At 58.6% G+C, this 83,869-nt stretch carries 74 protein-coding genes, 1 riboswitch and 1 other annotated feature (2 of these 76 only partly in view); of the genes, 26 read left to right on the top strand and 48 right to left on the bottom strand.

Annotated features, from left to right (window positions below; genetic code table 11):
- From G6L01_RS22035 to G6L01_RS22015, 5 genes are all read right to left on the bottom strand, one after another.
- Positions 1-743, bottom strand: partial view of a thiazole synthase gene (locus G6L01_RS22035; RefSeq protein ID WP_070164516.1) — the 5' portion only. It extends 31 nt beyond the left edge of the window; the window shows 743 of its 774 coding nt (coding positions 1-743); its start codon is at positions 741-743; its stop codon lies beyond the left edge, outside the window.
- 1 nt (position 744) lies between these two features.
- A complete protein-coding gene (thiS, locus tag G6L01_RS22030) occupies positions 745-942 on the bottom strand; it encodes a sulfur carrier protein ThiS (protein ID WP_070164515.1) in 198 nt (65 codons plus the stop codon).
- Positions 939-1,931 carry a glycine oxidase ThiO gene (gene thiO / locus G6L01_RS22025; RefSeq protein WP_070164514.1) on the bottom strand — a complete coding sequence of 331 codons (993 nt, stop codon included), beginning with the start codon at positions 1,929-1,931 and terminating at the stop codon, positions 939-941. The genes thiS and thiO overlap by 4 nt, the downstream gene beginning before the upstream one ends.
- Position 1,932: 1 nt before the next feature.
- A complete protein-coding gene (gene thiC / locus G6L01_RS22020; protein WP_070164513.1) occupies positions 1,933-3,765 on the bottom strand; it encodes a phosphomethylpyrimidine synthase ThiC in 1,833 nt (610 codons plus the stop codon).
- Positions 3,766-3,870: 105 nt separating this feature from the next.
- Positions 3,871-3,989: riboswitch (TPP riboswitch) on the bottom strand.
- A 44-nt stretch (positions 3,990-4,033) separates the two neighbouring features.
- Positions 4,034-5,068, bottom strand: coding sequence for a dipeptidase (locus tag G6L01_RS22015; RefSeq protein ID WP_070164512.1), 1,035 nt, complete (start codon positions 5,066-5,068; stop codon positions 4,034-4,036).
- 247 nt (positions 5,069-5,315) lie between these two features.
- Here G6L01_RS22015 and G6L01_RS22010 point away from each other — a divergent pair, with 247 nt between their 5' ends.
- On the top strand, positions 5,316-6,824 hold the full coding sequence (locus tag G6L01_RS22010; protein ID WP_070164511.1) for a serine hydrolase domain-containing protein: 1,509 nt from the start codon (positions 5,316-5,318) through the stop codon (positions 6,822-6,824).
- Positions 6,825-7,145: 321 nt separating this feature from the next.
- On the opposite strand, the gene G6L01_RS22005 is transcribed toward G6L01_RS22010, so the two are convergent.
- Positions 7,146-7,463: an NIPSNAP family protein gene (locus tag G6L01_RS22005; RefSeq protein ID WP_081344028.1), complete on the bottom strand. Its 318-nt coding sequence runs from the start codon at positions 7,461-7,463 to the stop codon at positions 7,146-7,148.
- A gap of 433 nt (positions 7,464-7,896) precedes the next feature.
- Here G6L01_RS22005 and G6L01_RS22000 point away from each other — a divergent pair, with 433 nt between their 5' ends.
- A complete protein-coding gene (locus tag G6L01_RS22000; RefSeq protein WP_070164510.1) occupies positions 7,897-8,559 on the top strand; it encodes a TetR/AcrR family transcriptional regulator in 663 nt (220 codons plus the stop codon).
- Positions 8,560-8,602: 43 nt separating this feature from the next.
- Complete coding sequence (locus tag G6L01_RS21995) at positions 8,603-9,601, top strand: lipocalin family protein (RefSeq protein ID WP_070164509.1); 999 nt, start codon at positions 8,603-8,605, stop codon at positions 9,599-9,601.
- A gap of 233 nt (positions 9,602-9,834) precedes the next feature.
- On the opposite strand, the gene G6L01_RS21990 is transcribed toward G6L01_RS21995, so the two are convergent.
- From G6L01_RS21990 to G6L01_RS21970, 5 genes are all read right to left on the bottom strand, one after another.
- On the bottom strand, positions 9,835-10,701 hold the full coding sequence (locus G6L01_RS21990) for a D-amino-acid transaminase (protein WP_070164508.1): 867 nt from the start codon (positions 10,699-10,701) through the stop codon (positions 9,835-9,837).
- Positions 10,702-10,727: 26 nt separating this feature from the next.
- Positions 10,728-11,777, bottom strand: coding sequence for a DmpA family aminopeptidase (locus G6L01_RS21985; RefSeq protein ID WP_070164531.1), 1,050 nt, complete (start codon positions 11,775-11,777; stop codon positions 10,728-10,730).
- Positions 11,778-11,987: 210 nt separating this feature from the next.
- Entirely contained in the window at positions 11,988-12,476 is a 489-nt protein-coding gene (locus G6L01_RS21980) for a nuclear transport factor 2 family protein (protein WP_070150195.1), read from the bottom strand.
- 104 nt (positions 12,477-12,580) lie between these two features.
- Complete coding sequence (locus tag G6L01_RS21975; protein ID WP_070164507.1) at positions 12,581-13,732, bottom strand: CaiB/BaiF CoA transferase family protein; 1,152 nt, start codon at positions 13,730-13,732, stop codon at positions 12,581-12,583.
- Positions 13,733-13,742: 10 nt separating this feature from the next.
- A complete protein-coding gene (locus G6L01_RS21970) occupies positions 13,743-14,918 on the bottom strand; it encodes an acyl-CoA dehydrogenase (protein ID WP_070164506.1) in 1,176 nt (391 codons plus the stop codon).
- Positions 14,919-15,017: 99 nt separating this feature from the next.
- Here G6L01_RS21970 and G6L01_RS21965 point away from each other — a divergent pair, with 99 nt between their 5' ends.
- On the top strand, positions 15,018-15,932 hold the full coding sequence (locus tag G6L01_RS21965) for a LysR family transcriptional regulator (RefSeq protein WP_070164505.1): 915 nt from the start codon (positions 15,018-15,020) through the stop codon (positions 15,930-15,932).
- A 16-nt stretch (positions 15,933-15,948) separates the two neighbouring features.
- Here G6L01_RS21965 and G6L01_RS21960 read toward each other — a convergent pair whose 3' ends face one another.
- Entirely contained in the window at positions 15,949-16,542 is a 594-nt protein-coding gene (locus G6L01_RS21960) for a DUF922 domain-containing Zn-dependent protease (protein ID WP_081344031.1), read from the bottom strand.
- Between the two features lie 296 nt (positions 16,543-16,838).
- Here G6L01_RS21960 and G6L01_RS21955 point away from each other — a divergent pair, with 296 nt between their 5' ends.
- Complete coding sequence (locus G6L01_RS21955) at positions 16,839-17,798, top strand: phytanoyl-CoA dioxygenase family protein (protein ID WP_139190121.1); 960 nt, start codon at positions 16,839-16,841, stop codon at positions 17,796-17,798.
- 7 nt (positions 17,799-17,805) lie between these two features.
- Here the strand turns inward: G6L01_RS21955 and G6L01_RS21950 are convergent, their stop codons facing one another.
- Entirely contained in the window at positions 17,806-18,531 is a 726-nt protein-coding gene (locus G6L01_RS21950; RefSeq protein WP_070164504.1) for a pentapeptide repeat-containing protein, read from the bottom strand.
- A 468-nt stretch (positions 18,532-18,999) separates the two neighbouring features.
- Between G6L01_RS21950 and G6L01_RS21945 the strand changes: the two genes are divergently transcribed.
- Positions 19,000-19,587: an ANTAR domain-containing response regulator gene (locus G6L01_RS21945; protein ID WP_060717143.1), complete on the top strand. Its 588-nt coding sequence runs from the start codon at positions 19,000-19,002 to the stop codon at positions 19,585-19,587.
- Between the two features lie 11 nt (positions 19,588-19,598).
- Positions 19,599-20,870: a CmpA/NrtA family ABC transporter substrate-binding protein gene (locus tag G6L01_RS21940; protein WP_070164503.1), complete on the top strand. Its 1,272-nt coding sequence runs from the start codon at positions 19,599-19,601 to the stop codon at positions 20,868-20,870.
- Between the two features lie 179 nt (positions 20,871-21,049).
- Here the strand turns inward: G6L01_RS21940 and G6L01_RS21935 are convergent, their stop codons facing one another.
- Positions 21,050-21,295: a hypothetical protein gene (locus G6L01_RS21935; protein WP_070164502.1), complete on the bottom strand. Its 246-nt coding sequence runs from the start codon at positions 21,293-21,295 to the stop codon at positions 21,050-21,052.
- Here G6L01_RS21935 and G6L01_RS21930 point away from each other — a divergent pair.
- The 7 genes from G6L01_RS21930 (at position 21,278) to cysG (ending at position 31,298) form a co-directional block, all read left to right on the top strand.
- Positions 21,278-22,576 carry a CmpA/NrtA family ABC transporter substrate-binding protein gene (locus tag G6L01_RS21930; protein ID WP_070164501.1) on the top strand — a complete coding sequence of 433 codons (1,299 nt, stop codon included), beginning with the start codon at positions 21,278-21,280 and terminating at the stop codon, positions 22,574-22,576. The genes G6L01_RS21935 and G6L01_RS21930 overlap by 18 nt on opposite strands.
- 23 nt (positions 22,577-22,599) lie before the next feature.
- Positions 22,600-23,493 (top strand): nitrate ABC transporter permease, encoded by an 894-nt coding sequence (ntrB, locus tag G6L01_RS21925; protein ID WP_070164500.1) that lies wholly within the window; start codon positions 22,600-22,602, stop codon positions 23,491-23,493.
- Between the two features lie 67 nt (positions 23,494-23,560).
- Positions 23,561-24,358, top strand: coding sequence for an ABC transporter ATP-binding protein (locus G6L01_RS21920; RefSeq protein ID WP_071205804.1), 798 nt, complete (start codon positions 23,561-23,563; stop codon positions 24,356-24,358).
- Positions 24,359-24,364: 6 nt separating this feature from the next.
- Complete coding sequence (nirB, locus tag G6L01_RS21915) at positions 24,365-26,812, top strand: nitrite reductase large subunit NirB (RefSeq protein WP_070164499.1); 2,448 nt, start codon at positions 24,365-24,367, stop codon at positions 26,810-26,812.
- 4 nt (positions 26,813-26,816) lie between these two features.
- The gene (gene nirD, locus G6L01_RS21910) at positions 26,817-27,152 is read left to right on the top strand and encodes a nitrite reductase small subunit NirD (RefSeq protein WP_070164498.1); all 336 of its coding nucleotides are present in this window, start codon (positions 26,817-26,819) and stop codon (positions 27,150-27,152) included.
- A 5-nt stretch (positions 27,153-27,157) separates the two neighbouring features.
- The gene (locus tag G6L01_RS21905) at positions 27,158-29,845 is read left to right on the top strand and encodes a nitrate reductase (protein WP_071205787.1); all 2,688 of its coding nucleotides are present in this window, start codon (positions 27,158-27,160) and stop codon (positions 29,843-29,845) included.
- Positions 29,817-31,298 (top strand): siroheme synthase CysG, encoded by a 1,482-nt coding sequence (gene cysG / locus G6L01_RS21900; RefSeq protein WP_070164496.1) that lies wholly within the window; start codon positions 29,817-29,819, stop codon positions 31,296-31,298. The genes G6L01_RS21905 and cysG overlap by 29 nt, the downstream gene beginning before the upstream one ends.
- Positions 31,299-31,613: 315 nt before the next feature.
- Here the strand turns inward: cysG and G6L01_RS21895 are convergent, their stop codons facing one another.
- Both G6L01_RS21895 and G6L01_RS21890 read right to left on the bottom strand, forming a co-directional pair.
- Positions 31,614-33,095 carry a SulP family inorganic anion transporter gene (locus G6L01_RS21895; RefSeq protein WP_070164495.1) on the bottom strand — a complete coding sequence of 494 codons (1,482 nt, stop codon included), beginning with the start codon at positions 33,093-33,095 and terminating at the stop codon, positions 31,614-31,616.
- Between the two features lie 85 nt (positions 33,096-33,180).
- Positions 33,181-33,236 (bottom strand) — a sequence feature (sul1 is cis-regulatory element that is thought to sense ions involved in sulfur or methionine metabolism; They are found in Alphaproteobacteria).
- Between the two features lie 75 nt (positions 33,237-33,311).
- Complete coding sequence (locus G6L01_RS21890; RefSeq protein WP_071205785.1) at positions 33,312-34,649, bottom strand: NAD(P)/FAD-dependent oxidoreductase; 1,338 nt, start codon at positions 34,647-34,649, stop codon at positions 33,312-33,314.
- Positions 34,650-34,872: 223 nt separating this feature from the next.
- Here G6L01_RS21890 and G6L01_RS21885 point away from each other — a divergent pair, with 223 nt between their 5' ends.
- The gene (locus G6L01_RS21885; protein ID WP_070164493.1) at positions 34,873-35,349 is read left to right on the top strand and encodes an Lrp/AsnC family transcriptional regulator; all 477 of its coding nucleotides are present in this window, start codon (positions 34,873-34,875) and stop codon (positions 35,347-35,349) included.
- Positions 35,350-35,355: 6 nt separating this feature from the next.
- Here G6L01_RS21885 and G6L01_RS21880 read toward each other — a convergent pair whose 3' ends face one another.
- The 12 genes from G6L01_RS21880 to G6L01_RS21825 all read right to left on the bottom strand — a co-directional run bounded on the left by G6L01_RS21880 (position 35,356) and on the right by G6L01_RS21825 (position 47,193).
- A complete protein-coding gene (locus tag G6L01_RS21880) occupies positions 35,356-36,720 on the bottom strand; it encodes an amidase (protein WP_070164492.1) in 1,365 nt (454 codons plus the stop codon).
- A 26-nt stretch (positions 36,721-36,746) separates the two neighbouring features.
- The gene (locus G6L01_RS21875) at positions 36,747-37,964 is read right to left on the bottom strand and encodes an ABC transporter substrate-binding protein (RefSeq protein ID WP_070164491.1); all 1,218 of its coding nucleotides are present in this window, start codon (positions 37,962-37,964) and stop codon (positions 36,747-36,749) included.
- A gap of 72 nt (positions 37,965-38,036) precedes the next feature.
- Positions 38,037-39,053, bottom strand: coding sequence for a CobW family GTP-binding protein (locus tag G6L01_RS21870; RefSeq protein ID WP_070164490.1), 1,017 nt, complete (start codon positions 39,051-39,053; stop codon positions 38,037-38,039).
- A complete protein-coding gene (locus G6L01_RS21865; RefSeq protein WP_070164489.1) occupies positions 39,046-39,378 on the bottom strand; it encodes a hypothetical protein in 333 nt (110 codons plus the stop codon). The genes G6L01_RS21870 and G6L01_RS21865 overlap by 8 nt, the downstream gene beginning before the upstream one ends.
- A 69-nt stretch (positions 39,379-39,447) precedes the next feature.
- Positions 39,448-40,329 carry a polysaccharide deacetylase family protein gene (locus tag G6L01_RS21860; protein WP_070150143.1) on the bottom strand — a complete coding sequence of 294 codons (882 nt, stop codon included), beginning with the start codon at positions 40,327-40,329 and terminating at the stop codon, positions 39,448-39,450.
- A gap of 47 nt (positions 40,330-40,376) precedes the next feature.
- Positions 40,377-41,486, bottom strand: a complete 1,110-nt coding sequence (locus tag G6L01_RS21855) for an ABC transporter ATP-binding protein (RefSeq protein ID WP_070164488.1) — start codon at positions 41,484-41,486, stop codon at positions 40,377-40,379.
- Positions 41,487-41,548: 62 nt separating this feature from the next.
- Positions 41,549-42,781, bottom strand: a complete 1,233-nt coding sequence (locus G6L01_RS21850) for an ABC transporter substrate-binding protein (RefSeq protein ID WP_070164487.1) — start codon at positions 42,779-42,781, stop codon at positions 41,549-41,551.
- Between the two features lie 66 nt (positions 42,782-42,847).
- Positions 42,848-43,615 carry an SDR family NAD(P)-dependent oxidoreductase gene (locus tag G6L01_RS21845; protein ID WP_070164486.1) on the bottom strand — a complete coding sequence of 256 codons (768 nt, stop codon included), beginning with the start codon at positions 43,613-43,615 and terminating at the stop codon, positions 42,848-42,850.
- 19 nt (positions 43,616-43,634) lie between these two features.
- On the bottom strand, positions 43,635-44,384 hold the full coding sequence (locus G6L01_RS21840; RefSeq protein ID WP_070164485.1) for an SDR family NAD(P)-dependent oxidoreductase: 750 nt from the start codon (positions 44,382-44,384) through the stop codon (positions 43,635-43,637).
- Positions 44,381-45,226, bottom strand: coding sequence for an ABC transporter permease (locus tag G6L01_RS21835; protein WP_060717125.1), 846 nt, complete (start codon positions 45,224-45,226; stop codon positions 44,381-44,383). The genes G6L01_RS21840 and G6L01_RS21835 overlap by 4 nt, the downstream gene beginning before the upstream one ends.
- Position 45,227: 1 nt before the next feature.
- Positions 45,228-46,127, bottom strand: coding sequence for an ABC transporter permease (locus G6L01_RS21830; protein WP_071205783.1), 900 nt, complete (start codon positions 46,125-46,127; stop codon positions 45,228-45,230).
- Positions 46,120-47,193 carry an ABC transporter ATP-binding protein gene (locus G6L01_RS21825; RefSeq protein ID WP_070164483.1) on the bottom strand — a complete coding sequence of 358 codons (1,074 nt, stop codon included), beginning with the start codon at positions 47,191-47,193 and terminating at the stop codon, positions 46,120-46,122. The genes G6L01_RS21830 and G6L01_RS21825 overlap by 8 nt, the downstream gene beginning before the upstream one ends.
- Positions 47,194-47,723: 530 nt before the next feature.
- On the opposite strand from G6L01_RS21825, the gene G6L01_RS21820 reads away from it, so the two are divergent.
- Positions 47,724-48,722 carry a GntR family transcriptional regulator gene (locus G6L01_RS21820; RefSeq protein ID WP_070164482.1) on the top strand — a complete coding sequence of 333 codons (999 nt, stop codon included), beginning with the start codon at positions 47,724-47,726 and terminating at the stop codon, positions 48,720-48,722.
- Between the two features lie 32 nt (positions 48,723-48,754).
- On the opposite strand, the gene G6L01_RS21815 is transcribed toward G6L01_RS21820, so the two are convergent.
- The 5 genes from G6L01_RS21815 to G6L01_RS21795 are packed head-to-tail and all read right to left on the bottom strand — an operon-like array spanning position 48,755 to position 53,016.
- Positions 48,755-49,732: a 5-oxoprolinase subunit C family protein gene (locus tag G6L01_RS21815; protein ID WP_070164481.1), complete on the bottom strand. Its 978-nt coding sequence runs from the start codon at positions 49,730-49,732 to the stop codon at positions 48,755-48,757.
- The gene (locus G6L01_RS21810; protein WP_070164480.1) at positions 49,722-50,597 is read right to left on the bottom strand and encodes a 5-oxoprolinase subunit B family protein; all 876 of its coding nucleotides are present in this window, start codon (positions 50,595-50,597) and stop codon (positions 49,722-49,724) included. Before G6L01_RS21810 ends, G6L01_RS21815 begins: the two co-directional genes overlap by 11 nt.
- Positions 50,597-51,988: an acetyl-CoA carboxylase biotin carboxylase subunit gene (locus tag G6L01_RS21805; RefSeq protein WP_070164479.1), complete on the bottom strand. Its 1,392-nt coding sequence runs from the start codon at positions 51,986-51,988 to the stop codon at positions 50,597-50,599. The genes G6L01_RS21810 and G6L01_RS21805 overlap by 1 nt, the downstream gene beginning before the upstream one ends.
- Positions 51,985-52,227: an acetyl-CoA carboxylase gene (locus G6L01_RS21800; protein ID WP_070164478.1), complete on the bottom strand. Its 243-nt coding sequence runs from the start codon at positions 52,225-52,227 to the stop codon at positions 51,985-51,987. The genes G6L01_RS21805 and G6L01_RS21800 overlap by 4 nt, the downstream gene beginning before the upstream one ends.
- 12 nt (positions 52,228-52,239) lie before the next feature.
- The gene (locus G6L01_RS21795; protein ID WP_070164477.1) at positions 52,240-53,016 is read right to left on the bottom strand and encodes a 5-oxoprolinase subunit PxpA; all 777 of its coding nucleotides are present in this window, start codon (positions 53,014-53,016) and stop codon (positions 52,240-52,242) included.
- 279 nt (positions 53,017-53,295) lie between these two features.
- Between G6L01_RS21795 and G6L01_RS21790 the strand changes: the two genes are divergently transcribed.
- Positions 53,296-54,195 (top strand): LysR family transcriptional regulator, encoded by a 900-nt coding sequence (locus tag G6L01_RS21790; RefSeq protein WP_070164527.1) that lies wholly within the window; start codon positions 53,296-53,298, stop codon positions 54,193-54,195.
- Positions 54,196-54,225: 30 nt separating this feature from the next.
- Here G6L01_RS21790 and G6L01_RS21785 read toward each other — a convergent pair whose 3' ends face one another.
- Entirely contained in the window at positions 54,226-55,683 is a 1,458-nt protein-coding gene (locus G6L01_RS21785) for an NAD-dependent succinate-semialdehyde dehydrogenase (protein WP_070164476.1), read from the bottom strand.
- A 91-nt stretch (positions 55,684-55,774) separates the two neighbouring features.
- The gene (locus G6L01_RS21780) at positions 55,775-56,698 is read right to left on the bottom strand and encodes a 2-hydroxyacid dehydrogenase (RefSeq protein WP_070164475.1); all 924 of its coding nucleotides are present in this window, start codon (positions 56,696-56,698) and stop codon (positions 55,775-55,777) included.
- A 232-nt stretch (positions 56,699-56,930) separates the two neighbouring features.
- On the opposite strand from G6L01_RS21780, the gene G6L01_RS21775 reads away from it, so the two are divergent.
- Complete coding sequence (locus G6L01_RS21775; RefSeq protein ID WP_070164474.1) at positions 56,931-57,854, top strand: GNAT family N-acetyltransferase; 924 nt, start codon at positions 56,931-56,933, stop codon at positions 57,852-57,854.
- Between the two features lie 272 nt (positions 57,855-58,126).
- A complete protein-coding gene (locus tag G6L01_RS21770; RefSeq protein ID WP_070164473.1) occupies positions 58,127-58,609 on the top strand; it encodes a hypothetical protein in 483 nt (160 codons plus the stop codon).
- A gap of 49 nt (positions 58,610-58,658) precedes the next feature.
- On the opposite strand, the gene G6L01_RS21765 is transcribed toward G6L01_RS21770, so the two are convergent.
- The gene (locus G6L01_RS21765) at positions 58,659-59,672 is read right to left on the bottom strand and encodes a 1-aminocyclopropane-1-carboxylate deaminase (RefSeq protein WP_070164472.1); all 1,014 of its coding nucleotides are present in this window, start codon (positions 59,670-59,672) and stop codon (positions 58,659-58,661) included.
- 162 nt (positions 59,673-59,834) lie between these two features.
- Between G6L01_RS21765 and G6L01_RS21760 the strand changes: the two genes are divergently transcribed.
- Positions 59,835-60,299, top strand: coding sequence for an Lrp/AsnC family transcriptional regulator (locus G6L01_RS21760; protein WP_070164471.1), 465 nt, complete (start codon positions 59,835-59,837; stop codon positions 60,297-60,299).
- Here the strand turns inward: G6L01_RS21760 and G6L01_RS21755 are convergent, their stop codons facing one another.
- A complete protein-coding gene (locus G6L01_RS21755) occupies positions 60,300-60,965 on the bottom strand; it encodes a GntR family transcriptional regulator (RefSeq protein WP_070164526.1) in 666 nt (221 codons plus the stop codon).
- Positions 60,966-61,365: 400 nt separating this feature from the next.
- Here G6L01_RS21755 and G6L01_RS21750 point away from each other — a divergent pair, with 400 nt between their 5' ends.
- From G6L01_RS21750 to G6L01_RS21730, 5 genes are read left to right on the top strand one after another with little or no spacing between them, the layout of a single operon-like run.
- The gene (locus G6L01_RS21750; protein WP_234891977.1) at positions 61,366-62,529 is read left to right on the top strand and encodes an NRAMP family divalent metal transporter; all 1,164 of its coding nucleotides are present in this window, start codon (positions 61,366-61,368) and stop codon (positions 62,527-62,529) included.
- Between the two features lie 32 nt (positions 62,530-62,561).
- Positions 62,562-63,326 (top strand): LamB/YcsF family protein, encoded by a 765-nt coding sequence (locus G6L01_RS21745; RefSeq protein WP_070164470.1) that lies wholly within the window; start codon positions 62,562-62,564, stop codon positions 63,324-63,326.
- Positions 63,327-63,337: 11 nt separating this feature from the next.
- Positions 63,338-64,144 carry a putative hydro-lyase gene (locus tag G6L01_RS21740; RefSeq protein ID WP_070164469.1) on the top strand — a complete coding sequence of 269 codons (807 nt, stop codon included), beginning with the start codon at positions 63,338-63,340 and terminating at the stop codon, positions 64,142-64,144.
- A gap of 7 nt (positions 64,145-64,151) precedes the next feature.
- Positions 64,152-65,789 carry a 5-oxoprolinase subunit B/C family protein gene (locus G6L01_RS21735; protein WP_070164468.1) on the top strand — a complete coding sequence of 546 codons (1,638 nt, stop codon included), beginning with the start codon at positions 64,152-64,154 and terminating at the stop codon, positions 65,787-65,789.
- A 20-nt stretch (positions 65,790-65,809) separates the two neighbouring features.
- The gene (locus tag G6L01_RS21730) at positions 65,810-67,546 is read left to right on the top strand and encodes an acetyl/propionyl/methylcrotonyl-CoA carboxylase subunit alpha (RefSeq protein WP_070164467.1); all 1,737 of its coding nucleotides are present in this window, start codon (positions 65,810-65,812) and stop codon (positions 67,544-67,546) included.
- 67 nt (positions 67,547-67,613) lie between these two features.
- On the opposite strand, the gene G6L01_RS21725 is transcribed toward G6L01_RS21730, so the two are convergent.
- The gene (locus tag G6L01_RS21725; protein ID WP_070164466.1) at positions 67,614-68,855 is read right to left on the bottom strand and encodes a saccharopine dehydrogenase family protein; all 1,242 of its coding nucleotides are present in this window, start codon (positions 68,853-68,855) and stop codon (positions 67,614-67,616) included.
- Positions 68,856-68,893: 38 nt separating this feature from the next.
- Complete coding sequence (gene nspC / locus G6L01_RS21720) at positions 68,894-69,991, bottom strand: carboxynorspermidine decarboxylase (RefSeq protein WP_070164524.1); 1,098 nt, start codon at positions 69,989-69,991, stop codon at positions 68,894-68,896.
- A gap of 263 nt (positions 69,992-70,254) precedes the next feature.
- On the opposite strand from nspC, the gene G6L01_RS21715 reads away from it, so the two are divergent.
- Entirely contained in the window at positions 70,255-71,145 is an 891-nt protein-coding gene (locus G6L01_RS21715; RefSeq protein ID WP_070164465.1) for a methylenetetrahydrofolate reductase, read from the top strand.
- A 6-nt stretch (positions 71,146-71,151) separates the two neighbouring features.
- Here the strand turns inward: G6L01_RS21715 and G6L01_RS21710 are convergent, their stop codons facing one another.
- The 9 genes from G6L01_RS21710 to recX all read right to left on the bottom strand — a co-directional run.
- Positions 71,152-71,949: an ABC transporter permease gene (locus G6L01_RS21710; RefSeq protein WP_070164464.1), complete on the bottom strand. Its 798-nt coding sequence runs from the start codon at positions 71,947-71,949 to the stop codon at positions 71,152-71,154.
- The gene (locus tag G6L01_RS21705) at positions 71,946-72,812 is read right to left on the bottom strand and encodes an ABC transporter permease (RefSeq protein ID WP_071205773.1); all 867 of its coding nucleotides are present in this window, start codon (positions 72,810-72,812) and stop codon (positions 71,946-71,948) included. Before G6L01_RS21705 ends, G6L01_RS21710 begins: the two co-directional genes overlap by 4 nt.
- 362 nt (positions 72,813-73,174) lie before the next feature.
- Positions 73,175-74,353 (bottom strand): ABC transporter substrate-binding protein, encoded by a 1,179-nt coding sequence (locus G6L01_RS21700; protein WP_070164462.1) that lies wholly within the window; start codon positions 74,351-74,353, stop codon positions 73,175-73,177.
- Positions 74,354-74,419: 66 nt separating this feature from the next.
- On the bottom strand, positions 74,420-75,517 hold the full coding sequence (locus G6L01_RS21695) for an ABC transporter ATP-binding protein (RefSeq protein ID WP_070164461.1): 1,098 nt from the start codon (positions 75,515-75,517) through the stop codon (positions 74,420-74,422).
- Position 75,518: 1 nt separating this feature from the next.
- The gene (locus G6L01_RS21690; RefSeq protein ID WP_070164460.1) at positions 75,519-77,582 is read right to left on the bottom strand and encodes a hydantoinase/oxoprolinase family protein; all 2,064 of its coding nucleotides are present in this window, start codon (positions 77,580-77,582) and stop codon (positions 75,519-75,521) included.
- Positions 77,579-79,270, bottom strand: coding sequence for a hydantoinase B/oxoprolinase family protein (locus tag G6L01_RS21685; RefSeq protein WP_070164459.1), 1,692 nt, complete (start codon positions 79,268-79,270; stop codon positions 77,579-77,581). The genes G6L01_RS21690 and G6L01_RS21685 overlap by 4 nt, the downstream gene beginning before the upstream one ends.
- Before the next feature lie 415 nt (positions 79,271-79,685).
- Positions 79,686-82,370, bottom strand: a complete 2,685-nt coding sequence (locus G6L01_RS21680) for a winged helix-turn-helix domain-containing protein (protein ID WP_071205771.1) — start codon at positions 82,368-82,370, stop codon at positions 79,686-79,688.
- Between the two features lie 141 nt (positions 82,371-82,511).
- Positions 82,512-83,177 (bottom strand): 4'-phosphopantetheinyl transferase family protein, encoded by a 666-nt coding sequence (locus tag G6L01_RS21675; protein ID WP_174089304.1) that lies wholly within the window; start codon positions 83,175-83,177, stop codon positions 82,512-82,514.
- A gap of 131 nt (positions 83,178-83,308) precedes the next feature.
- Positions 83,309-83,869 carry the 3' portion of a recombination regulator RecX gene (gene recX / locus G6L01_RS21670; RefSeq protein WP_070164523.1) on the bottom strand. Its footprint extends 18 nt past the window's final position, so 561 of the gene's 579 nt are visible here — the last part of the coding sequence; its start codon lies beyond the right edge, outside the window; its stop codon occupies positions 83,309-83,311.

Raw genomic sequence — 83,869 nt, 5'->3', positions numbered from 1 at the left:
GTCGATGGAACGGCCATGTCTCTTGGCTCCAACAATCCAGCGAGGTAGCCACCGCGACCAGCGTCAATTGCGTTTGCGAAGGCTTCGGCCATGGCGGCTGGGTCCGCAGCGGCGGCCACCGCTGTATTCAGCAGTACGGCGTCGAAGCCCAGTTCCATCACCGTGGCTGCATGAGATGGCCGACCGATACCAGCATCGACGATCAGCGGGACGTCTGGAAATTCGGCGCGCATGGCGCGAAGACCGGGGATATTTTGCGGTCCCATGGCACTGCCGATTGGTGCGCACCATGGCATCAACACTTTGCAGCCAGCGCTCAGGAGATGCTCGCCGACCACCAGATCCTCAGTGGTATAGGGAAAGACCTCGAAACCGTCTTCCGTCAGAATTCGAGCGGCCTCGACCAGTTGAAACACATCTGGTTGCAGAGTGTCCTGGTGGCCGATCAGTTCCAGCTTGATCCAGTTGGTGCGAAACACCTCCCGCGCCATTTTAGCCGTCAGCACCGCTTCCTTGACGCTGTGGCATCCGGCGGTATTCGGCAGAACCCGCACGCCCAATTCCCTGATCAGCTCGAAGAAGGCGCCGCCCGCTTTGCCGCCTGCTGTTTCCCGACGCAGGGATAGTGTGACGATCTCGGTTTTAGAGCGGCGCACGGCCTCCGCGAGAATGGCTGGCGATGGATAACGAGCCGTGCCGAGCAACAGGCGAGAGGAAAGTTCGATTCCATAGAGTGTCAGCATATCAGCCTCCCTGCATTGGTGAGAGAATTTCGATTCTGTCGCCATCGTTCAAAGCGCAGTCCTGCCGGTCTTCGGCGTGGACGAGATCGCCGTTGATCGCTGTCGCCAGCCATTCGCCCTCATAGTCCAATTGTTCGAGAAGCGTCGAAAGAGTGGGGGCGGAGCAGTCCAATTGCTCCCCATTGACGATCAGTTTCATCGGGTCGCTCTCCGGGTGGGTTGATTTGACGTCGCGTGTTCGATTAGGTCCGCCGCCTGCCGGGCCATGGCGGGAGACAGCAGGAAGCCATGACGGTGCATTCCGGCAATCGCCAAACCATCTTGTGTCTCGACAATGCGCGGCAGATTATCGGCAAAGGCCGGGCGAATACCGACGCCAGCCTCGATCAGCCGGGCCTCGCCAAAAGCCGGGTTCAACGTATAGGCGGCATTCAGAAATTCCATGAGAGACCGGGCGCTGATCGGGCCGTCATCCCGCGCCTCTATCATGGTGGCGCCGACCATGAAGCAATTGTTGTCGCGTGGCACGATGTAGATCGGATGGCGCGGATGCAGCAAGCGGATGGGGCGGCTCAGGCTTATATCCGGTGTTTGCAGATAGATCATTTCGCCGCGCACCCCGCGCAGGTTTTCGATCGTGTCGATGGCAGCCGCGCCGGTACAATCGACGATACAGTCAAAGCTGCTGGTATCAGGCTCGGCATCCGGTCCGAGATAGAAAGAGACGCCCTTCTGCACCAACGCCTGATAAAGACCATCCAATGCCTGGCGTGGATCGAGATGGGCTTCATCCGCGAAAAACAGGCCCTTGCGAAAACGCCCGGCCAAATCCGGTTCCAATGCGGCGATGCCATCGGCGTCCAGCCATTGATGGCCGCTTGTGCGGCTGGCAAAGCGGTTCAGGTCCTGGATATCGCGGTTTGGGGTCAGCACCAGTGTCCCCTTGCGCGTGACGGAGCCAGGCAAAGCCCGCTCCCACCAGTCCGCAGCTGCAAGGCCTAGCGTCAGAACCTGCTCTTCTGCGGCTTCCCGCTCACAATAGGGCGCCAGCATGCCGCCCGCATAGTGAGAGGCCCCCTGCCCCACGTAGCTTTTGATATCGCGCACCGCGACATTGATACCGCGTTGAACAAGTTCAAACGCCAATGTGAGGCCGGCAACGCCGGCCCCCTTGATCAGAACGGACATATCATTCTCCCGCCGACGGTTTCTCCTCATCGGAGACCGGCATGTAAAGATCGCCGCCATCGCGGTATTTGGCCGCCATGGCCTCCAGCCCCTCTTTTTGGGCCTCGGCACGAATATCGTGGGAAATCCGCATCGAACAGAATTTCGGGCCGCACATCGAGCAGAAATGCGCAACCTTATGGGCTTCCTTCGGCAGGGTTTCGTCGTGAAAGGACCGGGCCGTGTCGGGATCGAGCGACAGGTTGAACTGGTCTTCCCAGCGGAATTCGAAACGGGCGCGCGACAGTGCATCGTCGCGGACCTGGGCTGCCGGATGCCCCTTGGCAAGGTCGGCGGCATGAGCCGCGATCTTATAGGTGATCACCCCGGTCTTGACGTCATTGCGATCCGGCAGGCCGAGATGCTCCTTCGGTGTCACGTAGCAGAGCATAGCCGTGCCATACCAGCCGATCATCGCCGCGCCGATGCCTGACGTGATGTGGTCGTAACCGGGAGCGATGTCGGTGGTTAGCGGACCGAGCGTGTAGAAGGGCGCCTCGCCGCAGGTCTTCAACTGCTTGTCCATATTCTCCTTGATCTTATGCATCGGCACGTGGCCGGGGCCTTCGATCATCACCTGGCAATCCTTCGCCCAGGCGATTTTGGTCAGTTCGCCCAGCGTTTCCAGTTCGGCGAATTGCGCGGCGTCATTGGCATCGGCAATCGAGCCGGGACGAAGGCCGTCACCCAGCGAGAACGACACGTCATAAGCCCGGCAGATATCGCAGATCTCGTCGAAATGCTCGTAGAGGAAGCTTTCCTTGTGGTGATGCAGACACCACTTGGCCATGATCGAGCCGCCGCGCGAGACAATGCCGGTAACCCGGTTGACGGTGAGATGGATATAGGAGAGGCGCACACCGGCATGGATGGTGAAATAGTCAACACCCTGCTCGGCTTGTTCGATCAGCGTATCGCGGAACACTTCCCAGGTCAGATTTTCAGCAATGCCATGCACCTTTTCTAGGGCCTGATAGAGCGGCACCGTGCCAATCGGCACCGGGGAATTGCGGATGATCCAGTCGCGGATATTGTGAATATTGCGTCCGGTGGAGAGGTCCATCACCGTATCCGCGCCCCAGCGGATCGCCCAGACCATCTTTTCCACTTCTTCGGCCATGGAGGATGTGACGGCGGAATTGCCGATATTGGCATTGATCTTCACCAGAAAATTCCGACCAATGATCATCGGCTCGGCTTCCGGGTGGTTGATATTGGCCGGGATGATGGCGCGGCCCATGGCCACTTCCTGACGGACAAATTCTGGCGTGACGTAATCCGGGATGGATGCGCCAAAGCTTTCGCCATCGCGGATTAAAGCGTCCTTGGCGGCTTTGCGGCCAACATTCTCGCGGATGGCAATGAACTCCATCTCCGGGGTGATGATGCCAGCGCGGGCATAGGCAAGCTGAGTGACGGCTTTGCCGGATTTTGCCCTCAAGGGCGCGTTGCGCACCGGAAATTCCGGCGTCAGCTTTTCGCCTGACGCAAAGCCATTATCCTCCGGCTTGACGTGACGTCCGGCATAGGCCTCGACATCGCCGCGTGCGACCACCCATTCGGCGCGAATACGCGGCAAGCCTGCATCGATGGCAATGGTGGCGTTTGGATCGGTATAGGGACCGGAACTGTCATAGACATTCACCGGCGGCTCGCCGGAGGTGGGGTGCAGCGTGATCTGGCGCATCGGCACGCGGATCTGCGGGTGGATCTCTCCGGCAATATGCACCTTGGCGGAGGCGGGAAGCGTCCCGGTGGTGACTTCGGGGGTCGGAAACTGTGGGGCGATATTCATTTTTGAGGCTCCAAGTGTTCAGGTTGGAGACCCAGTCATGACAGCCGGAATGATGGAAAGACGCTTTACCCGCCCATAACGGGCCAACCCAATACGGGCCATGGTTTTGCAGCGCTTGCACCGTCCCTACGCCAGTATGAACTGGATCAGGTTCAACGGGTCACCGCGCTGCTATTATGCGTAGCGGAATCTCAGCCCCTTGCGGGACACCCCTGGTGAATGCCTTTAGAATAGCTGGGTTCGCTCCGGCGTCAATGGTTAATGTACGTCAAGCGCCCCAGGTCCGTTCCAGCACTGAGATCCAGTTTCCGTGGCAGATCTTGGCAATCGAGGTCGCATCATAACCACGCGCTTCCAGTCCCTTGACGATCAAGGGCAGGCCCGTTGCATCCTTCAGGGCGTCTGGAACGGTGGTGCCGTCGAAGTCTGAGCCGAGCGCCACATGATCGATGCCCATGCGCGTCACCATATAATCGATATGGTCGATGAGCACATCCAGCGGTGTATCGAGATTGCGTTGACCGTCTTCGCGCAGGAAAATCACCCCGAAATTGATGCCGACCAGTCCGCCGCTATCACGGATGGCATCCAGCTGCTTGTTTGTAAGGTTGCGGCTATGGGGGCAAAGCGCGTGGGCGTTGGAATGGGAGGCGACAAGCGGCGCCTTGGAAAGACCGGCGATATCCCAGAAGCCCTGTTCGTTCATATGAGAGAGATCGACCATGATCTTCAGCTCATTGCAGGCCCGGATCAAGTCCTTACCAGCATCAGTCAGACCGGGGCCGATATCCGGGGAGGATGGAAAGCGGAAGGGCACGCCATGCGCAAAGATATTCGGTCGGCTCCAGACCGGACCGAGCGAGCGGAGCCCCGCCTGATGCAGCACATACAGTGCATCGAGATCGGCAGCGATGGCCTCGACGCCTTCAATGTGAAAAACCGCCGCGAAGATTTCATTTTCCAGGCAATGCCGGATATCGGCGGCGCTGCGGCAGACCTTGACGCGACCAGCCGAATTCGCCTCGATTTCCAACAGCAACCGGGCCATGGCCAGCGTCTCATTCAGCGCTTCCGGCTGGGCCGGCGCCAGGAAATCCCCGGCGTCATTGGGTTTGAAACTTGGTGAGGGAATGAACACAGCGCAAAGTCCACCGGCCAATCCACCCTGGCGCGCCTTGGGCAAATCAATATGCCCGGCCTCGCCGCCCTGCAAAAAATCGCGGTAGGGATGGGGACGGCCAGAGCGGCGCAGCCGCAGCAGCACATCGTTATGGCCATCGAACACGGGAACGGTCTGTGTCATTGCTCTATCCTTGCACATCATACGCACGCATCTGCCACGCCGATGCAGCCTTGCATTGAAGATTCGTGAATATCCAAATGCATCAAAGACTTGACATATTTGGCTCCCAAATGCCACCCATTGAGACCGATGTCAGACGCTATTGTCACCACGCGCGGGCAACAAAGCGCATTGCCATCCCACCTCTACGGATTTGCTAAATGACACCGCTATCATTGTCGCGGATATTTCGGCGGTAAAAGATTGAATGGAACAGATGTTAAACTGGAAAGACGCCGAACGGGCCATCAACGCCGCTATTGAACCTTGGACGCAGGACGGCCCCGGCGGGGCGGTGATCGGTTTTGACCTAGACGGCATCCGGTTTGGGTTAAGTGGCGGCGTTGAAAACCTGAGCACGGGCGCGTCCTTTAGCCCGGATAGTGTCATTCGCTATGCCTCGGTCACCAAACATGCCTTTTGTACGCTGGTTCTGTCTCATCCGGACCTTATCCGCCTTGATGACCGGTTGGGTGCGCATCTGCCGGAACTGCAAGAACCGCTCGCCAGTGTCACCGTTGGCCGCGCTCTGGATATGAGCGGCGGCTTGCCGGATACCCGTGAAGCGCTAAGCCTGCTTGGATTGTCGGTCTATTCGGAAACCCGAAGCGGGCCACTGCTGGACTTTCTCAGCCGACAGACCCGGCTGAACTTTGCCGCAGGCAGTGAAGTTTCCTATTCCAATACCGGCTACCGGCTGGTGGAAGCAGCGCTTGAGCGCAAGGGCATTTATTTCCGCGATTATATCCAGCGTGCCGGCGCAGAAACCGGTGCGGTTTTCGATGCGCCAGACGGTTGGAATGATGTCGTTACCGGGCTTGCTCCCGGCTATTGGCATGATGGGCAGAAATGGCAGCTTTCCGCCGCTGGCCTGCATATCTCCGCCTCCGGCAGCATGACGGGCAGCGCCCGCTCGCTTGCCCTATGGCTGCAAGCCCTGCTGAAGGGAAAAGGCGCGCTGGCCGGGCGGCTCGAAGCCATGGCCGCTCCGCGCCCGCTCGCCGATGGCAGGCCAAGCGGTTACGGGCTGGGACTGGCCCACACACGGTTAGGGGACAAGGACTTTGTTGGTCATGGCGGCTCGCATCCGGGCTACAAGACCTATTTTCTGCTTGATCCTGAAACCGGTGCTGGTTTCGTCGTCGTTTCCAACCGGGAAGACACCAATGGCGCCAAAATTGCCCAATCGGCAATGATAAGACTGTTCGGCCTGCCCCTGCCAAGCTTGTCGAGAGCGCTTCGTGACGGGCTTTACGTGGAAGGCAGCGGCCCGAACTGGATCGAGGTAAAGGCAAGCAGCATCATTGCACTCGATGCCGAAGACGCGGCCTATGATGACGGCGACGGCTGGATTTCCTCGCGCTCTTCCACCTCGCCGCTGCGGCTGAAAATGCAGGGAGACGACATTATCGGCGACGTCGGCCATGGGCCGCGTCATTACCGACCAGCCAAAGACAATGGTGTTTCGCCGTCGCTTTCAGGCACCTGGCTTTCGCCCGAAGGCGCCCGATTTGAAATCCACGGTTCCATGCTGGTGATGGGCGTCGGCCCAACCCGCCAGTCCATGCCGTTGCAAGCGCTGGGTGCCGGTCGCTACCTGTTCGCGCTTCACGATGGCCCCTGGACCAAACGGATCTGCCTGAACCTGCTCAGTGAAAACCGCCTGGAACTGGTTCTGTCCCGCGCCCGGATGATTGAGTATCAACGGGCGGGATAGCCATTTTCAGGGTCGCATTGGACCACGGTTCACAATCCAGAACCATACCGTTGCATATGGTTCTTGGGAACAACATGGCCAATATTGCGAAAGCCGACTGCCGAAGACATTCGGCTGCCCTCCCTATTGCGTTGCAGTATCACGAGCTAATCGACCGTATGGTTATTGGGCCCACGTGCTATGGCCGCGAACCGGACAGGCTTTTTCATCAACAGCGCGTGCGCCATTTATGGCGCACGAAGGTTCGCTATAGCTCTTATATCTGCCGCATAATTTTCTCGTTAAATCGAGTCCGATTTAAGGAATTATGCAGTAGGCCTGTTACTGGAGAGGTGAACATGCTTCGGGGGCGAGAGGTATCGCCTCCACCGAGGAGAACCACGCTGGATCGAAACCCGTCATATCCTCCTTGAACAGATCGCTGGTCATATAACGATCTGATACCTCTTTCGGATCGGCACCTTCGGGATAGTTCACGAGTGCGACAATTTTGTTTGGATCACCGTCAACAGTAAACACGCCATGAGTGGTAATCCCGACCGCTTTCAGACTTTCGATATGCTTGATCCAGATTTTCCGGTAGGCAGTAGCGGCTTCGGCGGATTTCAGGGTGTAGATACGCATTTCATAGATTTTCATTGCTTTTTCCAATTCGGTTCGAGAACAGCTAAGCTTAACGTTCGGTTCCTCAGAGGAGTTTGGGGAGTAGCCGATAGTCCACACGATACTCGATCAATCCAGCAACACTCCGATCTGCCAGGCGACCAGCATGGGTGTCGATGAAGACCTTCGGCTTCCTCGACCTATTTGGGGGCGCTCAACGCAAGCCTTGCGACCTCCTCCTTGATTGCCTGGTCGCGGTGCGCCGCTGACCGGGAAACCGATTACGTCCGCAGTATTACCAGAACCCCAAGACAACGCAATAACAATATGGATTGACATCGTATTGTTATTGCGTTGTCTTGGGGTTGTTGAGTTTGGTTGGCTCGAGTGATGTCTTGTTTGCGGGCTTAAAAGCCAATGGACCGCGCCTCTTGACGAGATGGTCCGCAGAAGAGGAGACCTTTTGATTATGCCGCCTGTTGAGAAAACAATTGACGCGCGTACGGATAAGATACGTCTGCCTGGGCGTCCGTATAGCGAGGATCTCGACCGGGCGATCCTGGATGCGGCGCTGGAAGCCCTCTCTGAGGTGGGTTTTGAAGCGCTATCGATCTCCGATGTGTCGCGGCGGGCGCAAACCACCCCTCCTGCAATCTACCGACGTTTCGCCACCAAGACCAAGTTGGTGTTGGCGGCGCTGGAGCAGGACTTGCTGACAATCCCTGATACGGATATCGACCATGGCGGCCTACGCGAAGACCTTCAATGGTGGGTCCGGTCGGTCTTCGAAGCGCTCTCACCCCGTCGTACGCGAATTCTGTCCAGCTTGGTTTTCCAGGCGAGAACGGATCCTGAGCCACTCGCGTTGCTCTCCGAGACCATTTACCAGTTCGGCTTGCGTCAATGGTCGTCGATCATCCAGCGCGCCACGCAGAGAGGCGAACTCAGGCAAAGTGAAATTCCGCAACTAATCGGCAAATTGCCCGGGGCAATTGCCGTCCATTTTGTGCTGCTTCATGTCAATGATCGCGATAGCGACGTGATCGTAGAACTCGTCGACACGATCATGCTGCCAGCTTTGCTTGCCGCTGCGGGACCGGTCACCCTCACCAGCCGAGGCTCTCGCCCCTAAACACTCTTCACCTCCAGCCACCCATACGAGACAGGATCTCGACATGACCCAAGCTGCAACCGACGTTTCAATTCTCACGGTGCCAAAGGGCCTCGGCGCGTTTGTCGATCCCGTCGCCGACCTTGCGCTGAAGAAGGAGTTTGACGTCAACTCCTGGTTCGCCATCGGTCATTTCGACGTCGATGGCGAGACCCTGAATTTTCTGTACCACATCATGATCTCGCCAATGCCGGATACCGGCAGTGCCATCCAGGCTTGCGTTGCGATCACGAACGAGACGACGGGCTGGTACCGCGCCGAAGATGTCGTGATCCCGGTTGATCAGGCAACCATTGCTGACAGTGGCTTCGACATCGAAATGCCAAATGGTCGCATGTGGGGAACCCTGGACAACTTCCGTATAAAGGCCACCCTCGGCGGCGGTAAAGGCGAAGTAGACATAGAGGCCCACGCGACGGGCCCGGTCATCATGAACGGAGGCACCGGCGTTTTCCCACTCATCGGCATGATGATCCATCAATACTCGGTTCCCCGGCTCGCCGCCCGCGGCGCAATCACTGTCGATGGCAATAAGCGCTCCGTCGAAGGTGTCGTCTGGTTCGATCGACAATGGCAGAACCAAGAGGGCGTTGCCGCTGTCGACGCAGCATTCAAATGGAGCTGGATGGACATCAATCTCGACAATGGCGACGCCATCAGTCTCTGGTCCGGCCCGGCCAAGCTTGGCGGCGAGGAGCGCGCATGGGCGACCATTCTCCATGCAGACGGATCGCAGACGGTTGCCGCAGCCGAGCCGGGTCTTGCGGCGCGGGACGTCTGGCACAGCGAGAAAAGTGGTTGCCGCTACCCCACGCGGTGGACGGTGCGCATCCCCGCCATGGACGCGGAATTGGAGGTGGTTCCGTCTCCCCGTGAGCAGGAGTTCGTGTCTCAGGTACCGGCGCTGAACAAATACGAAGGTGCGAGCACCATGGCCGGTACATGGCGCGGCAAGCCGGTTCGAGGGTTCGGTTACGTCGAACTCGTCGGCGTGTGGCGCTGACTTCCAGCGAAGGCACAAGCCACTACTGCATAACTCTTTAAACCGGAATCGGCTTTAAAGAGAAAATTATGCAGCAGATATAAAGAGCTACATCGCCATGCGCCATATATTGCGCACGGCGATGTAAAAGGCGTAACGCTCTACGAGTTCATCTGCAAACGATGGGCTTTGCAGCCCAATCGTTTCATTATTAATCTACCCAGCAAATGTCGGCATCAAACATCTAGGGTCGATTAAATCGCCGTCCTGCGGGCGTTTTCCATGTACAGCGCCCGCAAGCGCGTCACCACCGGGCCGGGCTTGCCATCACCGACCGGCTCGCCGTCGATGCTGGTGATCGGTACGATGAAATTCGAGGCGCTGGTCAATGCCGCTTCGCGGGCCGCCATTGCTTCCTCGACGCTGAATGGGCGCTCTTCGATAACAAGTCCATGTTCCTTTGCCAATTGCAACAGCGCCAGCCGGGTGCAGCCGGGCAATGTCGCATTGCTATTGGCGCGGGTAATGATCTTGTCATCGGCGGTGACGATATAGGCCGTCGAAGACGCGCCCTCGGTCACGAAACCGTCTTCCACCATCCAGGCTTCGTCACATCCTTCGGCCTTGGCGGCGCGCTTGGCCAGAACCTGTGGCAGGAGGCAAACGCTTTTGATATCGCGCCGCGCCCAGCGCTGGTCCGTCACGGTTTTGACCTTCAGGCCTTTTTCCATAACGCTGGCAACGTCGAGCGATTTCGACTGGGTAAACAGCAGCAAGGTCGGAGCGAGGTCCTCGGAATAGAGGAAATTGCGGTCCTCGGCGCCTCTTGTATATTGCAGATAGATCATCCCTTCCTTCAAGCCGTTCTCGGCTATCAGCCGCCGCTCGATCTCGACGATTTCATCCGTCGATACCGGCAGATGCCCACCGATTTCGCCGACACTGCGCTCCAGTCGGGCCATGTGCAGGGCGCTGTCAACCAGCTTGCCGTCCAGCACGGCGGTCACTTCATAGATGCCGTCACCAAACAGAAAGCCACGGTCGAAAATCGAGATATGCGCTTCGTTTTCGGCCAGAAAGGCGCCATTGAGATAGACGGTGCGAAGGGCGGGATTGGACATGCAAACTCCTGTCATGCGGAAGAGCGTCAGAGACGACGGATCGTGTCGAGAGAAATGGAGGAAACAACGGTCGGCTTTCCCGTTGCGGCATTCACGCCGGTCATGGAAACGGCCATGGTCAGTGAATTGAGGATCGCCTCCTCGGTTGCCTCGATCACAGCCTCGAAAAGCGGCGAAACAACGTCATTGGAGAGCTGTTCGACGCTCATCATCGCCTTTCGGCGCGCTGGCGTGCGCCTAACTGAGTCTGCCGTCGAAAACGCCAGTGCATAATCGCCCGAACCATTGCTGAGGGCAGCACCGGTGCGGGCAAGGCCGCCAAAGCAGCGCTCCGCCAACCGGGTCAGATTGCGCGCGCAAAGCGGCGCATCGGTTGCCACGATCATAACGATGGAGCCATCCTTGTCGTGAACCGCATCGGACCGATAGGGCTTGCCCGCAACGATGAGATGGCCGCCATAGTTGGACTGCACGAGAACCCCGAGTGTATATCGCGCATTGCCGATCTCAACCAGCCGCGAGCTGGTGCCGATGCCGCCTTTCAGTCCGAAAGCCACGGTTCCCGTGCCAGCACCGACAGCCCCCTCCTCTACCGGACCAGGCTGTGCCGCCGCAATCGCCGCGCCAATCTCCGTAACATCGGGACGGGCAGCGCGAATATCATTCAGGCGACTGTCATTGGTTTCACCGACCACGGCGTTGAGCGAGGTGACGCGCTCGTTACCCTTCTGGGCCAGCGTATAAAGATTGATCGCCTCGATGGCACGCCCGACCGCAAGCGTGTTGGTGAGCACAATCGGGGTCTCGATCTCACCAAGCTCGACGATCTGGGTGCTACCGGCAAATTTGCCGTAACCATTCAAAACAGCAAAACCAGCAGGCACCTTGTCCTGAAACAGATTGCCGCCATGCGGAAGGATGGCGGTGGCACCAGTCCGCATCCGCTCCCCGTCTATCAAGGTCATATGACCAACGAAAACGCCTGTGACATCGGTGATGGCATTGAGCGGTCCGGCGGGATAATGGCCTATGGGGCCACCAAGCTCCCTGAACCGCGCACGCGAATTTTCCGTCACATCCTGCTCCGCCAACCGTCAAATCGGCGGCACACTACGCCCGGGCCTGACAAATATCACGGCAAATCTAGGGATATCCACCATGTTGTCGAAAGGCTCGAAGATGCTGACGCATCCTCGCCTTGAAGACATTGCAAATCCCTCAAATGCAGCTGAGGCTTGAGGGATTTGCAAAAGGAAAGCGATCAGTCATCTTCAATGACTGATCGTTCACGGCTTGGTCGCCGAATCCCAATGTTCGTCCGCCTTGCCATCCACGAAACGCCAGCTGTCAAACCAGGTCGTGGTATAGGTCTTGGTCGGGTCTTTGGGGTCCTTCATCTCACGCGGGAAGGCAACGGTGACGATGTCACCTTCTGCAACAACGGAAACCACTTTGGTCTGCATCTTTTCCGGGATCGGCGACGGCGTTACTTTTCGCACCTTGGTGAAATAGTCGATCACGCCCTGACGGCCCGAGGCCGCATTGGGATTGTGCTGAATGTAGCGCTCCGTCAGATAGAGATCGGCGCGGTCCCAGTGATTGGCCTCCAGCAGTTCCTTGAGGATCTTATAGGTCGCCTGCTTATTGCGGTTCAGCACCGGATCGGGGCTGGTAAACAGCGCTTCGGCATTGTCAACGCCACGAACCGGCTCTTGTGCAAAAACACCCGAGGCGAGGCTGAGCGACAGCGCAACGATGGAAAGAAAGATTTTCATGGCCGATCCCGTCAGTGAATGATGGATACTTGAGATCACACCCCAGCGCACCATGCAAGACGGCAGTTTTACGACCCATAGCAACCAAAAGGAAACCAACCCTTTCAATCCTTGCCGTGCCGTATCTCCACCAGGATTTCTGCCGTATGTTCTCCCAAGCGCGGTGCGCGGCGCGCGGTCTCCAGCTCTGCCTGCGAAAACACAATGGGCGTTCGGATGCCCGGCACGCCATCCGGGGTGATTTTCATCTGCCGGAAGGCAAATTGCGGATCGGCGAACAGGTCCGCCACCGTGTTGATCGGCCCGGCCGGAACGGTCGCCGCCTCCAGTCGCGCCAAAAGGTCGTCGCGCTCGAATTGCCAGGTCTTGTCTTCCATCACGGTGGTCAATTGATCGCGATGGGCGACACGGGCGGCATTGGTGGAAAATTCAGGCGTCACTGCCAGCTCGGACAAGCCCAGCACACCGCACAGCCGGACAAATTGGCCATCGTTGCCGCAGGCGATGATGATATGGCCGTTGGCAACCGGAAAGGTCTGGTAGGGCGCAATATTGGGATGATTATTGCCCATGCGCTTCGGCACGATGCCGGACGCAGCGTAATTCATCGCCTGATTGGCCAATACCGCCGACATGCAGTCGAACAATGCCATGTCGATGAACTGACCGCGTCCGGTCTGAAGGCGTTGGGCCAGCGCCGCCTGGATGGCGATTACCCCATAAAGGCCGGTGAAGATATCGGCAAAGGCAACACCGATCTTCTGAGGCGCACCATCAGGTTCTCCAGTCAGGTCCATGATGCCGCTCATGCCCTGGATCATGAAGTCATACCCGGCCCGTTGTGCATAAGGCCCATCCTGGCCAAAGCCGGTGACGGAACAATAGACCAGCTTCGGATTAAGCTCTTTCAGGCTGTCGTAATCAAGGCCGTATTTGGCCAGACCGCCCACCTTGAAATTCTCGATCACCACATCGGCTGACGCGATCAGATCGCGCAGGGTTTGGATGTCTTCAGCTCTGGTAAAATCCGCCGTGATCGACCGTTTGCCGCGATTGCAGGCGTGGAAATAGGCAGCGGCCTTTTCCACGCCGTCATCGATGAAAGGCGGTCCCCAGCTACGGGTATCGTCGCCCTGCGGGCTTTCTACCTTGATCACATCGGCGCCGAGGTCGGCCAGCGTCTGGCCGATCCAGGGACCGGCCAAAATCCGGGCCAGTTCGATGACCTTCAATCCCGACAGTGGCGCATTCGACATCGATCCGCCCTCAGAAAAATGCCTGGATGCCGGTCTGGGCGCGGCCCAGGATCAGCGCATGCACATCATGGGTGCCTTCATAGGTATTGACCGTTTCCAGGTTCTGCGAATGCCGCATCACATGATATTCGATCTGGATACCATTGCCGCCGTGCATGTCGCGGGCCATGCGGGCAATGTCCAGCGCCTTGCCGCAATTGTTGCGCTTGATAAGGGAAATCATTTCCGGCGCATGCTTATGCTCGTCCATCAACCGACCGACCCGCAAGGATGCCTGCAAGCCCAGCGCGATTTCGGTCTGCATATCGGCGAGCTTCTTCTGATAGAGCTGCATCCCGGCCAGCGGCTTGCCGAACTGATGGCGGTCGAGACCATATTGGCGCGAGCGCACCCAGCAATCTTCGGCAGCCCCCATGACGCCCCAGGAAATACCATAGCGCGCCCGGTTCAGGCAGCCGAACGGCCCTTTCAACCCACTGACGCCAGGCAGCAAGGCATCCTCACCGACCTCAACACCGTCCATGACGATTTCGCCGGTAATCGACGCGCGCAGCGATAGCTTGCCGCCGATCTTCGGGGCGGACAGCCCCTTCATCCCCTTTTCCAGCACAAAGCCGCGAATGGCGCCATCATGCGCCTCGGATTTGGCCCAGACCACGAACACATCGGCGATCGGCGCGTTGGAAATCCACATTTTCGAGCCGCGCAGGCGGTAACCGCCCTCAATCTTTTCGGCTCTGGTTTTCATGCCGCCCGGATCGGAGCCCGCATCAGGTTCGGTCAGGCCAAAGCAGCCGATCAATTCACCGGACACCAGACCCGGCAGATATTTGTCTTTCTGTTCTTCCGAGCCATAGGCAAAGATCGGATGGATCACCAGCGAGGATTGCACACTCATCATCGACCGGAAACCGGAATCCACCCGCTCCACTTCGCGCGCCACCAGGCCGTAGCTGACGTAATTGGCGCCCGCCGCGCCATATTTTTCCGGCAGGGTCACACCCAGCAAGCCCGCCTTGCCCATCAGCGGAAACAGTCCACGTTCCGTCGTTTCGTTGAGATACATATCCTCGACGCGGGGGCTCAGTTCAGCCTTGGCAAAGGCCGCCGCCGCATCGCGGATCATCCGCTCTTCGTCGCTCAACTGGTCTTCCAGCAGAAAGGGATCGTCCCACACAAAGCTCATGGCATCCTCGCTCAAAAATTCTTACAACCAATCTCGCAGATCGGACCGGATTCGCAAAACAATGTTTACGAAACGGGATATGAGTTATAATCATAGCTGATGAAGCTCATTCAACGCCGCCTGCTGCCGTCCACCAGCGCCCTGGTCACAATGGATTCCGTGGCGAAGCTGGGCAGTTTTTCCGCTGCCGCCAGTGAATTGAACCTGACGCAGGGCGCGATCAGCCGGCAGATCCAGACGCTTGAAGAGCAATTGGGGACGCAACTTTTCCTGCGCAACGGTCGCGGCGTGGTCCCGACGCCGCGTGGCGAAAATTTTCACCGCGCCATCCAGGCAGCACTTTCTCTGATTCAGGACGCCTCTCTGGAAGCCATGACTGGTTCGCAAGGCAATGCGCTGAATATCGCCATCCTGCCGACCTTTGGAACACGTTGGCTTTTGCCGCGCATTTCAAGCTTTGTCGCCGCCCACCCGCATATCAACCTGAATTTCGCCACCCGCATCGGCATATTTGATTTCGATGCCGAACAATTGGATGCTGCCATCCATATCGGCAAGCCGAACTGGCCGCGTGCCACCTGCACCTTCCTGATGGACGAGACGGTTGCCCCGGTGTGCAGCCCGGCCTTTCTAGCCAGCCACCGCATCAAATCGGACAGCGATCTGGCCGACCTACCGCTGATCCAGATGAAGTCGAGACCGCTGGCCTGGGACCATTGGTTTGACAGCCTCGGCATCACCGCCACACCGCGCGCCGCCATGAGTTTCGAGCAGTTCATGAATGTGGCCCAGGCCTGCATTGCCGGACTTGGTATCGCGCTGATGCCGCTGTTTTTGATCGGGCCAGAGTTGGAAAGCGGCCAGCTTGTCCTGGCATCGCAGCACCGCGTCAACAGCCAGAGCAATTATTATCTCGTGTCCCCGGATAATCGTCCCGCATCAAAACCACTGGCGGCATTTACGCAATGGCTTCTGCACGAGGTAAAGGCCTTCACGGACGCAGAACCCGCTTAACGAAAAACTATGCTTTTCACCCGCCATTGACCAGCCCCAGGATGAGCTGCTGAATGGGTCCGCCCGGCGCCATTTCAGATTGCTCGAATATCCTGTCACGCTCACGCTTCCGGTCGGAAATTTCTCCCAGGCGCTTTGTCAGGTCCGTGCGGATCTTCTTGCAGTCGGGATCATCCGGCACGGTCAGACCGATGCTTGCCGCCTCGATCGCCTTGACCATGTCCTTGATGTTTTGACCGTGGACACGCTCGTGTGTCTCAATCCCGGCGATAAATTTCGTCCAGTTTTCCTTAACCGGACTTGTCAGCGACTGGGATGGACGGGGCAGCGTATAGATAATGGTCAATTTAGGTATGGCCGTCTCCAGCACGCAAGCGCTGCCATGCGGCCTATATTTGCGTGTCCATGTCAGCTTGAATGTGGTATGAGCAATGACATGCATCCGTTTGTCAGTACCGATAACCGGGCCTTTTTCCCCGATGGATTGATAGAGTAGCGGCCCGCTCTGCCCAGAAACGGGGTAAGTCGCAATCTGCTCGACCGCTTGCCAGTCTGCAAATGTTGGATTTGCGACATTTAAAAACAGCCAAGCAATGACGCCAATAGCCATTTTTTTCGAGAGAAATACACCCGATAGGTTGTTACTGCCAAAAAAACGATCAAGCATGGTTGTTCATGATCCTGTGACAAGGGCTCGTTACTCAAACAATAGTAAGGTTTATTTTCCTGCCTCAAACACACCTGTCAAAGCAAGCAGTTTTTTGCCAGAAAATACTCTAACTCATTGAAATAAAAGAAATGTCACGATTTCGCCACAATGTGATGTTCTCTATTAGGTGTGGGTGACGCATAACTCCTATCCATCGAATCGTGCTGTTTGGCAGCATTCGCCAGGAGACTTCAGTGATGCAGACAATTGAATCGACCCCGCAAGACCTCGAATCCATTGCTCGTAAAGGTAGCGCCTTTCGCCGCATGGCTGTGCGAATTCCGACATATATTGCCGACGTGAAGGAAAACCCTGCCTGGCTGCCAATGTTTATGCTGGCCAGAACCATGCCGGGTCGCCAATTGCACTGGCTGACAGCGCGCAAGCACAAACCGGCCTCCAATACCCAACCAAGCATGTTCAAGGCAGACAGCGGACCCGCAACGCTTGCCCTGCGGAAGGACGGAATTTTCACCGGACTGCAATTGCCCGGCGACATCCATCAATCCATTCATGATCATGCGCTGAAAACGCCCTGCTTCGGCAATTTCGACCGGCGACTGGAATTCAAGGCAGGCGATCATGCCGAAGCTGAGAAGACATTCGGACGTCCAATCCTGAGCGGTCACCTGTTCGAGCGGACATTGAATTGCGATGCCGCTGTCGCTGTACAAAGAGATCCGTTGCTGATCGATATCGCCAAAAACTATCTCGGCGGCCAGGCGCAATTGATCACCACTCGTCTCTGGTGGAGCTTTCCCACTGCCGCCACCGAGAAAGACCGCAGCATGGCCTCGCTCGACAAGTTTCATTTCGACCTCGACGATTGGCGCATGTTGAAATTCTTCTTCAATATCAATAGCGTCGATGAGGGCACAGGGCCGCATATCTTCGTTAAGGGTAGCCACCGCCGCCGTCGGCTGAAACACCAGTTGACCCTGCTTGTCGGCCATCCGGCAGAAGAAGTTCTTGACTATTATGGCAAGGACAGCGCTGTCACGCTCACTGGACCAGCAGGTTCGGGCTTTGTTGAAGACCCGTTCGGTTTCCATATGGGCACGGTGCCGACAGCTAAGCCACGCTTGATGATGGAAGTCGGCTTCGGCGTTTCCAAACCGTCAAAGCGCCGCTTCCACGGCGAACCGATCCTGCGCTGAACAATGATTAATCCGCAGGACAGGGCCAATCTGATGGGTTGGTCAGGCCTGCGGGAAGCTTGGTCTTGGCATCGCCACAGGCAAGGTTGACCTGGTCCTGTTTCAGCCCCTTGGCTGTCGATAGGTCCACCCCCTCAATGCGGGTTCGAAACAGGAATGCGTCTTCAAAATCGACGCCACCATCCAGCCGCGCCAAATTGAAACTGGCGCGGGACAGGTTTGCCAATGTGAATTTGGCTCCCATCAGGATGGCCTTTTCAAAATTCACCCGGCTCAACTCTGCCTTGGTAAAATCAGCACCGGCCAGATTGGCGCCAGCCAAATTGACGCGCTGCATTTCCGCTGAGACAAAACTGGCGTCCACTCCAGACATTGCCGACATCTCGGCGCGATAGGATTCGATACGGTCGAACTTCGCACCGTCAGCATTGGCGCCAGCGAAAGAGGCGCGGATCAATGTCGCCTTTTCCAGATCGGCGGCCTGCAAACTGGAATTGCTCAAATCGGTAAAACTCAAGTCCGCATCATAAAGATTGGCACCGCGAAGGTCGCTACCGCCCAGCATCAACTGCCGTTTGCGGCATTCTGACCAATCCACCTTGCTGGCAGGGCCGCTTCGGCAATCGGCTGCCTGGGCAACACTCGTGCCGAGCATGGAGATGACAACGAGAGAGAACAGGCAAGACGCAAGCCTGGCAGTGTTTTTGACATCCTGGAACAAAGCGAATTGCATAAATCTGGTCCAACCTCACTTTTTGGCCATGCCCGGCAATCGACAGCACGGCCACCATGCATTCCCCCCACCGCATAATTCCCTAAATCCCACCTGATATAAGGCGAAAATCATGCAGCAATTTAACGTGCTATAGCCCTTTGTTTTTACGCATCTTGTTTTTGCGCATCTCCTGCCACCATTCACATATGGAAACGATACAGGCGTCAAGTCTGCTATCGACCTATCTAACCAGACCTTCCCTGGTTACCCAAGGAGTCTCTGCTTAAATCGCTCTATACCGGCGCTATTTTTCTCCAAAACCGTTGATCGCGGCCCTGAAAACCTTCCTCGTCAAGAAAATCACCAGACAGGCAGACTGTCATGCTCACAAATAATGCTGGGCGACGATCCCTTTTGGAAACCTTCTCAGGCTCATTGGTGTGCAATGCAATTGTCAAGTATTTCGCAGTGCGGTAAGCCTGATCCGTGACCCATAGCGACCTGACCATTCTTGTCATCGATGAAAATGCCATCCGCGCCTCGATTATCGAGGAAGGGCTGCGGGAGGCAGGGCATCTGCATGTCACAGTTATCAATGAGGTCCAAGGTATCGCCCGCAGCATAGAAACGCTGGCGCCAGACGTGATCATCATCGACCTGGAAAGCCCCAATCGCGATATGCTTGAACATCTGTTTCAACTGAGCCGCAGTGTCAGTCGGCCGATTGCGATGTTCGTTGACCGCGCCGATACGGAATCGATTGCCGCTGCTGTCGATGCCGGGGTTTCCGCCTATATCGTCGATGGATTGCGCAAGGAGCGCGTCAAGCCGATCCTCGACATGGCCGTCATCCGGTTCCGGGCCTTTGAGCGATTGCAGCGTGAATTGACGGAAGCCCGCACGGCTCTGGAAGAGCGCAAAGTGATCGAGCGGGCCAAGGGTATCCTGATGAAAATGCGTGGCCTGTCGGAAGAAGAGGCTTTCGCCCTGCTGCGGCAAAGCGCCATGAACGAGAAAAAGAAAATGGTGGAGATCGCCCAGAGCGTTGTCACCGCCGCCAGCCTTTTGATGTGAGGACGCCAGACATGACCGAGGCCGCCACACAGAGGTCCATTCTTTCCGCACCGGCACCAGGCCGGACGGAAACCCGTCACCTGCGCGTCGGCTTCATTCCGCTGGTCGATGCCTCGGTGCTGATTGCAGCCGTTGAATTCGGCTTTGCGGCGCGCCACGGCCTGACCCTGGAACTGGTGAAAGACGTGTCCTGGGCCAATCTCCGTGACCGGCTGGCCTTCCAGCAATTCGATGTCGCCCACATGCTGTCGCCGATGCCTGTCGCCTCAATGCTCGGCCTCGGCTCCAACCCCTCCCCGACCATTACGGCGTTTTCGCTGGGACAGGGTGGCAATGCAATCACCCTGTCGATCCGGCTGTTTCAGCGGATGGAGGAAACCGGCTTGGTTGCAGCGCAGGCCAGTGCGCTGGACAATGTCCGGGCGCTGGCCCGTGTGCTGGAGATCATGCGCGAACGCGGCGAGCCGATGCCAACCTTGGGCATGACCTATCCGTTTTCCTCGCATAATTACGAATTTCGCTATTGGCTGGCCGCTGGCGGCATTGATCCGGACCGTGACGTGAAGCTGGTCGTGGTGCCGCCGCCGCTCACCTCCGATGCCTTGGCCGCAGGCGCCATTGACGGCTTTTGCGTTGGCGCGCCCTGGAACATGGTGGCGTCCGAGCGCGGAGTTGGCCGGATCGTCGCCGCCAAACAGGATATCTGGCCATCGGCCCCTGAAAAAGTGCTGGGCATGCGCCCGGATTGGGCGGCGGAAAACCAGGATACTGTTAACAGGTTGATCACCGCTCTCGATGAGGCTGCCCGCTGGTGTGACGCACCCGACAACCGCGATGCGCTGGCCGAAATGCTCTCCGCACCACGCTATATCGGCGCGCCAGGCGACATCATCCGCCATGTGCTGGGCGGCGTCTTCCATCTGGATGCAAAAGGCAATCGCCGGGTCATCGACCACTATTTCCGCTTCCATGCCGAGCAGGCAAACTACCCCCGCCCGAGCCAGGCTTTGTGGATCTATAGCCAGATGATCCGCTGGGGGCAGACGCGCTACTTCGAAGCTGATGTGGAAAAAGCAGCCAGCGCCTTTCGCCCGGATATCTACCGCGCCGCTCTTGGCCTGCCCAATCAGTTGGCACTAGACGATTTGCGGATAGAAGGACTGCGCGATGGAGACCGCTTCATCGATGGTTTCGTCTTCGATCCCGCCAAACTTGCCTCCTATCCAAAGCAGTTTCCGGTGCACGCCCCTCTTGCAGCATCTGCGAGACCAGACGAAATTTGAACGGATTTCGGGCAGTTTTTTCGCCACGTAAATAAGCACTGCGCAATAATTAGACGAGAACCTCGACGGATTTTCGAGTGGCCTCCGTTAAGGTTCCATCGACACCAAAAATCCACGCCCTTCGATCAAATTTTTTATCTATTAAATTTCAATAGATTAATCCATTATTTCGCATCTCATCAGAGAAATACCGTTCTCTTCGCTAGGTTTTTGTAAAACTGGCACAGGTCTTGCTTCTGTATATTTGCGTGGTCAACGGCGACCGACGCGAAATAGCGCAGACGCTGCGCTTTCCCTGAGACATCGACGTCGCAAGGTTTTTGAGCGGACACCTCCCGGTTCGCGCAGGAATCTTCGCGGCGTTTTTTTTGCGTTTTGCCCTTTTGCCCGCCCGACAGGAGCCAGTCATGACCCGCATCGCCCATCACGCTATCAATCGCCGTTCAATTCTCAAGGCAACAGGTGCGGCCGCCACGCTTGCCGCCGCCCGCATCCTTTTGCCAACAGGCGCGCTGGCAGCCACTGCCACGCCGGAAGTCAGTGGCGCCAAACTTGGCTTCATCGCCCTGACAGATGCCGCTCCTTTGATCATCGCGCAGGAAAAAGGCCTGTTTGCAAAATATGGCATGACCGGTGTGGAAGTGTCGAAGCAGGCCTCCTGGGGTGCGACCCGCGACAACCTTGTGCTGGGCGGCGCATCCAATGGCATAGACGGCGCTCATATCCTCACCCCGATGCCGTATCTGATGCAAACCGGCAAAGTCACGCAGAATAGCGTGCCCGTGGCCATGTCGATCCTTGCGCGCCTCAATCTCGACAGCCAGGGCATTTCAGTCGCCAAGGAATATGCAGAAACCGGCGTCGCCCTTGACTCCGCCAAGTTGAAGGACGCCTTTGCCGCCAAGAAAGCCAAGACCGGCGAAGTCAAGGTGGCCATGACCTTTCCGGGCGGTACCCATGATTTGTGGATTCGCTACTGGCTTGCCGCTGGCGGCATCAATCCCGACAAGGACGTCTCGACCATCGTCGTGCCGCCACCGCAGATGGTCGCCAATATGAAGGTCGGCTCCATGGACGCCTTCTGCGTCGGCGAGCCCTGGAACGAACAATTGGTCAACCAGGGCATCGGCTTTACCGCCTGTACCACCGGCGAGCTTTGGAAGGGCCATCCTGAAAAAGCCTTCTCGATGCGCACCGACTGGGTGGAAAAGAACCCCAATGCCACCAAGGCGCTGATGATGGCGATCATGGAAGCGCAGATCTGGTGCGACAGCATGGAGAACAAGGCCGAAATGGCCGATATTCTCGGCAAGCGCCAATGGTTCAACGTGCCGCCAAAGGATGTGCTTGGCCGCCTGAAGGGCAATATCAATTACGGCAATGGCCGCGTGGTGGAAAACACCGGCTTGCAGATGAAGTTCTGGCAGGACCATGCCTCCTACCCGTTCAAGAGCCACGACCTGTGGTTCCTCACCGAAAATATCCGCTGGGGCAAGTTTGCCGCCGATCTCGACATGAAAGCACTGGTCGACAAGGTCAACCGGGAAGACATCTGGCGGGCAGCCGCCAAGGATCTGTCGGTCGCCAGCGCCGATATTCCGGCATCGACCTCACGCGGCAAAGAAACCTTCTTCGACGGCAAGGTCTTCGACCCTGAAAACCCGAAGGCCTATCTCGACAGCCTGACCATCAAGGCTGCGGCGTGACCGCGCGCAACAGGAGAAAGCTCATGTCCGCAAGTCTTCGCAAAGCAGAACCCGCAACCCTTTCTGCTCCACAATCGGTTGGAACTGTTGTCACCATGGCCCGCCGTCCCACCCGCAGGTTCAACAGCCAGCGCATCGGCGCAAATGTGTTGCGCAATGTCGTGCCACCATTCGTGGTTCTCGCCATCCTGCTCGGCATCTGGCAGATCGCCTGTTCCCATGCCGGCGCGACCTTGCCGCCGCCAAGCCAGGTCTGGGAAGAAGCCCATGACCTGATCACGGCTCCGTTCTTCAACAATGGGCCGCAGGATATCGGTCTTGGCCTGCGCGTTCTGGTGTCGCTGGAGCGGGTGGCAATCGGCTTCGGGCTGGCCGCCATTGTCGGCGTCTTTCTCGGTGCGGTGGTCGGCCAGAGCATCTGGGCCATGCGCGGCCTTGACCCGATCTTCCAGATCTTGCGCACCGTGCCGCCGCTTGCCTGGTTGCCGCTGTCGCTCGCGGCCTTCCAGAATTCCAATCCCTCGGCGATTTTCGTGATCTTCATCACCTCGATCTGGCCTGTGATCATCAACACTGCCGTCGGCGTGCGCAATATTCCCGACGATTACCGCAATGTGGCCCGGGTGCTGCGGCTGAACCCGCTGGAATTCTTCATCCGCATCATGGTGCCTGCCGCCGCCCCTTACATCTTTACCGGACTTCGCATCGGCGTCGGCCTGTCGTGGCTGGCCATCGTTGCCGCTGAAATGCTGACCGGCGGCGTCGGCATCGGCTTCTTCATCTGGGATGCGTGGAACTCCTCGCGGCTCTCCGACATCATCGTGGCGCTTGCCTATATCGGCGTGACCGGCTTTGTCCTCGACAAGCTCGTCGCTCTCCTTGGCAGTGTCATCACCCGTGGCACCGCGAAGAACTAAGCATGACCAGGAAAAGTGTGAAGCGGTTTTCCGTCCGGTCATGCGCAAAACAGAAAGAGAGGCCGTTATGAATGCCTATCTGAAAATCGACCATATCGACAAAAGCTTCGGACGATCCGGCACAAAGACCGAGGTGTTGAAGGATGTCTCCCTTTCCATCGGTAAGGGTGAGTTCGTCTCGATCATCGGCCATTCCGGCTGCGGCAAGTCCACGCTGCTGAACCTGATTGCCGGTCTGACCCGCGTGACCGCAGGCGCGATCCTGCTGGAAAACACCGAGGTCAACGCGCCGGGGCCGGAACGGGCCGTGGTGTTTCAGAACCATTCGCTGCTGCCGTGGCTGACAGTGTATGAAAACGTCAATCTCGCCGTCTCCAAGGTGTTTGCTGGCCGCAAGACCAAGGCCGAAAAGCATGACTGGGTGATGCGCAATCTCGATCTTGTGCAGATGGGTCATGCGAAAGACAAGCGGCCTGCCGAGATTTCCGGTGGCATGAAACAGCGGGTCGGCATTGCCCGGGCGCTGGCCATGGAGCCGAAAATCCTGCTGCTGGACGAGCCGTTCGGGGCACTGGACGCGCTGACCCGCGCCCATTTGCAGGACGCCGTGATGGAAATCCATGCGCGCCTCGGCAATACGATGATCATGATTACCCATGATGTCGATGAGGCCGTGCTGCTCTCCGACCGGATCGTGATGATGACCAACGGCCCCGCCGCAAAGATCGGTGAAGTGCTTGATGTGCCGATCCCGCGCGTTCGTGACCGTATCGCATTGGCCGGAGACCGGACCTATCTCAAATCCCGCGAAGCCGTGTTGAAGTTCCTTTACGAACGTCACCGCTTCGTCGAAGCCGCGGAGTAAAACACTATGGCGGAAAAACTGGTTATCATCGGCAATGGCATGGCGCCGGGCCGGATGCTGGAAGAGCTGTTTGAAAAAGCGCCCGGCCTTTATGACGTTACCGTTTTCAATGCCGAGCCGCGCGTCAATTACGACCGCATCATGCTCTCGCCGGTGCTGTCGGGCGAAAAAGCCTATGAAGACATCATCATCCATAACGATCAATGGTATGAAACCCATGGTGTGACCCTGCATCGCGGTGCGAAAGTCTCCGGCATCGACCGGCAGGCAAAAACCGTGACCTCGGAAAACGGCATCACCGCCGCCTATGACAAGCTGGTGATTGCCACCGGCTCCCTGCCCTTCATCATTCCGGTCCCCGGCCATCAACTGCCCGGCGTGCTCGCCTATCGCGATCTCGATGATGTCGAGAAAATGCTGGAGATCAGCAAGGGCCAGGGCCGGGCCATCATCATCGGCGCGGGGCTGCTGGGGCTTGAAGCCGCCTATGGCTTGAAGCGCCAGGGCATGGAGGTCACCGTCATTCACCTGATGCCGACCATCATGGAGCGCCAGCTCGACCCAGCCGCCGCCTATCTTCTGGAAAAGGCGCTTGCCGAACGGGGCATCGAGATCATCACCAAGGCCAATACCAAGGCGATCCTCGGCACGGACAAAGTCGAAGGCATTGAGCTGGAAGACGGCCGGGTGATTGCGGGCGACATGGTGGTGATGGCGGTCGGTATCCGTCCAGCCTCGCAGTTGGCCAAGGATGCCGGGCTTGCCGTCAATCGCGGCATTGTCGTTGATGACGGCATGCAGACGTCGGACGCTTCGATCTTTGCACTTGGCGAATGTGCCGAGCATCGCGGCATGTGCTATGGCCTGGTTGCGCCACTCTATGAAAGCGCCCGGGTGCTGGCCGACCGGCTGACCGGCGGTCAGGCCGAATATCACGGCTCCGTCGTCAATACCAAGCTCAAGGTCACCGGCATCAACCTGTTTTCCGCCGGGGATTTTGCAGAAGCGCCTGACCGTGAAGAAATCGTGCTGCGTGATGCCTCATCCGGCATCTATAAGCGGCTGGTGCTGAAGGATAACCGCATTATCGGCGCCGTGCTTTACGGCGAAACCGGTGATGGCTCGTGGTTCTTCGATCTGATGAAGCGCGGCACCGATATTTCGCAGATGCGCGACACGCTTATTTTCGGCCAGTCCTACCAGGGGGGGACACCGCTGGACCCTATGGCGGCCGTTGCAGCCTTGCCGGATGATGCGGAAATCTGCGGCTGCAACGGCGTGTGCAAGGGCAAGATCGTCTCGACCATTACCGGCAAAGGCCTGACCTCGCTGGATGAGGTGCGCGCCCATACGAAAGCCTCCGCCTCCTGCGGCAATTGCACCGGCCTTGTCGAGCAGGTCATGGCGCTGACGCTGGGTGATGCCTATAACCCCAAGGCCGTCACGCCGATCTGCGCCTGCACCGACCTTGGCCATGATGACGTACGCCGGTTGATCAAGGCCAAAGGGCTGAAGACCATCCCTGCCGTCATGCAGGAACTGGAATGGAAAAGCTCCTGCGGCTGCGCCAAATGCCGCCCGGCGCTTAACTATTACCTCGTCTGCGATTGGCCGGATGAATATGCCGATGACTACCAGTCGCGGTTCATCAATGAGCGCGTCCATGCCAATATCCAGAAGGACGGCACCTATTCGGTCGTGCCGCGCATGTGGGGCGGCGTCACCAATGCTGCCGAACTGCGCGCCATTGCTGATGTGGTCGATAAGTTCGACATTCCCATGGTCAAGGTCACCGGCGGCCAGCGCATCGACCTGCTGGGCATCGAAAAGGAAGATCTACCCGCCGTCTGGGCCGATCTCGGCAAGGCAGGCTTCGTCTCCGGCCAGGCCTATGCCAAGGGGCTGCGCACGGTAAAGACCTGCGTCGGCTCCGACTGGTGCCGGTTCGGCACGCAGGATTCCACCGGATTTGGCATCAAGCTTGAAAAGTTCATGTGGGGCTCCTGGACGCCCGCCAAGTTGAAATTGGCCGTCTCCGGCTGTCCGCGCAATTGCGCCGAAGCGACCTGCAAGGATATCGGCGTCATCTGCGTCGATTCAGGCTACGAGATCCATTTCGCCGGTGCCGCCGGTCTCGACATCAAGGGTACCGATGTTCTTGGCCTCGTCAAAACCGAGGAAGAGGCGCTGGAGCATATCGTTGCGCTGACCCAGATGTACCGCGAACAGGGCCGCTATCTGGAGCGGATCTATAAATGGGCAAAACGCATTGGCCATGACGAGGTGCGCCGCCAGATCATGGAGGATGAAACCAAGCGCAAGACCTATTTCGACCGCTTCGTTTTCAGCCAGACATTCGCCCAGGTCGATCCCTGGTCGGAGCGCGTCTCCGGTAAGGACAAGCATGAGTTCAAGCCGATGGCGACCGTCGGTTACACCCAGGCAGCGGAGTGAGATCATGGATCAGAACTGGACCTCTATCGGCCATATCGATGACATTCCGCTGCGCGGCGCGCGCTGCGTAAAAACCCCTCAGGGCAAGATCGCGGTGTTTCGCACCGCCGAAAACGAGGTCTTCGCCATCGAGGACCATTGCCCGCACAAGGGTGGCCCACTCAGCCAGGGCATCGTCCATGGCAAGGCGGTCACCTGCCCGCTGCACAATTGGGTGATTTCGCTGGAAAGCGGCAAAGCGCTGGGTGCCGACGAGGGGGCAGTACGCACAATCGCGGTGCGTAATGTCGAAGGTGTGCTCTCCATAGCCATCGAAAGCCTGTTGCAGGCAGCGGAGTAAGCATCATGTCCGCTGAGACGAAAACCACCTGTCCCTATTGCGGCGTCGGCTGCGGCGTGATTGCCAAGGTCGAGGACACCAAGGTTGAGGACAATGGTGCCGTCAGCATCAAGGGCGACCCGGATCATCCAGCCAATTTTGGCAGGCTCTGTTCCAAGGGCTCGGCGCTGGGTGAAACCATGGATCTGGATGGAAGGGCCCTCTACCCGACCGTTTACGGCGAGCGCCAGACCTGGGATATGGCGCTTGATCTCGTCGCCGAAAGGTTTTCCCGCAGCATTGCCGAGCACGGGCCGGATTCGGTCGCTTTCTATCTCTCCGGCCAATTGCTGACAGAGGATTATTACGTCGCCAACAAACTGATAAAGGGTTTTATCGGCTCGGCCAATATCGACACCAATTCGCGTCTCTGCATGGCCTCTTCGGTCGCTGGCCATAAGCGCGCCTTCGGCTCCGATACCGTTCCCGGCACCTACGGAGACCTGGAACTGGCCGATCTCATCGTGCTGGTCGGCTCCAATATGGGCTGGTGCCATCCGGTGCTCTATCAGCGGATTGCTGCGGAAAAGGCAAAGCGCCCCGGCTTGAAAGTGGTGGTGATCGATCCGCGCCGCACCGCGACCTCCGACATTGCCGACCTGCATCTTTCCATCCGCCCGGATGGCGATGTGGCGCTGTTCAACGGCTTGCTGGCGCATCTGGTCGAAACCGGCAGCATCGACCAATCCTATATTGCCGCCCATACGAATGGCTTTGCGGACGCGTTTGCCGCCGCTGCCGGTCAATCGCTTGGCGATCTGATGGAGAAGACCGGCCTGCCTGCCATGCAGTTGCGGCAGTTTTTCCAGCTGTTTGCCGCGACGGAAAAAAACGTGACCTGCTATAGCCAGGGCGTCAACCAGTCGTCGCTTGGCACCGACAAAGTCAATGCGATCATCAATTGCCATCTGGCGACCGGACGGATCGGCAGACCCGGTATGGGACCGTTTTCGCTGACCGGCCAGCCGAATGCCATGGGCGGACGCGAGGTCGGCGGCCTCGCCAACATGCTGGCCGCCCATATGGAACTGGGCAATCCCACGGATCGGGATCGCGTTCAGCGGTTCTGGGCCTCACCCACCATGGCCGAAAAGCCGGGCCTGAAGGCCGTGGAGATGTTCCAGGCGGTGGCCGATGGCCGGATCAAGGCGCTGTGGATCATGTCCACCAATCCTGTCGTTTCCATGCCCGATGCGGATGCCGTCAAGGCGGCGATCGCCGCCTGCCCCTTCGTTGTCGTCTCCGACATGCAGGCCGATACCGATACGGCAAAGCTGGCGCATGTGCTGCTGCCAGCGGCGGGCTGGGGCGAAAAATCCGGCACTGTCACCAATTCCGAACGACGGATTTCCCGCCAGCGACCCTTCAAACCAGCCCCCGGCGAGGCCAGGGCAGACTGGTGGCAGATGGCGGAGGTTGGCCGCCGCATGGGCTTTGGTAACGCCTTTGCCTATCAGTTACCCGCCGAAATCTTTGCCGAACATGCCGCCCTATCGGGCTTTGAAAACAATGGCACCCGCGATTTCGATATCGGCGCTTATGGCGCGATCACTGATGTAGACTATCAAGCGCTTTCCCCCTTCCAATGGCCACAGAGACAGGGCGAGCCTGCGGCGGAAAGCCGGTTTTTCGCCAATGGCGGCTTTTATCATCCCGATGGCAAAGCCCGTTTCATTGCCTGCGAAGCCACAATACCGGATAGGGCAAGCCAGGATTTTCCCCTCACCCTCAATACCGGGCGGGTGCGCGATCATTGGCATACGATGACTCGGACGGCAAAAAGCGCGAGGCTGTCGGCGCATCTGGCCGAACCCTTCGCGGAAATCCACCCGCTGGACGCCGCCAATCTGGGTATTGCCGATGCGGCCCTGGTGGAGATTTCCAGTGAGACCGGCAGCCGGGTGATCGTTCGCGCGCTTTTGACCGGCCGCCAAAGCCGTGGCGCCATTTTCGTGCCGATGCACTGGACCGGCGAAACCGCCTCATTGGCCCGCATCGATAGTCTCGTACCCTCGCGGGTGGACCCGGTTTCGGGTCAACCAGCGCTGAAACATGTGGCCGTCGCGGCAAAGCCCTATGCGGCAAAGGCCTATGGTTTTGCCGTGTCCGCCCAAAAGCCGGGCGGTCTTGATAGCTCAGGTCTGGACGCTTCCTATTGGGCTTTGGCCAAGGCCGAGCATGGCTGGCGGCTGGAACTGGCGTTTGAGAATGTCCAAGATTGGGAAAAATGGGCGAGAACCGCGCTTGCCGTACCCGCCACCGCAGAGATGATCGGCTATAGCGACCATGCCAGTGGCGATGTCCGTCTGGCGTTTTTTGACGCAGGCAGGCTTTGCGCCGCGCTATTCATGGCGAGCCAACCGGTTGCGGTGTCACGCAATTGGACCAGCGCCCGGCTTGGCGACGACTTTACCGACCGCCGTACCCGTTTGGCGCTGATTGCCGGACGGCCAGGTGCGGGCCAGATCGATCCGGGTGCGATTGTCTGTTCGTGTTTCTCGGTCGGGATCAACCAGATCACCAATGCTGTCAGGGACGGCTGCTGCACAGTCGAAGCCGTCGGCCTGAGCCTGTCTGCTGGAACCAATTGCGGCTCCTGCCGCGCCGAAATCAGGAGGATTATCGATGCTGTTCAAATCCTTGCCGCAGAATAACTCCCGCCGCCCGGAACGGGTCGCACCGCTTTCCAAACTGCCAGTCTTCTGGGCGCTGGAGGGCAAGCGGGTCATCGTCGCCGGTGGTTCGGAAGGGGCAGCCTGGAAGGCGGAATTGTTGGCTGCCTGCGGCGCTGATGTCGAGGTGTTCTGCGCAGAGGACGAATTGTCCGATACCTTCCGCACCCTCCTTGAAGAGCAGGACCGCATGGTCCTTCATCCCCATTGCTGGCATATCGGCATTTTTGAAAACGCCGCTTTGGCGCTTGCCGATTGCGAGACGGAGGACGAGGCCAAGGCGTTCTATTGCGCGGCGAAAGCGGCAGGCGTGCCGGTCAATGTCATCGACAAGCCCGCCTATTGCCAATTCCAGTTCGGCTCCATCGTCAACCGCTCGCCGGTCGTGGTAGCGATTTCCACCGATGGAGCGGCACCAATCCTCGGCCAGGCTATCCGGCGGCGGATTGAAACCCTGCTGCCACCAGCGCTCAAACCATGGGCGGAACTGGCACAAGCGATCCGTGGCCGGATCAATGAAAAGCTGGCACCCGGCGCATCGCGCCGCACATTCTGGGAACGGTTCGTGGACCGCGCGTTTGCCGGCAATGCACCGCCGCAGGACAATGAGGAGGACTTGCTGCTGAACGAGGCGGCCAGGCTCGCAAACACCCCGGCACTTGGGCGGGTCACACTGGTCGGCGCGGGGCCGGGCGATGCGGAACTATTGACCCTGAAAGCCGTGCGGGCGCTGCAAGCCGCCGATGTCATCCTGTTTGATGATCTGGTCTCCCCTGACGTTCTCGAACTTGCCCGCCGTGAGGCAAAGCGCATGCTGGTTGGCAAGCGTGGCGGCCGGGAAAGCTGCAAGCAGGACGATATCAACGAGATGATGGTGCGGTTTGCCAAGGCTGGCAAGCGCGTGGTGCGGCTGAAATCCGGCGATCCGATGATTTTCGGGCGAGCAGGCGAGGAAATCGCCCGCCTGGCGAATGAGGGCATTACCGTGGATGTCGTACCCGGCATTACCTCAGCCAGCGCCATGGCGGCAGCGCTTGGCATTTCGCTCACCCACCGCGATCACGCTCAATCGCTGCGATTGGTGACCGGCCATTCCCGGCATGGCGACCTGCCGGAAAGCCTCAACTGGCGCGATATGGCCGATCCATCCGTCACGACGATCTTCTATATGGGCGGTCGGATGGCGGGCCGGATTGCCGAAAATCTCATGGCGGCGGGCATGGCTTCCAACACGCAAGCAGTGGCGATGACCTCAATCAGCCGTGCGCAACAGACAAGTTGGCGTGGAACGGTCGGGGATCTCGCCGATGCGGTCGCCACCCTTGGCGTCAGCAACCCGATCCTCATCGGCGTTGGCGCGGCCTTTGCCCAGCCAGGCACAGCAATGCAGACTGCTTTCCCCGAACAGGCAGAACAGCAATTAGCGGCTTCATAAAAAGGCGGCTAAGAGAAAACCCTCCAAAAACGAAAAGCCTGCCGCGGGAGGAGGTGCGGCAGGCTTTTCGAAAAGAACCGAATGACGACTGGGAGGAGGAGTGCCGTCATTCCGACGGGCCGCTCTGGGAGGAGGAGAAGCTGGCTCGGTATATCGAAGCTTTGCGGGAGGAGGATGCATTGCTTCGATGAAAAGAGTTATACCTGATTTTCGCACAATTTCGAGGCAGTTTTTCGCACGTCAGCCATGCGCTATGCGCGTAGCGAATTGCTCATCCGGTCCTCATCCGAATTCCCTCGTCAATCACCAATCGTATCAATGCCCACCCGCGCTGAGAATGGCTTGCGGATCACGATGCAGGGCAAAGCGATCCATCATATGGGCGCTGGCCACATTCAGCCCCTTCACATCCACCACAGCGCCCTTGGCACGGAACTTCAGCACCACTTTGTCGAGGGCGCCAACCGCGGTAATGTCCCAGAAATGCGCCTGGGTAACGTCGATGGTGATGGATTTCACATCGTCATCAAAATCGAAGGCGGCGATAAAGGCTTCGGAGGACGCAAAGAAAATCTGCCCGTCCACGCGGTACAGCCTTGCGCCATCGGCATGATCTTCGGCTTTGATATGCACCATCCGCGCCACTTTACCGGCAAAGAACACGCCCGATAGCAGCACGCCGACCAGCACGCCTTTCGACAGGTCATGGGTGGCAACAACAGTCACGACGGTTGCCAGCATGACCAGCGACGAGGATGGAGGGTTGGTGCGCAGGTCGATGATCGACCGCCAGGAAAACGTGCCGATCGACACCATGATCATGATTGCCACCAGCGCGGCCATGGGAACGACCCGCAGTATATCGTCCAGCACCAGCAGCAGCACAAGCAGGAAGCCACCGGCCATGAAGGTCGAAAGTCGCCCTCGCCCACCCGACGAGATATTGATCACCGATTGGCCGATCATTGCGCAGCCGCCCATGCCACCGAACAGGCCGGAAGCGATATTGCTTGCGCCCTGGCCGATGCATTCCTGGCTCTTGTTGCTTTGCGTATCCGTCATATCATCGACGATCTGGGCCGTCAGCAGCGATTCAAGCAAGCCAACGGCGGCAAGCGCGATGGAATACGGGAAAATGATCTGCAACGTCTCGAAGGTCAGCGGCACCTGCGGCCAGCCGAACAATGGCAGGCTGGACGGCAATTCGCCGAGGTCGCTGACGCTGCGGACATCCCACCCAAACCACCAGGTCGCAGCCGTCAGCACGGCGATTGCCACCAGCGGCGACGGCACCGCCTTGGTGAGACGCGGGAAGAGATAGATGATGGCAAGCGCCACACCGATCATCACGAAAGTCGATGGTGGGCGGCCAAGCAATTCCGGCAATTGCGCCATAAAGATCAGGATCGCCAGGGCATTGACGAAGCCCGTCATCACCGAACGCGACACGAAGCGCATCAAACGCCCGAGCTTCAGGAAGCCCGCCAGAATTTGCAGCAGGCCCATCAGCACCGTTGCGGCAAACAAATATTGAATGCCGTGGTCCTTGACCAATCCACCGATCAACACTGCGGTTGCGGCGGTGGCAGCGGAAATCATTCCGGGACGCCCACCGCAGATGGCGGATACGCAGGCGATGATAACCGAGGCAAACAGACCGATCTTCGGATCGACCCCGGCAATCACCGAGAAGCCGATGGCTTCAGGAATAAGGGCAAGGGCCACGACAATGCCCGACAGGACATCGCCACGAATATTCGAGAACCAGTCTCGCTGGTATCGTTCAATTTTTTTCATGGTGATTGTTTCGCAACGGGGAAGATTTTCAAAAACGCTCAGAGCTGACCGAATAAACGGATCATCACGTTTCAGAAATGTCGTGCGTTGTCTGGCGGATCGGCGGCCAGAATAGCCACCCGGAATTTCACCGGGTCCGGGGTTAATGGCCTTTCTATAGGCAGAAAGCAGCGGTTTTGCAATCCCGTACCCGCCCTGGCCGGGAAGAAGCGGGGATCAGAAGCCCGCGACCTTGCCCCAGGCGGAGTGCGCCAGCCGCTCGGGCCGATAGTCTTTGGGATCGACAATCGGTTCGGAACCGGTGATGATATCGGCGATCAGATGCCCTGCCCCTGGCCCGATGCCAAAACCATGGCCACTGAATCCGGCGGCCAGAATAAAGCCCGGCAGGGATGGAATCTCGCCGATGGCGGGCACGCCATCCGGGGTACTGTCGATATAGCCAGCCCAACTGGCCGAAATCTTTGCGCCAGCCAAAGCAGGCAGCAATTCACCAGCCCGGCGATAGGTTTCGGCAATCAGTTTGCGATCCGGTATCGGGTCGAGAATACGGTTGCGCTCCATGGGGGTGATCTTGTCCAGCGCCCATTTCGCCAGCGTCTCATGGCCATTGCGCAGACCTTCGATGGTACCCGGCTTCAGACTTCTCCACCGCCGCTGGAACATCGGCAGGAAGGCCTTGCCGTAACGGATCTGCTGGGGGGTCAGATCGACGCTGGCACGACCGCTGATCGCCATGGTATAGCCGCCATCGCCCCGTCGGGTCACCGACACCCGCGCCGTATGCAGGGCGTCCGGCAACGCTTCTGCCCCTAGTCCATCAAGAGGACCGACAGACAGAATGGAGGATCTGATAGAGGCCTGCGGAAAGCGAATATTCAACTGATTGCAGAAGGACGACGCCCAGGCGCCACCCGCCATCACCACCGTTGCCGTGCGGATCGTCCCCTTTTCCGTCACCACCGCACTGACGCGGCCAGCCTCGGTTTCCAACCCACGGGCCGCGCAATGCTGCATGACGGTTCCGCCAAATTTCATCACGCCACGGGCAATGACCGGTGCAGCCCGCTCCGGGACAGCGATGCCATCGCTGGGCGAAAAGACCCCGCCGAGCCAGGGCTTGTGCGTCGCGCTACCTTTTTCGGCGGCTTCTTTTGCCGAAAGCACATGGGTCGTGACGCCGACCGTTTTGGCAAAGTCACGCCATTTGGCCCAGGTGGCGATTTCCGCCTCGCTATTGCTCAGGTAAAGCAGGCCGCAACGGCGAAACCCGACATCCTCACCAATCTCGCTGGCAAAACTATGCCACAGATCCAGGCTTTTGGTCGCCATCGGCAATTCGCGGGCATCGCGGTTTTGCTGGCGGCACCAGCCCCAATTGCGGCTGGACTGTTCTGCCCCGATCAACCCCTTTTCCAACAGCACGACTTTGACGCCGCGCTTTGCCAGGAAATAGGCGGTGCATGTCCCGACGATACCGCCGCCAATCACCACGACATCAGCCGCCTCAGGCAAAGTGGTGTGGGTCTCGATTCGCAACAGGGGGACACGCATGAAAAACTCCTTGATTGCTGATCAGCATAAGCATTTCCATCAGTGAAAAGCACCGCGATTGCCCCAGATTCAGCATTTCCTTCCGTTTTTGGAAACGCAAACAATCCCTGTGTTGCATAAGGTTTTTCAAAGCCTTCCAGCGTGCTTTCCCGATGATGGCCGCTTGCACTTTGGTTTTCGAAGCATAATATGCTGGCACACAGGCTTCAGGGGAAACAGTAGAGTGAAACTCGACAGGATCGACATCAAGATTCTCTATGAATTGCAAAAGAACGGCCGGATCACCAATGTGGAACTGGCCGAATTGGTCAATCTGTCACCCAGTCCCTGCCTGATGCGGGTGAAGAAGCTTCAGGCGGATGGCTATATCGAAGGCTATTCCGCCCAGATCAATGTCAGCAAGCTTGGCCAGACGCTGACGGTGTTTACCGAAATCACCTTGAAGAACCACAGGCAGATTGATTTTGCCCGTTTTCTGGCCGCCGTCGAAAAGGTCGACCAGGTGATCGAATGTCACCTGGTCTCCGGCGGCTATGATTACATGCTGAAATTCGTCACATCAGGGATTGGCGAATATCAGTCGATCATGGAAAGGCTGACCGACATGGATATCGGCATCGACAAATATTTCAGCTTCGTGGTGCTGAAATCACCGATCGTCAAATCGCATATGCCTCTGACCAGCCTGTTTCCGATGTAGGCTTATTTAGCCGCAAACCACCGCTTCCACCGAAAGCGCCAGACCAAGCAGGGCCTCATCGGACCCTGCAGGCCCGGAGACTTGCAGGCCAACCGGCATATTGGCATCACCCGTTCCGCATGGCAGCGAAACCGCGCACCAATCGAGGAAATTGCCGAGCATTGTGTTGCGCAATGTCTTGCCATTGGTGGCCACGAACAGGTCATCGTCAGCCACAAGCGGCGCGGTCAGTGGTGCGACATGCGCGACGGTTGGCGTCAGGATGAATTCATCCGTGCCGATCTGGCCGGTAAATTCCGCAATCAATTGCTCACGCCGTTCGATAAGCTCGACATAGCTGGCAAGGCTGATGTTTTCGCCTAACCGCGCACGGGTTGCGACGCGCTGATCCATGCGGGCCGCGTCCGGCCCATGCAGACGGTGGCGATGCAATACATAGGCCTCCGCCGTCACCAGCGGGCCATGCTTGGCGAGAACATCGAGGATCTGCTGCATGATCGGGAAGGCTTGACGGCGCACCACGGCGCCCGCCTGTTCCAGACGGCGGATCGCTGCCTCAAACGCTTGAACCACACCATCCTCAGCGCCATCGAAAAACACTCTTTCCGGCACCACGAAACGGCGTCCGGCCAAGGCGGTGCGGGTCACCTGCGGCTGCGTCAACCCGCGCATGGCGGCATCCACCCAAACCGCGTCCTGCACCGTGCGGCAGAGCGGACCAAGTGAATCGAGACTTTTGGAAAGAGGAAAGACGCCACGCATGGAATAGCGGCCACGGGTTGCCTTATAGCCGACAATGCCATTGAAGGCGGAGGGAATGCGCACTGACCCACCCGTATCCGTCCCGATCGATACCGGTACCAGCCCAGCGGCCACGGCAACAGCCGAGCCGGAGGACGATCCGCCAGGAACCCGTGCCTCACCCATGCTGTGCGGATTGCGCGGCGTGCCGTAATGCGGGTTGACCCCAAGCCCGGAAAAGGCAAATTCGCTCATATTGACATGACCGATGGACACCATCCCGGCGTTTGCCAGAGCCTGGACGACATCTGCATCGCGCACCGCCGGTGGCTGATCATCCAGCACCACGGAGCCTGCGGTGGTGGTTATTCCCTTGAGGTCGAAAAGATCCTTCCAGGCAATCGGTATCCCGTCCAAAGGGCCAAGCGAGCAACCGGCCCGGATGCGCGATGCCGAAGCCTTGGCCTCCTGCATCGCCCGCTCCGGCGTCAGCCGGGTGAAAATCGTCTGATCCGCGTGATCCCGGATGGCTGCCAACGTCTGATGGGCCAGATCCTGCGGATCGAGCGCGCCGGACTGGATCAATACCGCAAGCTGGGCAATGCTTTTGCCTGACATGATTGGGGTCATCGGTTACTCCTTCAATCAATAGAATATTATGCTGCCATCAGCTGAAGCCAGCGACGCACCAGGTAATTATGTTCGTCCATGGTGGTGTTCCACACCGCGATGCGGTTGGCACGCTGCCAGTAAGACCCACCGCTGCGGCTTTCGCCAGCCTTGATCCGGATCGCTCCATCCGGTCCGGGCAAGTCCTGCACTGCCGACAGGCCGCCATACCAATAATCCCATTCCGCGGTGCTCAGAAAGGCTTTTGAGCGCTTCGGCGTGGAAATATAATAGCCTTGCCGTGCAACGACAGCGCCTGGCAAGCCTGATATCCACCAGTTGAGATAGTCATAGGCCACGTCCAGCATCCGGCCTTCAAGGCCGCGCGACAGGCAAAGCCCGCCATGCCAGGCGCGGTAGCCTTCGACCGGCACCGCCTGTTCCACGGCCATGCCCTGGCCGCTAAGGATGGTAATGCCTGTTGACCACATGCTCTGGATATCGGTACGTCCCCGGACCATCAGGGTCGCGGCATCCTCGGCGGTGCGCCAGAAATCTCTGAAAAAGCCGGACTTTTTCTTCTCGGTCAGGATGGCGATCAGCCGATCGATCTCGGCCACGGTCATATTGCCGATATTGTCAAACCGCATCAGACCAGCCGCCTCGGCAGCAAGAGCTGCATCGAAGATACCGATGGCTGGCTCATCCACCAGCGCCACCCGGCCCGCCCAGGCCTCGTCCAACAGGCTTGCCCAGCTGGACACGGATTTGGGGCTATTCATAAGGTCGCTGCGATAGGCAAAACTATCGAAATTATGGGTGGTGGGCAGCATGGAAATATGGCCGGTCGGATTTTCTCCCAGTGACAGATCCGGCTGGACGAAAAGCTTCTTGACCGGAGCGTCACCCTTGCCCAGTTGGGCACTCGGCTCCAGACGGCCTGTCTTGGTGAGATCGGAAATCTCGGTCCAGAGGTCGATCCGCTTCAATTCTATCGGCTGGACGGCCCGCCAGTACCAGACGATATCCAGGTTATGAAAGCACTGATCGTAAATGTCGTAACTGTCCGGTGCCTGCGCCGCCTTGTGCTGGGTGGTCAGGAAGTCGTTATTGTCGAACACGACCTCGATGCCGAGATCCTGCTGCGCCTGCAGACGCAGCGGCTCCAGCAACGAAATCGCCGTGCCTAGCACCCGAAGACGCGGCTTGCCTTCGGTCTGAAGGGCGGGCGCAGGAAAGGAAGCCGGTGGATTATGGGTATTCATTGGCGTTTGAAATTCCTGACTCATTTATAGAGCTATCGTAAAACGATAGAGCCTCCACCACCATCCATGCTCTCACTTTATCGCAAAGGCCTCGAAAGACCGCCTAATCAGCGCCGTCTCCAATCCATCGACAATGAAGACCAGTCTGGAGCGCCGATCCGCCGATGGCCAGCCGCCCATATGGACGGGCGGATGCACCAGATGCTGGACGCCGTGAATGGCAACGGGCCGGTCTTCGCCCGCGATGTTCAAAATGCCCTTCACCCGGATAACCCTAGCGCCATGCCGGTTGAGCAGCATGGTCAACCAGATACCGAAAGCGGTCCAGTCAATCGGCTCGTCAACCGTGACCACGAAGGAGCGGAAGTCACCGCTATGGCCAGCATCTACCGGCGCTTCGCAGTAAAAACCGCTGGCCGATTGCAGGGTGGAACTGTGCAGGCTGGCATCGTCTTCCAGCAAGGTGGCGACTGAAAAATCTGCATCTGCCGCGGTCAGAATGGCCGCATCCGGATTGATCGCCACAAGCCGCCCCCTCAGCCGGGCCGCCAATTCCTGATGTTCGACGGCTTCAGCCATATCGGTTTTGGTGATGACCAGCCGGTCGGCAATCGCCACTTGCCGGGCCGATTCGCCGTAAGCGTCCAGTTGACCCAAGCCGTTGATGGCATCGACCGTGGTGATGACATTGCCGTGGCGAAAATGATGGCGCAGGACCGGATCGGCTTTCAGCGTCGATAAGATCGGAAACGGATCGGCAAGCCCGGTACTTTCGATCATCACCCGGCGAAAGGGCGCGATCTCGCCGCGCTCGCGCCGCTCATGCAAGGTGCGTACGGCTTCTGCCAGATCACCGCGAATGGTGCAGCAGACGCAGCCGGATTGCAAAAGCACCGTATCGCCATCGACCGTTTCCACCAGGTCGTGATCGAGGCCGATTTCTCCGAACTCATTGATCAGCACCGCCGTATCGGCAAGCGCCGGGTCCGACAGCAAGCGCTTGAGCAGCGTCGTCTTGCCGGAGCCAAGGAAACCGGTCAGCAGATTAACGGGCGTGAACTGGGGAATAGCCTCCCTTGCATCAGCCATTGCTGGCCGCTTCCATCCGAGCGATCAGCACCGGATCAAGCGGATCGCAGGCCCGACCGGACATTTTCTCCGCAACAGACCAGAGATGGCCGAGATCCTCGATGATCTCGGTTTTTCCCGTCAGGCTGGACAGAAGATAGGATGAGCCCTGCCAATCCGACAGCGACAGGCCAAACGCCTTCAGCACCCGGTTGGCGGTGCTCACCCGGTTCATCCGTTCCCGGCGGCGGTTCACCCGCTCGCCATTGCGGGTGTAGACACCGGGGCGGGCCACGGCGTCAGCCCAATGCTCATTGCCGCCAATCACACCGCAAAGCGAACACATGACGATCTCCTTTCACAGCCAAGGGACGGCATAGCGCCGCCCCTTCCCGTATTTTTACGTCTTGCCCTGTTACTTTTTGCGCGGAAAGCGCTTGGCGAAATCGTCGGCGATCTCGTTCATGGTCACGAATTTCACCCCCGGATGCTTGCTCATATGGGCAAACAAGCGCTCCAGCATCATCAGCACCTGGGGGCGTCCAGCAACGTCAGGGTGAATGGTGATCGGGAAAACCGCATAATCCATTTCACGATAGACCCAATCGAACTGATCGCGCCAGATCTGCTCGATATCATGCGGATTGACGAAGCCATGGCTATTGGGCGATTTCTTGATGAACATCATCGGTGGCAGGTCATCGAGATACCAGGAGGCCGGAATTTCGATCAGGTCGGTCTCATGACCACGCTTCAAGGGCACCATCCAGTCGGAGGGCTTCTTGGAATAGTCGATCTTGGTCCAGCTATCGCCGACCCGCACATAATAGGGCGTGAAATCATTATGCATCAGCGAGTGATCGTATTTGATGCCCCGCTCCAGCAGCAATTCATTGGTGACATTGGAAAATTCCCACCACGGCGCGACATAGCCGGTCGGACGCTTGCCAGACAGCTTGGTGACCAGCTCGATGCACTTGTCCAGCACCTCGGTTTCCTGCTCGCGGGTCATGGCAATCGGGTTTTCGTGGGTATAGCCATGAATGCCGATTTCATGACCAGCATCGGCCACAGCCTGCATCTGTTCCGGGAAGGTCTCGATGGAATGGCCGGGAATGAACCATGTGGTCTTGATGCCGAAACGCTCGAACAGTTTCAGCAGGCGCGGCGCACCGACTTCACCGGCAAACAGGCCACGGGAAATATCGTCGGGCGAGTCCTCGCCGCCGTAAGAGCCGAGCCAGCCGGCCACCGCATCCACATCGATGCCGAAGCTGCAAAAGATTTCCTTTGCCATGGTGTTTTCTCCTTTTGATAAAGACTTTTTGATCAGGTGCTGGATTGTCAATGTGCGGCGATAATGGTGGCATCCGAAGGCTTCCACGACAGGAACACGTCTGAGCCGACCGGAAACTCATCCGGGCGATATTTCTCGACATGGGCTTCGAGAGACAGCGACCGACCATCCGCCAGCACCGCTGAGATATGCGAGACGTGACCAACGACATCGGCGCGTTGAATGCGGGCATGCACCGCGTTGCCACCATGGGCCACAGCCACCCGATCAAGCTGCTCGCGGTTTCCATGATGAACCTGAATGGCCTCGGCGGGAACGACGAGATTGGCGAGGCCACCTTCAGATACCGGGCCATTGACCAGGCCTGCGAGCAATCCTTCCGGGGTCTCGACCCGCAAGTCTCCTGCGCCATCGGCACGGGCATGCCCCTTGAAAATCGCGTTTCGGCCAATGAATTGCGCCACAAACGGCGTGGCGGGCCTTGTATAGAGCTGATGCGGCGGGCTGACCTGCTCAACTCGGCCCTGGTTCATCACCACCACCCGGTCGGACAGCGCCAGCGCCTCCGATTGCGCATGGGTGACGAAGATGAAGGTAACGCCCAGCGTCCTTTGCAGGATTTTCAGCTCGTTCTGGATCGCCTTGCGCAGATTGGCGTCAAGCGCGCCAAGCGGCTCATCCAGAAGCAGAATGTCCGGCTCGATCACCAGTCCACGCGCCAGGGCCACCCGCTGGCGCTGGCCGCCGGAAAGCTTTTCCGGCTTGCGTTCGGCTATGTCTTCAAGCCCAAGCGTTGCAATGATCCGCTCCACCTTTCGGTCTCGCTCGGCCTTGGCCATGCCTTTGACCTCAAGACCATACGCGACGTTGCGGCGCACGCTCATATGGGGAAACAGCGCGTAATTCTGAAAGATCGTTGCGGTCGGGCGCATCTGCGGCGGCACGTCGTTCATCCGCACGCCCTTGATCATCATATCGCCGGAGGAAATGCCCTCGAACCCGGCAATCATCCTCAGCGTCGTGGTCTTGCCGCAGCCGGATGGGCCGAGAAAAGCGATGAACTCACCTTTCTTCACCGCCAGGCTGAAGGCGCTGACAGCCGTGGTGCCATTGTCATAGACCTTGCCCACATCGATCAGTTCCAGGTCGTAAATCATCGGCTTTCTCCGGTGCAGTATCAAAAGGGAAGACCGGAGCCAGCCGGTCTTCCCGCGTCACATCAGGCATTCAGGAACTCGTCCCACTTCTGCACCAGATGGTCGTATTCATCCGGCCATTGATGCCAATAAGCGACGTTCTTGGCGCGCTCTTCCAGCGAGCCGCCATCGCGCAGGTCGCCTTCCTTGATGCCGCGCTCCGGCGCGCCGGTCCAAGGCTTGCCCTCATACCAGAAGGCATATTTTTCCGGTGCCATGACGCTTTTGATATTGGTGGAGGGCGAGTAATATCCCTGCTCCGACACCGCGATGCCCGGCTCACCTGACAGCCAGTAATCCGCATAGGCGATGACGGCTTCCTTGTTGGTGGTGCCTGCAATCATCGACGGACCAATGGCCCAGGCGCGGTAGCCTTCCTTCGGCACCGCATATTTGCAAGGCTTGCCCTGCGCCTTCACCGCCATGACGGCCGGTTGCCAGGCATCGCAAACCACCATCTCGCCCGAGGCCATCAGATTGACCAGTTCGCCGAAGTCGCCCCACAGCGCCCGGAACTGGCCTTCCTTCTTCTTCGACACCAGGAAGGCCGCCGCCTCGTCGATTTCCTTGGCGCTCGGATTGCCGGGGTTCTTGACGTTGAGCAGGCCAAGCGTGTTCATCGCCATAATCGCCTGACCAAAGGCAATCAGCGGATCGGTGTTGAGGCCGGACTTGCCCTTCCACTTCTTGTCGAAAATCGCCGCCCAGCTATTGGCTTCCTCGGCAGAGACCACATCCGGGTTATAGCCGATGGAATCGTAGTTATAGACGGCGGGCACCATGTTCAGCGTTGTCTGGCCTTCATCGGCCCAGATCTGCCCGACGATTTGGGCCTTGCGGTCCCATTTGTCGGATGGCTTGGTGAAGGTGTCGCGGATATTCGCCCAATTTTTCAAGCCGGAAGCCGGCACCGGCTCGACATTGTTGGTCATGACGATGGCAGGCAACCGCTCGGCGATGATTTCCCAGCAGTCGTAATCCTTCGAGCCGGACAAGATCTTGGTCTGCGCATCCGGGAAGGTTGCCGCCGTGCCGGATGTGCCGCCGACGCCGGAGGCTTTCTTGAAGTCATTGAGAATGCGTTCCTGCACCGTCACCGACAGGCCGATGGTGCGCAATTGCTGGCTGGCAAGGCTGGTGGCCTGGGCATAGGCAGCCCGCGACGACAGAAAGGGCGTGCCTGCCCCCATGGCCAGCGCTACCATGCCGGTGGAGCGTTTGAGAAGCGATCTGCGGTTTAATTCCAGTAATGACATGGCAGTTCTCCAGTTTTTGAGTTCCCGATCCGGCTTTGCCGGTTTTTGTTGTTGTTGATGTTCCCGTCAGTAGCGCCCGACGAGCAGGCCACCATCGACGACCAGCACCTGGCCGGTCATGTAGCGGGCGGCATTGGAGGCAAGGAAAGTGATGACATCGGCAATATCGTCGGGTGTTCCGAGCCGTCCCATGGGGATGATTTCGGCAGCTTTTTCGGCCCCCACCGGACCCAACGAGTTTTCCTCCGACAGCAATTGCGCGGTACGGATATAGCCCGGCGCAATGCCGTTGACCCGCACACCATCACGGGCAAGCTCGACGGCCAGACCGCGCACCAGCCCGACTACCCCGGATTTGGCAGCGGAATAATGCACATGTTCATCCCAGCCATAGGCAATGCCCATGATCGATGACAGCGCGACAATCGCCCCGCTTTTGCGGGCGCGCATGCCAGGAGTAGCCGCCCGCACGAGCCGGAAAATGCCCTTGAGGTCGATATCGAAGGTCAGGTCCCATTTTTCATCGGTCAGGTCTTGAAGCGGGACGCGATGCGCAATGCCGGCATTGGCGACCACCACATCGATCCGGCCAAGCCGCGCCTCGATATCGGCGACCAGCGCATCGGCTGCCGGTGTCGAGCGCACGTCATAATGATGAAACTCCGCCGAACCGCCAGCGGCGCGAATGGCCTCCGCAACCGCCTCACCCTCCGCGTCCAGAATATCTGTAACGACGACATGGTCACCAAGCGCGCCGAAGGCTTTGGCGGCGGCAGCGCCGATGCCAATCCCGGCTCCGGTGATGATGACGATCCGCTGGTTTTGGTTGCTCATCTGTCTCTTCCTTCACGGTTCAAAGCATCACATCGCCGGAATTCGGCCCCAGTGTCTGGCCGACGAACAGGGCCGCATCCGGCGAGGCAAGGAAGGAGACCGCGGCGGCCACTTCCTCTGGTTCACCGAACCGGCCAAGCGGCAATTGGGCTCGCTTGGCATTCCGCCAGTCTTCCGAAAGGCCCATGACCAGCGGCGTATTGATCGGTCCGGGGGCGACCGCATTGACACGCACGCCACGGGCGGAGACTTCGCGGGCCAAGGCCTTGGTCATGCCGATGATCGCCGCCTTGGCACCGGAATAATGCACCAGTTCGACGCCGCCGATCTGGCCAAGCTGGGAAGCGATATTGACGATCACACCGTCTCCCCGCTCCAGCATCGGTGGCAACACGGCGCGGGTCATCAGGAAATTGCCGCGCACATGCACCGCAAACATCCGGTCGAAATCGGGGACCTCTAGATGTTCAAACAGCGATTGATGGGCGATCCCGGCATTGTTGACCAGCAGTGCGACCGGTCCATGGGCGACAACGGCGGCAGCGCAAATGGCCGCCGCTTCCGTCTCGTGGGATACATCCCCGGCATAGGCCGAGGCTTTGCCGCCCGACGCCACAATCTCATCGGCGACAGCTTTCGCACGGTCGATGGCGAGATCGTTGACCAACACGCCGTAGCCATCCTGCGCCAGCCGGAGTGCAATGGCGCGACCAATGCCGGAACCGGCTCCGGTGACGATGGCGGAAGGGAAAGCGGACTTTTCCATCATGCCTCCTCCTGAACGGCGATGCGCCGGGCGCGGCGCACCGAAAGCCCCATCAGCACGGCGTAAGTGCCAAGCAGCGCGAAGGAAAACAGTGTGGTCAGCACGCCAAAGGCAAAGACATTCGGATGCACTTCCACCGAAAACGTCCCGTAGATCGCCAGCGGCAGAGTAAGATCGCGGCCAGAGGCAAACAGCGTGCGGGAAAACTCGTCATAGGACAGCGTGAACGCAAACAGCATGGCCGACAGCACGCCCGGAAAGATCAGCGGAAAGGTGATCTTGCGAAAGGTCCGCATCGGGCTGACGCCAAGCGACCAGGCCGCCTCTTCGACGCTTGGGTCGAAGCGATTGAAGATGGCCAGCATCACCAGAAAGGCGAAGGGGAAGGTATAGACCACATGCAGCACAAAGGCCGTACCCCACCAGTGGCGGTCAATGCCAAGTGTATTGGCAACCAGCGCCATGCCAAGCCCCACCAGCACGCCCGGCACCATCATCCCCAGCACGATCAGGTAGAAGACCAGGCCGGAGCCTTTGAACCGGCTGCGAAAGGCCTGGGCCGAAATCACCCCCAGCACGGTGGAGACGATCATTGTCATCACTGCCAAGCCCATGGACCGTACCAAGGCATCGTTGATCGGCAGTGGCGCAATGCGCGACGGCGGCGTCAGGCCGAACAGATGCTTGTACCAATAAACCGACCATTCGATAATCGGAAATTGCGGGCCGCCTTCCGGTCCCGTCTGGAAGGACAGGATGGCGAGAACCACCAAAGGCCCATAGAGAAACACCAGAAACAGCGTGGTATAGACACCAAGCCCCAGTTTGACCGCACCGGAATTCATCCTACAACTCCTTCCTGAGATCAACGACCCGCAGCAGCGCCGCAACGACGAGCCCCATCAGCAGGGTGAGGATAACGCCCGCCACCGCCGCAAAGGCCCATTTCAGCGACCCGACTTGGGTAACAATGATATTGCCGAGCAGATTGACCTTGCGCCCCGACAGCGCCGCCGAGGTGGCGAATTCGCCGAGAACCATGACCGAGACAAAAATCGCCCCCACCACCACGCCCGGCATCGACATCGGCAGGATGATGGTGCGGAAAATCCGCCAGAAACCGGCCCCGAGATCCTGCGCCGCCTCGATGATGGCCGGCTCGATCCGCCCCAGCATGAAGGCGATGGGGCCGACCATGAACACGCAATAGATCTGCGTCATGCCGATGATGACGGACAATTCTGAAAATAGCAGGACTTCGATGGGATGGCTGACGATGCCAAGCTTCATCAGGATCATGTTGATCGCCCCTTCCTTGCCAAGCATTGGCCGCCAGGCGAGGACGCGGATCAGGAAGGAGGTCCAGAATGGAATGACGCACAGCACCAGAAGCACGGTTTGCAGCGTCTTGTTTTTGACGAACAACCCGACAAACAGCGCCGCCGGATAACCAACAGCCAAGGTCGCAACCAATACCAGCAGCCAGATCCGGACCGTGGTCCAGAGCGCGCCCAGATAGGTATCGCTGGAAAAGAAGGTGATCCAGCTTTGCAGCGTCAACACCGGCTTGATGGTGAAGGTGGTCTGCGTCCAGAAGGACACATAGACCATCATCAACATCGGCAGCACCAGGAACAACAGCATCCAGACAACGCCCGGCAGCACCAGCCAGAAGGAGATGCGCGACGGCTTGGCGGCAGGTTCCGCTGTTGCGACGACGGTGTCGCTAAGGGCTTGATTATGCATAGACAAGGGCGTGCTCCTTGTTCCAGACCAGCGCGTAGCGGGTCTGCGGTTCGAGGATCGGGCGGGCGTCCTTGCTCAAATGGGTTTCCACTTCGAAGACAGAGCCATCATCCGCCGAGAAAAACGAATAGACCGCCGAGCCGGTATATTCCTCAGCCAGAAAGCTGGCTTCGATTGCCACTTCATCACTGCCGCGCTCGGCGATAACAGGACGGATGGAAATGCGGTCATGCCGAATGGCATAGGCGGGGCTAGAAGCGGATTGCCTGAAACCGCCGAGCGGCAGGCGGCCTGCCGGGGCCACGAAACTGTTGCCGTCAACAGAACCGGAAAACAGATTGTAGCAATTCAGGAAGCGCGCCACATCGGCGGAAACCGGACGGTTATAGATCGTGTCCGAACTGCCGGTCTGGGCAATCCGCCCACGATCCAGCACCAGAACCATGTCGCCCATGGCGAGCGCCTCGCTCTCGCTGCCGGTAACATGCAGGAATGTGACGCCGCAGCGCTCGCGGATATCACGCAACTCGTTGCGCATCCGGGCACGCAGATTGGCGTCCAGCGCGCCAAGCGGCTCGTCCAGCAGCACCATTTTCGGCTCGGTGACCAGGGTGCGGGCCAAGGCGACACGCTGTTTCTGGCCACCGGAAATCTGGGTGACAGCGCGGGTTTCCAAGCCCTGCAAGCCAACAAGCGCGATGATGTCACGCACCCTGTCTGCCACTTCGCCAGCATTAGTCACGGGTGCCACCTCACGATTGGCAAGACCGAAGGCGATGTTTTCTCGCACACTCAGATGCGGAAACAGCGCGAAATTCTGAAAGACGAAGCCGATGCCACGGCGATGCGGCGCCACGTCCTGCATGGACTGTCCGGCAAAGCGGATAGAACCACCTTCGCAACGCTCAAACCCGGCGATCACCCGGAGCAGGGTAGTCTTTCCCGATCCGCTCGGGCCGAGCAGTGAAATGTAATGATCGTCGGGCAGCGAAAGGCTCAACCCATCAAGGGCGCGCGTATCCCCATAAGTCTTGACCAGATTGTGAAGCTCGAGCACGGATGTCACGTCGGTTCTCGCCAGTTGCGCCCATCCAGCCGGACCCGAACACCCTCCCCGCAAACACAGGAAGAGCGCTTGCACCCTTAGCAAAGGCGCATCACAGGAATCGGCAATCGGGCATTTTTCTATTCGTTCCGCTTGTCCGCGCTTCTGTTGGCACGATACAGTCGAAGCATTGCACGGATGATTTTTGTATTCAATATACTTTTTTATGATTTTTAAATTCAGTTGATTTTTAGGGTAGCCCATCAAGTTCCCGCCAACGCCATACATGGCGCACTCCGACAGACAAGCACAAAGGGACCAATCAAAATCGGCAATTCCTGCCGATTTTCCCGAGGATTTTTAGATTGAATGCCTGTAATCGCCTTCAGAATGCCCACGCTTTGGGCCAATCCGAATACGATCTAAAAATGACTATTGCACACGATATCCAAAAATTAGATGCTGCATGCGGATATTGCTTTTTATGCCTCTAGTCTCGAAAGCGGTTTTCGCCTTACAGAGAAGACAGACCAACGGGAACAGTCTGCGCCATGACGACACAAACCGGCCAACGACGCTATGAAATTGCCGAGGCGGTGCTGCGTTCCAACATCGCCGAAGGCCTGTTGCCTCAAGGGCTTGTGCTGCTGGAAGGCCATATTGCCGAGATCCTGCAAACGTCCCGTGCGCCGGTACAGCGCGCCTTGCAGGCGCTGGAGGCGGACGGGCTGGTGCATCGGTTTCAAGGGCGCGGCTATCTCGTCGGCCCAACAGGGTTTGGCATCGAGCCGCTTAGAACCGATATCCGCAGCATCGGACTGACTGTCGCCAAACATGCCGACGACGCCTTGCAGAACCGTGCCTCCTGGGAGCGGATCTACGACACCGTCGAGCGGGATGTGGCCGGATGCGTGGTGTTTGGCCGCTACCGGATCATCGAGACCGAACTTGCCAGCCATTTCAATGTCAGCCGCACGGTGGTGCGCGATGTGCTGGCGCGGCTGAGCGAACGGGGACTGGTGCGCAAAAACCAAAGCTCCCACTGGATCGCCGGTCCGTTGACCGCACAGACCATCAAGGATCATTTCGGGTTGCGCGCCATGCTGGAGCCGCAGGCATTGACGACCGCTGCCCCCCATATCGACAGTGAGGCGCTGCTTTTCCTGCTGGAACGGCTTCGGCAGCTGGAGAGAGATCATACCGGGGATGGCCTCAGAGATGTCATGGAGATGCAGCAAGGCTTCATCGAGATCTGCATTCTCGCCACGCCCAATGAGAAGCTGCGGGAATTGATCCGCAACAATCTTCTGCCGGTGACAGCGGCGACCAGCCTGCTGGCCCGTCTCGGCCTGCCCGGCGACCTGACGACGATTACCGAATTTAGGCTGATCGTCGAGTTGCTGGCCCGTGGGGCGACCACGGCAGCGGCGGCCATGCATGGCACCCATCTGGACGCAGCCCTGAACCGGACCATCGCCCAAATGAAGATCGTCGCGATCATTCCCGATCCCGGCGCCACGGCGGCCTATCTGACCCGCGTTCAGGAATGAGTGTGGTGCCGACCCTGCCATGATCTGCGCTCCTAAACCTTGGCAAGATGGGCACTGATGTCGCGGATCATCGCCTGCCGCTCCCGCCGCGCCGCCAATGCCTGCTCCATATCGACCTTGACGAACCGGGTCGGCGTATGCGGTTGCAATTGACCGATCAGGTCCATATCGGCTGATATCACCGTGCCGACCATGAAATAGCCGCCGCCAGAAACGGCGTCGCGGTGCAAGACAATCGGCTCAGTGCCACCCGGCACCTGGATCGAGCCATAGGGATAGCAGCTATCGACAATATTGGATGGATCGGAGCCTGCCCCAAACGGCGGGGTGCGGGGTACGAAATCAAGCTTGCGCCCGCCGCGAAACCGGTAGCCCATCCGGTCAGCTTCCGGCGCTACCTTCCACTCGTCCGCGAAGAAATTGCCCTTCGCCTCTTCCGTCAACCGATCCCAGTAGAGACCGGGCAACACGCGCAGTTCGGCAGGCGCACCTGGACGGCGGCGCAGCGCCTGCGGAATGGTCCGGCCTTCCGGTACAGGCTTCGCCTGCCCGACCGGCAATTGATCTCCAGCCGCAATTGCGCGACCCTTGAAACCACCAAGCGCGCCGATGGCGTAGGTGGAGCGTGAGCCGAGCGCCAACGGCACATCGATACCACCGGCGACGGCGATATAGATCCGCGCCCCCGCTTTCAGGAAATCGAAACTCAGCACCTGACCTGCCCGCACCTTGAAGGCGGTCCAGCCGGGCTGTTCCTCGCCGTCAAGCCGGATCGGCATCTCGGCTCCGGTGACGGCGACCATGGTGTCGGCGGCAAATTCCAGCTTCGGCCCGATGAACACCGCTTCCAGCCCTGCCGCCCCTTCGTCATTGCCGACGAGCAGGTTGGCGGCCTTCAGCGCCAGCCGATCCATAGCCCCGCCCAGGGGAATGCCGAGGTGGAAATAACCGGGACGGCCCAGATCCTGAACCGTGGTGGCAAGCCCTTGATGCAAAACCTTAATGACCATGGAGAAGGCCCTCCAGCCTGGCGTTGTAGCCGGTGATGTCTTTCTGGAATTCCGAGAGATCAAAGCGCACCTCGCGGATTGGCGGTACGAATATGCCCTTGTCCACTTCTTCCACCGCCTGATCGTAACCGTCTCTATCCACCGGCTTGAACTTGACGATATCCCCCGGCTTGAAGAACACCATGAAATCGCGCAGGTAAGAGGTGGTCTGGGTCGGATCGTAGATCGGCATCGGCGTAATGCCGAACATCTGGTAGCCGCCGGCACCGCGCACAGAATAGATACAGCCGAAACAGCCACCGTGGCCGACCGTCAGCCTCGGCGTATCGGTGCGGGGCCGCAGATATTTCGGCACCTCGATCTGCCTCTGCCGCTCGACCATCTGATACATGAAGGGCAGACCGGAGACGAAGCCGACCATGGAGACAAACCAGGGCGAACCGGCATGGGCGGCAATGAAGTCTTCGACCCCAGAGTAATTGTTGATCTTGGCGGCATAATCGAGATCAGTGCCCTCAGGCTCCTGATGCCGTTCACGAAACCGCATCAGCGTCTCATGGGTCCAGGGATCGTTGTAGAAGACCGGGATTTCGACGATCCGCGTGGCGATCACCGGATCGCTTTTCGCCGCATCCACCTCAATGGCCTGGATCTCCTTCAAAATATCATCGGGATGAATGATGTCAGGATCGAACTTGACCTGGAAGGAAGCATTGGCCGGGCAGATTTCGGTGACACCCTTGATCCGGGCTTGAGAAATGCCGTTGGTCATCGACAGTGAGGTGAAGAAGGCCTCCAGCGACATCGCCTCGTTGCATTCCACAAACAGATGCTCATCACCGCCGAATGTATATCGCATTGCCATCAGACAGTCTCCTTTGAAGCGGGTGCCTTGGAGGGAGCAGGAAAGGCCGTTTCCAGCCACGGCTCCAGAAACCGGGTATGGACATCGGCGCTCCGCACGCAGGGATCAACCGCCAGCTTTTTGTGCAGCGGAATGGTGGTGGCAAGACCGCCGATCTCGAAATGCTCCAGCGCCGCGCCAAGCTTTTCCAGGCAGGCTTCGCGGGTTTCAGCCCAGACGATCAGCTTGCCAAGCAAGGAATCGTAGAACGGCGGCACCTGATAGCCTTCATAGAGCATGGTATCGAAGCGGATGCCGTCGCCCTCGGGAATGAGCAGGGTCGAGACCGTGCCGGGACCGGGCAGAAAGCCACGCGCCGGGTCCTCGGCATTGATCCGGCATTCGATAGCATGGCCGGAGAGCACCACATCCTCCTGGCGCAGCGACAAAGACGCGCCACCGGCAATGCGGATCATTTCCTGTACCAGATCGATGCCGGTAATCATTTCCGTCACCGGATGTTCGACCTGGATGCGGGTGTTGACCTCGATGAAATAAAATTCGCCGCTCTGCTCGTCATAGAGGTATTCAACCGTGCCTGCGCCGCGATAGTGAACCGACCGCGCCAGCGCCACGGCGCTGTCGCACAGGGCTTTTCGCACGTCATCAGGCAGGCGTACCGATGGGCCTTCTTCCCAGACCTTCTGACGGCGGCGTTGCAGCGAGCATTCCCGCTCGAAGCAATGAATGGCATTTTCCCCATCGCCGAGGATCTGCACTTCGACATGGCGGGCGCGGGTAATGACCTTCTCGATGTAAAGACCGCCATCGCCAAACGCAGCCAACGCTTCGGAGGACGCCTGCGGAAAATGCCGCTCGAAATCCTCCATGCTCTCGGCGATGCGAATGCCCCGGCCACCGCCACCGGCAGCCGCCTTGATCATCACAGGAAAGCCGATTGTCTCGACGACGGCGCGGCCTGCATCCAGGTCATCCACCCGGCCATTCGATCCCGGCACGGTCGGCACGCCTGCCTGCATCGCCACCTTGCGGGCCTCGACCTTGTCGCCCAACAGGCTAATGGCTTCATGGCTCGGACCAATAAAAATCAGCCCGGCATCGGTGACAGCCTTAGCGAAAGCAGCGTTTTCGGAGAGGAAGCCATAGCCCGGATGCACAGCATCAACGCCGGTTTCCAGCGCCGCTTTCAGCACGGCCTCGATATTCAGATAGGATTTGGCGGCGGATGGCGGGCCAATCTCCACCGCCTGATCGGCCAGTTTCACCGCCAGCATATCCCGGTCGGCGGCGGAATGAACCTGCACGGTGCGAATGCCGAGCGCCTTGGCCGCCTGGATGATCCGAACGGCAATCTCGCCCCTGTTGGCCACCAGCAGCGACGAGATGCTCATGCCTGCACCTGCGCGATCACCTGACCGGCCATGATCGGCTCATTGTCTTCTGCGACGAAGACGAGACCGGCGCCGGAAGCGTCCGCATGCACTTCATGAAAGGTCTTCATCACCTCAATCAGGCCGATAACATCGCCTTGCATCACCGCGTCTCCATCATTTTTGAAGCTCGGGGCATCGGGAGACGGCTTGCGGTAGAATGTGCCAGGCAGGGGCGATCTGATCTCGTGGGTGCTCATGGCTGTCTCCGATTATTTGAGAATGTCTGAAAGAGGCGAAATGCGAATGCCTTCGGCAACCAGGGCGTCGCGCATATGGCGGACGATGTCGAAAGCGCCCAGCGTGTCGGAATGGAAGCAGATGGTCTCGAACGGGACTTCGATGTCCTTGCCCGTCACCGCCGTCACCTTGCCTTCCAGGCAGGCGCGCAACACCTTACGGGCAATGGCGGCGGGATCGGGACGCCCGACATCGCGGGTAAAGACGATAGAGCCGCTTTCGTCATAATCACGGTCTGCGTAGAATTCCCGCGCCACCGGCTGCCCCGCCTCGCGCGCCGCGATTTCGGTCGCAGAACCCGCCATGCACAGCACATAGGCATTGGGGTTGGCGGTGCGCATATAGTGTACGAAAAGCTGCGCCAATTCGGGGTTAACAGCCATTTCCATATAGAGCGCGCCGTGTGGCTTCACATGTTGCAGGCTTGACCCATGGCGGCGCATGAATTCCTTCAGCGCTCCGACCTGGTAGACGATATCGTTGACCAATTCACGCGGCGTGCCGTTGATCTTGCGGCGGCCAAACCCTTGGAGATCGTCGTAACCGGGATGGGCGCCGATACCGACACCATGCTCCACCGCCAGCCGCACGGTCTCATCCATCAGGTTTGGATCGCCAGCATGAAAGCCGGTGGCGATATTGGCAGAACTGATCAGCCCCATCAAAGCCTGATCGGCGGTATCGCCGATCCGCCAGCGGCCAAAGGCCTCGCCCAGATCACAATTGATATCGACAGATTCAAGCGCCACAGGGAACCTCTATGCTTTATTTTTATGCAAAAAACTCAAGTGCCATCATTTTCGTCAGGAAAAGCTAGGCAGAAAATCGTCATTTGAAAAATGGTATTTTCAGAAAGCCATTATCTGATTTACTGATAACTTTAGATTGGAAGGCTCGAAGAGAAATTTGAATGTTTTTCGGCCCCTAGACCATAAGACCCAGGTGAATATTCCAAGCACTGCAATCAGAAGATTATTCATTCTGATTTTCAGATAGCATTATTAAAAATAAAGATGGGAATTCGTGTCATGTCGCTCAGTCTTCGCCAGATCCGCTATTTCGTGGCGACCGCCGAATCCGGGCAGGTCTCGCAGGCCGCCATCAACCTCGCCATCTCACAATCGGCGGTGACCACGGCGATCAAGGAGCTTGAAACCATTGTCGGCGCGCCGCTGTTCGAGCGTACGCCGCATGGCATGGACCTGACCGAAGCCGGGCGTCTGCTGCTGTCCCAGGCCTATGACATCTTGCGGAAGGTTGATGACATCACCACGCTCAACCCCGTCACCGGCAAGGTGCAGGGCAAGCTCAGCGTTGCTGCCAGCTATACGGTGATCGGTTACTTTCTGCCGCTGCATATCGAGCGGTTGAAACGGCAGTTTCCGGGTGTCGATATCCAGCTGTTCGAACTCAACCGGGAAAGCGTCGAGGAAGGTCTGCTCGCCAATCGCTATGACGTCGCCGTGCTGCTGACATCAAACATTCTCAACCCGGAACTGACCACCGAAACGCTGCTGAATTCGCAGCGGCGGCTTTGGCTCCCCGCCCGCCATCCACTGCTGACCCGTCCCTCGGTCGGGCTGAAGGACGTAGCAGAGGAAAACTATATCATGCTGACCGTAGACGAAGCCTCGCATACCACGCTGAAATACTGGAGCCCGACGCCCTACCAGCCGAAGGTGACGCTGCGGACATCCTCGGTCGAAGCCGTGCGCTCGCTGGTCGCCAATGGCCAAGGCGTCGCCATTCTCTCCGATATGGTGCATCGGCCATGGTCACTGGAGGGCAGACGGATCGAGACGGTCACGCTGACCGACCCGGTACCATCAATGGATGTCGGCCTTGCCTGGCGGCGCAATGCGGAGTTCAGCCCGGCCATGGAGGCGTTCCGCGCCTATTTCCGGCGGGCCTTTCATATTCCGGGGTAGGTTTCCCTGCCCCGGAACCATAAGCAAATATCAGGCCAGACCGCCAATATGGAAGGTCTTCATTTCCAGATATTCCTCGATGCCGATCTGCGCACCTTCCCGGCCAAGGCCGGATTGCTTGACGCCGCCAAACGGTGCCACTTCCGTGGAAATCGCCCCGGTATTCAGGCCGATCATCCCCGCTTCCAGCGCCTCGGCCACCCGCCAAGAGCGCTTCAGGCTCTCGGTGTAGAAATAGGCTGCCAAACCGAAGGGCGTGCCATTGGCAATCTCCAGCGCTTCTTCCTCGGTTTCAAACTTGAACAGCGGCGCGACGGGGCCAAAGGTTTCCTCGCTGGCCAGCAGCATGTCGGTGGTGGCCCCGGTCAATACCACCGGTGCCGTAAACTGCGCACCCTGCGGCAATCTGTGCGCATCGGTGACGATCTTCGCACCCTTGGAAACGGCATCCTCGACATGCTGACGGATCTTGCCAATCGCCGCTTCGTTGATCATCGGTCCAATGGAAACGCCTTGCTCGGTTCCGGGGCCAACCTTCATGGCATTGACGCGAGCGGTCAGCTTGGCCGCGAAGGCATCGTAGACACCTGATTGAACCAGGATACGGTTGGCGCAAACGCAAGTCTGGCCGCCATTGCGGAATTTGCAGAGAATCGCACCTTCGACCGCCAGATCAAGATCGGCATCGTCAAACACGATGAACGGCGCATTGCCGCCCAGCTCCAGGCTGAGCTTCTTGATCGTATCGGCAGCACCGCGCATCAACAGTGATCCGACCCGGGTCGAGCCGGTGAAGGAAATTTTGCGCACGACGTCATTGGCCATGATTTCATTGCCGATCTCGGTCGGCATGCCGGTGACGATATTGATGACGCCAGCCGGAATACCGGCACGCTCGGCCAGCACACCCAGCGCCAGCGCCGAATAGGGCGTGAAATCCGAGGGCTTGATGACCACGGTGCAGCCCGCCGCCAAGGCGGGGGCCACTTTGCGGGTGATCATTGCATTGGGGAAATTCCAGGGCGTGATGATGCCGCAGACACCAACCGGCTCCTTCAGAACGACGATGCGGCGGTCAGTGGTTGGCGAAGGAATGGTATGGCCACCGATGCGGCGGGCCTCTTCCGAAAACCACTTGACGAAGGAGGCACCGTAGCGGATTTCGCCGCGCGCCTCATCCAGCGGTTTGCCCTGTTCCATCGTCAGAATCAGCGCCAGATCCTCGATATGCTCGATCATCAGTCCGTACCAGGCTTCCAGCAATGCGGCGCGCTCGGCATGGGTCTTTTTCTTCCAGGGCTTGAAGGCCTTTTCGGCGGCCTTGATGGCGGCGCGTGTATCATCGGCCCCCATATCCGGCACCTTGCCGATCACTGCTTGCGTCGCGGGATCGATGACATCGATTACCTTGGCGGAGGCCGCATCGACCCATTCGCCGCCAATCAGGCCCTGCTGGCGCAGCAATGTCTTGTCTTTGAGATTATGCATAGGAAGTCCTTGATAGAGTGAGACGAAAGGTCCGTCCTGCCATTGAAACATAGGTAGCGATATCGCAGGCACCATTGGAGTTGGAAAATATTTAGTATCCACGCTCGCGATCAACAAGGCCAATCATCTGTTCACCGGATTGATGTCGACGGATATTGTCGATCACCGCCACGGCCGCAGTCTCCGGCTGGGTGACGCTGGCGATATGGGGCGTGATGATCACATTCGCCTGCCGCCATAAAGGGTGGTCCGGTGGCAGCGGTTCAGGATCGGTGACATCGAGAAAGGCGCTGGCGAGATGGCCGCTATCGAGCACTGCCAGCAACGCCGCCTGATCCAGTTGTGCCCCACGCCCGACGTGAACGATAGATGCTCCGCGCGGCAGGCTTGCAAACAGTTCGGCATTGAGGAAATGCCGGGTCTCTGATGTCAGGGGCAAAAGACAGACGAGAATATCGGTCTGCTCCAGCAGATCCGGCAGGGCCTCTAGTCCGGCATGGCAGGTAACGCCATCGATTTCACGCGGCGAACGACTCCAGCCCGACAGCTGAAAGCCGAAAGGCTTCAACCGCTCCAGCGCCGCCTGCCCCAGCAGGCCCAGGCCCAGCACCGTCACCCGTCGTGCAGGCGCCTGGGATATCGGCAGGGGCTGCCATTCACCTCGCTGTTGCTGGCCAATATAGGCTGGCAGCCTGCGATGAACGGAAAGCACGGCAAGGGTGATATATTCCTGCATCATCCGCACGATGCCATCCTCCACCATTCGCACCAGCTTGACGGTATCGGGCAACCGGGCGGGATCGAACTGATCGACACCGGCGCCGATGCAAAACAGCACTTCGAGATTGGTGTAGCGCTCGATCTCCTCCGGCATCGACCAGGTCATCAGATAGCGGATACGCTCAGGATCGACCGTCGATGGCGCAACATGAAAATCCACATCCGGCATGTCGCGTGCGAAGGCCTGCGCGAAGACCGCGCCACGCGCCGGATCTGAGTTGAAAAGAAAGGCCATGATTATCCTAAAACTGCACCGTCCTCTCTCATGTCATTCAAGAGGCCGGCGCGACAAAATGAGCGTCGGAGGTGAACGTAACGCGCTTTCATCAGGCTAAGTGTCGCTCTTGATGGGTTTTTCGATAAAACATGCTGGAAATTGCTGCGGTTTCAGTGGAATCTATTGCCTTGGACAGCTTTAGATAAGCATCGGTCGCTGCTGCAAACCTACCCGATGCAAGGAAGACAATGTGACGGTGAAAACGTCGATCCAGGTGGAATCCTTTGAACTGACGTTGACCGACATTCATGATGTCGGCATCGAGCACCTGCATGGGCTTTCCGTCGCCGTCGGCTGGCCGCACCGGACGGAGGATTGGGCTTTTCTGCTGGCAAATGGCCAAGGCGTCGCAGCCATTGACCCTATCGACCGGGTGCTTGGCTCGGCCATGTGGTTTCCCATGGACGAAAATTTCGCCACCATCGGCATGGTGATCACCTCGCCACGCCTGCAAACGCAGGGCACGGGCCGCTGGCTGATGGAGCATATCCTCGGCAGCATTCCCGTTGCACGGCTGGGGCTGAACTCCACCCGTGCGGCAAGACGCCTCTATCGCAGCATCGGCTTTGCCATCGAAGCCCCGGTCTTTCAGTGTCAGGGCGAGGCAAGACTGCCGCCGGAGACAGCAAAGCCAGCCGATGGCGCAGAGCTGCGCGCGATAACATCAGAGGATTTGCCAGATATCGCCGCGCTGGATGAACTTGCCTTCGGTGCAAATCGCCAGCGATGGCTTGGCAACCTCCTGCCCCTATCGGAAGGCGTGGCACTTGTGCGTGCTGGAAAAATAGTGGCTTTTGCCCTCTCCCGGCCCTTTGGGCGTGGCCACGTCATCGGTCCTGTGGTTGCCGCCAGCGATGAAGATGCCATCGCCGTGACGCGACCTCATGTCGCACGCCATCAGGGGCGGTTCCTGCGGCTCGATACGCGGCATGGCTCCGGAGCCTTTGCCGAATTTCTGCTGGAATCCGGGCTTTCCCTGTTCGATACCGTCACCACCATGTCGCTGCGAGCGCCGTGGCCAGTCGGACCAAAAGGGGAACCGAGCGCCGATGACAAGGGCCACTCAGAGCCCCATGCCATCACTTATGGATTGGCGAGCCAGGCACTGGGTTGACTAACACACCCGGACAGTCGTAAAGCGGCGCTCCCCTATCGGTTCGCAGGTGATTGACCGCTGCTTCGCGGTCTCTCCCTCTGGCTGGTGAAACACTATTTTAACATCCATGTCTTACAGCGCGAAGCGTCGGCGACGACACCAGCGTCACGCTGTAACATATTCAATATACTGCATAATTTTCAACCCAATCGCTTGCGGTCGGGCCGATTATGCTGTAGCAGCGCCACCCCGGCATCTCACCGCCGGGCCATTCATGAGTTGCGAGTATTATGCCAAGATTGACCCCTTCCGCTCCGGTATTTCATCGGAAAATCGAAACCTTTTGCGAAGTGCGGCTTGCGCCAGCGCTTGCCAAATCCGATTACCAGAATTTGCGCAGCTATATGCTCGGGCTGATCGTCCGTCAGGCCACCCCGCCACTGCATGGCGGCCGTCCGAACTGGAAAGAAATCGGCGCCACCTGTCTGCTCAGCGAAGACGGCTTGGTCACCGCGCGCCGCGAAGGCCGCCATGCTTTTGAAGCGATCATGCGCTGGGTCACGCTGGCCCAGAAGGCCAAGGCTGCGCCCGCTCCAGCCCCTACCCCGGTAGCCCGTCCCGCCGCAGCCAAGACCATGATCCGTCCGGTCGGCATGCGCACCGTCTCGGCCAACAGCAACCGCCGCCCGGTAGAGCGGATGCCCGCTGCGACCACAGCAACCACCACGACTCGCGTCGCATTTGCCCCCAAGAAGGCTGGCGTTCGCGGCTGAAATGTATACGGACCGGCCCTATGCGGGCCGGTCGTCTAGCTGATATTTCTCAGCCGTTGCGAAACGCATACCCATAGCCGTTCAGGGCCGGCGCTCCGCCAAGATGGGCGTAGAGCACTTTCGAGCCTTCCGGGAAATATCCCTTCTTCACCAGATCGATCATGCCCTGCATGGATTTCCCCTCATAGACGGGATCGGTGATCATTCCTTCCAGGCGGCCCACAAGACGAATGGCATCCTTGGTTTCTTCCGAAGGCACGCCGTAAACCGGATAGGCATAATCCTCGACCAGAACAATGTCTTCCTGACGCATGTCACGGCCAAGCTTGACCAGATCCGCTGTGCGCTGGGCAATCTCCAGCACCTGGGTGCGGGTTTGCTCCGGGGTGAAGGAGGCATCAATGCCGATGACATGGTCGGCGCGGCCATCCTTGGCAAAGCCAACCGCCATGCCCGCATGGGTTGAACCGGTCACAGTGCAGACGACGATATAATCGAACGCAAATCCCAGTGCCGCTTCCTGCGCCCGCACTTCCTCGGCAAAGCCGACATAGCCCAGCCCACCATATTTATGCACGGAGGCACCTGCCGGAATGGCATAAGGCTTTCCGCCCCCCGCCTTCACTTCTTCAATCGCCTCCTCCCAGCTGCGGCGGATGCCGATATCGAATCCGTCATCGACCAGCCGCACATCCGCACCCATGATGCGTGACAGCATGATATTGCCGACCCGGTCGTAAACCGCGTCCTCATGTGGCACCCAGGCTTCCTGCACGAGCCGGCATTTAAAGCCGATCTTGGCAGCGACAGCCGCCACCATCCGGGTATGGTTGGACTGGACGCCGCCAATCGACACCAGCGTATCGGCCCCGGAGGCAATGGCGTCGGGGATGATATATTCCAGCTTGCGCAGCTTGTTGCCACCAAAGGCCAGACCCGAATTGCAATCCTCCCGCTTGGCGTAAAGCTGCACTTTGCCACCGAGATGATCGGTCAGCCGCTCCAGCTTCTCGATCGGTGTGGGACCAAAGGTCAGCGGGTAACGTTCAAAAGCGTCGAGCATGGAATCCTCTTTGGAAATGGTGGTTGATAATGTTCGGATGCTAGACTCTTAGAAGTGAAAGGTGCTTTCTAAGTTGTGATATAAAATGCGTTATATTTCACTTTTTTGGAAATAACTGATATATATTCTGCTATTTAACCTCTGAAAATGGAAGATCCTTTCATGAATGAATCGCTGGATCGCATCGACCTGAAAATGATCCGCCTGTTGCAGAAAAACGGTCGTCTGACCAATGCCGAACTGGCAGAGCAGGCCTCAATCAGCCCGGCGACTTGCTACAGGCGTACGCAGAAGCTGTTTGCGCAGGGCTATATCACCGGCGTGCGGGCCATGGTGGCACCCGCCAAGGTGAACCGGGCGGCGCTGGTCATGGTCGGCGTGGTGCTGGACCGGTCAACAGCGGACAGTTTTGCAGAGTTTGAAGCGGCGGTGGCCAAGCTGAATTTCGTGCTGGATTGCCATCTGGTGGCCGGTGATTTCGATTATTTTCTGAAAATCCGGGTCGGCGACATGGCCGATTTCAACCGCATTCACGGCAGCCAGTTGATCGCCCTGCCCGGCGTGCGGCAAACCCGAACCTTCTTCGTAATGAAGGAAGTGGTCGATAACCGGGCGCTGGAATTCTGATTAGCCAGCATCCGCCGTGGCGCGGGCAAATGCCGCCAACACCGTGCGCTCCGAGCGAACCAGATAAGCATCCAGTGCGGCAGCCGCCTCTTTCGCCTTGTCGGCTTCCAGCAGGCCGAGGATTTCGCCATTCAATTCCACGAAGGGCGCGTGCAGCAATTCCGGATCGTCCAGCAGGCCGAAGCTCAATCGTAATTCCGCAGCGATTCGCGTATAAAATTCACTGAGGCGGCTGCTGTCGGCGAGATCGACGATGGCGGCATGAAACTGCATATTGGCGCTGCCGACCCCCAGCCAGTCGCGGCCATTGCGACAGGCCCGCGCGGTTTCCACCGCCAACCGCATCCGCCGGACAGCGGGATGACCGGAAAACGCCTGTTCCAGCGCCTTGCATTCCACCAGCCGCCGCACCCTGTAGATATCGATGATCGAGGCCATGCTGGGCGTGGCGACAAACACACCGCGATTGGCCTCATGGCGCAGCAAGCCATCCTTGGTCAGCAGCCGGAAGGCTTCCCGCAGGGAATTGCGCGACACGTCGAGCCGGGTGCTGAGTGCTGCCTCCGACAGCCGCTGGCCCGGCTTCAACTCCCCGGCGATCAGCTGATCGCGGATTTTTGTCACCAGCCGCTCCGCCAGCGAAAGGCTTTCATCCTCGTCTGCCATAGGTCCCTCTTGCCCAACCGCGAAGATGTTCAGCGGCTGCCATCTTTCGCCGGGACTATTGCCGATGCCCTCCGGCAGAGCAAGGCAGCGCAGAAAACCGGGCAGACTTGCCCACATCATTGGCATGTCCTGCCAATATCGCAAGCATTTCGCCCATGAAATAAACAGAATGATGGAACGATAAAATAAAATTGTTCAACAATATTGACGGAATTGTGAAACGTGGCAGACTGGCTGCATGGATCATCCGCAGAGGGGCGGATGACGATGACCATGGAGCCTCCCAATGGCGCAGAACCACGTCCCAGCGCGCGATCCGCAGAAGATCGCCGTGACAAATAATTCAGGACCACAATCCCCCAAAACCCGACGCGCCGCGCTGACAGCGGCGGTTTTCCTGATGGCAACATCAGCAATCGGGCCGGGCTTCATTACCCAGACAGCCACCTTTACCGCGACCATGGGAGCAGCCTTCGCGTTCGGCATCCTCGCCTCGATCATCATCGACTTCGTCGTCCAGCTGAATATCTGGCGGATCGTCACACTCACCCGGATGCGCGCCTCAGATATTGCCAATGCCGCCATTCCCGGCTCCGGCTATCTGCTTGCCGTTCTGGTGATTATCGGCGGGCTGTTCTTCAATATCGGCAATATCGGCGGCACCGGCCTTGGCCTCAACGCCATGCTCGGCCTTGACCCGAAATGGGGCGGCGCCATCAGCGCCCTGCTGTCCATTGGCATTTTCCTATCAAAGCGCGCAGGGCTGGCAATCGACCGCTTCATCATCGTCGCTGGCTTGCTGATGATCGCCCTGACGCTGTTTGTCGCCTATGTATCCGGCCCGCCACTGTTTGAGGCACTGCGCCAGACGATCCTGCCCGACACCATCAATTTTGCCACCATCACCACCATTGTCGGCGGCACGGTCGGCGGTTACATCACCTATTCCGGCGCGCATCGCCTGCTGGACAAGGGCACCGTCGGCATTGAAAATCTCGGTGCCGTCAACCGCGCCGCCTTGACCGGCATCGCCGTGACGGGCGTCATGCGTTATGTGCTGTTCCTGGCTGTGCTTGGCGTCGTCGCCAGCGGTGTGGTCATCGACATTTCCGGCAAAAGCGCCAATCCGGCTGCACAAGCCTTCCAGAGCGCCGCCGGTAATATCGGACTTCGCCTGTTTGGCGTCATCTTCTGGGCCGCCGCCATCACCAGCGTCATCGGCGCAGCCTATACATCGGTCTCGTTCCTGACCGCCTTCAAACAGGATATGAGCGAGCGGGCGCGCAATCTCGCCACCGTGGCATTCATCGCCATTTCGCTGTTCTTCTACATCATCATGACCACCCCGCCCGCGCAAATGCTGGTCTTCGTTGGTGGCCTGAACGGGTTGATCCTACCTATCGGCCTGTCGATCTTTATCTATGCCGCCTGGGCGCGGTCCGACCTGATGGGCGGCTATCGCTATCCGCGCTGGCTATTGATCCTCGGCGTCCTCACCTGCGCGCTGACATGGTACATGGCCTATAAATCGGTCGGGCCAATCTTCGCCCTGCTTGGCCTGTAAACGCTGAAGCTTTAAACAAGGAAGGAACGCACATGGCTGCCATCGATCTCAACAGCGACCTTGGAGAAAGCTACGGCGCCTGGAGCATGGGCGACGATAGCGCCATGCTGGCCGTGGTTTCCAGCGCCAATATCGCCTGCGGTTTTCATGCGGGCGACCCGTCCGGCATCTGGAAAACCGTCAAGGCCGCTGCTAAAAACGGCGTATCGATTGGTGCCCATGTGTCCTATCCTGACCGCGTCGGCTTTGGCCGGCGCGACATGGACGTGACCAGTGAAGAGCTGATCGCCGACGTGATCTACCAGATCGGCGCCCTGAAAGGCATGGCGGCTGCCGCCGGCACCTCAGTTACTTATGTTAAGCCGCATGGTGCGCTGTACAACCGGATCGCCAATGATGCCCGTCAGGGCCAGGCTGTGATCGATGCCATCAACGCCATCGATCCCTCGCTGGTGCTGATGGGTCTGGCAGGCGCACCCATCCTTGAGCTGGCCCGCATGTCAGGCCTGAGCACCGTGGCGGAAGCCTTTGCCGACCGCGCCTATACGCCGGAAGGCCAGCTCGTCTCGCGCCGGGAACCGGGCGCGGTTCTGCATGACGCGGAAAAGATCGCCAGCCGCATGGTGCAGCTTGCCCGCCAAGGCACGTTGGAAGCCATCGATGGCAGCGTGATCAAGGTCGAGGCGCAGTCGATCTGCGTGCATGGCGACAGCCCCGGCGCTGTCGCCATTGCCCAGGAAATCCGCAGGCGCTTCGAGGCTGAGGGCATTGCCGTCCAGCCGTTTCTAACAGCATAGGGGGAGAGACAATGATTGCCTTGAAGCATCTGGCGCATTGGGATGTCGAACCGGCTCGTGCTGCCCGCGCCCGTTATCGCAATGGAGCTGTGGAACCGACATCTGGCGTCGCCCCCGGCTTTACCCAGGCCAACATGATCGTGCTGCCACGCGACTGGGCCTTTGACTTCCTGCTCTATGCGCAACGCAATCCCAAGGCCTGCCCGGTCCTTGACGTCTCCGATCCCGGTTCGCATCTGACCGAACTCGCCAAGGGCGCCGATCTGCGCACCGACCTGCCGCTCTACCGGATCTGGCGCGATGGCAAGCTGGCCGAGGAAACACCCGATGCCACCGCCGCCTGGGCCGAGCATCCCGATCTCGTCAGCTTCCTGATCGGATGCAGCTTCACCTTTGAGACGCCGATGGTGGAAGCGGGCATCGAGATCCGCCACATGACCGATAAAAGCAATGTACCGATGTATTTGACCAATCAACCCTGCCGCCCGGCAGGCCGTTTGCATGGCAATATGGTGGTGTCGATGCGGCCAATCCCCGCCTCGCGGGTTGCCGATGCCGCGACAATTTCCGGTCGGTTTCCGGCGGTGCATGGCGCGCCGGTTCATGTCGGCGCGCCGGAACAGATCGGTATTGTCGATCTTGCCAAGCCGCAATTCGGCGATCCCGTGCGCATCGAGCCGGGCGAAGTGCCGGTGTTCTGGGCCTGTGGCGTCACCCCGCAAGCAGCCGTGATGGCGTCGGGCGTCCCATTTGCCATCACCCATGCGCCCGGCCACATGTTCATCACCGATATTCCCGATTCCGCCTATCACGCCTGAGGTTCCGATGCGCTTTCTCCCCGTCAGCCTGACGACGATGCTGGTCGAGCTTGCCGATCTCGATGAGACCCTGGCTTTGTTCGCCTCGCTTCAGGCAAGCCCCGTCCCCGGCATCGATGAAATGGTGCCCGCCGCCCGGACCTTAATGATCCGGTTTCGCCCGCAGACGATCCGCGCGGAAGCCCTGGCGGCTGAGGTCAGCACCCGCGACCTGTCCGCCAAACTGGCACCATCCGATCATCTGGTCGAAATACCCGTAGACTATGACGGCGAAGATCTGGCCGACGTGGCGGAACTGACCGGACTTGCCGTGGAAGAGGTTATTCGACGCCATACGGAAAGCACATTCACGGTTGCTTTTTGTGGCTTTGCACCGGGCTTCGGCTATCTCGTCGGCGGTGACCCCGCCTTGCATGTGCCGCGCCGCAAAAGCCCGCGTACCCGCATTCCCGCTGGTGCCGTGGCCCTGGCAGGTGCCTTTAGCGGGGTCTATCCGCAGGCCAGCCCCGGCGGCTGGCAAATCATCGGCGTCACACCGGTAAAAATGTGGGATCTCAGCCGCGATCCACCAGCACTGTTTCAGCCCGGCTATCAGGTGCGTTTCACCGATATGGCAAAAGCGGTCCATTCGGTTGCCGTTACGGTAAGCGCAGCAGCCCCTGCCAATCCGGCTGATGAGCTTTCCGATGTGGATGGCGCGCCGCATTTCACCGTGCTAGCCGCCCCCATGCCTGCGGTATTCCAGGATCTTGGCCGTCTCGGCCAGACAGGCCAGGGGGTTTCGGCCTCCGGCGCCTTGGACCAAGGGGCCTTGAAGGCAGCCAATCGGGTGGTGGGCAATCCATCTGATTTCCCGTGTCTGGAAATCACGCTTGGTGGCTTTTCTTTTGAAAGCGATAGACGCGCGGTCATCGCGCTGACCGGTGCGCCCTGCCCGGTCACTATTCGGGATACCTCTGGCCGAGTCACTCAGGCTGAAACCTATCAGCCGATTTCGCTGGAACCCGGCGATACCATCAGCCTTGGCCAGCCTCCACAGGGCATGCGCAGCTATCTTGCCGTGCGGGGTGGCTTTGCGGTCCAGCCAGTGCTGGGCAGCTATGCCACGGATACGCTGGCCGTCGTCGGCCCTGAAGCGGTGACGGCAGGAACTGTTTTGACGCTGAAGGGCAGCAGCGAGGGTCTCACCTCCGTTTCCCTGCATGAATCTCCACTGCAGACCCTGCCGAGTGCAGGCGATATCGTCACGCTGGACGTCGTACTAGGCCCGCGCACCGACTGGTTTACCGAAAGGGGTCTGGCGACCCTGACGGACCAGCTTTGGCAAGTGACGCCTCAATCCAGCCGCGTCGGCATCCGGCTAGCGGGCGACATGCCGCTGGAACGGATCGATAGCGCCGAACTGCCAAGCGAAGGCACCGCCACCGGTGCCATTCAGGTTCCCCATAGCGGCCAGCCGGTTCTGTTTCTCGCCGACCATCCGCTGACCGGTGGCTATCCTGTCATCGGCACGGTTGCCGAATATCATCTGGATCTTGCGGTACAGATCCCGATCAACGCCCGCATCCGCTTTCGGCCCATTGCCCCTTTCGCAGACATCGCCCCTGCCCCCACCCCTGTCCTTGGCCCTGCCGCGAACGCATAACGATAAAAGAGGAGACACCGATGAAGAAAGTGCTGATCGCCAACCGAGGCGAAATCGCCGTTCGCATCATCCGCGCCTGTCGCGATTACGGGCTGCAATCGGTCGCGGTCTATGCCGATCCGGATATTGACGCATTGTTCGTGCAGCTTGCCGATGAGGCCTATGGGCTATCAGGCGCCAAGCCGCCAGAGACTTATCTCGATATCGCCAAGCTGATCGATATTGCCAAACGATCCGGGGCAGACGCCGTCCATCCCGGCTACGGCTTTCTGTCGGAGCGCGCCGAATTTGCGCGCGCGGTCATCGATGCCGGTCTGACCTGGATCGGCCCCGATCCGCAGGTTATCGAAGCGCTGGGCGACAAGGTCGAGGCACGGCGGATTGCCACCAGCGTCGGCGCGCCACTGGTGGCAGGCAGCGACGGGCCGGTGGACACCGCCGAGGAGGTCATTGCCTTTGCCGAGCGTCACGGCCTGCCGGTCGCCATCAAGGCGGCCCATGGCGGCGGTGGACGCGGCTTGAAAGTCGCCTGGAAAATGGAAGAAATCCCGGAGCTTTACGCATCGGCTGTGCGCGAAGCGACCGTGGCTTTTGGCCGGGGCGAATGCTTTCTGGAACGCTTCCTCGACCGGCCGCGCCATATCGAAGCGCAGGTGATTGCCGATAAGCACGGCACCGTGCTGGTGCTCGGCACCCGCGATTGCTCCTTGCAGCGGCGAAACCAGAAACTGGTGGAAGAGGCTCCTGCCCCCTTCCTCACCGATGCTCAACGCCAATCCATCCATGATGCCGCCAAGGCAATCTGCGCGGCAGCGGGCTATAGCGGTGCGGGAACGGTGGAGTTCCTGCTGGGTGTCGATGGCACGATTTCCTTCCTCGAGGTGAATACCCGGCTACAGGTTGAGCATCCGGTGACGGAAGAAACCACTGGCATCGATCTCGTCATCGAACAGTTCCGGGTAGCAGAAGGCCTGCCCCTGGCGATCACGCAAACACCGGTCCCACGCGGCCATTCCATTGAGTTTCGCATCAATGCCGAAGATCCGGGTCGTGGCTTTCTGCCAACGCCCGGCACCATCACCCGGTTTGCGGCCCCGTCCGGCCCCGGCGTGCGGCTCGATAGCGGTGTGGATACCGGCTCAACCATTCCTGGCGTCTATGATTCGTTGATGGCCAAGCTGATCGTTACCGGTGCCACCCGCGAGCAAGCCTTGCAAAGGGCAAGACGCGCCCTGAAGGAATTCCAGATCGAAGGCGTGGCAACCGTACTCCCCTTCCACCGTGCCGCCATGGAAACCGCCGATTTCATCGGCACCGACGGCTTCAAGGTCCATACCCGTTGGATCGAGACCGATTTCGCCGCCATGCCCGAGGCGGCCATGCGACCGGAGCCCATCGCTGACACGTCGCTGATCCGCACCCATGTGGAAATCGATGGCAAGCGCCATGCCCTCGGCATTCCCGCCCAGCTTCTCGCCGGGCTTGGCAGTCTCTCAGTCAATGCCGGACAGGCAGCTAAAGGCGATGCGGGAAATACGCCGGAAAAAGGCGCCGTCATCGCACCGGTGTCCGGCACGGTTCAATCCTTCAAGGTGAAGGATGGAGATCAAGTTCAGGCAGGTGATCTTCTCGCTGTTATGGAGGCGATGAAGATGGAGACGCAGATCATCGCGACATCAGCCGGCACCGTCAGTCTCATTGCCAGCGAAGGCGACTATCTGGCTGCGGGAAGCCTGCTCTTGAAGATTATCGCGTAAAGACGTTTAGTTTTCTCCACCCTTGGAACAACCCAAGGGTGGAGACGGGCAATGCCGTTTCAAAAAATCAGGCAAAATCCAGCGCGCGGTCGCCGTCTTCATCCTTGATGCGGGTCGGCAGTCCGATATGGTTGAGAATGTTGAGGAAAGGCCGTGGCGGCAATTCTTCAACATTGGCCATTTTCTTCACGTCCCATTCGCCGGTTGCCACCAGCATGGCAGCCGCGACGGGCGGAACGCCAGCCGTGTAGGAAATGCCCTGGGAGCCGACTTCGTTATAGGCTTCCTTATGGTCAGCGACGTTGTAGATGAAGACGGTCTTTTCCTTGCCGTCCTTCAGCCCCTTCACATAGTCGCCAATGCAGGTCTTGCCTTCATAGTCGGGCGCCAGCGATGACGGGTCGGGCAGGCAAGCCTTGACCACTTTCAGCGGCACAACTTCGGAGCCATCGGCCAACTTCACTGGCTGTTCGGACAGGAGACCAATGCTCTTCAGCACGGTGAACACATTGATATAGTGATCGCCGAAGCCCATCCAGAAACGCACATCGGCGCCGTCCATGTTCTTGGCCAATGAATGCACTTCGTCATGACCGCAGAGATAGGCGCGGCGCGTGCCAACCACCGGCAGGTCGTAGTCCTTGCCGATCTCGAACATCTTGTTGACCTGCCATTCGCCCTTCTGCCAGGAATAGACGACGCCGGTAAACTCACGGAAATTGATTTCTGGATCAAAATTGGTGGCGAAATATTTGCCATGGCTGCCGGCATTGATATCGACGATATCGACATCGGTGACCTTGTCGAGATATTCGTCCTTGGCAAGGCGGGCATAGGCATTGACCACGCCGGGATCGAACCCAGCGCCGAGAATGGCGGTAATGCCCTTCTCTTCACATTCCGCGGCCCGCTTCCATTCGTAGTTTCCGTACCATGGCGGCGTTTCACAGATCTTGTTCGGCTCTTCGTGGATCGCCGTGTCGATATAGGCGACGCCGGTATCCATGCAGGCGCGCAACACCGACATATTGAGGAAGGCGGTGCCGACATTGATGACGATCTGCGAGCCGGTCTTTTCGATCAGCGCCTTGGTGGCGTCGATATCCAGCGCATCGAGCGCATGGCCTTCCAGCACGCCCGGCTGCTTCATGGCGTTCTTTTCATGCACGGAGGCGATGATGGCGTCGCATTTGCCCTTGGTGCGCGAGGCGATATGGATATCGCCCAATACGTCGTTGTTCTGGGCGCATTTATGCGCAACGACCTGGGCGACGCCGCCAGCGCCGATAATGAGCACGTTCTTCTTCATGATGCGGACTAACTCCTTTTGTCCAATCGTCAGAAGCCTCAGGAGAGGCTTTGTTCAAAGTCCGCGTAGGAAAATTCGCGGACAGTCCTGATGCTGCCATCCAGTTCACGGATGGCGATGGACGGCATTTTCACGCCGTTAAACCAGTTCTTCTTGACCATCGTATAGCCTGCGGCATCCTGGATGGAAATCCGGTCGCCGACCTTCAAGGCTTCAGGGAAACGAAACTCGCCAAATACATCGCCAGCCAGGCACGATTTGCCGCAGATCATATAGCTGTGGTCGCCTGCATTCGGCTCCAGCTTGGCGGTTTCGCGGTAGATCAGCAGGTCGAGCATATGAGCCTCAATTGAGCTATCGACGATAGCGAGGTTCTTACCATTATACAGCGTATCCAGAACCGAGACTTCCAGCGTCGTCGATTTGGTGATCGAGGCCTCACCCGGCTCCAGATAGACCTGGACGCCATATTTGCCCGAAAACCGCTTCAACCGCTCGGCAAACTGTGCCAGCGGATAATCCTCGCCGGTAAAGTGTATGCCGCCGCCAAGGCTGACCCATTCGGCACGATGCAGAAGCGAGCCGAATTTCGCCTCGATATCCGAGAGCATGGTGTCGAACAGGGCGAAATCCTTGTTTTCGCAATTGTTATGGATCATGAAGCCGCTGATGCGGTCCATGACCTTTTCCACCTTGGCGGCATCCCATTCCCCAAGCCGCGAAAACGGCCGGGCCGGATCGGCCAGATCAAAGCTGGACGAACTGACCTGCGGGTTCAGCCTCAAGCCACGGGTAATGCCGGAGGCCTTGTCGCCATAGCGCTCCAACTGGCCTACCGAATTGAAGATGATCTTGTCGGCGTGGGAAATCACCTCGTCGATTTCATTGTCGCCATAGGCAACGCTATAGGCATGGGTCTCACCGCCGAATTTTTCGCGGCCGAGCCGGACCTCGTAGAGCGAGGACGAGGTGGTGCCATCCATATACTCGCGCATCAGGTCGAAGACCGACCAGGTGGCAAAACATTTCAACGCCAGCAAAGCCTTGGCACCGGAGGTCTCGCGCAGAAGCGCAATCTTTTCCATATTGGAAAGAAGCTTGCTCTTGTCGATGAGATAAAACGGGGTCTGAAGCACGATGGCCACGCCTTTCCATGAATTCGAAGGGGTCGTTTAAGAAATCTGGCCCTTGAAGGCAAGTCGCTCCGGCCTTTTCCCGGAAAAATGCTTCAACCTGATGACACGACATTACTTTTTCATGCCGAAAAGGGCTTATATCCTCCCGGATGAAGATATTACGAATATCTCAAATGCATCAGTGACTTGAGCTTGTCGCAAATTCGAGCGGATTTTCGCCATGGAGATGCTAAAGACTGGCGGAAGCATTGCGGAGAAAGACCATGATGGACAAAGCGGTTCTGACGGATCATCGCGAATATTCTGCCGATCAGGGCAATCTTCTGGACACATGGTCCATTGAGGTCACTCCGCGAACATCGGCGAAAATCGACAGTTTCCAGGCTCTGCTGCCAGCGGGTACCCGAATCTACATCGCCCATGTCGATGGGACGCCTTTCGAGGACATGGTTGCGACCGCCAGGCGCCTTCACGAAGAAGGCTTTCCGGTCATGCCACATATTCCGGCCCGAAGCCTAGCCGATGCCACGCAACTGGAAGACCTGTTGAAGCAATACCGGGATGAAGCCGATGTACGCCAGGCACTTCTGCTGGCTGGCGGCATTACAAAGCCACGCGGCACGCTTTCCAGTTCGATGCAGCTGATTGAAACCGGGGTGTTCGACAGGCTCGGCTTTACTCACCTGCATATTGCCGGGCACCCCGAAGGCAACCGCGATATCGATGCCGATGGCTCCACCACGCAAATCGATGCGGCGCTGCGCTGGAAGCTCGACTTCTCCAGCCGGACGGATGCGCAAATGGCCATTGTGACCCAATTTGCCTTCGATGCCAAAGTCATCATCGACTGGGCCGAGCGAATCGATGCCCTCGGAATCGGATTGCCGATCCATGTCGGCATTGCCGGTCCCGCCAAGCTTCAGACACTGATCAAATATGCAATCTCCTGCGGCGTCGGCCCCTCCTTGAAAGTGCTGCAAAAACGCGCGCTCGACCTGCGCAAATTGCTGATGCCTTATGAGCCCACGGATATGGTTGGGCAGTTGAACACCTACAAGGCTGAAAATCCGCAGAGCAATATCAGTAAGCTGCATCTGTTTCCACTCGGCGGCATCGAGCCTGCGGCCCGGTGGATCGGCCAATATAAGCCCTGACGAGGATTATCCAGTTTTGGTTTTGGAACCTGCAAAAGCGGCAATGACAGCCACGCAAAACACCGAGATGATGAAAATCGCCCCGGACATTGCATAGATCGTTGGCGACGCGCCACCATTCATCTTGCCAAATAGCACGACCGGAAGGGTATTCTGCCGCCCAGCCAGATAGAAGGCGCGGGTAAACTCGTTCAGCGACAAAAGAAACGAGAAGATAAAAGCACTGATCAGGCCTGGGCGAATCAGCGGCAGGGTAATGTCACGAAACTGCCGCCAGCGGCTGGCGCCGAGATCCGCTGCCGCCATCAGGAAGACGGGCCGCACGGCGGAAAAGCCGGTGAGAATGACGATAAATGCAAAAGGCATCGCCCAGAGCAGGTGTCCGGCGGTAATTGTCCAGGTCGAGGGCTTGATGCCGCTGCGGCTGAACACAGTGGACAGCGCCAGCCCTTGGATAACACCCGGCACGAACATCGGCAGGATCACGGCAAGAAACCATAGATCGCGGACCCTGCGCAATTCGAAATAGGCCAGTGCCGCCATAAGCGACAGCAGCGTGGCGCATACCGCCGTCAACAGGGCAACGATGGCCGATTGCCAGAGGGCCGCCATAAGCGCCGTATCCGCTGGCAGGGCGGCATACCATTTCACCGTCAGGTCAGCCATGCTTGGCAATCCAGGCTGAAGCGACGGATTGAAGGAAACACCCAGCAGATAAAGCGGCGGCGCATAGATTGCCACCAGGCCGACGATCGTCATGCCCCAAATCAATATCTGGTTTGCCCGTCCCTCTGCCCTCATCATGCCGAGCGATCTCCAAACAGTGCCGCCAGCCCGAACAGCCGGTTTCCAATCAGGACCATGCCGAACACCACAATCAGGACGATGGTGGAAATGGCGAAGGCTAGTGGGTAATTTGCCACCCGCATCACATCGTTGATCATCACAGTGACGATGGAGGCCCCTGCCCCGCCGAGCATTTGCACTTCGGTCGATGAGCCCGCAACCATCACGAACACGAACAGGAAGCCAGCAAACAGACCGGACCGGGTGAGCGGCAGGAGAATGGTGACAAGCATGCGCCAAAAGCCAGCGCCGAGATCCTGCGCGGCGGCAAGCACAGTCGCATCCACCCGGCGCATGGCGAGCAGCAGAGGAAAGGTGGCAAACGGCAGATAGGAAGCAACCAGCCCGACAATGACAGCGAAATCGCTGAACAGCAGCCAATCGACCGGCGCGCTGGTCAGGCCGAAATGTTGCAGCCAACCGTTGATCACGCCGGTCCGACCCAGCACCAGCCGCCAGGAAAACGAGCGGATCAGATAGGAGGTGAAAAACGGAATCGTCATCAGAGCCAGGAGCACCACCGACAGCCTGCGGCCCGCCAGGAAATGCACGGCATAGGCAGCGGGATAAGCGAACACCAGACAGATACCCGCCGTCAGAAAGGCCTTGGCAAGCGTGGAAACAATCACCGTCCAGCGTCCGGCCTGGAGAATGGCGGCGTAGCCCGCCAGGCTGAGATCCGGCTTGATCCAGTAGGTCAATGGGTCCCAGGACCAGAAGCTCCACAGCAGCACCACCAGCAACGGCGCCAACCCAAGCACCAGCAGCGCCAGAACAGGCGGCGCCATCAGCAGGACAGGCAGTCGTCCGGTCGATCTCATGCACGCTCCAAGGGTGATTATGCAGCAAATTTAAAGCATTGCCGCATTTTTTATGAGTTTTACAAAACGCATGGCGCAGTCAAATCATCAGAGGCCTATCGCCGGGCGAAACACGGCGACAGGCTGACTTTAGGGTTTATGCCCCATGGAAACCACAGATACGGTCTTACAGTCTGTTCAAGAATTGCTGCTGGCCTGGCGAAAATGATGATTTCGAGAACCGGAACGGAGCGTACTTAATGTACGTGAGTACAAGCATTCCAGGAAAAGTGCGAAGCAGTTTTTCGTTAGGAAATGCGTGCATCATTCAAGCGCAGAAATTGCCATTTGCAGACGGCCAGCGGCGATTATTGGATAGACTGTTAAGCATTGCGGAGTTTCTGCCACCATTCTTCATAGAGCTGGAAATTGTCCGGACGGGTATTCTGCCAGAAGACCTTGCCGGCAAACTTGGCTTTGACGTGATCAGCCCGTGCCTGCACCTCTTCCGGCTTATATTCGTCAGGATGTGCCTTGGCATAGACCACATTGTTGTCGGTCGGGACGAGATAGCCCCGCGCCTTGCCAAGCTCGCAGCCATAGAGACCGCCCAAAAGGCCATTGACGAATTGATGCGCGGCATCGCTCACACCGCGTTCGCCTGCGCCCTTGAGCAGAACCGTATTGTTGGCCCAGCCTTCATAGCCCTCGACGGGGGCGGCATAATCGACTTTCAGTCCGCGTTTGCGGCCTTCATAGACAATCGGCTCCCAGCCGGTCATCGCATCGACTTCTTCATTGGCAACCAGCTGGACGCCCTGTTCCCAGCCATTCCAGAAGGTGCGGAACTGGCCGTCCTTCTTGTGCTTGATCAGGAATTCCATCACCAGACCAAGTTCGGATTCGCTCAGATTGCCCGGGTCCTTGATCGGCTTGTTCTCGCCTTCCTTGAGATAGATCGCAGCGAAGATCGCGCTGTTGATCCAAGCATCCTCCATGGCGACCTTGCCCTTCATCTTCGGGTCGAAGATTACGCCATAGCTATCGACCTTGCCGAGCTTGTCGGAGCGATAGATGATCGAGTCGGCATTGACCACGGTCGGAATGCCGTATTGCTTGCCCTCGTGCTTGAGGTAGGGAATGTCGCGCGCCCATTGCCAGATACTGTCGTAATTGGCGATCTTGCTGACATCCCAAGGGATAATCGCGCCCTGACGAGCCAGTTCCTTTTCAGCGCCGCCCTGAAAACCGCCGATGTCGAACAGATCATTGGCATTGCCCGCGGCCAGACGGGCAATGACAGGACCAAGGTCGTTTCCATTGTCGGTAAATTCCGGTTTTACACCATTTTGGGTGGCAAATTCCGCCCATTTCTCACCGATATCAAGCGTCGCCGTGCCCCAGAAAGCCACAGACTTCGCCTCTGCGGCAAAGGCCGAACGGCCAAGCCCCAGATGACCGGCAGCCAGCGCCAAGCCGCCGGCACCGGCAAATTTCAAGAGGTCGCGCCGCTGCATATTGCTTCGGTTGACCGAAAATCCATTTTTCAAACTCGTTGTCATTGTTGTTCCCTTGTTCTCACCCATGAGACCCCATTTTATGCACGTCTCATGCCGCTGACGGCGGCTTTACACCGCATGCGGCAATCCCTTGTCGGATGTCAAAAGGGCGGCACCCGGCTTTATCGACAGGCCCACATCCTGCCCGACACTCAAAGACGGCGCATCCGCATCGCAGATCGCCGTCAAGGTCTGTCCGTCACCAAACGCCAGCGTGACATCCCGATGCAAACCGCGAAAAGTGGTGGCAACCACACGCAGCGACAATTGAGGGGATGCCCCTCCGCCAGCTGCGGTTCTGATTTCAGGCTCGATGACCAGTCGGTCGGAGCGGATCACCACCAGGTTGGCGCTAACATTGCCATCCGGAACCGTGACCGGCACGGACTGACCAGCAATGATCGCCACAGTGTCCGATCCAGATCCTTCCAGCCGCTCAGGCCGCAGCAGATTATCCATGCCGATGAACCGGGCGACGAAGGCGTTGGCGGGCGCATGAAAAAACTGGTCGGGCCGGCCAAGCTGTTCGATCCGTCCCTGATGCATGATCGCCATCCGGTCGGACAGGCTGAGGGCTTCGTCCTGATTATGGGTAACGAGAATGAAGGTGGCGCCGGTGCGCTTGTGCAAACGACCGAATTCATTGCGCATCTGCTGGCGAAGCCGCTCATCCAGACCGGTCAAAGGCTCATCCAGCAACAATATGCCAGGCTCCATCACCAGCGCACGCGCCAGAGCCACACGCTGCCGCTGACCGCCGGACAGAAGATTGACATCACGCTCGCCAAATCCAGATAGTTCCACCAGATCCAGTGCCTCCCCGACCTTTGCATCAAGGGCCGCGCCGGAAAGGCCGCGCAGCTTCAATCCGTAACCAATATTGCGCGCCACCGACATATGCGGAAACAGACCCAGCCCCTGAAACACGGTATTGACCGGGCGCCGATTGGCCGGCACGGCGGCCATATCCTGACCATCAAACAGGATCCTGCCCGCATTCGGCTGATCAAATCCGCCAATCAGCTTCAACAGCGAGCTTTTTCCACTGCCGGAAGACCCAAGCAGGGTGAAGAACTCCCCTGCCTTGATCTCCAGCGACAGGTCATCGACCGCCCGAACCGGACCATGACTGCGCGTCACAGCGTCTATGCTGATGGATATGGCCATCCTATGCGGCCTGCATGTCCGTTTCGTGAATGACGAGAATACCAGTTTCGGTCAGGCTGGCTGACTGGCCCTCAAGCACCAGCGTCGTCGCCGTCGCTTCTTCGATCAGCAGTGGGCCGAATACAGGCTGACCGACAGGAAGCCGGACCCGCTCGTAAACAGCACAGGTCTGCCAACCCATGGATCGACCGAAATAAACCTTCCTTTCGCCGACCCTGGCCGCGTCAATCGTCATATCTTGCCTTTTCAGTTTTGGCAGGGAAATGACCTGCCCTTTCAAAACGGCTTCGAGATGCAGCGTCGTCAGTTCAATCTCGGCTGCGGGCAGGCGGAAAGCATAAGCGCGTTCATGAACATCATGAAACCTTTGGCTGAAAGTTTCAATGGTGTCGCCCGCCTCGAACCGCGCAAAAACACCATGTTCCTGACCTTTATAGCGCGCTTCAATCTGGTGATTGAATGCCACCTGCGCCTCGGCGCCCGCCGAGAAATAGGCGATGGCCTGACGCTCCAGCAATGTGAACCGGGTAGCGGCCTCTTCCAATGCCCGCTCGGCCAACAGGTGAAACCAGGTTTCGCGGAAGTCGGCACGGGGTTCGGCTGCCAACATGCCCCAGGCGGAAAAAATGCCTGGATGCGGCGGCACGACCGTCGCCTTCACACGCAATTCCCGACCGAGATGGCTGGCCAGCGCCGGACCGGCACCACCGCTGATCACCAGACTGGCATCGCGAGGATCATGGCCGCGCTGAACCGTCACCAGTTTCAAGGCATTGATCATGCTGGCATGGGCAATGTCCATGATCGCACCCGCAGCATCTTCGATCGACATATTCATCGGCCCGGCCACCGTTGCAATGGCGCTTGCTGCTTTCTCCTTGTCCAGATGCAGCGTGCCATCGGCAAAGGTAGCGGGATCGAAAATGCCGAGCGTCAGCAATGCATCAGTCAGCGTCGGCTTTGTGCCGCCGCGCCCGTAACAGGCCGGTCCAGGGGCGGAACCGGCACTTTCGGGGCCAACTCGCAAGCTGCCGCGCGCATCGATCCAGGCGATAGAGCCGCCGCCGGAACCGATTTCGACGATATCGACGACCGGCACTTGCACGGGATAGCCAGGCTGGATGCGGGTATGTTCCAACCGGTATTCGGTATTCAGCGTCGGACGTCCATCATGGATCAGCGAGCATTTGGCTGTTGTGCCGCCGACATCCAGCGACAGGATTTCGCTCTCGCCAAGCTCCACGCCGATGCGAGCTGCCCCGGCGACCCCGCCCGCCGGACCGGATTCCACCAATGTCAGCGGCTGTTGCACAGCCTGATCGAAAGAGGAAATGCCACCATTGGATTGCATGGCATAGTAAGGACAAGTCAGGTTGCGCTTGGCGAGCGCGAATTCCATCATTTCGAAATATTGCTGGATGGCCGGCTGCACATAGGCATTCAGCACGGTCGTATTGGTGCGCTCATATTCCCGCCATTGCCGCGAAACCTCGTGGCTGGCGCAGATCGAGGCAAATGGCAGGGCATCGGCCAGAATATCGGCGCAGACCTTCTCATGGTCGGGATTGGCATAGCTGTGCAGAAACAGGATGGCGACCGCATCCACATCCTCCGCCGTGCAGACGCGGATGATTTCGCGCAAATCATTCAATTCGATCGGCAGGAGCACCTTGCCGGACGCATCGACCCGTTCCCGCACCTCGAAGCGAAGATGACGGGGCACGAAAGGTTCGGGACTATGGAAATGCAAATTGTAAAGGTCAGGCCGGTTGCCACGGCCGATTTCCAGCACATCGCGGAACCCGGCGGTGGTGATGAGTGCGGTCTTTGCGCCCTTGCGCTCGGTAATCGCGTTGATCACCGTGGTGCCGCCATGGGCAAAGAAGGTGATGTCGCGGACCCGCAAACCATCCTTGCGCTCGCTGACATCGATCGCATCCAGCACGCCACCGGACTGGTTATCGGAAGTCGTCAGGCTCTTGGCTGTAAAAATCTCACCGCTGCCCTCGTCATAGCCGACGAGATCAGTAAAAGTTCCACCTACATCTGTTGCCAACCGGATCATTCTGTAATCCTCCCACGGTAACCATAGAGGCTGGACGCTGCCTCCTCGCTGACAAAACCATTTTTCAAGTCTGTTTCAATCAAAGCCGGATCGCGGTCGCTGGGCTCACCCCATCCACCGCCGCCGCCGGTAACGATGCGCACGACATCGCCCGTCTTCAGCGCAATATCGGCAGAACGGCCATAGCAACTGTTTTCGCCCGATGCGGCGAGGACCTGAAGGCTATTGGCCGTACCATCATGGCCACCGTCCATGCCCCATGGCAGGGTGCGGGTACGGCCAAAGCTGCAATAGGCGGAGGCCTTGTCGCCAAGGATCTCATATTCCCTGATGATCCCGAAACCGCCACGCATCCGTCCGGCCCCGGAGCCGCCCTCGATATTCAGGCCATAGCGCCGCACCAGCAACGGAAACCGCGCCTCGATCACTTCGACGGAATAATTGTAGGTATCGCCATCCGTCAGGGAAATCAGCGCATTGGCCCCATCCCGATTGACGCCGGCACCCCAGCCGCCATGCTGTGGTTCAATATGAATGAAGGGTCGGCCACTGCGGTCGTTTCCGGAGATATAGGCGACACAAAGGCTGGAATAGGAGCCAGCCGAAAACCGCTCCGGCACCAGCGCCGCCAGCGCCTTCCAGACCAGTTCCGATGCATGAACCGATCCCTCGTAATACCATCCGGTCGGCGAGGGTTTTTCGGCGGTAAACACGGTTCCCAAGGGCGCAACCACATTCAAAGGCCGGAACCAGCCTTCGTTGGACGGCGACTGCGGTGCCACAAGCGCCTTCAGGATCGTCCTGACGGCTGATTCCAGCGCGCCGCGTGCGCAATTGATCGGTCCAGCCACGGCCGGCGGGCAACCGGTAAAATCGGCGGTGATTTGATCGCCGGCAATGGTCACCGCAACTTGCACGGCAATTGGATCGGTTGTGACGCCATCGCCATCGATAATGTCGCTGGCTCGGTAAACACCATCCGGGAGTGCGGCAATCGCCTGCCGGCTCTGCCGTTCGCTAACATTGAGGATATGGTCGAAAGCGGCGATCAAGGTAGGAGCGCCGTATTTGGCCGTGAATTCCTTCATCCGCCGGGCAGCGACCCGCACCGTGGCGATCTGTGCCGTCAGATCGCCAAGCGCAATCTCAGGCATCCGGACATTTTCCGAGATGATGTGAAGAATGTCAGAGGAAAGCATATCGTTGCGAACGATCTTGACGCCCGGCAACCGCAGACCTTCTTGGTAAACCGAGGTCGCAGCCGGCGAAAGACTGCCTGGAACCGATCCGCCAACATCAAGATAATGCGCGACATTGATGGCAAAGGCGAGCAGCACGTCATCGACGAAAATCGGCTTGACGATGGCAAAATCGCAAGCATGGGTCCCCCCGGCATAGGGATCGTTGGTCAGCAGAATATCGCCATCGGCCATATCCGCCCCGAAACGGTCGATCAACGCTTTAACCTGACGGCCGAATGTGCCGGTAAACAGGGTGATGCCGTTCATCTGGGCGATCAACTCACCCTTTGCCGTCAAGACACCGCAGGCAAAATCCAGCACTTCGTAGATCACCGGGCTCATGCTGGTGCGGGCCATAACAATGCCCATTTCATCAACGGTGGCAATCAACTTGCCCTCGATGATTTCCTGGGTCACCGGATCGAATGGGTGCCTGCCCGCCATCATGCCTCTAACGTCTCCCTACTGAAACTCATGAAGGAGACTTTAGGCTCACAACTCAGGCGCGACCAGCCTGCCAGAAGAGTAGGGTTGCAAGACCCAACCCCACCCGTTCGGGTAGGGTGCACATTGAGGCCACACGCGACCCAGATTTCCCCGCGCCAATACTGAACGAGATAATAGTATTAAGTCTCTACAATTTTGACGCATCCTCATCTCGACGGCAGTGTAAATATTTTGTATATTCAAAAATAATTACAAACAATCACGGCAAATTATTGACCATATAGCGGGCAATTTCAAAGCAGAACGACTGTTGCAACCCGGCTGATCCGATCCGTTACATTGCAATACCAAGAATGAATTTGGCCAACGGCCTACTTTGTCAAAGCACGGCAGACAGCCTTGACGGGAACCCCGGTTACAGTGAAATGCCTGCGCGTCGAGCGGCCCCAACTGCGGCGGTACGGGTGCTGACCTTCAGCTTTGAGAAAATATTGCGCAGATGAAACTTGATCGTATTGTCGCTCAAGGCCAGTTCGCGACCGATTTCCTTATTGCTGAAGCCCTGACTGAGCAGCGCCATGACAGCAAGTTCCCGGTCTGTCAGCGCGGATGACGAGAGACCGTGAAGCGGCGTGGCTTCGCTTGTTTCCTGCGCCGTCCGTCCTTCCGGCAACAGGGCTTGCAGCCTTTGACGCAGAACTGCCGACATCGGGCTCTCCTCAGCAATTGCCCTGAGATCGCGCAGGAAATCGTCGCCTTCAATCCAGATCATGGCCCGAAAATCTTCCATCGGAAAGGTCAGCAGCAGATCTTCCAGGCGGGCTGCAACAACCTCGCGTTTTTCCTCGGCGATCAACAGACGCATGTCAAGAAGCGCCAGTTCCACACTGCGAAGATCGTGAATTTTCGTTGGTTGTTGGCTGATCAGGATGGAAAGCGATTTTCTGGCGCCCACAAGATCGCCGCGAACCAGATGGATGCGCGCCCAAAGCAGTGCCGGCGTCAATCCACGCAAATGGGTTGCGAGATTGTTATCCGGCACCGAGGTGATGTCTTCCATGCCGAAACCATGGGCCTTTGCGTAGCGGATCGCCTGCTCGACATCACCGCTTTCCAACAGCAGCAACACCCGGGCGCCATCGATCAGCCGGATCAATCGATGAAAACCGCGCCGCTTGGCCGCCGACCGTGTCCGGTCCGCCAACGCATGGGCGGCGGTCATGTCGCCTTTTAGGCGGAAGATCATCTGCTGGGCGGTAAACCCAGCGGCCAAAAGATCAAACCAGGCATCATGCCGCTCCAGATGCGGCAAGGCCCAGCACAGACAAGGCCCGGCTGCCTCCAGATCGCCACGCATGACCAACAGTTCCGCCTTCAGCACCTGTCCCAAGGCGTCGAGATCGGTGCCCTTGCCAATGCAGGCCTGCACCTCATCAATCAACTGTTGATAATATTCTTCAGCGCCGGAGCAATCGCCACTGAAAAAAGCAGCCTGGCCGATATGGGTGTAAAGATGCACCGCGCCGAAATCGGCACCGCCGTCACGGAAGGTCTGAACTGCCAGATGGCCGTAATGCAAGGCTCGGTCCATGTCGCTGCGGTCGAGGAAATTATAAGACAGCATATTCAACACCATGGCGCGGTGGACGAGTTCGGTGCTGGCAATGTCTGTCAGATCGGTTTCCAATGCGGCCAAGTCTTCGGCACAGGCAGGGCGGTCGAAATAAAGCCCCAGCAGGACACGAACCACCCGCAGATCACTGGTAAATGTACCCGGAGCAGCCGTGTCGGCCCTCTCGGCAATGCCAAGATAATGATTAGCGGCATCAAGATGTCCGGCTTTGGCGCTGACCACGGACAAGCCAAGCGTGGTCAGCGGAAAACAGGTGAGATCAATGGCCGAAACATTGGCCATGATGGAGTTGAACACGCTGGCACCGCCTCGGCTGGTCGTATACACCCGCCGCCAGCCGCCGCTGGTTTCGACGATTTCCGCGGCGAGATTGGCGTTGCCGCTCATCAGCGCGTGGCGCACGGCGGCATCGAAATCACCGGTCGATTGGAACCAGCGCGCCGCCCGTTCGAGAACATCCTGCACTGGATAGCCACGTCGAGCGGCCTCTTCCTTCAGGAAGGCGTTGAAAACCGGGTGATAGCGGACCCAGCCACCACCGCCAGCCAGCAGGGCAACGGGCAGGGCATGGTCTCCAAGCTTGCCAAGCAAGTCGGCGCTGTGCGCATCATCGAAGACGGCCTCAACCAGATCGCGGTTGACGGCGGGGAAAGGCGCGGTCTTTAAAAGCAGTTCCTGCACATCTTCCGGCAGATTGGCAAATACCTGCTCCGACAAATAGCTGCCCATTTCGGCATTGCCGCCGTCGAAGGTGGTGAAAAGCGCGCCGCCATCGACATTTTCAGCAATCAGCAGCCGGATCATCTGCAAGGCAACCGCCCAGCCCTCCGTCCTTTTATTAAGCCCAGCCACTTGTTCCCGGCTTAAGCTGGCATTCTGTCCGGCAAAAAACTCCTCGGCTTCCTGGTCGGAAAAGCCCAGTTCGGCAATATTGACCTGGCGAAATTCGCCTTTCAACCGCAGAGCCGATACCGGAAAGCGCGGTGGAGTGCGCGAAATCAGCACCAGTTTCAGGTGGTTCAACGTCTGGTCGCCCAACAGGCGCGCGACGATTGCCTCGGTCGCATCGGTCTGGGCGAAGTGATAGTCATCCAGAAACAGGATGACCGGCTCGCTGATCTTGCGCAACCGGGTGGATAATAAGGCGAGAAGCGAGGCGACGGTCATGCTGGAATCGACGCCGGTGCCTTCTTCCATCCGCAGGGCATTGACGGCTTCCAGCAGCAGCAGCAGGAACTGTGTCTGGTCACTATATTCCTGATCCAGCGCAAGCCAGGACAGGCTGCGCCCTTCGGCGCGCAGGGTATCGAACCACTGCGCAGCCAGGGATGTCTTGCCATAGCCCGCTGGCGCAATGATGGTGGTTACCCGTTTCAATCCCCCAGCGGAAAGATGCGACAGGATTGCCCTGCGCTTGATCGCGCTCTGGGTACTGATCGGGGGCTGAAATCGCAGAGTGAAGTTCATGAAGAAAACGTGCTATGTCGCATCCGCTTTGGCAAGCCTGTTCTGATGTAATCAAAAGATTACAAACATATCAACCGGTAAAAAATTATATTAACCAAGCAAAACCCATGTAATTTTTAGGGTATTATTGCAAAAGCTAAATTAAAACACGGCTTCATCTTTCGCAAGGCTGATGCCGGTATGAACCAGACCCGGCGTCAGGCAAAAGCGTCCTTCGATCACTGTTCCCGCCGGAAATTCGACATGGAGGCGTGACAGCAATTCGGCGGTAAACAGACCACCCCGATCAGGATCGATTCGGATCAGCGCATCTTCGAACCAGAACATTTTTTCAACCAATGGATAAAGACATTTGAACAGGCTCTCCTTGGCAGAGAACACCAGGGTGGTATGAAGTTCCGGCAAAAAAGAGCTACCGGCCCCAAACCTGTCTTCCGGTCCGCAGATCCGCTCTCGGACATTGCCCATGACCTGCGCTGTCATGACCTGTTCTGTATCCATGCCAAGGCTGCGAAATCGGGCCGCATCGGCAACGGCTGCCGCAGCAAACCCATTTGTATGGGTGATCGAGCCGACCAGTCCAGGCGGCCAGACCGGTTCGCCACGTGGTCCTGCTGTAACGGGTGCCGCAGGCTGGCCGGTTTGCGCCGCAATCGCCTCCATGGCACAGAACCGTCCGCCCACATATTCCGCCTTGCGCTTGGCGACCGCCTTTCCCATGCTTTCCGGCAGGGGTACGCCGAGTTCAATTGCCGCTTCCGGCGTAAAATCCTCGTGACGAAAGCAAACAGCGCGATGAGAGATCAAGGCCTCAAAAAGCGGAGGCACTGGACAGGAGGAGTATATTTCAACCTGATTATTGGCTTGTTGGCTCATAAAAAACCTTGAATAATTCTTGAATTGAAAGAAATGCCGATCGAACCACCGGAAAGCTTCGCTTACAGCGGCTGTTGCAACAAATACTCTTCCGCCTCTTCGCGTGACATGGCAAGCACGCGTTGCACCATATCGAAGCCAAAGCCATTGCGTGCCATGCCCGCCATTTCCTTCATTCTCTGCCGTTCATCGCCATCGCTGCGACGAAAGGGGCCATAGCCGCGCTTTCGGGCAAAGCGAATGGCGGCGGGCAGGTCGTCCATATCCTCCAGCGCTGCCTGCACCAGGTCCTTCTCGATACCCTTGCGCGCCAGGGTCTGGGCGATAGCACGTCTGGATTTTCCGCTGCGTGCTGCAGATTGCGATTTGATCTGCGCGTAGGCATCATCGTCCAGCGCCAGCATCTGGCGGCCAAAGCGCACGGCTTCCGCGGCCAGCGCATCGACCGTCTCGGGCTCGATGCCCTCATATTTCTGTCGTGCCTTGCGGGAGACGGCATCGCGCAATTCCCGCTCGCTCATCATCCGGCGGCCAAGGCGATAGGCGGCAGAATTGCGCGCCCAGGCCAGCATCCGCGGTTTCGGCTGCAAAGGGTCCGGTTGCGCCTCGCTGTCAAACAGGAT

The organism is Agrobacterium vitis (assembly GCF_013337045.2).
Lineage (GTDB): Bacteria > Pseudomonadota > Alphaproteobacteria > Rhizobiales > Rhizobiaceae > Allorhizobium > Allorhizobium vitis_B.
Note: the sequence above shows the minus strand (reverse complement) of the source record. Positions and strands in the feature narration are given on the sequence as shown.

Coding starts and splice junctions, on each gene's coding strand:
- G6L01_RS22010 (WP_070164511.1), top strand. CDS start 5,316: ATGGAACAGATGTTAAACTGGAAAGACGCCGAACGGGCCATCAACGCC.
- G6L01_RS21705 (WP_071205773.1), bottom strand. CDS start 72,812: ATGAGATCGACCGGACGACTGCCTGTCCTGCTGATGGCGCCGCCTGTT.
- G6L01_RS21750 (WP_234891977.1), top strand. CDS start 61,366: ATGGCAACATCAGCAATCGGGCCGGGCTTCATTACCCAGACAGCCACC.
- G6L01_RS21950 (WP_070164504.1), bottom strand. CDS start 18,531: ATGCAATTCGCTTTGTTCCAGGATGTCAAAAACACTGCCAGGCTTGCG.
- G6L01_RS21765 (WP_070164472.1), bottom strand. CDS start 59,672: ATGCTCGACGCTTTTGAACGTTACCCGCTGACCTTTGGTCCCACACCG.
- G6L01_RS21760 (WP_070164471.1), top strand. CDS start 59,835: ATGAATGAATCGCTGGATCGCATCGACCTGAAAATGATCCGCCTGTTG.
- G6L01_RS21725 (WP_070164466.1), bottom strand. CDS start 68,855: ATGAAGAAGAACGTGCTCATTATCGGCGCTGGCGGCGTCGCCCAGGTC.
- G6L01_RS21975 (WP_070164507.1), bottom strand. CDS start 13,732: ATGTCGAATGCGCCACTGTCGGGATTGAAGGTCATCGAACTGGCCCGG.
- G6L01_RS21930 (WP_070164501.1), top strand. CDS start 21,278: ATGACCCGCATCGCCCATCACGCTATCAATCGCCGTTCAATTCTCAAG.
- G6L01_RS21730 (WP_070164467.1), top strand. CDS start 65,810: ATGAAGAAAGTGCTGATCGCCAACCGAGGCGAAATCGCCGTTCGCATC.
- G6L01_RS21940 (WP_070164503.1), top strand. CDS start 19,599: ATGACCGAGGCCGCCACACAGAGGTCCATTCTTTCCGCACCGGCACCA.
- G6L01_RS21810 (WP_070164480.1), bottom strand. CDS start 50,597: ATGGCAATGCGATATACATTCGGCGGTGATGAGCATCTGTTTGTGGAA.
- G6L01_RS21805 (WP_070164479.1), bottom strand. CDS start 51,988: ATGAGCATCTCGTCGCTGCTGGTGGCCAACAGGGGCGAGATTGCCGTT.
- thiC (WP_070164513.1), bottom strand. CDS start 3,765: ATGAATATCGCCCCACAGTTTCCGACCCCCGAAGTCACCACCGGGACG.
- G6L01_RS21745 (WP_070164470.1), top strand. CDS start 62,562: ATGGCTGCCATCGATCTCAACAGCGACCTTGGAGAAAGCTACGGCGCC.
- nirD (WP_070164498.1), top strand. CDS start 26,817: ATGGATCAGAACTGGACCTCTATCGGCCATATCGATGACATTCCGCTG.
- G6L01_RS21755 (WP_070164526.1), bottom strand. CDS start 60,965: ATGGCAGACGAGGATGAAAGCCTTTCGCTGGCGGAGCGGCTGGTGACA.
- G6L01_RS21800 (WP_070164478.1), bottom strand. CDS start 52,227: ATGAGCACCCACGAGATCAGATCGCCCCTGCCTGGCACATTCTACCGC.
- ntrB (WP_070164500.1), top strand. CDS start 22,600: ATGTCCGCAAGTCTTCGCAAAGCAGAACCCGCAACCCTTTCTGCTCCA.
- G6L01_RS21680 (WP_071205771.1), bottom strand. CDS start 82,370: ATGAACTTCACTCTGCGATTTCAGCCCCCGATCAGTACCCAGAGCGCG.
- G6L01_RS21920 (WP_071205804.1), top strand. CDS start 23,561: ATGAATGCCTATCTGAAAATCGACCATATCGACAAAAGCTTCGGACGA.
- G6L01_RS21785 (WP_070164476.1), bottom strand. CDS start 55,683: ATGCATAATCTCAAAGACAAGACATTGCTGCGCCAGCAGGGCCTGATT.
- G6L01_RS21835 (WP_060717125.1), bottom strand. CDS start 45,226: ATGAATTCCGGTGCGGTCAAACTGGGGCTTGGTGTCTATACCACGCTG.
- G6L01_RS21700 (WP_070164462.1), bottom strand. CDS start 74,353: ATGACAACGAGTTTGAAAAATGGATTTTCGGTCAACCGAAGCAATATG.
- G6L01_RS21855 (WP_070164488.1), bottom strand. CDS start 41,486: ATGATTTACGACCTGGAACTGATCGATGTGGGCAAGGTCTATGACAAT.
- G6L01_RS21820 (WP_070164482.1), top strand. CDS start 47,724: ATGACGACACAAACCGGCCAACGACGCTATGAAATTGCCGAGGCGGTG.
- G6L01_RS21990 (WP_070164508.1), bottom strand. CDS start 10,701: ATGTCCAATCCCGCCCTTCGCACCGTCTATCTCAATGGCGCCTTTCTG.
- G6L01_RS21890 (WP_071205785.1), bottom strand. CDS start 34,649: ATGCGTGTCCCCCTGTTGCGAATCGAGACCCACACCACTTTGCCTGAG.
- G6L01_RS21695 (WP_070164461.1), bottom strand. CDS start 75,517: ATGGCCATATCCATCAGCATAGACGCTGTGACGCGCAGTCATGGTCCG.
- G6L01_RS21960 (WP_081344031.1), bottom strand. CDS start 16,542: ATGGCTATTGGCGTCATTGCTTGGCTGTTTTTAAATGTCGCAAATCCA.
- G6L01_RS21735 (WP_070164468.1), top strand. CDS start 64,152: ATGCGCTTTCTCCCCGTCAGCCTGACGACGATGCTGGTCGAGCTTGCC.
- G6L01_RS21860 (WP_070150143.1), bottom strand. CDS start 40,329: ATGGCAAAGGAAATCTTTTGCAGCTTCGGCATCGATGTGGATGCGGTG.
- G6L01_RS21870 (WP_070164490.1), bottom strand. CDS start 39,053: ATGGCTGATGCAAGGGAGGCTATTCCCCAGTTCACGCCCGTTAATCTG.
- thiS (WP_070164515.1), bottom strand. CDS start 942: ATGAAACTGATCGTCAATGGGGAGCAATTGGACTGCTCCGCCCCCACT.
- G6L01_RS21895 (WP_070164495.1), bottom strand. CDS start 33,095: ATGAAAAAAATTGAACGATACCAGCGAGACTGGTTCTCGAATATTCGT.
- G6L01_RS21740 (WP_070164469.1), top strand. CDS start 63,338: ATGATTGCCTTGAAGCATCTGGCGCATTGGGATGTCGAACCGGCTCGT.
- thiO (WP_070164514.1), bottom strand. CDS start 1,931: ATGTCCGTTCTGATCAAGGGGGCCGGCGTTGCCGGCCTCACATTGGCG.
- G6L01_RS21845 (WP_070164486.1), bottom strand. CDS start 43,615: ATGAGCAACCAAAACCAGCGGATCGTCATCATCACCGGAGCCGGGATT.
- G6L01_RS21780 (WP_070164475.1), bottom strand. CDS start 56,698: ATGGCCTTTCTTTTCAACTCAGATCCGGCGCGTGGCGCGGTCTTCGCG.
- G6L01_RS22000 (WP_070164510.1), top strand. CDS start 7,897: ATGCCGCCTGTTGAGAAAACAATTGACGCGCGTACGGATAAGATACGT.
- G6L01_RS21790 (WP_070164527.1), top strand. CDS start 53,296: ATGTCGCTCAGTCTTCGCCAGATCCGCTATTTCGTGGCGACCGCCGAA.
- G6L01_RS21970 (WP_070164506.1), bottom strand. CDS start 14,918: ATGAGCTTTGTGTGGGACGATCCCTTTCTGCTGGAAGACCAGTTGAGC.
- G6L01_RS21875 (WP_070164491.1), bottom strand. CDS start 37,964: ATGAATACCCATAATCCACCGGCTTCCTTTCCTGCGCCCGCCCTTCAG.
- cysG (WP_070164496.1), top strand. CDS start 29,817: ATGCTGTTCAAATCCTTGCCGCAGAATAACTCCCGCCGCCCGGAACGG.
- G6L01_RS21880 (WP_070164492.1), bottom strand. CDS start 36,720: ATGACCCCAATCATGTCAGGCAAAAGCATTGCCCAGCTTGCGGTATTG.
- G6L01_RS21690 (WP_070164460.1), bottom strand. CDS start 77,582: ATGATCCGGTTGGCAACAGATGTAGGTGGAACTTTTACTGATCTCGTC.
- G6L01_RS21815 (WP_070164481.1), bottom strand. CDS start 49,732: ATGGTCATTAAGGTTTTGCATCAAGGGCTTGCCACCACGGTTCAGGAT.
- G6L01_RS22005 (WP_081344028.1), bottom strand. CDS start 7,463: ATGAAAATCTATGAAATGCGTATCTACACCCTGAAATCCGCCGAAGCC.
- G6L01_RS21955 (WP_139190121.1), top strand. CDS start 16,839: ATGCAGACAATTGAATCGACCCCGCAAGACCTCGAATCCATTGCTCGT.
- G6L01_RS21935 (WP_070164502.1), bottom strand. CDS start 21,295: ATGGGCGATGCGGGTCATGACTGGCTCCTGTCGGGCGGGCAAAAGGGC.
- G6L01_RS21840 (WP_070164485.1), bottom strand. CDS start 44,384: ATGATGGAAAAGTCCGCTTTCCCTTCCGCCATCGTCACCGGAGCCGGT.
- G6L01_RS21980 (WP_070150195.1), bottom strand. CDS start 12,476: ATGAAAATCTTTCTTTCCATCGTTGCGCTGTCGCTCAGCCTCGCCTCG.
- G6L01_RS21850 (WP_070164487.1), bottom strand. CDS start 42,781: ATGTCATTACTGGAATTAAACCGCAGATCGCTTCTCAAACGCTCCACC.
- G6L01_RS21995 (WP_070164509.1), top strand. CDS start 8,603: ATGACCCAAGCTGCAACCGACGTTTCAATTCTCACGGTGCCAAAGGGC.
- nirB (WP_070164499.1), top strand. CDS start 24,365: ATGGCGGAAAAACTGGTTATCATCGGCAATGGCATGGCGCCGGGCCGG.
- G6L01_RS22015 (WP_070164512.1), bottom strand. CDS start 5,068: ATGACACAGACCGTTCCCGTGTTCGATGGCCATAACGATGTGCTGCTG.
- G6L01_RS21865 (WP_070164489.1), bottom strand. CDS start 39,378: ATGTGTTCGCTTTGCGGTGTGATTGGCGGCAATGAGCATTGGGCTGAC.
- G6L01_RS21905 (WP_071205787.1), top strand. CDS start 27,158: ATGTCCGCTGAGACGAAAACCACCTGTCCCTATTGCGGCGTCGGCTGC.
- G6L01_RS21715 (WP_070164465.1), top strand. CDS start 70,255: ATGATGGACAAAGCGGTTCTGACGGATCATCGCGAATATTCTGCCGAT.
- G6L01_RS21710 (WP_070164464.1), bottom strand. CDS start 71,949: ATGATGAGGGCAGAGGGACGGGCAAACCAGATATTGATTTGGGGCATG.
- G6L01_RS21965 (WP_070164505.1), top strand. CDS start 15,018: ATGAAGCTCATTCAACGCCGCCTGCTGCCGTCCACCAGCGCCCTGGTC.
- G6L01_RS21685 (WP_070164459.1), bottom strand. CDS start 79,270: ATGATGGCGGGCAGGCACCCATTCGATCCGGTGACCCAGGAAATCATC.
- G6L01_RS21830 (WP_071205783.1), bottom strand. CDS start 46,127: ATGCATAATCAAGCCCTTAGCGACACCGTCGTCGCAACAGCGGAACCT.
- G6L01_RS21770 (WP_070164473.1), top strand. CDS start 58,127: ATGCCAAGATTGACCCCTTCCGCTCCGGTATTTCATCGGAAAATCGAA.